This is a genomic window from Actinomadura sp. NPDC048394 (genome assembly GCF_040651755.1).
GTDB classification, from domain to species: Bacteria; Actinomycetota; Actinomycetes; order Streptosporangiales; family Streptosporangiaceae; genus Spirillospora; species Spirillospora montaniterrae.
On the sequence record NZ_JBEZJL010000048.1, the window covers coordinates 1 to 81178 of the forward strand.

At 71.3% G+C, this 81178-nt stretch carries 77 protein-coding genes, 3 tRNA genes and 1 pseudogene; 39 read left to right on the forward strand and 42 right to left on the reverse strand.

What is annotated here, in order from left to right; all coding sequences use genetic code 11:
- Window positions 1-382 precede the first annotated feature (382 nt).
- Window positions 383-949: an alpha/beta hydrolase gene (locus AB0C78_RS30930; protein ID WP_360754641.1), complete on the reverse strand. Its 567-nt coding sequence runs from the start codon at window positions 947-949 to the stop codon at window positions 383-385.
- Window positions 950-1052: 103 nt separating this feature from the next.
- Between AB0C78_RS30930 and AB0C78_RS30935 the strand changes: the two genes are divergently transcribed.
- Genes AB0C78_RS30935 through AB0C78_RS30945 form a run of 3 tightly spaced genes read left to right on the forward strand, consistent with a single transcriptional unit; the run spans window position 1053 to window position 3282 of the window.
- Entirely contained in the window at window positions 1053-1889 is an 837-nt protein-coding gene (locus tag AB0C78_RS30935) for a patatin-like phospholipase family protein (RefSeq protein ID WP_360754643.1), read from the forward strand.
- A 1-nt stretch (window position 1890) separates the two neighbouring features.
- A complete protein-coding gene (locus tag AB0C78_RS30940) occupies window positions 1891-2841 on the forward strand; it encodes a 1-acyl-sn-glycerol-3-phosphate acyltransferase (protein WP_360754646.1) in 951 nt (316 codons plus the stop codon).
- Window positions 2842-2880: 39 nt separating this feature from the next.
- Window positions 2881-3282, forward strand: coding sequence for an RNA-binding S4 domain-containing protein (locus AB0C78_RS30945; protein ID WP_151541327.1), 402 nt, complete (start codon window positions 2881-2883; stop codon window positions 3280-3282).
- A gap of 29 nt (window positions 3283-3311) precedes the next feature.
- Here AB0C78_RS30945 and AB0C78_RS30950 read toward each other — a convergent pair whose 3' ends face one another.
- The gene (locus AB0C78_RS30950; RefSeq protein ID WP_360754649.1) at window positions 3312-4772 is read right to left on the reverse strand and encodes an arylsulfotransferase family protein; all 1461 of its coding nucleotides are present in this window, start codon (window positions 4770-4772) and stop codon (window positions 3312-3314) included.
- A gap of 149 nt (window positions 4773-4921) precedes the next feature.
- Complete coding sequence (locus AB0C78_RS30955; RefSeq protein ID WP_360754651.1) at window positions 4922-5665, reverse strand: hypothetical protein; 744 nt, start codon at window positions 5663-5665, stop codon at window positions 4922-4924.
- Window positions 5666-5862: 197 nt separating this feature from the next.
- Here AB0C78_RS30955 and AB0C78_RS30960 point away from each other — a divergent pair, with 197 nt between their 5' ends.
- Window positions 5863-6924: a DUF6745 domain-containing protein gene (locus tag AB0C78_RS30960; RefSeq protein ID WP_360754654.1), complete on the forward strand. Its 1062-nt coding sequence runs from the start codon at window positions 5863-5865 to the stop codon at window positions 6922-6924.
- A gap of 11 nt (window positions 6925-6935) precedes the next feature.
- On the forward strand, window positions 6936-7400 hold the full coding sequence (locus tag AB0C78_RS30965; RefSeq protein WP_360754656.1) for a hypothetical protein: 465 nt from the start codon (window positions 6936-6938) through the stop codon (window positions 7398-7400).
- Between the two features lie 17 nt (window positions 7401-7417).
- Here AB0C78_RS30965 and AB0C78_RS30970 read toward each other — a convergent pair whose 3' ends face one another.
- The gene (locus AB0C78_RS30970) at window positions 7418-9199 is read right to left on the reverse strand and encodes an NAD(P)/FAD-dependent oxidoreductase (protein ID WP_360754658.1); all 1782 of its coding nucleotides are present in this window, start codon (window positions 9197-9199) and stop codon (window positions 7418-7420) included.
- Window positions 9200-9395: 196 nt separating this feature from the next.
- Between AB0C78_RS30970 and AB0C78_RS30975 the strand changes: the two genes are divergently transcribed.
- The gene (locus AB0C78_RS30975; RefSeq protein ID WP_360754661.1) at window positions 9396-10688 is read left to right on the forward strand and encodes a hypothetical protein; all 1293 of its coding nucleotides are present in this window, start codon (window positions 9396-9398) and stop codon (window positions 10686-10688) included.
- Window positions 10689-10700: 12 nt separating this feature from the next.
- On the opposite strand, the gene AB0C78_RS30980 is transcribed toward AB0C78_RS30975, so the two are convergent.
- Both AB0C78_RS30980 and AB0C78_RS30985 read right to left on the reverse strand, forming a co-directional pair.
- Window positions 10701-11750 (reverse strand): glucose 1-dehydrogenase, encoded by a 1050-nt coding sequence (locus tag AB0C78_RS30980; RefSeq protein WP_360754664.1) that lies wholly within the window; start codon window positions 11748-11750, stop codon window positions 10701-10703.
- A gap of 49 nt (window positions 11751-11799) precedes the next feature.
- Window positions 11800-13668 (reverse strand): glycoside hydrolase family 15 protein, encoded by a 1869-nt coding sequence (locus AB0C78_RS30985; protein WP_360754666.1) that lies wholly within the window; start codon window positions 13666-13668, stop codon window positions 11800-11802.
- Between the two features lie 165 nt (window positions 13669-13833).
- Between AB0C78_RS30985 and AB0C78_RS30990 the strand changes: the two genes are divergently transcribed.
- Complete coding sequence (locus AB0C78_RS30990; protein WP_151541319.1) at window positions 13834-14226, forward strand: DUF2267 domain-containing protein; 393 nt, start codon at window positions 13834-13836, stop codon at window positions 14224-14226.
- 28 nt (window positions 14227-14254) lie between these two features.
- On the opposite strand, the gene AB0C78_RS30995 is transcribed toward AB0C78_RS30990, so the two are convergent.
- Window positions 14255-15064 (reverse strand): methyltransferase domain-containing protein, encoded by an 810-nt coding sequence (locus AB0C78_RS30995; protein WP_360754668.1) that lies wholly within the window; start codon window positions 15062-15064, stop codon window positions 14255-14257.
- Between the two features lie 149 nt (window positions 15065-15213).
- Here AB0C78_RS30995 and AB0C78_RS31000 point away from each other — a divergent pair, with 149 nt between their 5' ends.
- The gene (locus tag AB0C78_RS31000) at window positions 15214-16272 is read left to right on the forward strand and encodes a trypsin-like peptidase domain-containing protein (RefSeq protein WP_360754670.1); all 1059 of its coding nucleotides are present in this window, start codon (window positions 15214-15216) and stop codon (window positions 16270-16272) included.
- Between the two features lie 24 nt (window positions 16273-16296).
- On the opposite strand, the gene AB0C78_RS31005 is transcribed toward AB0C78_RS31000, so the two are convergent.
- From AB0C78_RS31005 to AB0C78_RS31020, 4 genes are all read right to left on the reverse strand, one after another.
- The gene (locus tag AB0C78_RS31005) at window positions 16297-17250 is read right to left on the reverse strand and encodes a helix-turn-helix domain-containing protein (protein WP_360754673.1); all 954 of its coding nucleotides are present in this window, start codon (window positions 17248-17250) and stop codon (window positions 16297-16299) included.
- A 64-nt stretch (window positions 17251-17314) separates the two neighbouring features.
- A complete protein-coding gene (locus tag AB0C78_RS31010) occupies window positions 17315-17848 on the reverse strand; it encodes a 2,4'-dihydroxyacetophenone dioxygenase family protein (protein ID WP_360754676.1) in 534 nt (177 codons plus the stop codon).
- Window positions 17849-17986: 138 nt separating this feature from the next.
- A complete protein-coding gene (locus tag AB0C78_RS31015; RefSeq protein WP_360754679.1) occupies window positions 17987-19084 on the reverse strand; it encodes a hypothetical protein in 1098 nt (365 codons plus the stop codon).
- A 103-nt stretch (window positions 19085-19187) separates the two neighbouring features.
- Complete coding sequence (locus AB0C78_RS31020; protein WP_360754681.1) at window positions 19188-19703, reverse strand: potassium channel family protein; 516 nt, start codon at window positions 19701-19703, stop codon at window positions 19188-19190.
- 72 nt (window positions 19704-19775) lie between these two features.
- Between AB0C78_RS31020 and AB0C78_RS31025 the strand changes: the two genes are divergently transcribed.
- Window positions 19776-20888, forward strand: a complete 1113-nt coding sequence (locus AB0C78_RS31025) for a glycosyltransferase (protein WP_360754683.1) — start codon at window positions 19776-19778, stop codon at window positions 20886-20888.
- Here AB0C78_RS31025 and AB0C78_RS31030 read toward each other — a convergent pair.
- The 5 genes from AB0C78_RS31030 to AB0C78_RS31050 form a co-directional block, all read right to left on the reverse strand.
- Complete coding sequence (locus AB0C78_RS31030; protein WP_360754685.1) at window positions 20881-21684, reverse strand: SAM-dependent methyltransferase; 804 nt, start codon at window positions 21682-21684, stop codon at window positions 20881-20883. The genes AB0C78_RS31025 and AB0C78_RS31030 overlap by 8 nt on opposite strands.
- Window positions 21685-21789: 105 nt before the next feature.
- Window positions 21790-22269 (reverse strand): nitroreductase family deazaflavin-dependent oxidoreductase, encoded by a 480-nt coding sequence (locus tag AB0C78_RS31035; RefSeq protein WP_360754687.1) that lies wholly within the window; start codon window positions 22267-22269, stop codon window positions 21790-21792.
- A 229-nt stretch (window positions 22270-22498) separates the two neighbouring features.
- Entirely contained in the window at window positions 22499-22909 is a 411-nt protein-coding gene (locus tag AB0C78_RS31040) for a VOC family protein (protein ID WP_360754690.1), read from the reverse strand.
- A 10-nt stretch (window positions 22910-22919) separates the two neighbouring features.
- Entirely contained in the window at window positions 22920-23366 is a 447-nt protein-coding gene (locus tag AB0C78_RS31045) for a helix-turn-helix transcriptional regulator (RefSeq protein WP_360754693.1), read from the reverse strand.
- A 90-nt stretch (window positions 23367-23456) separates the two neighbouring features.
- Window positions 23457-25847 (reverse strand): excinuclease ABC subunit UvrA, encoded by a 2391-nt coding sequence (locus AB0C78_RS31050; RefSeq protein ID WP_360754819.1) that lies wholly within the window; start codon window positions 25845-25847, stop codon window positions 23457-23459.
- A gap of 231 nt (window positions 25848-26078) precedes the next feature.
- Here AB0C78_RS31050 and AB0C78_RS31055 point away from each other — a divergent pair, with 231 nt between their 5' ends.
- Window positions 26079-27281 carry an RNA-guided endonuclease TnpB family protein gene (locus tag AB0C78_RS31055; protein WP_360754695.1) on the forward strand — a complete coding sequence of 401 codons (1203 nt, stop codon included), beginning with the start codon at window positions 26079-26081 and terminating at the stop codon, window positions 27279-27281.
- Window positions 27282-27324: 43 nt separating this feature from the next.
- On the opposite strand, the gene AB0C78_RS31060 is transcribed toward AB0C78_RS31055, so the two are convergent.
- Complete coding sequence (locus tag AB0C78_RS31060) at window positions 27325-27684, reverse strand: VOC family protein (RefSeq protein ID WP_360754698.1); 360 nt, start codon at window positions 27682-27684, stop codon at window positions 27325-27327.
- A gap of 212 nt (window positions 27685-27896) precedes the next feature.
- Window positions 27897-28352: a carboxymuconolactone decarboxylase family protein gene (locus AB0C78_RS31065; protein ID WP_151541307.1), complete on the reverse strand. Its 456-nt coding sequence runs from the start codon at window positions 28350-28352 to the stop codon at window positions 27897-27899.
- A gap of 190 nt (window positions 28353-28542) precedes the next feature.
- On the opposite strand from AB0C78_RS31065, the gene AB0C78_RS31070 reads away from it, so the two are divergent.
- Window positions 28543-31041 carry a tetratricopeptide repeat protein gene (locus AB0C78_RS31070; RefSeq protein ID WP_360754702.1) on the forward strand — a complete coding sequence of 833 codons (2499 nt, stop codon included), beginning with the start codon at window positions 28543-28545 and terminating at the stop codon, window positions 31039-31041.
- On the opposite strand, the gene AB0C78_RS31075 is transcribed toward AB0C78_RS31070, so the two are convergent.
- On the reverse strand, window positions 31010-31420 hold the full coding sequence (locus AB0C78_RS31075) for a hypothetical protein (protein WP_151541306.1): 411 nt from the start codon (window positions 31418-31420) through the stop codon (window positions 31010-31012). The genes AB0C78_RS31070 and AB0C78_RS31075 overlap by 32 nt on opposite strands.
- Before the next feature lie 192 nt (window positions 31421-31612).
- Between AB0C78_RS31075 and AB0C78_RS31080 the strand changes: the two genes are divergently transcribed.
- Window positions 31613-33424: an alkyl sulfatase dimerization domain-containing protein gene (locus AB0C78_RS31080; RefSeq protein ID WP_360754705.1), complete on the forward strand. Its 1812-nt coding sequence runs from the start codon at window positions 31613-31615 to the stop codon at window positions 33422-33424.
- 7 nt (window positions 33425-33431) lie between these two features.
- Here AB0C78_RS31080 and AB0C78_RS31085 read toward each other — a convergent pair whose 3' ends face one another.
- From AB0C78_RS31085 to AB0C78_RS31095, 3 genes are all read right to left on the reverse strand, one after another.
- A complete protein-coding gene (locus AB0C78_RS31085; RefSeq protein ID WP_360754707.1) occupies window positions 33432-34205 on the reverse strand; it encodes a hypothetical protein in 774 nt (257 codons plus the stop codon).
- A gap of 65 nt (window positions 34206-34270) precedes the next feature.
- Window positions 34271-34960, reverse strand: coding sequence for a methyltransferase domain-containing protein (locus AB0C78_RS31090; RefSeq protein WP_360754710.1), 690 nt, complete (start codon window positions 34958-34960; stop codon window positions 34271-34273).
- Window positions 34961-35007: 47 nt separating this feature from the next.
- On the reverse strand, window positions 35008-35649 hold the full coding sequence (locus AB0C78_RS31095) for a CatB-related O-acetyltransferase (protein WP_360754713.1): 642 nt from the start codon (window positions 35647-35649) through the stop codon (window positions 35008-35010).
- A gap of 110 nt (window positions 35650-35759) precedes the next feature.
- On the opposite strand from AB0C78_RS31095, the gene AB0C78_RS31100 reads away from it, so the two are divergent.
- The gene (locus tag AB0C78_RS31100) at window positions 35760-36386 is read left to right on the forward strand and encodes a TetR/AcrR family transcriptional regulator (RefSeq protein WP_360754716.1); all 627 of its coding nucleotides are present in this window, start codon (window positions 35760-35762) and stop codon (window positions 36384-36386) included.
- A gap of 43 nt (window positions 36387-36429) precedes the next feature.
- Here the strand turns inward: AB0C78_RS31100 and AB0C78_RS31105 are convergent, their stop codons facing one another.
- On the reverse strand, window positions 36430-37272 hold the full coding sequence (locus AB0C78_RS31105; RefSeq protein WP_360754719.1) for an SDR family oxidoreductase: 843 nt from the start codon (window positions 37270-37272) through the stop codon (window positions 36430-36432).
- Between the two features lie 77 nt (window positions 37273-37349).
- Here AB0C78_RS31105 and AB0C78_RS31110 point away from each other — a divergent pair, with 77 nt between their 5' ends.
- The 4 genes from AB0C78_RS31110 to AB0C78_RS31125 all read left to right on the forward strand — a co-directional run bounded on the left by AB0C78_RS31110 (window position 37350) and on the right by AB0C78_RS31125 (window position 40880).
- On the forward strand, window positions 37350-38090 hold the full coding sequence (locus AB0C78_RS31110; RefSeq protein WP_360754822.1) for a helix-turn-helix domain-containing protein: 741 nt from the start codon (window positions 37350-37352) through the stop codon (window positions 38088-38090).
- A 111-nt stretch (window positions 38091-38201) separates the two neighbouring features.
- Window positions 38202-39617 carry a glycoside hydrolase gene (locus AB0C78_RS31115; protein WP_360754721.1) on the forward strand — a complete coding sequence of 472 codons (1416 nt, stop codon included), beginning with the start codon at window positions 38202-38204 and terminating at the stop codon, window positions 39615-39617.
- Between the two features lie 348 nt (window positions 39618-39965).
- Window positions 39966-40448: a hypothetical protein gene (locus AB0C78_RS31120; RefSeq protein ID WP_360754724.1), complete on the forward strand. Its 483-nt coding sequence runs from the start codon at window positions 39966-39968 to the stop codon at window positions 40446-40448.
- A 33-nt stretch (window positions 40449-40481) separates the two neighbouring features.
- Window positions 40482-40880: a VOC family protein gene (locus tag AB0C78_RS31125; protein WP_360754727.1), complete on the forward strand. Its 399-nt coding sequence runs from the start codon at window positions 40482-40484 to the stop codon at window positions 40878-40880.
- A 29-nt stretch (window positions 40881-40909) separates the two neighbouring features.
- Here the strand turns inward: AB0C78_RS31125 and AB0C78_RS31130 are convergent, their stop codons facing one another.
- Window positions 40910-41650, reverse strand: a complete 741-nt coding sequence (locus tag AB0C78_RS31130) for an SDR family oxidoreductase (protein ID WP_360754730.1) — start codon at window positions 41648-41650, stop codon at window positions 40910-40912.
- Window positions 41651-41677: 27 nt separating this feature from the next.
- Between AB0C78_RS31130 and AB0C78_RS31135 the strand changes: the two genes are divergently transcribed.
- Together AB0C78_RS31135 and AB0C78_RS31140 are read left to right on the forward strand one after the other, a co-directional pair.
- On the forward strand, window positions 41678-42307 hold the full coding sequence (locus AB0C78_RS31135) for a TetR/AcrR family transcriptional regulator (protein WP_360754733.1): 630 nt from the start codon (window positions 41678-41680) through the stop codon (window positions 42305-42307).
- A 136-nt stretch (window positions 42308-42443) separates the two neighbouring features.
- A complete protein-coding gene (locus AB0C78_RS31140; protein ID WP_360754736.1) occupies window positions 42444-42875 on the forward strand; it encodes a DUF6196 family protein in 432 nt (143 codons plus the stop codon).
- Between the two features lie 246 nt (window positions 42876-43121).
- Here the strand turns inward: AB0C78_RS31140 and AB0C78_RS31145 are convergent, their stop codons facing one another.
- The 3 genes from AB0C78_RS31145 to AB0C78_RS31155 all read right to left on the reverse strand — a co-directional run bounded on the left by AB0C78_RS31145 (window position 43122) and on the right by AB0C78_RS31155 (window position 44428).
- A complete protein-coding gene (locus AB0C78_RS31145) occupies window positions 43122-43370 on the reverse strand; it encodes a hypothetical protein (protein ID WP_360754738.1) in 249 nt (82 codons plus the stop codon).
- Between the two features lie 78 nt (window positions 43371-43448).
- A complete protein-coding gene (locus tag AB0C78_RS31150; protein ID WP_360754741.1) occupies window positions 43449-43949 on the reverse strand; it encodes a dual specificity protein phosphatase family protein in 501 nt (166 codons plus the stop codon).
- A gap of 122 nt (window positions 43950-44071) precedes the next feature.
- Window positions 44072-44428, reverse strand: coding sequence for a hypothetical protein (locus tag AB0C78_RS31155; protein ID WP_360754744.1), 357 nt, complete (start codon window positions 44426-44428; stop codon window positions 44072-44074).
- A gap of 344 nt (window positions 44429-44772) precedes the next feature.
- Here AB0C78_RS31155 and AB0C78_RS31160 point away from each other — a divergent pair, with 344 nt between their 5' ends.
- Window positions 44773-45162 (forward strand): hypothetical protein, encoded by a 390-nt coding sequence (locus AB0C78_RS31160; RefSeq protein WP_360754747.1) that lies wholly within the window; start codon window positions 44773-44775, stop codon window positions 45160-45162.
- Between the two features lie 43 nt (window positions 45163-45205).
- On the opposite strand, the gene AB0C78_RS31165 is transcribed toward AB0C78_RS31160, so the two are convergent.
- From AB0C78_RS31165 to AB0C78_RS31175, 3 genes are all read right to left on the reverse strand, one after another.
- Complete coding sequence (locus AB0C78_RS31165; protein WP_360754749.1) at window positions 45206-45457, reverse strand: hypothetical protein; 252 nt, start codon at window positions 45455-45457, stop codon at window positions 45206-45208.
- A 219-nt stretch (window positions 45458-45676) separates the two neighbouring features.
- Window positions 45677-45943, reverse strand: a complete 267-nt coding sequence (locus AB0C78_RS31170; RefSeq protein WP_360754751.1) for a hypothetical protein — start codon at window positions 45941-45943, stop codon at window positions 45677-45679.
- 424 nt (window positions 45944-46367) lie between these two features.
- Window positions 46368-46529 (reverse strand) — tRNA-Ser (locus AB0C78_RS31175).
- A gap of 361 nt (window positions 46530-46890) precedes the next feature.
- On the opposite strand from AB0C78_RS31175, the gene AB0C78_RS31180 reads away from it, so the two are divergent.
- Window positions 46891-47778, forward strand: a complete 888-nt coding sequence (locus tag AB0C78_RS31180) for a helix-turn-helix transcriptional regulator (protein WP_360754754.1) — start codon at window positions 46891-46893, stop codon at window positions 47776-47778.
- A 53-nt stretch (window positions 47779-47831) separates the two neighbouring features.
- Here AB0C78_RS31180 and AB0C78_RS31185 read toward each other — a convergent pair whose 3' ends face one another.
- On the reverse strand, window positions 47832-48113 hold the full coding sequence (locus AB0C78_RS31185) for a DUF397 domain-containing protein (RefSeq protein WP_360754757.1): 282 nt from the start codon (window positions 48111-48113) through the stop codon (window positions 47832-47834).
- A 177-nt stretch (window positions 48114-48290) separates the two neighbouring features.
- On the opposite strand from AB0C78_RS31185, the gene AB0C78_RS31190 reads away from it, so the two are divergent.
- The 4 genes from AB0C78_RS31190 to cutA all read left to right on the forward strand — a co-directional run bounded on the left by AB0C78_RS31190 (window position 48291) and on the right by cutA (window position 53689).
- Window positions 48291-49322, forward strand: coding sequence for a BTAD domain-containing putative transcriptional regulator (locus tag AB0C78_RS31190; RefSeq protein ID WP_360754759.1), 1032 nt, complete (start codon window positions 48291-48293; stop codon window positions 49320-49322).
- Window positions 49319-51442: a hypothetical protein gene (locus AB0C78_RS31195; RefSeq protein ID WP_360754762.1), complete on the forward strand. Its 2124-nt coding sequence runs from the start codon at window positions 49319-49321 to the stop codon at window positions 51440-51442. The genes AB0C78_RS31190 and AB0C78_RS31195 overlap by 4 nt, the downstream gene beginning before the upstream one ends.
- Window positions 51443-51758: 316 nt before the next feature.
- Window positions 51759-53255: a TnsA endonuclease N-terminal domain-containing protein gene (locus AB0C78_RS31200; protein ID WP_360754764.1), complete on the forward strand. Its 1497-nt coding sequence runs from the start codon at window positions 51759-51761 to the stop codon at window positions 53253-53255.
- A gap of 98 nt (window positions 53256-53353) precedes the next feature.
- Window positions 53354-53689 (forward strand): divalent-cation tolerance protein CutA, encoded by a 336-nt coding sequence (gene cutA, locus AB0C78_RS31205; RefSeq protein WP_360754766.1) that lies wholly within the window; start codon window positions 53354-53356, stop codon window positions 53687-53689.
- Here the strand turns inward: cutA and AB0C78_RS31210 are convergent.
- Complete coding sequence (locus AB0C78_RS31210) at window positions 53652-54989, reverse strand: XRE family transcriptional regulator (RefSeq protein ID WP_360754768.1); 1338 nt, start codon at window positions 54987-54989, stop codon at window positions 53652-53654. The two genes, cutA and AB0C78_RS31210, sit on opposite strands and share 38 nt — an antisense overlap.
- Window positions 54990-55159: 170 nt before the next feature.
- On the opposite strand from AB0C78_RS31210, the gene AB0C78_RS31215 reads away from it, so the two are divergent.
- The 5 genes from AB0C78_RS31215 to AB0C78_RS31235 all read left to right on the forward strand — a co-directional run bounded on the left by AB0C78_RS31215 (window position 55160) and on the right by AB0C78_RS31235 (window position 59334).
- Entirely contained in the window at window positions 55160-55600 is a 441-nt protein-coding gene (locus AB0C78_RS31215) for an ATP-binding protein (RefSeq protein WP_360754770.1), read from the forward strand.
- 489 nt (window positions 55601-56089) lie between these two features.
- Window positions 56090-56842 (forward strand): hypothetical protein, encoded by a 753-nt coding sequence (locus tag AB0C78_RS31220; protein ID WP_360754773.1) that lies wholly within the window; start codon window positions 56090-56092, stop codon window positions 56840-56842.
- Entirely contained in the window at window positions 56832-57788 is a 957-nt protein-coding gene (locus AB0C78_RS31225; RefSeq protein WP_360754776.1) for an aminoglycoside phosphotransferase family protein, read from the forward strand. The genes AB0C78_RS31220 and AB0C78_RS31225 overlap by 11 nt, the downstream gene beginning before the upstream one ends.
- The gene (locus tag AB0C78_RS31230; RefSeq protein ID WP_360754778.1) at window positions 57773-58216 is read left to right on the forward strand and encodes a hypothetical protein; all 444 of its coding nucleotides are present in this window, start codon (window positions 57773-57775) and stop codon (window positions 58214-58216) included. The genes AB0C78_RS31225 and AB0C78_RS31230 overlap by 16 nt, the downstream gene beginning before the upstream one ends.
- Window positions 58217-59103: 887 nt before the next feature.
- Complete coding sequence (locus tag AB0C78_RS31235; RefSeq protein ID WP_131756720.1) at window positions 59104-59334, forward strand: hypothetical protein; 231 nt, start codon at window positions 59104-59106, stop codon at window positions 59332-59334.
- Between the two features lie 55 nt (window positions 59335-59389).
- On the opposite strand, the gene AB0C78_RS31240 is transcribed toward AB0C78_RS31235, so the two are convergent.
- The 3 genes from AB0C78_RS31240 to AB0C78_RS31250 all read right to left on the reverse strand — a co-directional run bounded on the left by AB0C78_RS31240 (window position 59390) and on the right by AB0C78_RS31250 (window position 60593).
- The gene (locus AB0C78_RS31240; RefSeq protein ID WP_360754782.1) at window positions 59390-60334 is read right to left on the reverse strand and encodes a tyrosine-type recombinase/integrase; all 945 of its coding nucleotides are present in this window, start codon (window positions 60332-60334) and stop codon (window positions 59390-59392) included.
- Window positions 60335-60421: 87 nt separating this feature from the next.
- Window positions 60422-60495, reverse strand: a tRNA-Phe gene (locus AB0C78_RS31245).
- Between the two features lie 20 nt (window positions 60496-60515).
- Window positions 60516-60593 (reverse strand) — tRNA-Asp (locus tag AB0C78_RS31250).
- A gap of 265 nt (window positions 60594-60858) precedes the next feature.
- Here AB0C78_RS31250 and AB0C78_RS31255 point away from each other — a divergent pair.
- The 3 genes from AB0C78_RS31255 (at window position 60859) to AB0C78_RS31265 (ending at window position 65132) form a co-directional block, all read left to right on the forward strand.
- Window positions 60859-62280: an amino acid permease gene (locus AB0C78_RS31255; protein ID WP_360754784.1), complete on the forward strand. Its 1422-nt coding sequence runs from the start codon at window positions 60859-60861 to the stop codon at window positions 62278-62280.
- Between the two features lie 41 nt (window positions 62281-62321).
- Window positions 62322-64043 (forward strand): adenylate/guanylate cyclase domain-containing protein, encoded by a 1722-nt coding sequence (locus AB0C78_RS31260; protein WP_360754787.1) that lies wholly within the window; start codon window positions 62322-62324, stop codon window positions 64041-64043.
- Between the two features lie 156 nt (window positions 64044-64199).
- Window positions 64200-65132: a glycerophosphodiester phosphodiesterase family protein gene (locus AB0C78_RS31265; protein WP_360754790.1), complete on the forward strand. Its 933-nt coding sequence runs from the start codon at window positions 64200-64202 to the stop codon at window positions 65130-65132.
- Here the strand turns inward: AB0C78_RS31265 and AB0C78_RS31270 are convergent.
- Window positions 65129-66019: a LysR family transcriptional regulator gene (locus AB0C78_RS31270; RefSeq protein ID WP_360754793.1), complete on the reverse strand. Its 891-nt coding sequence runs from the start codon at window positions 66017-66019 to the stop codon at window positions 65129-65131. The two genes, AB0C78_RS31265 and AB0C78_RS31270, sit on opposite strands and share 4 nt — an antisense overlap.
- A 71-nt stretch (window positions 66020-66090) precedes the next feature.
- Here AB0C78_RS31270 and AB0C78_RS31275 point away from each other — a divergent pair, with 71 nt between their 5' ends.
- Both AB0C78_RS31275 and AB0C78_RS31280 read left to right on the forward strand, forming a co-directional pair.
- On the forward strand, window positions 66091-67584 hold the full coding sequence (locus tag AB0C78_RS31275; protein WP_360754795.1) for an MFS transporter: 1494 nt from the start codon (window positions 66091-66093) through the stop codon (window positions 67582-67584).
- Window positions 67585-67749: 165 nt separating this feature from the next.
- Entirely contained in the window at window positions 67750-69057 is a 1308-nt protein-coding gene (locus AB0C78_RS31280) for a HAMP domain-containing sensor histidine kinase (RefSeq protein ID WP_360754798.1), read from the forward strand.
- Window positions 69058-69132: 75 nt separating this feature from the next.
- Here the strand turns inward: AB0C78_RS31280 and AB0C78_RS31285 are convergent, their stop codons facing one another.
- Window positions 69133-70653 carry a cyclic nucleotide-binding domain-containing protein gene (locus AB0C78_RS31285; protein ID WP_360754800.1) on the reverse strand — a complete coding sequence of 507 codons (1521 nt, stop codon included), beginning with the start codon at window positions 70651-70653 and terminating at the stop codon, window positions 69133-69135.
- Window positions 70654-71551: 898 nt separating this feature from the next.
- Here AB0C78_RS31285 and AB0C78_RS31290 point away from each other — a divergent pair.
- The 3 genes from AB0C78_RS31290 (at window position 71552) to AB0C78_RS31300 (ending at window position 74717) form a co-directional block, all read left to right on the forward strand.
- Complete coding sequence (locus tag AB0C78_RS31290) at window positions 71552-72424, forward strand: helix-turn-helix transcriptional regulator (RefSeq protein WP_360754803.1); 873 nt, start codon at window positions 71552-71554, stop codon at window positions 72422-72424.
- A 263-nt stretch (window positions 72425-72687) separates the two neighbouring features.
- Window positions 72688-72900 (forward strand): DUF397 domain-containing protein, encoded by a 213-nt coding sequence (locus tag AB0C78_RS31295; RefSeq protein ID WP_151546663.1) that lies wholly within the window; start codon window positions 72688-72690, stop codon window positions 72898-72900.
- Window positions 72901-73229: 329 nt separating this feature from the next.
- On the forward strand, window positions 73230-74717 hold the full coding sequence (locus AB0C78_RS31300; protein WP_360754805.1) for an alpha/beta hydrolase: 1488 nt from the start codon (window positions 73230-73232) through the stop codon (window positions 74715-74717).
- Here the strand turns inward: AB0C78_RS31300 and AB0C78_RS31305 are convergent.
- The 4 genes from AB0C78_RS31305 to AB0C78_RS31320 form a co-directional block, all read right to left on the reverse strand.
- Window positions 74711-75403 (reverse strand): maleylpyruvate isomerase family mycothiol-dependent enzyme, encoded by a 693-nt coding sequence (locus tag AB0C78_RS31305; RefSeq protein ID WP_360754807.1) that lies wholly within the window; start codon window positions 75401-75403, stop codon window positions 74711-74713. The two genes, AB0C78_RS31300 and AB0C78_RS31305, sit on opposite strands and share 7 nt — an antisense overlap.
- A gap of 111 nt (window positions 75404-75514) precedes the next feature.
- On the reverse strand, window positions 75515-76186 hold the full coding sequence (locus AB0C78_RS31310; protein WP_360754809.1) for an SDR family NAD(P)-dependent oxidoreductase: 672 nt from the start codon (window positions 76184-76186) through the stop codon (window positions 75515-75517).
- Between the two features lie 118 nt (window positions 76187-76304).
- Window positions 76305-76922 carry an alpha-ketoglutarate-dependent dioxygenase AlkB gene (locus tag AB0C78_RS31315; protein WP_360754812.1) on the reverse strand — a complete coding sequence of 206 codons (618 nt, stop codon included), beginning with the start codon at window positions 76920-76922 and terminating at the stop codon, window positions 76305-76307.
- Window positions 76923-76960: 38 nt separating this feature from the next.
- Window positions 76961-77902 carry an MmpS family transport accessory protein gene (locus AB0C78_RS31320; RefSeq protein WP_360754814.1) on the reverse strand — a complete coding sequence of 314 codons (942 nt, stop codon included), beginning with the start codon at window positions 77900-77902 and terminating at the stop codon, window positions 76961-76963.
- 105 nt (window positions 77903-78007) lie between these two features.
- Here AB0C78_RS31320 and AB0C78_RS31325 point away from each other — a divergent pair, with 105 nt between their 5' ends.
- Window positions 78008-79177 (forward strand): MFS transporter, encoded by a 1170-nt coding sequence (locus AB0C78_RS31325; RefSeq protein ID WP_360754816.1) that lies wholly within the window; start codon window positions 78008-78010, stop codon window positions 79175-79177.
- A 516-nt stretch (window positions 79178-79693) separates the two neighbouring features.
- Here the strand turns inward: AB0C78_RS31325 and AB0C78_RS31330 are convergent.
- Window positions 79694-80992, reverse strand: a pseudogene (locus AB0C78_RS31330) (DEAD/DEAH box helicase); the annotation flags it as partial.
- Window positions 80993-81178: the final 186 nt, after the last annotated feature.

Below are 81178 nucleotides of genomic sequence, written 5' to 3' on the forward strand. Positions count from 1 at the left end.
CCATCGCGAAGCGACGCCGAAGGCGCCCTTGACTTTGGAGGGGCGGCCCCGTACGCAAGCGCCACCCCACCACCCGAACACCCCTCTTGTGATTCACCCGAACACCGTCCTAAGAAAGCCATGAAAACCCTCTTGAAGGGCGTCCGACCCCTTCCTGGACACCTCTAACACAGGCCGCCGCAGACGTCTCCGAAGAACCGCTCCACCAGCGGCCCACTGCCAATCACCTGAACGCGCGAGCCATCGCTTCGACCAGACGTCCTGTGCTGCTTCGGGCTTAGCGATGTTCGAAGCCCCACCCCCAGCACGGCCATCACTGTCCACAGCCTGTGGACGAAGAATCGATCGCCGTGGCGGACCAGAAGTGCCCCTACTGATCGTTTCAGAGTGTCGCTGCGTTCAAGGCCTGGGGCAGTGATGTGATGCCGTCGGAGGCCAGGAAGTGGCCCGCGCCGGGGACGATCTCGGCGGTCGTGCCGAGCAGCCGGGCGAGGCGGTCGGTGTGGCCGGGCGGGACGACGGGGTCCGCGTCGGAGCGGATGACGGTGAGGTGGTCGATGCGGTCGGCGAGGCCCTGGACGTCGCAGCCGTCCGCTATGAAGGCGTCGAGGCCGGGGAGGGCGGGCAGCGGGTCGACGAAACCGGCGACCAGGACGAGGGTGCCGAGGCGCCACGGGGGCGGCAGGGAGCGCAGGTGGCGCAGGACGGCGAGGCAGCCGAGGCTGTGCGCGACGATGATCGAGTTCTCGTCGGGGGTGCCGGCGTCGGCGCGGACGGCGGCCGTCCAGGCGGCGGGGTCGGGGGCGCCGGAGTCCGGGAGGGCCGGGATCGTGGTGGGGATGCCGGCGCGGCGGAGCTGCTCGGCGAGGTGGCCGAACCAGTGGTCGGCGGGGGTGGCGCCGTAGCCGTGGACGATCGATGCGCGCCGCTGGGATGTCCGGGTGGTCATGTAGTCGGACGGTAGGGCCTGACATCGGTGTGAGGGTCAAGCCGCCGGGTCCTGATTTGGCTTGGTTTCTGGGGGGATGAACGGGGCGGCTGAAGGAGGGACGGTGGCGGAGTCGGGCGGGACGGCGTTCGTGCTGGGCGGCGGGGGCGTGCTCGGTGCGCACGAGGTGGGGATGCTGCGGGCGCTGGAGGAGGCGAAGGTGCGGCCCGATCTGGTGGTGGGGACGTCGATCGGGGCGTTGAACGGGGCGTTCGTCGCGGCGGATCCGGAGACGGCGGTGGGGCGGCTGACGGGGTTGTGGTCGGACGACGCGGCGCGGGAGGTGTTCGGGGCGCGGGTGTGGGCGCGGCTGTGGACGCTGGCGCGGTCGGGGACGCATCTGCATTCGGCGGAGCCGCTGCGGCGGATGCTGGAGGAGCTGCTGCCGGTGCGGGACTTCGGGGAGATGGCGGTCCCGTTCCAGTGCGTCGGGGCGGGGATCGAGACGGCGATGGCGCACTGGTTCGCGCAGGGGCCGGTGATCCCGGCGGTGCTGGCGTCGTGCGCGGCGCCGGGGCTGCTGCCGCCGGTGGAGGTGGACGGGCGGCATTACTTCGACGGGGGGCTGGTGCACAGCATCCCGGTGGGGCGGGCGGTGGCGCTCGGCGCGACGCGGATCTACGTGCTGCAGGTGGGGCGGGTCGAGCGTGCGCTGGCGCCGCCGCGGAGGCCGTGGGAGGTGGGGATGGTGGCGTTCGAGATCGCGCGGCGGCACCGGTTCTTCGAGGAGATGGCGGCGCTGCCGGACGGGCTGGAGGTGCACGTCCTGCCGGCGGGCGGGAAGCGGCTCAAGGCGGGCGTCGACTACTCGCAGATGCGGTACCGGGACGCGTCGGGTATCGCTGGGCATATCGAGCGGGCCTATGCGGCGTCGATGAGGTATCTCGAAGAGCGGGTGTGAGATGGTGCCGCCCCCCGTCGTCCGGCGGCTGGTCTGCACGCCGGTGCTGTTCCTGCTGACCTTGCTGGTGGTGCTCGCGTTCCCCGTCGTGTGGTTCTTCGGGACGGTGTTCGGCCGGGAGCGCCGGCGCGTCGTCCGGTTCCTGTGGTTCGCGCTGGCGTGGGGGTTGCGGGAGTCGGCGGCGGTGGTGGAGTGCGGCTGGCTGTGGTGCACGGGGCGCGGGCGTGACGAGCGGCATTACGACGTGATCCGCCGTTATGTCGCGGGCCTGTACGCGGTGGCGGGGCGGCGGCTCGGGCTTCGGGTCGAGGACGAGGGGAGCTGGGACGGGACGGGCGGCGACCGTCCGCTGATCGTCCTCAGCCGGCACGCGGGTCCGGGCGACGCGCTGATCCTCGTCCATCACCTGCTGAGCGGGTACCGGCGGCGGCCGCGGGTGGTGATGAAGGCGGAGCTGCAGCTGGATCCGTGCATCGACATCGCCGCGCACCGGATGCCGAACGTGTTCGTGAAGCGCGGCGGCGCGACGGAGCGGATCGGGCGGCTGGCGGAGGGGCTCGGGCCGCGGGACGCGCTGCTGATCTTCCCGGAGGGCGGGAACTTCTCGCCGGAGCGGCGGTACCGGGCGATCCGGCGGCTGGCGCGCCGGCACCGCCGGCGGGACGCGGTCCGGGCGGCGCGGCTGCGGAACCTGATGCCGCCGCGGCCGGGCGGCGTCCTCGCGGCGATCGAGGCGGCGCCCGGCGCGGACGTGGTGTTCGTCGCGCACGTGGGCCTCGACCGCATGGCGTCGGTCCGGGACATCTGGCGGCGGGTGCCGCTGGCGGAGCCGGTCCGGGCGCGGTGGTGGCGGATCCCGGCGGAGGAGGTGCCGGAGGAGCGGGAGGCCCGGATCAACTGGCTGTACGCGCAGTGGGAGCGGGCGGACGCGTGGATCACGGCGAACCGGTGATCGCGATAAGCCGTTGACGTGGTCAATAGACTCCAGGGCATGGCGGACGAGGGGACGGTGCGGGTCGATCTGTGGATCTGGTCCGTCCGGCTGCTGAAGACGCGGTCGATGGCGACGACGGCGTGCCGCGCGGGGCACGTGCGGGTGAACGACGAGCGGGCGAAGCCGGCGACCGCGGTGAAGATCGGCGACGAGGTGCGGCTGCGGCACGACGGCCGGGAGCGGATCGTGGTCGTGCAGAAGATCGTCCGCAAGCGGGTGGGGGCGCCCGCGGCGGCCGAGTGCCTGATCGACAAGAGCCCGCCCCCGCCGCCGCGGGAGGCGCTGGTCCCGATCGGCCGCCGCGACCGGGGCGCGGGGCGCCCCACGAAGCGGGACCGCCGCGAGCTGGACCGGCTGCGGGCGCTGAACTCGACGCTGAACCGCCCGCCCGCGGGCTGACCCGGGCCCGGCCGACCGGGCGGCCGGCCTCAGACGCTGACGGCCTGCACGGCCGACCGGGCGAGGACGTTCCCGTTCGCGGCGAGCGCCTCGGCGACGACGCGCGGCGCGACGGGCATCGTCGCGGCCGTCTCGAATCCGGTGCGCCGGGCCGTCGCGGCGGCCGTGAAGCGGGCCGCGTCCGCGTCGGTGAGGAACCGCCAGGCCGCGACGTCGGTGGCGCCGTTCCAGCTCGCGTGCACGCGCATCCTCCCGCCCGCCACCGACGCGACGGCGACGGACGGCGCCGTCGCGGGCCGCGCCGACCAGGGCGAACGGTACGCGCGGTAGGAGCCGGCGCCGGTCATCTCCATGACGGGCTTCCCGTCCGGCCCGAACTCGATCACCGTGGCGGTCGAGCCGTAGCCGACGACCGCGTTGCCGCCCTGGAGCATCTGCACGTTGCCCATGTACTGCCCGTAGGTCGTGCCGTCGGTGTACTCCCGCAGCAGCGTCGCCTTGCGGGCCCTCTCGTCGATCTTCAGGAGGAGGCCGCGGGAGGGGCCGTCGCCGACATTGGTGATGTGGTTGTCGAACAGCGAGATCGTGGTGGCGTCGAGGCGGCGTGCGTCGTGCTGCCAGGCGAACGCGGCGCGGGGACCGATCGCGAAGTCGCTGCGGCGGCCGCCGAGCCGCCACCGCACGGCGCCGGTCCGCCGGTCGACGCAGTACAGCGCGCAGGTGTCGCGCGCGGAGACCAGCAGCGTGTCGCCGTAGGCCTGCACCGAGTTGACGTGGACCGGGTCGAACGTCCTGCCCTTCGTCCCGTCGGTGTCCTTGGTCATCGGCATCTTCGTCTCGGCGATCGCGATGTGGTCGAGTGCCTTCCAGTCGAGCAGCACCTTCCCGGTCGCGATGTCGACCTCCTGGACGCGGCAGCCGTAGACGTGCCCGTCGCGGGGGCCGCCGATCGGCCGCAGGTCCGCGGTGACCTCGGGGTAGGCGGTGAGGAGCGCGGTGCCGCGGTCGGTGAGCTGGAACTCGTGCAGGTCGCCGTGCATGCCGTCGCCGGCCCGCACTTCGGCGATCTTGCTGTAGGTCCGGTCGAGGAGGATGCCGTTGCCCGCGCCGTGCCCGCCGACGAGCCGCGCGCCCTCCCAGTAGGTCAGGACGGGCTCGCCCTTGTAGGTCTGGACGCGCAGGTCCGTCACGAGATCGCTGGAGCCGTGGAACCAGACGGGTTCGCCGTCGTCGTCGACGATCAGGGCGTCGGCGTAGTCGGTGCCGCGGAAAGGCCCGAGGAACACCAGCCCCGGCGCGGTGGTCCCGGTGCGGCGGACGGTCAGCTTCGGCGGCTGCGTGCCCGGCAGCGTGAGGTAGCCGCCCGGCTCGGCCGCGGCGGCGTCGGCGTCGGGCCCGCCGCCGCGTTGGAGCGTTCCGGCCGCTCCCGCCAACGCGGCCCCGCCGGCCAGCACCGTCCCCACCAGAAACCCGCGTCGCGACAATCCCATGCCGCACGGTCTATGCGGCCCGGTTCAGAGTTCGGTGAAAGAACCCTGAGAGGTTCCTGGTGGCCGCGGCGGATCCCCCGGCGGGTCCGCCGGTGGGTCCGCCGGTGGGTCCGCCGGTGGGTCCGCCGGTGGGTCCGCCGCGGATCGTCCTAATTCACGTCTACGTAGTCGTCCCGCGAGGCCTGCTTGTCGCAGTGGCTCGTCCCGGCGAAGTAGGCGCGCCACGTCCCGTCGCGGCTCGCCTTGAAGCCCTTCCGGAAGCGCCCGTCCTTGCCGGTCGTGGTGGAGCCCATGTACGTCCAGGTCTTGGCGCCCTTGGGGCGGAAGTAGATCCGCATGCTCTTGCCCGCGTACGAGGTGTAGCCGGTGGCGCGGTCGTTCAGCCGGTAGAGCCGCCCGGACACGGTCAGCGTGCGGCCCTTGCGGACGGGCTCGGGCGCGGCGTTGAAGCTCCCGATGGCCGTGTCGAACTTCTCGTACCAGGACTCCTGGCGGGTGGCGAGCTTTTTGCCGGACCGGTCGTAGGCGATCACCCGGGCCGTGTACCTGCCCGTGTCGGCCGGCGTGGGCGGGCAGCCGACGCCCCAGCCGACCTGGTAGCCGGGCAGGACCTTGCGGTAGCTGATGACGGGCTCGATGTGCCCGTGCGGGTCGATCAGGTCGACGTTGGAGTAGGCGACCGTGGGGCCCTCGGCGCCCCATACCCACACGTCCATGCGGCAGTACTTGTCGTACTTGTCGGTCTTCTTGACGGACAGGCGCTTGGGCACCTGGATGCGGAACGTCACCGCGGTGGCGGCGTCGGCGGCGGTGGCCGAGACCGGCCCGGCGAGCAGGCCGGTCGCGACGGCCAGCGCGGCGGTCGCGGACACGAGCCTTCGGGGCAGCGTCATGCGCGTTCTTCCTGGGGAGAGGGGGGTGGGCGGGCCGGTGGCCCGCGGAGAACGATCATGCCGGTCTTCGCTGGCAACGACAAGCCGCTTTCCGGCCGGCGCCCGGAAGTGTGTGGACATCCCGGGCGGCGGTCTGCGACCATGCGGTCCATGATCGATGAAAGGGGCGTCGCCGCCCGCATCCGATGAGCGGAGCCGTGCAGCGGGACGCTGCCGCCATCCGCGACGCATGGCTGGGCCGGGCGCTGCGTGCGCTGCCCGCCGACCGTCCGGCCGCCGAAGCGGCCATCTCCGGCCTCTACCGCCTGGCCGGACTCTCTCCGCCCCGGTTCCACTGGGTTCCCTCGCCGCTCGCGGCCTTCGAGACCGTCCCGCCCGGCATGCGCCTGCGCCCGGACGGGCCGCACGTCTTCGACGGGTCCGCCGCGCGCACACTCGCCGCGTCCGCGCTGAAGCTGCGCATCGGTCTCGACGACACGGTCGGGAAGCACAGCTCCAGCCTGGCGGCCCTGTTCCGGCAGCAGGTGCAGCTCTCGCTGGCTCGCTCGGTACGGAGCACGCTGCGCATGACCGCACGCGAGACGCACGATTTCAAGCGCGCTGCCAACACCTGGTACGACCGCCTGTGCGTTTCCTGGATCGCCTACTACGACGTCATGCGCCAGGTGGCGGGCGTACCGCTCGCGCCCGGGCAGGCCGAGCACCTCGATCTGTGGGGAGCCGCGCTCACGTCGGCCGGCTGGTGGTGGCCGCACGAGGACGTGTGTGTGGTGTCCGAGCGGCCCGTCGCCGTCAGCACCGAGCCGGCCGGGGACGACGGCGAGGTCCGCCTGCACGACCCGGACGGCCCGGCGATCCGCTACGCCGACGGCTGGGACGTGCACGCCTGGCACGGCACCCCGGTGCCGCCCTGGGTGATCGTCGACCCGTCGCCGGAGCGCATCGACCGGGAGGTCAACGTCGAGATCCGCCGGTGCGCGATCGAGCGCCTCGGCTGGCCCGCCTACATCGAGGGCGCCGGCCTGCGGCTCGTCGGCGCCGCGCCCGACCCCGGGAACCCCGGCTCCGAGCTGCGGCTCTACGACATGCGGCCGGACACCCGCGTGCTGCTGGCCGTCAACGGGTCGGTCGAGCGCGACGGCACCCGCCGCCGGTACGGGCTGACCGTTCCGGGCGCGATCGGCGACCCGGTCGCCGCGGCGGCCTGGACGTACGGGCTGTCCGCCGAGCAGTACTCCCTCCTCGCCCGCCGAACCTGAAGGTGATGACCATGGAACAGACTCTCGCGTCCCTTTCCCGGCAGACCGGCGTCGCGGTGCTCGACCACCTGGAGCGGTCGATGCGCATCCCCGTCGTCGACGGCCTCCAGGCCCAGGGCGACCTGATCGTGATCCCGCTGGACGCCGTCGCGCCGACGGTGCGGCCCGCGCCCGACGAGCCGCGGTTCGGCGCCCCCAGCCCGTGGCGGGACGTCCCGCCGGAGGGCGTCGAGCTGCTGCGCGCCGAGGCGGGCGGCAACACGCACACGCTCGTCGCCGAGCCCGGCACCTGCCGCTGGACGGGGAACGTCGTCGACGACACCCGCCTCGCCATCGGCGTGTTCGAGGCGTCGGAGGTCGTGTACCTGCTGCATCCCGAGCACGGCGCGTCGGGCTGCGCGCCGGGGACGTACGTCGTCCGGCGGCAGCGCGAGCACGACCGCCGGCGCGGCGGCGCGCGCTTCGTCGCCGACTGACCGCCCCGGCGCAGGGGTCAGCGGAACTCCAGGCCGGCGAAGTCTCCCGACTCGCGCCAGCGGTCCAGGTAGGAGAAGTAGGCGGTGGCGCCGGCGGGGTAGCCGACGTTCAGCAGCGACCACGGCGACGGCGCCTGGCCCTCGTTGTTGTAGTAGCCGGGCGTGCAGTCCGGCAGGAACCGCATCGGGGGCGGCGCGGTGCGCAGCAGGTCGAGCCAGGCGTCCTCGGCCTCCCGCGTCACCTCGATCTCGGTGAAGCCGCGGTCGAGGGCGTGCCGGATGACCGCCGCGGTCGTCGCGCCCGCCTCGGTGAGGTTGTGCGGGATGTTGGAGATGAGGTTCGCGCCCTGCGCGGGCTGCACGATGAACGCGTTCGGGAAGCCGTGGACGTGGGTGCCGTGCAGGGTGCGCATCCCCTCCGACCAGTACTCCGACAGCTTCACGCCGCCGCGTCCGGTCATGTCGTAGCCGGTGCGCCGGGTGTACTCGGTGCCGACCTCGAACCCGGACGCGTAGATGACGCAGTCCACCTCGTACTCGCGGCCGCCCGCGACGACGCCGGACGCGGTGATGCGGTCGACGCCCTTCCCGTCGGTGTCGACGAGGTGGGTACCGGGGACGTTGAACGCCTGCAGGTACTCGTCGTGGAAGCAGGGCCGCTTGCACAGCTGCCGGTACCAGGCCTTCAGCCCGGCCGCGGTGTCCGGGTCCGCGACGATCGCGTCGACGCGGGCGCGGATCTCCTCCATCTTCTCGTGGTCGGACTCCTCGTAGACCTCCGCCATCCGCTCGAGCGTCATCTCGCCGGGGCCGAGCGCGGCGTACCGGGCGCGGATGCGGCGGCTGAGGTCGGTCCAGCCGTCCATGACGAGGTCGATCTCGGCGGTGCCGCCGGTCTGGTTGGAGGTGAAGTTCTCCAGCCAGCGCCGCTGCCAGCCCGGCGTCGCGATCCCGGCGAACCACTCCGGGTCGATGGGGTGGTTGTTCCGGACGTCGACCGACGACGGCGTCCGCTGGAAGACGTACAGCTCGCGGCAGGCCCGCGCGAGGTGCGGGACGCACTGGACGGCCGTCGCGCCCGTCCCGATGATCGCGACGCGCTTGTCCGCGAGCCGGTCCATGGGCGCGCCGGACGGGTCGCCGCCGGTGTAGGCGTAGTCCCAGCGGCTGGTGTGGAACGAGTGCCCCTCGAACGCGTCGATGCCGTCGATGCCGGGGAGCTTCGGGACGTGCAGCGGGCCGGTGCCCATGGCGACGAACTGGGCGGTGAACGCGTCGCCGCGGTTCGTCCGGACGATCCACCGGGACCGGGATTCGTCCCACTCCAGGTCCTCGACCTCGGTGTGGAACAGGGCATTGTCGTAGAGGCCGTACTGCTTGCCGATACGGCGGCAGTGCTCCAGGATCTCCGGGCCGTGCGCGTACTTCTCGGTGGGCATGTGCCCGGTCTCTTCGAGCAGCGGCATGTAGACCATCGACGCGGTGTCGCACTGGGCGCCCGGGTACCGGTTCCAGTACCAGGTGCCGCCGAAGTCGCCGCCCTTCTCGACGATCCGGACGTCGGCGACCCCGGCCTCCTTCAGTCGGGCGCCGGTGACCAGCCCGGCGAAGCCGCCGCCGATGAACGCGACGGTGACGTGGTCGGTGCGCGGCTCGCGCGGCGCGACGGGGGTGTACGGGTCGGTGAGGTAGTGGGCGAACCGGCCGGTCAGGCGCTTGTACTGGGCGTTGCCGTCGGGGCGGAGGCGCTTGTCGCGTTCGGCGCGGTACTTCCGGCGGAGGGCTTCCTTGTCGATCATGCATGCTCCGGGGGCGGGGCCGGCGGGCGGGCGCGCGCGCTCGCCCTCGTCCCGAACAGAATGACATTCAGGACCGTCCAAAGGCGACACTCGTGAACGAATCACCGGCTTGCGGTCGTCGGGGCGGATACGATCGCGCTGCGGCCGCGGACCGAGGACGCCGGCCCTTGTGCGGAGTCGGAGGGAGGCGCCCCGGGTGGTCGAGCAGAACGCGGCGGGCACGGCCGGGCAGGTCACGACGGCACCGGCGGAGAGCCTGGTCCCGGCATCGGAGGTTCCGGCGGCGGAGGTTCCAGCGGCGGAGGTTCCTGTCCCGGCGGTGGAGGTCCCGGCGAGGGAGGTCCCGGCGAGGGAGGCTTCGGTCGCGGCGGTGGAGGAGCTCCTCGACGCCCTGCACGCGATCGACGCGGACGGCTGGTACCCGGCCATCGACGTCGAACGCCCGTGGTCGGCGGCGAACCCGCACATCACCGGGGAGTTCGCGCGGCCGGGCGCGATCCGGAACTACCTGCGCAGGGAGCTGTCGGCGCTGATCCGGGCGGGCGCGAACGTGAGCGTGCGGGCGTCGCGGCGGGCGCTGCCGTTCGACGATCCGGGGTTCTTCGCGGCGCTGGACGAGGACCACGTCGACCTGCGCGGCAAGAAGCTGTTCCTGTTCGGGCCGGAGCGCATGGCCCTGTCCCTCGACCGGCTCTCGCACTACTGCGGGACGCCCGCCGAGTCCTTCCAGCGGCACGTGCTGTTCACCAACTACGCGATGTACGTCGAGACGTTCCGGGAGCGGTTCCCCGACGCGGAGGGGCCGGAGCGTCCCGGCGTCCAGATGGCCGCGTGGCACCACCGCACCGAGGCGGGGGACGGCGTCAGCCTCGTCGACATCGGCGTCGGCCCGTCCAACGCCAAGACGATCACCGACCACCTGGCGGTGCTGCGCCCCGACACCATGATCATGGTCGGGCACTGCGGCGGGCTCCGCAACCACCAGCGGCTCGGCGACTACGTGCTGGCCACCGCCTACCAGCGCGCCGACCAGGTGCTGGACGAGGTGCTCCCCACCGACATCCCGGTCATCCCCAACCACCGGCTCAACACCATCCTGCTGGACAGCCTCGAGGCGGCCGGGGCCGGGTACCGGCTGGGCGTGGTGCACACCACCGGCAACCGCAACTGGGAGTTCAACCAGCGGCGGACGCTCGCGGCGATGAAGGGCGCCCGCTGCATCGCCGTCGACATGGAGTCGGCGACGATCGCCGCCAACGGGTTCCGGTACCGCATCCCGAACGCGACGCTGCTGTGCGTCTCGGACAAGCCGCTGCACGCCGCGCCGAAGCTCTCGGGCGGCGCGAAGTCGTTCTACGAGACCAGCAAGCGGCGCCACCTCGACATCGCGCTGGCCGCGCTCGAACGGGTGCGCAGCGACTTCCCCGACGGCCTGCCGAACCAGGACCTGCGCGCCTCCGACGAGCCGCTGCTCGGCATGGAGACCTGACCCCGCCCGGCGCTAGCCGAGGGTGATGACGACCTTCACGTCGTCCTTGTCCGGTGCGAACGCGTCCTGGAACTGCTCCAGCGGGACGCGCCGGGACACCAGCCGGCCGAGCCAGTCCAGGTCGGCCTTCGCGAGGGCGTCCGCGGCCGCCGCGTAGTGGTCCAGGTTGGCGTTCACCGAGCCGACGATCGCGTCGTTCTCCAGCACGATCTCCCGGTTGATGCCGCCCGCGTCGATCGTCAGCTTCCGTCCCGTCGGCGACACGCCGGTGAGGCAGACGATCCCGTACGCGCCGGTCGCCGCCATCGCGCCGAACACCAGCTGCCCGACGCCGGTCGCCTCGATGACGATGTCCGGCCTGGCGTGCGCGACGGCGGCGTCCATGCCCTCGCTGTGGTACGTCGCGCCGAGGCTCTTCACCAGGTCCGGTTTCGGGCCGTCCACGACCTGGTCGAGGACGTGCACGTCGAGCCCGCGCTGGACGCCGAGCAGCGCCGCCAGCAGCCCGATCGGGCCGGCGCCGGTGACGAGGGCGGACTTCGGCTCGTACCAGGCCCGCGCGCCGACCTTCTCGACCTGCTCCCACGCCTTCGCGACCACCGTCGTCGGCTCCATCAGCATGCCGACGTCCGCGAGCCGCGGGTCGAGCTTCACCGCGTAATCGGCCTCGACCGTCCACGCCTGGCTCGCGTAGCCGTCGATCTCCTTGATGCCGCGCTCGGTGTACCGGCCGTTGCGGCACATGTCGAACTGGCCGTGCGCGCAGGCGCCGCAGGGGTCCGGGTCGGGCCGCCGCACCACGCCGACCACGAGGTCGCCCTCGGCGAACCCGCTGCCGGACGGCGCCCGCCGCACCCGTCCGAGCGACTCGTGCCCGATGACCAGATGGTCACGTCCGGGCGGCGCCCAGCCGTACTCGCCCGACGCGATCTCCCGGTCGGTGCCGCAGACCCCGACGGCCAGCCCGTCCACCAGCAGCTCGCCGTCGCCCGGCTCCGGATCGGGGACGTCCCGGACGGACAGCGAGTCCTTCTGCCCGGGGACGACGGTCAAGGCGCGCATGCGGTTCTCCTTCGGTTCCGTGCTCTGCCTGTCTTCTGCCCGTGAGGTGTCACGTGCCGGCCGCCGCGCCCGCGCCCGCCGCCGCCCCGGCGCCCGCCCCGGCGCCCGCCCCGGCGCCCGCGCCGGCGGTCCGGGACGCCTCCGCCGCCGGGACGGTGCCGCTCAGGTGCCGGGCCGTGTTGACCAGCCCGACGTGCGAGTACGCCTGCGGCGTGTTGCCGACCTGCCGCCCCGCCGCCGGGTCGTACTCCTCGCTCAGCAGCCCGAGGTCGTTGCGCAGGCTCAGCAGCCGCTCGAACACCTCGGTCGCCTCCTCGTGCCGGCCGACGCCCTGCAGCGCGTCCGCGAACCAGAACGTGCAGGCCAGGAACGCGCCCTCCGATCCCGGCAGGCCATCGACGCCGCCGTCGGCCGACGTGTCGTACCGCAGCACGAACCCGTCCCGGTACAGGTCGCGCTCCACCGCGTCCACGGTCCCGACGACGCGCGGGTCGCCCCACGGCAGGAACCCCGTCGTGGGGATCAGCAGCAGCGCCGCGTCCACCCCCTTCGACCCGTAGAACTGCGTGAACGTGCCCCGGTCCGCGTCGTAGCCGTGCTCGCAGACGTCCGCGTGGATCCGGTCGCGCAGCGCCCGCCACCGTCCCGTCGGCCCGTCCAGCCCGTGCTTCTCGACGCCCCGGACGGCCGCGTCGACGCCCGCCCACGCCAGCACCTTGGAATGCACGAAGTGGCGGCGGTCGCCCCGCACCTCCCACAGGCCGTTGTCCGGGTCGTCCCAGTGGGACTCGAGGAAGTCGAGCAGCGACTTCTGCACGTCCCACGCGTTCTGCACCGGCGCGATGCCGGACTCCCGGCCGAGGTGCAGGCCGTGCAGCACCTCGCCCCACGTGTCCAGCTGGAACTGCCCGGACGCCGCGTTGCCGATCCGTACCGGCGCGGCGCCCTCGTACCCGCCGAGCCAGTCGAGGGTGTACTCGGGGAGCCGGCGCGTCCCGTCGATCCCGTACATGATCTGCAGCTCGGCGGGGTCGCCGGCGATGGCGCGCAGCAGCCACTCCCGCCACGCCCGCGCCTCCTCCGCGAACCCGGTGCCGAGCAGCGCCTGCAGCGTGAACGTCGCGTCCCGCAGCCAGCAGAACCGGTAGTCCCAGTTGCGCGGCCCGCCGAGCTGCTCGGGCAGCGACGTGGTCGCGGCGGCGACGATTCCGCCGGTCGGCCGGTAGGTGAGCCCCTTCAGCGTGATCAGGGAGCGGCGCACCGCGTCGTCCCAGCGGCCCTCGTAGCGGAAGCCGCTCGTCCACTCCGCCCAGAACGCCTCGGTGTCCCGCAGCGCCTGCTCCGGGTCGACGTGCCGGGGGTGCGGCTCGTGCGATGGCTTGTAGGTCAGGACGAACGGGACGCGGTCCCCGGCCGACACCGCGAACTCGCCGACGGTCGACGTCCCGCGGCCCTCCAGCGCGACGGGCGTCTTCAGCCACGCCGCGTCCGGGCCCGCGACCGCCTCCAGCTGCCCGTCCACGTGCCGCACCCACGGCACGATCCGGCCGTAGTCGAACCGGAGCCGCAGCTCCGTCCGCATCGGCACCCGGCCGCTGACGCCCTCGACGATCCGGACCACGTCCGCCGCCTCGCCGCGCGGCGGCATCGTGTCGATCACCCGGACGGTGCCGTCCGGGGTGTCCCACTCGGTCTCCAGGATCAGCGTGTCCCCGCGGTACCGGCGGCGCGTGCACATCCCACCGGACGCGGGGGCCGTCCGCCAGAACCCGGCCGCCTCGTCGTCGACCAGCGCGGCGAAGCAGGCCGGGGAGTCGAACCGCGGCAGGCACAGCCAGTCGATGGAGCCGTCGGCCCCCACCAGTGCCGCCGTATGGAGATCGCCGAGCAGTCCGTAATCCTCGATGCGCAGCGCCAACGTTCACCTCCGTGCTCGGTCTCCCGTCCCCCTCTGCCCTACCCCGGGGGCCGGATCCATGCGGGACGTGGGGTGATTCACCACGTCACAGGCCGCATGGAGGCCGTGTTCACGGGCACCCCGGCAGAGAGGACCGGACGCAGACGTGCGGAGAGGGGACAGACCATGAAGTACGGGCAGTTCATCGCGACGGTCCGCGACAACGGGGACTACAGCGGCCGCGAGGAGGCCGAGCGCGTCACCGAGGCGGTGCTGAGCGTCCTGCGGGACCGGCTCACCGAGGAGGGCGCGGACCACCTGGCGGCGCAGCTCCCCGAGCCGCTGGACGAGCTGATGCGCGACCGCGACTCCGCGCGGGCCGAGTCGTACGGGTCGGCGGAGTTCTGCCGCCGGGTCGCGGGGATGACCGGCGCCACCGAGCGGACCGCCGAATGGGACGCCGACGCCGTGCTCAGCACGCTCGCGGGCACCGTCTCCGGGGGCGAGCTGAACCATCTGCTGAGCCAGCTCCCGTCCGGGTACGCGCCGTTCTTCGGCAAGAACGAGCTCGCGGACTGAGCCCGGCGGCCGGGCGCGCCGGCCGGATTCAGGAGGCGAGGACGGCGACCGCCTCCAGGTAGGTGGAGGGGACCTCGACGGTGCCGCCGGGCGCGGCACCGGCGGCCTCGATGTGCCGGGTGAGGTCGGCGGTCAGCGCCTCCCGGCCCGCGTCGTCGAGGACGTCGAACGCGACGGTCAGCGGGCCGAAGTACGCCCGGAAGTAGCCGATCATGTCGGCGGGGGAGCGGAACCGGAACCGCCACTGCCGCTCGGCGCACTCCAGCCTGGACGCGTGCGGGCCGAGCAGCCGCTCCAGGTGCTTGGCGGTGCCCCAGCGGGTCGGCGCCGCGTCCCCGGACGCCCCGGCGGTGTACCGGCCGACGAGGCGGAGCAGCTCGCCGAGGTAGCCGTCCGGCGCCCAGCTCGCGAGCGCGATCCGGCCGCCGGGCCGGACGACCCGCAGCAGCTCGGCCGCCGCCCGCTCCTGGTCCGGGACGTACTGGACGCCGAACGTCGACACCGCGACGTCGAACGCGCCGTCGGGGTGCGCGAGCTCCAGCGCGTCGCCGTGCTCGAACCGCACGTCCAGGCCTTCGGCGGCGGCGCGGGCCCGCGCGTGCTCCAGCAGCGCGGGGACGTAGTCGACGCCCGTCACGTCGGCGAACCGGCGGGCGGCGGCGAGGGCGGTGTTGCCGGTGCCGGTGGCGACGTCGATGACGCGCTCGCCGGGGCGGATCCCGGCCGTCTCGCAGAGCAGCTCGCCGACCAGCAGCCAGCGGTTGCCGACGCGGGCGTAGTCGCCGCTGGCCCAGGTGCCGCCGGCCCCGGTGTCGACCCCGCCGATGTCGTCGCGCATGGTCCCGATCTCCCCTCGGTGGCGACCTTGATCGTCCGACATTTCTGGCATAGCGGACAAGGGCCGCCGAAATGCGATCACGTCCGTGCAGGTCGGGGGTGCCTTCTCGCCGGAAAAGGGAAGGACCGGACGCGGAGGGGGGAGTTCTGGTGGACCGGAACGTGAGGATCTTCGCGGGGGCCCTGGCGGGCACGGCGCTGCTGCTGGCGGGCTGCGGCGGCGGAGGCGGCGGCGGGAAGGCGCGGACGGCCGCGGCGGCGCCCTCGCCGAGCGGCGGCGCGGCGCAGCTCCAGCAGCAGTACGAGCAGGTCGTCGCGTCCGTGCTGCCCTCGGTCGTGAAGATCGAGACCGACCAGGGCGAGGGGTCCGGCGTCGTCTACGACGACAAGGGCGACATCGTCACCAACGCGCACGTCGTCGCGGGCGCCAAGCAGATCCGGGTGACCGCGTCCAGCGGCGGCAGCCCGCTGAAGGCGAACCTCGTCGGCTCGTTCGTCGCCGACGACCTGGCGGTGGTGAGGGCGAGCGGCGGCAACCTGCGCCCCGCCTCCTTCGGCGACTCGACCCAGGCCAAGGTCGGGCAGATCGTCCTGGCGATGGGCAACCCGCTCGGCCTCGCCGGCAGCGTGACGAACGGGATCGTGTCCGCGCTGAACCGGACCGTGTCCACCAAGCAGGAGGGCGCGTTCCCCGGCGCGACGATCGGCGACGCCATCCAGACCAGCGCGCCCATCAACCCCGGCAACAGCGGCGGCGCGCTCGTCACGCTGGACGGGCAGGTCATCGGCATCCCGACCGCCGCCGCGTCCGACCCGCAGATCGGCGGGGCCGCCGCGGGCATCGGGTTCGCCGCGCCGAGCGCCACCGTGCAGAAGATCGTCCCGCAGCTGATCCGGAGCGGGAAGGTGTCGCAGTCCGGGCGGGCCGCGATCGGCGCGACCGTCCGCACGATCGTCGACCCGAACAGCGGCGAGAAGACCGCGGTCGCCGTGGTGGACGTGACGAAGGGCGCCGGCGCCGACAAGGCCGGGATCAAGGCCGGCGACCTGATCCTCTCGGTGAACGGCACCCCGACGCCGGACCAGACCGCCCTCGCCGCCGTCCTCGCGGGCCTGAAGCCGGGCCAGACCGTGAAGGTGCAGATCGAGGAGCCGAACGGGTCGAAGAAGGACGTCCAGGTCAAGCTCGGCGAGCTGCCCGGCGGCTGACCTATCCGGGGCCGGCGGCGGCGTTCAGCGGCCCGCGCGGGCCTCGGACGGCGTGATCCCGAAGCGGGCGCGGAAGCGCCGCGCGAAATGCGCCTGGCTGGAGAAGCCCCAGCGGTGCGCGACGTCCGCGATCGTCGTCCGCGCCGCCCCGCCGGTGCCGGTCAGGTCCTCGTGCGCGCGCTGGAGGCGGCGCTCCAGGATGTGCCGGGACGGCGTCGTCCCCGCGGCCTCGAAGATCCGGCCGAGGTGCCGGACGGACACGCCCATCACCCGCGCGACCTCGCCGGGCGCCAGCGACGCGTCGTGCAGGTGCCGCTCGATGTAGTCCCCGGCGATGATCAGCAGGCTCCGGTGGGCGGCGGGAGCGGGCCGCCCGCCGGACCGCCCGTCCGCCAGCATCCGCAGCACGCCGAGGACCGCGCCGCCCGTCAGCGCCGGATCGTCGGGCCGCGGCGCCTCCAGCAGCGACCGCAGCGCCACGACCAGCTCGCCCTCGCGCGCCGTCGCGCGCCCGAACAGCATCGGCGCGGGCACCCCGCCCGCCATGCACGCGCGGACGAACAGCTCGCGCGGCACGTCCACCAGGAACTGCCGCATGGCCGAGGAGAACCCGAACAGGTACGGCCGCCGCGTGTCGTAGACGACCAGGTCCCCGGCCGTCGCGGCGAGGCAGCCGTGCTCGTGCAGGAACACCGCCTCGCCCTTCACCAGCAGCGACAGGAACACCGAGTCCTTCGGCGCGGACCGCGCGACCTGCGGCGTCCGCTCGATCGCGTGCGCGTTCCCGCTGATGTCGGCCAGCCGGACGTCCCCCAGCCGGTAGTTCGCCTGCCGCGCGACCAGCCCCCGCTCGGAGTAGGACGTGCAGGACAGCCCGACCAGCGCGCGCCGGTTGTACTCCTCCCAGAACCCGATCCGCTCGCGCGGCGCGACGTCCTCCGTGCTCGCGGTGGAGATCATGAGGTCGGCGGCCGGCATGGCGGGCTCCTCCCGATCGCAGGAAGTCTGTCCTGCTTCCGGAGCCTATGCCGGTGGCCGCGGGTCAGCGGAAGAGCGAGTTCACGTAGTCCGCGCCCAGGCCGACCTTCTCGTAGTGGGCGCGGCACATGTCGATGTAGTCGTGGACGTCGAAGAAGCCGTCCGGGTCGCCGTTCTCGTCGAGCCAGATGAGCGGGCCCTTGACGATGAACAGCGTCTTCATCGGCTCCCCGGACTCGTAGGCGACCAGCGTGTGCCCCTCGCCCGGCGCCTCGTAGATGAAATCACCCGCGGTCGCCGTCCACGGCCGCTCCAGGTAGCCCCACTTGCCGGAGATCGTGTAGGCGAACACCTCGTGCGGGTGGTAGTGCCGGTTGACGAGCCCGGCCTGCTTCGCCCGCAGGACGTCCGACCAGGTGTTGTCCTTGACGTTGATCCACAGCGGCCGCGACCCCACCGTCTCGGTGAACGGCACGTAGTAGCGGTCGTCGTCGGTGGCGACCTTCGGCAGGTACACCTCAGGCAGCGCGTCGGGCTTCTGCGAGTTCTCGATCGGCTTCAGGTTCTTCCAGAACTCGGAACCGGCTGCTTCCGGCATCGGGACGGCCCCTTCCCGCTCGTGGTCGTGTTCGTGACCGCGAGTGAACCCCGGAAGGGCCGTCCCTGTCTTTCCCCTGCCGGACCTCGCCGTTTGCACATCCCGGACATGCGCCGGGGGCGCGCGGCGAGACGCCGGTCAGCGGAGCGCTTCGCCGAGCGTGCCGGACGAGGTGTACCCGATCGACAGGACGGTCCCGCGCCCGGGCAGCCGCTCGATGTCGTTGATGCCGACGTACCCGGTGCCGCGATCGGGGCCGCGTACCGTCGTCCACTGGCCGCCGCTGTAGTGCAGGTACAGGGACGAGCCTTGGGCGGACGCGGCGGACATCCACACGCCGCCGTGACCGTCCGGCGTAAGGCCCGCGTAGGCGCCCGTCGACTCCGGTACGGGGATCTCCGTCCAGGACGTCCCGTCCCAGTGCAGAAGCGTGTGCTCGACGCCGAGGATGAGGTCGGTCCGGTAGGCCCACACGTCATCGGGCGCGACGGCGACGATCCGCTTGATGGCACCCCAGTTCGGCTTCTGGATCTGCGCTTCGGTCCAGGTGCCGCCGTCCCAGTGGTAGATGAACGGCGTGTCGGTGGACGTGTCCATGCCGCCGAGCCACACGTCGTGGTCGGAACGGGCCGAGATCGACAGCAGCGCGAGCCTCTCGGCGGGGACGTCCTTCCGCACCCACGCGCCGTCCTCGTAGTGCAGGACGGCCGCCGCGTAGGTGCCGTAGTCCTGCGCCGCGGCCCACGCCCCGCCGCCGCCGCGCGGCGCGGACACGTCGAGCCCGGTGAGCCCGGCCGGGAACGCGACCCGCCGCCAGGCGGCACCGTCCCACCGGACGGCCGTGCCGGAGCCGTCCGGCTGCGGGGCGCCGAGCGCCCAGGCCGAGCGCGGGCCGGACGCGGCGACCGTCCGCAGGCCGCCCTGCGCGACCGACGCGGGCAGCGCCTCGGTCCGCCAGGCGCGACCGTCCCAGCGCAGCATCGCCGGCGCGGACGGCGAGCTCTGCGACCCGACCGCCCACGCGGCGCGCGGCCCGACGGCGGCGATGTCGGTCATGGTGGTGGACGCGGGGAGCTGCGGGACGGGCACGTCCCGCCAGGCGGGCGCCGCCGGTCCGGCGGCGGCGGACGCGGCGGACGCGGCGGGAGCGGCGGCGGGGACGACGCACAGCGCGGCGATGAGCCCGGCCGGGAGCGCCGTGCGGACGGCGGTGGCATTCGTCGAACGGTGCCTCATGCGGTGCCTCCTCGGTGCGACGCCGGAAAATATGCCAGCAGATACTGGGAAGATCAACGGCGCTGGCCGGACCCGGCTACCGGAGCCGCACGGCCCCCGCCGCCTACCGGCGGCGGCTGCGGCGCTCCGCGCCCCTGCGCGCCGCCTCCAGCAGCACCCGCCCGACGACCCCGAGGAACACCAGGTCGCCGAGCATCTGCACGGTCGCCAGGATCCGCGCCGCCGTCGACACGGGCACGATGTCGCCGAAGCCGACCGAGGAGAACACCGTCACGGTGAAGTACATCGAGTCCACCTTCGACAGCCGCTCGGAGAAGTGCCCCGGGCCGTCGCTGTCCATCAGCCGGTACGCCGACGCGAACACCACCAGGAACAGCAGGAGGGACGTCACCAGCGTCTCCACGGCGCGCAGCCATGGCGACGGCGAGCACACGATCGCCCGCGCCTGCCAGCCGACGAGCACGCCCAGCGCCGCCAGCGCCCCGAGCAGCGCCAGCGCGGTCGCGGGCCCGAACCGCACGTCCAGCGGCGCCACCGCGTACAGCGTCAGCGCGCACGCCGAGGTCACCAGCATGCGCGCGATCGTCCGGACGAGCGGGCGGCGCGAGGGAGCGTCCACACCCTGTGGATGCCCGCGTTCACCCTCCGTGATGCTGGACGATCACCATCGGCGGATGCGAGGCTGCCGGACGTGCTGATCCTGGGCGTCCCGGCCCTGCTCTCCCTCGCCGCCTGGCTGTACCTCGCGGCCGCGCACGGCGGCTTCTGGCGCACCCGGACCGGCCTGCAGGACGGCGCCGACCCGCCCGCGTGGCCGCACGTCACCGCCGTGATCCCGGCCCGCGACGAGGCCGCCGTCCTGCCCGGCACGCTCCCGACCGTCCTCGCGCAGCGCTACCCCGGCCGCTTCGACGTCGTGGTCGTGGACGACGCCAGCACCGACGGCACCGCCGAGACCGCCGCCGCGCTCGGCGCGTCCCGGGTCGTCCGGGCCCGCGAGCGGCCCGCCGGGTGGGCGGGCAAGGTGTGGGCGATGTCCGAGGGCGTCCGCGCCGCCGGCGAGCCCGACCTCTACCTGTTCACCGACGCCGACATCGCCTACGCGCCCGGCACGCTGGCCCGGCTCGTCCGCGCCGCGCACGACCGCGACCTCGTCTCCCGGATGGCGACCCTCAACACCGCCACCGCCTGGGAGCGGCGGATCGTCCCCGCGTTCGTGTACTTCTTCGCGCAGCTCTATCCGTTCCGCCGCGTCGCGCGGGGGCGGCGCACCGCCGCCGCGGCCGGCGGCTGCATGCTCGTCCGGCGCGCGACCCTGGAGGCGGCGGGCGGGCTCGCCGCCATCCACGACGCGCTGATCGACGACGTCGCGCTCGGCCGGCTGCTCAAGCGCGCCGGGGCCCGCTGCCGCCTCGACCTCGACCGGGACGTCGTCAGCCGCCGCCCCTACCCGCACCTCGGCGACCTCTGGGCCATGATCGCCCGCAGCGCCTACCACCAGCTCCGCTACTCGCCCGCGCTGCTAGTCGGCACCGTCCTCGGGCTGCTGCTGGTCTACGCCGTCCCGCCCGTCGCGGCGCTCGCCGGCCTGGCGGCCCTCAGCCCGCTGCCCGCCGTCGCGGGCACCCTCGCCTGGGCATTGATGACCGCCACCTACATTCCGATGCTGCGCTTTTACGGACTGTCCCCATTCCGGGCGCCGGGGCTGCCGCTCATAGCGCTCATGTACGCCGCGATGACCGTCGACTCCGCCCGCCTCCATTGGAAAGGCCGCGGCGGAGCATGGAAAGGCCGCGTCAGGTGAGGGACGGTTTCCTTGCGACGCCGCAGAAGGCCGTCACCTCGGGCGGGTCGCCCCACGGATTGGGTTCGGGACGCCATTGCGACACCGACACCACACCCGGATCGAGCAGTTCCAGGCCGTCGAAATAGCCCGCGATCTGCTCCGGAGACCGAAGCTTGTAAGGGTCGCCCGCCTCGGCGCGGGTCTGCTCCGCCTGCGCCGCCGCCTCCGGATCCACCTTGTCGGTGCCGTCCTCCAGCACGAGGAAACTGCCCGGCGCCAGCGCCCCGACGAGCCGGTCGCGGATCTCCTTCGCCTCCGCGTCGTCCCACACGTTCCCGAGAATGCCGAGCATCATCAGCGCGACCGGACGGCCGAAGTCCAGCGTGGCGGCGGCCCGTTCGAGAATGGCGTCCGGCTCCCTGACGTCCGCGCTGATGTAGTCGCACGCGCCCTCCGGGGTGCTGCTGAGCAGGGCGCGGGCGTGCGTCAGCACGAGCGGGTCGTTGTCCACGTAGACGATCCGGGAGCCGGGATTGACCCGCTGCGCGACCTCGTGCGTGTTGTCGACCGTCGGGAGCCCAGTGCCGATGTCGAGGAACTGCCCGATGCCCGCCTCGCCCGCCAGATACCGCACCGCGCGGCCGAGGAACGCCCGCGAGTGGCGCGCCACGTCCACGATTCCCGGATACACCGCGCGGACCTGCTCGCCGACCTCCCGGTCGACCGGATAATTGTCCTTGCCGCCCAGCCAGTAGTTCCAGACGCGCGCCGAATGCGGAACGCTCGTGTCGATGACCGGCTCGTCCGCTGCCATGAACGACGCCCTTCGCTCGGGGGATTCCGCCCCAAATTACCGCACCCTCGCCGAACCCGGACGGCCACCGCGCACCCGCCCTCCCGCGCCTTTCCCGGAAAAGGCTCAGGGCGCCGGTTCGCAGACCACCACCGGGATCGTGCGGTCGGTCCAGCTCTGGTAGGCCCCGTACTCCGGATAGAACTCGACCAGACGGCGCCACAGTTCGGCGCGCTCGTCGCCGCCGGCGGTCCGGGCGACCATCGGCCGCCAGTGCCGGCCGGTGCGGACCGCGACCCGCGGCTCGGCCAGCGCGTTCAGGTACCACTGCGGATGCCGGCCCGTCCCGCCGCGCGAGGCGACGATGACGACGCGGTCGCCGTCCGGCATGCACAGCAGGGCCATGGTGCGCGGCTCGCCCGACTTGCGGCCGATCGTGGTCAGCAGGCAGACGGGCACCCCGGACGGGAAGGCGCTGCCGAAGCGGAAACGGCGGCCGAGCCGCCCGCCGCTCGCCCGGAAGAGCAGGATGTGCCCGCGGGTCACGAGCTTCATCGCCGGTGCGAACAGGGCGGAATCGAAGAACCGGGGCCGGCCGTCGGGCATCGCTCACTCCGTCCATTACGGGAATGGTGAGCATTGTGCCGATTCCGCACGGGGCGGCGCGAGAACCGGCCGCCTCCGGCCGTGCACGGCGGCCCCCGGCCGTGCACGGCGGCACCCGGTCGAGCGCGGCGGCACCCGGTCGAGCGCGGCGGCACCCGGTCGAGTGCGGCGGCCCGCGGTCGAGTGCGGCGGCCACCCGGGGCCCGGCGGCACCCCGGCCGGGCGCGGGTCAGCGGGTCTGCTGGATGCGGATGAGGTTGCCGGCGGGGTCGCGGACGGCGCAGTCGCGGACGCCGTACGGCTGCTCGGCCGGCTCCTGGACGATGTCGGCGTTGCCCGCCTGCAGCCGCTTGAAGGCGCCGTCGAGGTCGGGCGTGGCCAGCTGGATGATGGCGTAGGTGCCCTTGGCCATCATCTCGGCGATGGTGCGGCGCTCGTCCTCGGTGACGCCGGGGTCGGCGGCCGGCGGGTGCAGGACGATGGCCGTGCCCGCCCCGCCGGGCGGCCCGACCGTGATCCAGCGCATCCGCCCGCTGCCGACGTCCAGCCGGACCTCGAAGCCGAGGACGTCCCGGTAGAACGCGAGCGACGCCTCCGGGTCCTCGTGCGGGAGGAACGTCGAATGGATGGCGATGTCCATGCGGGCCAGGCTAACCCGGCGGGCCGTCGGGACCCGGCGAACGGCCCCGCACCGGCCGCGTCACCTGCTTCGCCACGCACGACGGCAGCTCGCCCGGCGCCTCCGCCGCCCGCCGCCGGTAGACGCTCGGCGGCATCCCGACCAGCTCGGCGAACCGGGTGCTGAACGTGCCGAGCGACGAGCAGCCGACCTCGAAGCACACCTCGGTGACGGTGAGGTCGCCGCGCCGCAGCAGCGCCATCGCCCGCTCGATGCGCCGCGTCATCAGGTACGAGTAGGGCGACTCGCCGTAGGCGGCGCGGAACTCGCGGCTGAGGTGCCCGGCCGACATGTTCACGCCGCGGGCGAGCGCCTCGACATCGAGCGGCCGCGCGTACTCCCGGTCGATCCGGTCGCGGACGCGCCGGAGCCGCGCCAGGTCGAGAAGGCGCTGCTCCGAGCCGGGTCTGCGGGCCACATCCGGATCGTACGTGCCGCCGGTGACGTCCTCGCGGCGTCCCGCCCGGCGGCGGAGGCGGGACAGGGCGTCCGGGACGGCCACGGCGGGTCAGCCGCCGACGTAGGCCGCGAGGTGCTCCCCGGTGAGGGTGGAGCGGGCGGCGACGAGGTCGGCGGGCGTCCCCTCGAACACGATCCGCCCGCCGTCGTGGCCGGCGCCGGGACCGAGGTCGATGATCCAGTCCGCGTGCGCCATCACGGCCTGGTGGTGCTCGATGACGATGACGGACTTGCCGGCGTCGACGAGCCGGTCCAGCAGGCCGAGCAGCTGCTCGACGTCGGCGAGGTGCAGGCCCGCGGTCGGCTCGTCGAGGACGTACACGCCGCCGTCCTCGCCCATGTGGGTGGCGAGCTTGAGCCGCTGCCGCTCCCCGCCGGACAGGGTGGTGAGCGGCTGCCCGATGCCGAGGTAGCCGAGCCCGACGTCGGCGAGCCGGCGGAGGATCTTGTGCGCGGCGGGCAGCCGCGCGTCGCCGGCGCCGAAGAACTCCTCGGCCTCCGCGACCGGCATCGCGAGGACCTCGGCGATGTTCCGGCCGCCGAGGCGGTAGTCCAGCACCGCCTCCTGGAACCGCTTGCCCTCGCACTCCTCGCAGGTCACCGCGACCCCGGCCATCATCGCGAGGTCGGTGTAGACGACGCCGGCGCCGTTGCAGGCGGGGCAGGCACCCTCGGAGTTCGCGCTGAACAGCGCGGGCTTCACGCCGTTCGCCTTCGCGAACGCCTTGCGGATCGGGTCGAGCAGGCCGGTGTAGGTCGCCGGGTTGCTGCGCCGCGAGCCGCGGATCGCGCCCTGGTCGATCGCCACGACGCCCGCGCCCGCCGGGATCGACCCGTGCACGAGCGAGCTCTTGCCGGACCCGGCGACGCCCGTGACGACGGTGAGCACCCCGAGCGGGATGTCGACGTCCACGTCTTGGAGGTTGTGCGTGGACGCGCCGCGGATCTCCAGCTTCCCGGTCGGCTCGCGCACCGCCTTCTTGAGCGCGGCCCGGTCGTCGAGGTGGCGGCCGGTGACGGTGCCGGACGCCCGCAGCCCCTCGACAGTGCCCTCGAAGCACACGGTGCCGCCGTTCGTCCCGGCGCCGGGCCCGAGGTCGACGACGTGGTCGGCGATCGCGATCGCCTCCGGCTTGTGCTCCACGACGAGGACCGTGTTGCCCTTGTCGCGCAGCCGCAGCAGCAGGCCGTTCATCCGCTGGATGTCGTGCGGGTGCAGGCCGATCGTCGGCTCGTCGAAGACGTAGGTGACGTCGGTCAGCGACGACCCGAGGTGCCGGATCATCTTGACGCGCTGCGCCTCGCCGCCCGACAGCGTGCCCGACGGCCGCTCCAGGGACAGGTAGCCGAGCCCGATCTCCACGAACGAGTCGAGGGTGTGCGCGAGCTTGGCGAGCAGCGGCGCGACGGACGGCTCGTCCAGCCCGCGGACCCAGGCGGCCAGGTCGCTGATCTGCATCGCGCACGCGTCGGCGATGCTGATCCCGTCGATCTTGGACGACCGGGCCGCCTCGGTGAGCCGGGTGCCGCCGCAGTCCGGGCAGACCATGAACGTCGTCGCCCGCGTCACGAACGCCCGGACGTGCGGCTGCAGCGAGTCGACGTCCTTGGACAGCATCGACTTCTGGATCCGCGGGATCAGGCCCTCGTAGGTGAGGTTGATCCCGTCCACCTTGATCTTCGTCGGCTCCCGGTGGAGGAGGTCGTCCAGCTCCTTCTTGGTGTACTTGCGGATCGGCTTGTCCGGGTCGAAGTAGCCGCAGCCGCGGAAGATCCGCCCGTACCAGCCGTCCATGCTGTAGCCGGGGATCTTGAGCGCGCCCTCGTTCAGCGACTTGTCCGCGTCGTACAGCTCGGTGAGGTCGATGTCGGAGACCGTGCCGCGGCCCTCGCAGCGCGGGCACATCCCGCCGGTGATCGTGAAGCTGCGCCGCTCCTTCACCGTCTTGCCGCCGCGCTCGTACTTCACCGCGCCGCCGCCGCTGATCGACGCGACGTTGAAGGAGAACGCCTGCGGCGAGCCGATGTGCGGCCGGCCGAGCCGGCTGAACAGGATCCGCAGCATCGCGTGCGCGTCGGTGGCGGTGCCGACCGTGGAGCGCGGGTCGGCGCCCATCCGCTGCTGGTCGACGATGATCGCCGTCGTCAGCCCCTCCAGGACGTCGACGTCCGGCCGCGCCTGCGCCGGCATGAAGCCCTGCACGAAGGTGCTGTACGTCTCGTTGATCATCCGCTGCGACTCGGCGGCGATCGTGTTGAACACCAGCGAGGTCTTGCCGGAGCCGGAGACGCCGGTGAACACCGTCAGCCGGCGCTTCGGGATCTCGATGCCGACGTCCTTGAGGTTGTTCTCGCGGGCGCCGTGGACGCGGATCAGCTCGTGGCTGTCGGCGACGTGCGGCGCGGCGTGCGGCGCGTCGGGCCCCGCGGCGTGCGGCATGTCGGGCCGCGCGTCCGGCTCGTCCGCGCTGGTGGTCGTGCTCATGGTCTCTCCATCGGGTCGGCGGGCCCGGAAGGGGCGGGCCGCGTCGGCGTCGCCTGCTCAGTCCGACAGTATGTCCGGTTCGCTCCCGGAGAGGAGTTCGGCCTCCGCCGGGTACCGCCCGGTACCTGCTGCCCCTGGCATCCGAAAGCCCTTACATGCACTCGGTCGTTGTGTAACGTCATGGCCATGCGGACGGCGTACAAGTGCCGGGCCTATCCCGACCCGGTGCAGGCTGCCCTCTTCGGGCGCACATTCGGCTGCGTGCGCCTGGTGTGGAACCTGACGCTCGCCGAACGGCATCGCGCTTGGCAGTCTGAGGGGAAGCGCACCTCCTACAAGCAGACCGACGCCGCGCTCACCGGCTGGAAGAAGACCGGAGAGTTGGCGTTCCTCTCCGAGGTCTCCTCCGTTCCATTGCAGCAGGCGCTGCGGCACCAGCACGCCGCGTTCGCCAACTTTTTCGCCGGACGCGCCCGCTACCCCCGCTTCAAGACCCGAAACTCCCGCCAGTCCGCGCACTACACGCGCTCGGCGTTCCGGATGCGCAAGGGTGAATTGTGGATGGCGAAGACCACCGCCCCGCTGGCGTTCGTGTGGTCCTTTGATGAGGTGGACCTGGCGGCACTGGAACCGACGATGGTGGTGATCTCGAGGGAGCCTGACGACCGCTGGTACGTCACCTTCGCCGTCGATGCCCAAGCCCCCGCCCCCATGGATGCCGCCGGGCATCAGATCGGCGTCGACCTGGGGGTCAAGGACTTCGCGGTGACCTCCGACGGGGACCGCATCGCCAACCCCCGCCATCTGGAGAAGAAGCAGCGCAACCTTGCGCGATACCAGCGACGCATGGCCCGTAAACGGCCTGGTTCGGTCAATCGCCGCAAGGCCAAGGCCAAGGTTGCCCGCGCTCACCGCAAGGTCCGCAACGCCCGCGCCGACTTCCTGCACCGCACCAGCACCAGCCTCGTCAAAAAGGCGGACGTGATCGTGGTCGAGGACCTCGCGGTCGCCAACATGGTCCGCAACCGCATCCTCGCCCGCACCATTTCCGACTGCGGATGGGGCGAGTTCCGGCGGCAGTTGGAGTACAAATGCGAGCGGGCCGGGCGCACTCTGGTGGTGATCGATCGCTGGTACCCCTCGTCCAAGACCTGCTCGCACTGCGGGCACCTGCTGGCCGAGTTGAGCCTTTCCACCCGGGCGTGGACGTGTCCGGGCTGCCGCACCCGGCACGACCGGGACGTCAACGCGGCCAAGAACATCCTTGCGGCTGGTCGAGCCGTAGCCGGGGGCACCCCTGGCGATGTCTGTGGAGCTGATGTCAGACGGCAAGGGTCCCCCCTTCCGCAGTCGGCTGCGAAGCAGAAACACCCACAGCGCGAGCCGTAGGGATCTCCTCCCTTAAGGGAAGAAGGAAGTCAATTGTCCTGGATCAGCTCTTGTCCTGGATGAGCCCGAGGACGTTGCCGTCGGGGTCGGTGAACGTGGCGACCAGGCGGCCGCCGCCGACGTCGCGGGCGGCCTCCTTGAGCGCCGCGCCCGCCGCCGTCACCTCGGCCAGCTTCGCCTCGATGTCCGGGACGTGCCAGTACGCGACGGGGGAGTCCATCTGCTGCGGCCCGCCCTGCGGCACCAGCCCGATGTGCTGGCCCTCGGCGTCGAAGCCGACGTAGTACTCCGAGTCGGCCGTCGGGGAGACGCCGAGCAGGGCGGTGTAGACGGCCTTGGCCGCGGCCAGGTCGGTCACCGGGTGCAGGACCGTCTTGATCCCCTGGGTGGAAGACTCGCTCATGATCGCTCCTTGGGTCGTGGCGGACGCCCCGTCCGGGGCGCCCTGCCGGTCACGCTAGTTCCGGCCCGGTCATCGGCGCTTCTTGATTCCTGACCGGTCTGGTCAGCCGTCCCACCTGCGACGACGCGGCCGGTCCCGGGCGGCGGGCGGGGGCGCGTGCCGGGTCGCGCCCGGGGCGCGCCGGGTCGCGCGCCGCCCGGGACCGGCGCCGGTCAGCCCCACGCGCCGGCGATCTGGCGGGTGGTGGCGTTCAGCCGGTTGAACATGTTGGTGACGCCGATCATCAGGACGATCGCGGCCAGCTGCTTCTCGTCGAAGTAGGTGGCGGCGGTGTCCCAGACCTCGTCGCTCACCGCGTCGGGACGGTCCGCGAGGCGCGTCGCGGCCTCCGCCAGCTCCAGCGCGGCCCGCTCCTCGTCGCTGAAGTACGGGGCCTCCCTCCACGCGGCGACCAGCGCGAGCCGCTCGTCGCTCACGCCCGCCTTCCGGGCCGTCTTCGCGCCGGCGTCGACGCACGCGCTGCACCCGTTGATCTGGCTGACGCGCAGGTGCACCAGCTCGAGCGTCTGCTCGTCCACCCCGCCGGAGTGCACCGCCTTGAAGACCTCCTGGATCGGCTTCATGGCGTCGGACAGGATGACGGCGGGGTTCTGCATACGGGACTGCATCTCGGTGTTCTCCCTCTTCAGGGGCCTTGCGGCCGGTGCCCCGCTCCGTTCGGGGCGTGGCACCATCACAGCCGGGCGGGCTTGCCTTGACGACGGCGATGGGACACCGTGGGACAGCCGAAACGGCCTTGACCAGCGGCGGGCGCGCCCGGATCGTTTCGGCGGGTGTGGGACAGGAGGCGGGGGAACGGTGGTCGTGCAGCAGCAGCGGACGGCGCGGGCCGACCCGCAGGACGAGCTCGCCGCCCGGCTGCGGCTGCTCCAGGAGCTGTCCGGACGCGGCGTCCGGGCCCTCGCCCGCGACACCGGCCTCAGCTCGTCGTCGCTGTCGCGCTACCTCGGCGGGCAGACCGTCCCGCCGTGGCCCGCGGTGCTCGCGCTGTGCCGGCTCGTCAAGCGGGACCCGCGGCCGCTGCGCCCGCTGTGGGAGCGGGCGTCGAACCCGCTGCCGGCGCCGCCGAAGACCAGCCGCCAGGTGCAGCCGCCGTCGCCGCCGTCCGGCGCACCGCGCCCGCCCCGCAACGACCTGCCGCGCGACGTGCCCGACTTCACCGGACGGGAGGACGAGCTCGCCGCCGTCCTGGACGCCGTGGCGGGCAGCCGGGTCGTCGCCGTCGACGGCATGGCGGGCGTCGGCAAGACGTGCCTGGCGGTGCACGCCGCGTACCGGCTCGCCGGCGACCATCCCGACGCGCAGCTCTACCTGGACCTGCACGGGTTCACCGAGGGCCGCGAGCCGCTCGACCCCGACACCGCGCTGCGGGCGCTGCTCGCCGCGCTCGACGTCCCGTCGGAGAAGGTCCCGCAGGAGGGCGGCGTCGAGCCGCTGGCGGCGTGCTGGCGGTCGGAGCTGGCCGGCCGGCGCGCCGTCGTCGTCCTGGACAACGCCGCCGACGCCGAGCAGGTCCGGCCGCTGCTGCCCGGCGCGGGCCCGTCCGTCGCGCTGATCACCAGCCGGAACCGGCTGCTGGGCCTGGACGAGGTGCCGCCGGTGTCGCTGGACGTGCTGTCCCCGGCGGAGAGCGCGGAGCTGCTGGCCCGCGCCAGCGGCGAGGCCGCCTCCGGCGGGCGGCTGGCGCGCGAGCCGGAGGCGGCGGCGGAGGTGCTGCGGCTGTGCGGGCACCTGCCGCTCGCGCTGCGGCTCGCCGCGGCCCGGCTGCGGCACCGGCCGGGCTGGACCGTCGGGATCCTCGTCGAGCGGATGGCGGAGGGCTCCGGCGAGTTCGACACGGCGTTCGCCATGTCCGTCCGGCAGCTCGACCGGGCCCAGCGCCGGCTGTTCCGGCTGCTGGGGGAGCTGCCCGGGTCGTCGTTCGACGAGTACGTGGCGGCGGCGCTGGCGGACGTCCCGCCGCGCACCGCCCGGGCCATGCTGGAGGACCTGGTCGACGCGCATCTCGTCCAGCAGCCGGCGGCCGGCCGGTACCGGCTGCACGACCTGGTGCGCCAGCACGCGCGCCGGGCCGCCGCCGAGCAGGACCCGCCGGCGGAGCGGGAGCGGGCGCTGGCCCGGGTCCTCGGCTACTACGTGCACGCCGCCGCGGCGGCGGACGCGGCGATGCCGTTCCCGGCGGGCAGCCGGACGGCCTCCGCGGGCCCCGCGCCGGCCGAGGTGCCGCGGTTCGCCGACAAGAACGCGGCGCTCGCCTGGTTCGGCGCCGAGTACGGGAACCTGATGGCCGCGTTCCACGCCGCGGTCGCGGCCGGCGCCGACGCGCACGTCTGCGAGCTGCCGCGCTTCATGCGGGCGTACTTCGCGCGGCGCTGCGGGACGACGCACCTCAACGCCCTGTTCGAGCGGTCGGTGGACGCGGCGCGTCGGCTCGGCGACCCGCTCTGGCTCGCCGAGGCGCACAGCGACCTCGGCTTCGCCCGGTACAACGCGGGCCGGATGGCGGAGGCCGGCGCCGCGTACGAGGCGGCGGAGCCGCTGGTGTCGGTGGCGGGCGACGTCCTGTCGCAGGCGGAGCTGACGATCCGGCGCGGCTATCTGATGTGGGACGAGGGGCACGTCGAGGAGCCGCTCGAGCTGTTCCGCACGGCCGGGCGGCTGTACGAGGCGGCCGGCTGCCCGATGGGCGCCGCCCACGCCACCGCGTACGAGGCGTGGGCGCTGCTGCAGCTCGGGCACCGCGAGGACGCGGCGCGGCTGGCTCGCAAGGCGCTGGACGTCCCGCACTCCGACCCCGCGTGGCCGCCCGCGCTGACGGCCCGGATCACGCTCGGCGTCGCCATCGCCCGCGAGGAGCCCGGCGAGGCCGTCCGGTACCTGCACGAGGCCCTGGACATGGCGCGCGACGACGGCCACAAGCACAACGAGGCGTGGTGCCTCAACTGCCTCGGCGTCGCGCTGCGCCGGATGGGCCGGTACGAGGAGGCGCTGGACGCCCACCGGCGGGCGTTCGCGCTGCTCGACGAGCTGTTCGAGGAGCACTGGAAGATCCACTACCTCAACGGCTACGGCGAGACGTGCCGGCTCGCGGGCCGTCCCGAGGAGGCGCTGCGGCTGCACCGGCGGGCGCTGGAGCTGGCCCCGGAGGTCGGGTACCGGCACGAGGAGGCGCTGGCCCACGCGGGCATCGCCGCCGTCCTCGACGGCACGGACCCGGCCGCGGCGGCGGAGCACCGCGCCGCGGCCGAGGCCGTGCTGCGGGACCTCAGCCCCGGGCCCGCGCCGGCGGCGCGGTGAGCGCGTAGATCAGCAGGATCGACATCGCGATCGTCAGCACCGACCACAGCGGGAACGCCCGCAGGAACGCGATGTGGCCGATCGCCGCGAGGACGGCGAACAGCACCCCGACGACGCGCGCCCACATCCGCCCGGCGATGATCCCCGCGCCGACGGCGATCTGGACGGCGCCGAGGATCAGCCAGAACCAGCCCCAGGCGGTGAAGTCGAACACCATGATCTTGCTGCTGCCGACGAGGTAGTAGTCGTCGTTGAACAGGCCGACCAGCCCGTCGATGACGTTGAACGCGCCGATCACCATGGCGAGGGTGCCGGCGAACGTCAGCCAGCCGGACGTCTGCGGGAGGTGCCGGGCCGAGCCGTGCGCCATCCTGGTCATCGTGGGCCTCCCCTGCTCGAAGCCGGAGTCGAATGCCCGAAAGATCCCCCTTGTCCGACCGGCCGCAACCGCGTCCCGGGTTCTTTTGGCCCGCGCCAGGGCGAAACGTGCCCGAAAGCTGACGCACCCTTATGGGCGACTCTTTGCGCGGCAGGGTTTTTGGTGCGGTTTGCGGTGGGACATACCCGTGCCATGGACGGACCCGCGTTCAACGACCGGACCGATTTCGAGAACGCCGCGCGCGGCAAGGTGGCGTCGCTGTCGCCCGGGGCCGTGCGGGACGCCGGCGGCCGCGTCGTCTGGGACGCCGACGCCTACGCGTTCCTCGACGGACCCTGCCCGGAGTCGGCGAACCCGTCCCTGTGGCGGCAGTCGCAGCTGTGCGCCATGCAGGGCCTGTTCGAGGTCACCGACGGGATCTACCAGGTGCGGGGCCTGGACCTGTCGAACATGACCCTCGTCGAGGGCGACCGCGGCGTGATCGTCATCGACCCGCTCGTCTCCGCCGAGACGGCCGCCGCCGCGCTGGCGCTCTACCGCGAGCACCGCGGCGACCGGCCCGTCAGCGGCCTCGTCTACACCCACTCCCACGTCGACCACTTCGGCGGTGCCGAAGGCGTCATCCCGCCCGGCAACCCCGAGACGGTGCCGATCCTCGCCCCGGCCGGATTCCTGGAGCACGCCGTCGCCGAGAACGTCTACGCGGGCACCGCGATGGGCCGCCGCGGTGTCTACCACACGGGCGTCCTGCTGCCGAAGGGCCCGGACGGGATGATCGGCACCGGCCTCGGGCAGACCGCCTCGTCCGGACGGGTGACGCTCGTCCCGCCGACCAAGGACATCACCCGGACCGGGCAGGCGGAGGTCCTCGACGGGGTGCGGATCGTCTTCCAGCTCACCCCCGGCACCGAAGCGCCCGCCGAAATGAACTTCCATTTCCCGGACCGGCGCGCTCTGTGCCTCGCGGAGAACGCCACCCACAATCTGCACAACATCCTGACGCTGCGGGGCGCGCTCGTGCGCGACGCCCGCGTCTGGGCCCAATACCTGGACGAGGCCATCGAGCTTTACGCGGACTGCACCGACGTGGCGTTCGCGTCCCACCACTGGCCGACCTGGGGCCGCGACGAGATCGTCGCGTTCCTGTGCCAGCAGCGCGACCTCTACGCCTACCTGCACGACCAGACGCTCCGGCTCCTCAACCAGGGCCATACCGGCATCGAGATCGCCGAAATGATGGAACTGCCGCCCGCCCTCGCCAACGCCTGGCACGCGCGCGGCTATTACGGCTCGGTCAGCCACAACGTCAAAGCCATCTACCAGCGCTACATGGGCTGGTTCGACGGCAATCCCGCGCACCTATGGGAACACCCGCCCGTAGAGGCGTCCCGCCGGTACGTCGAATGCATGGGCGGCGCCTCGAAGACGATGGCGATGGCCCGCGACTACGCCGCCAAGGGCGACCTGCGGTTCGCGGCCACGCTGTTCGACCACGTCGTCTTCGCCGACCCCGGCAACGCCGACGCGAAAGCCGGCCTCGCCGACGTTTTCCAGCGCCTCGGCGAGGGCGCCGAGAACGGCATCTGGCGCAACTTCTACCTGACCGGCGCGATGGAACTGCGCGAGGGCATCAAACCGGTCCCGACGAGCATTTCCGGCGGCATGACGGCGGGGCTGACCGCCGAGCAGGTCTTCGACTCGATGGCGATCCGCGTGAACGGCCCGAAGGCGTGGGACGAGCACCTGACCATCGACTGGCATTTCACCGACTCCGGCGACCGCCACCGCATGACGCTGTCCAACGGCGCCCTCACCCACCGCCGCACCGGCACCCCGCCCGGTCCCGCCGACCTGACCCTGACCCTCACCAGACCGGCCCTGTTCGCCCTGGTCAAGGGCGACTCCACCGAAGGCGTCGACCTGACCGGCGACACCTCCGCCCTCCGCCGCCTCCTGGCCCTCATGGACGACCCCGTCCCGAACTTCCCCATAACAACCCCCTGACCACCGGCTAGCTTCGAGGCCCCCATTCGTCCACCGGCATCTCGACCAGCGCGCCGTCGGCGTTGTACCCGAAAAACCTCGGCGGCCCCATTCTGCTGACGGCTTCCGCGATCTCGGTCTCATATCTGGCGACCTCGTCCGGATCCGACGGATCGGTGAGCCGGAACCCGAGAAGGCCGACCTCATCCGGATCGGCGTCGTCCGGCCGGATCTCGCCTTCCAGAACGAACCCCAGCAGCCCGCGCAGTGCCTCTTCACCCAGTTCCAGAGGATGGAACGGCAGCGGGTAAGGCTCCTCCGACCATTCGGGCTCGTACGGGACCGGATGCTCCCCGGCCCAATAGGGCGCCTCGAACGGGAACGGCTCACCGATGTTCTCGATGACCCCGTTGTCGGGGGACAGGCTCAGCGAACGGACCAGCCGCCCGTCCTCCCATACCGCGAAGGCCAGCCAGTCGACGACACTGTGCATCGCGTGCAGGATCAGCCGCCGCCCCGCGCTCGCCTCGACCAGACGGGCCGGGAGCCGCGACGGTTCGTCGAGCATGACCCGCTGATCGCAGACGATGTCGAGCCCCGGGAGCCGCGTGGCGAAGGTCGTCCCGTAGGGCGGGTAGCAGCCATCGCCCAGCGTGGACGATTCCTCCTCCTGGACCGCCCATCCGGGATACAGCCGGTCGAGCAGCGCCGCGGTCGCCTCCGGATCCGGTGCGGGGGCCGCACGAAGGACCTCGCCGACATCGCCGTCCGCGTAAACCAGCAGGCCGGTCTTGGCTCCCATGCCACACTCCCTCGTCCATTCCGTAGCGCCGGGAGAGTATCGGCCGGCTAGGACAGTCGCGGGTTTCAGGTGGGCTTTCTTGCCAGGACGAGGCGGAAGCGGGGGGCGCCGTCGGGCCGGCGGCCCAGAGCCGGCAGGGGGACGGTCGTCACGTCGAATCCGGCCGCCGCCAGGTCGTCGCGGACCGCGCCCAGCGGGCAGGTGCGGTAGTACATGACGAACGGGGGTCGCCAGATCGCGTTCCGGACGCGCATGACCGCGTCGAAGCCGAGCAGCGCCCAATACGGCACCGACGTGACGGGCGGTGGACCGCCAATCGGAAAGGCGAAGAGGCCGCCGGGGCGAAGCGCCCGATGCACGCCCGCGAAAACCGCCGGACGCTCGGAGGGCAGCAGATGGCCGAGCGCCCCGAACGTCACGGCCAGATCGAATTCCGCACCGAAGGAAAGGTCCCGCACGTCGGCCCGGACCAGTTCGGCGTCCGGATGCGCTTCGCGCGCCTGCGCGAGCATTCCGGAGCTGAAGTCGACTCCGGCTATCCGCCCCTGGCATACGGCCGCGAGCGTGCGCATTCCCGCGCCGGTGCCGCAGCACACGTCCAGTCCCCGCTCGAACGGCCCGAGCGGACGCAGCGCGTCGGCGGTCGCGTCGAGAACGCCGTCGGGCGTCCGGAAAGGCGTGTGGTCGAACTTCGGCGCGAGCAGGTCGTACCCCCGCTCGACCGAGGACAGCGCCTGCACCGCCAGCTCCCGCAACGACGGCCCCTGAGACGAGAACACCGCCCAAGGCTACTCGCGGCGGGTCATCGGGGCGCCGCCGCCTCCAGGTCGCCGACGCCGCCGGACATGATCGTGCGGACGTGGTCGGTGATGTGCCGCAGCGGCCAGTCCCACCAGGCCAGGGCGAGGAGGCGGTCGATGTCGGCGTCGGAGTAGCGGCGGCGGACGAGCCTGGCCGGATTACCGCCGGCGATGCCGTAGTCGGGGACGTCGTCGACGACCACGGACCCGGACGCGATGATCGCGCCGTTCCCGATGCGGACGCCCGGCATCACCAGCGACCGGTAGCCGATCCAGACGTCGTTGCCGATCACGGTGTCGCCGCGTCCAGGAAGGCCGGTGATGAGGTCGGCGTGCTCGGCCCACGACCCTCCCATGATCGGGAACGGGAACGTCGACGGGCCGTCCATGCGGTGGTTCGCGCCGTTCATGAGGAACCGCACGCTCGTGCCGAGCGCGCAGAACCTCCCAATGACGAGCCTTTCCGGCCCGTAGTGGTAGAGCACGTTGCGGGTCTCGAAGGCGGTCGGGTCGTCCGGGTCGTCGTAGTAGCTGAACTCGCCGACCTCGATCAGCGGCGATGTGACCAGCGGTTTCAGCAGCACGACGCGCGGCTGCCCGGGGATCGGGTGCAGCACGGTCGGGTCGGCGGGCACGGGCGGCATGCGCGTTCGTCTCCTTCGCGGCGCGATGCGTCGTTCCGGCGCTAATGCGACGATCGACGCATTAAGATAGTGGCACGATGCCGTCCCACCGAGCAACCGGAGCACCGCCGATGACGCCACCGGCAGACGCCGAGCCCGCGCCGCCGCCGCGCCGCCGCCCCGGCGGCCGCACGGCTCGCGTCCGCGCGCAGGTCCACGAAGCCGTCCTCGCGGAACTCGGCGAGCAGGGCTACGACGCCCTCACCATGGAGGCCGTCGCCGCCCGCGCCGGCGTCCACCGCGCCACCGTGTACCGGCGCTGGGGCGACGTCGGCGGCCTGCTCGCCGACGTCCTGGACGCCGCGTCCGACGACGCCTGGCAGCCCCCCGACACCGGCTCCCTGGAACGCGACCTGGCCGGGCTGAACCGCGAGATCCAGGACGCCATGACCGCGCGGCCGCCGGTCATGGCGGCGCTGATCGCCGCCTCGTTCCGCTCCGAGAAGGCCGAACGCGCCCAGCGGCGGCTCTGGGAGGACCGCTACGCCCGCTGCGAGATCGTCGTCGCCCGGGCCGTCCGCCGCGGCGAGATCCCCCCGGGCACCCACGCCCGCCGGCTCCTGATCACCGCGACCGCCCCCCTATACCACCACCTGGTCCTGCTCCGCACGCCCCCCGACCCGGACCTCCCCGACCACGCCGCCCGAACCGCCGCCCTAGCCGCCACCGCCGGCGCCTTCACCGGCACGGATCGCTGAGCCGCGCCCGCCTCCGGCGCCGACCGCTCATGCGGCCGACCGCTCATGCGAACGCGGCCCGGTGGTCGCGGGCCCATGTCGCGTAGGTGCGCGCCGGACGGCCGAGGACGGCGGCCACGTCGGCGGTCAGCCGGGCGTTCCCCCCTTCGGCGATGAACCGCTGGCCGCGCATGGCGCCCTCGGCGAACTCCGGGTCCCGGCCCGCCGCGATCATCTGCTCCTTCGCCGCGTCCGGCGGCACGTCGACGATCCCGATCGGGCGGCCGAGCACTTCCCGCAGGATCGCCACCTGGTCGGGCGCGCTCAGCAGCTCGGGGCCGGTCAGCGTGTAGGTCCGCCCCGCATGGCCCGGCGCGGTCAGCGCCGCGACCGCCACCTCGGCGACGTCGCGCGGATCGATCACGCCCTGGGCGCCGTTCCCGGTCAGGTTGGCGACCGGCCGCCCGGTGCGGATCCTGGAGGCCCAGTGCAGCGTGTTGGTGGCGAAGCTGCTCGGCCGCAGGATCGTCCACTCCGCCCCGCCCGCCCGCAACGCCTGCTCGCCGGGCAGATGCCAGCCGCCTGCCCTGACCTCGGTGTCCTCGCCGGTGCCGATGGCCGACAGCTTCACCACCCTCCGGACGCCCTGGGACCGCGCGGCGTCGAGCATCGCCCGGTCGTGCCGCTCGATCCAGGGGCCCGGCGCGTCCAGCAGGAAGACCGCGTCGCACCCGGCCACCGCGCCGTCGAGGGAGCCGGGGTCGTCGAAGTCGCCCCGGACGACCTCCGCCGGCAGGCTCCTGCCGTCCGGGTTCCGCGTCATCGCCCGGACCCGCTCGCCGCGCTCGGCCAGGATCCGGACCACTTCCGTTCCGATGGTGCCCGTCGCACCCGTCACGAGGATCATGCCGGGCACTCTGCCGCCCCGCCCCACGGCGGATATAGGAAGAAACGGCAGGCCGTAGAGTCGTCGGCGTGGACGCGATGACCCCCATGCCCGCGCTCCGGCCCTGGATCGCCGACGTGGCGCTGATGCGGCCCGACGGCGACCGGCCGATCGTCCACCTCCCCGACGCCGCCACCGCGCTCGTCTACCGCAGGACCGGCGCCCGGGACGGCGACCTCCGCGTGGTCGGCCCCCGCAGCCGCGCCTCCTACAACCCGGGCAAGGACCTGCCGATGTGCGTCCGGGCCCGGTTGCGCCCGGGTGCCGCCCGGACGCTGCTCGGCGTCCCGGCCGGCGAGCTGCGCGACCGGGCCGTCCCGCTCACCGACCTGTGGGGCGACCGCGCCGCCCGCCTCGAAGCCCGGCTCAACGAGCTGACCGGCCCCGACGCGATCCTGCGGGCCGTCGAGCACGCGCTGCTCGACGGGCTGCGCGACGGCGCGGACCCGCGCGACCTGCTGCTTCGCGAGGCCGTCGAGTCGCTGTCCACCACCGGGGAACGGGTCGCCGCGCTCGCCCGGCGGCTCTCGGTCAGCGAGCGCCACCTGCGCGACCTGTTCACCGACCGGGTCGGCCTGCCGCCCAAGCGCTTCGCCCGCATCCAGCGCGTCCGCACGGTGCTGGCCCGCGTGGGCTCCGCGCAGTGGGCGGGCCTCGCCTCCGATACCGGCTACTACGACCAGTCCCACATGACGGCCGACTTCCACGCGCTCATGGGCGTCTCCCCGGCCGCTTTCCGCGCCGGCCGCCTTCCTGCGAGCACGCCCTGCTCCGCATAAGGAAAAGGCCCGGAGCCTCCTTCAGGAATCGATCCGGCAAAATTCTGGAAAGCGCTGGATAGCGCTTGCTCGTCCGAACACATCCCGGGGTGGCGACGGACGAGCGAAGGCATGGACATGTCCGATGAACGGGTCATCGATCCGCAGGGCGCATACATCTGGGACGGGTGGGGGACCTGCCTGTCGTGGTGGGCGAACACCGAGCTGGGGGCGCGCGACGACCTGGCGGCAGCCCTGTTCGGCCTGGAAACGGCCAGGGTGGAGAGCTCCGGCCGGGAGATCGAGCTTCCCGGGTTGGGACTGAACATCGTGCGCTACAACCTCGGAGCCTGCACCTGGACGGACGGGTCGGCGATGGTCGAGTCGCCCGCCATCGTCCGGCGCAAGCAGATCGAGACGTTCCACGACGGCGAAGAGTGGAACTGGCGTGCGGACGCGAACCAGCGGAACATGCTGGTGAAGGCGCGCGACGCCGGCGCCGACACCTTCGAGATGTTCTCGGTCTCACCGCCATGGTGGATGACGGTCAACGGGAATCCGTCCGGCGCTGAGCAAGGCGAGCAGGACAACCTGGAATTCCAGTATCAGGATGCGTTCGCGCGCTTCATCGCGACGGTGGCCAGGCGTGCCCGCGACGAGTGGGGCATCCGCTTCTCGTCGGTCGAGCCGTTCAACGAGCCGTCGCTGGACGGATGGCACGCGCGGCAGAACCAGGAAGGGTGCCATTTCACGCTCGGGGCGCAGGAGGCGGTCATCGAGTGCCTGCGCCGCGCGCTGGACGAGCATGGCTTGGACGACGTGCTGATCGCCGCTTCCGACGAATGCCGTTACGGGGACGCGGTCGATACCTGGCAGAAGTTCACCGACGGCACCAGACGGCTCGTCGGCCGCGTCAACGTGCACGCGTACGAGCCCGACGAGAAAGGCCGCAGCCGCACAAGGCTCCGCGAAGCCGTCGGCGAAGAGCTTCCGATATGGCAGTCAGAGTACTCGGAAGGGCAGCCCGACGGATTGGCGATGGCGCTGAGCATCAGCCGCGACATCCGGTATCTCCGGCCGACCGGCTGGGTCTGCTGGCAGCCGGTGGAAGCACTCGACTGGGGTCTGCTGGACGGCGAGTATGACGACCAGACCCCGAATCCGAACGGCGGAGCCCGAGGGACGCTGCAAGGGCAAGTAGGCGGCGTCAACACGAAGTATCACGTCCTCGCCCAATACACTCGCCATATCAGGCCGGGGATGCGAATCCTGAGGTCCGGGCACGCGAACACCGTTGCCGCCCACGCCCCGTCCGCCCGGCGGCTGGCGTTGGTCACCGTGAACGACGGCCGGAAACGAACCGTCACCCACGACCTGCGGCCCCTGACAAGGGGCACGAACGCGGCCAGCATGTGGGTCACCGACGCGTCCGATGCCCCCGGCGCGCGCCGGTACGCCCGCGGGCCCGACGCTGATTCCCGGGACGGCCTGCTCACGGTGGTCCACGAGGCGAACACGGTCACGACCATGGAGGTCGCCGGCCTGTGAGCGCAGGCGTTCAGCGGCGCAAGAACACTTCATGACCCGCCTGTGGTTTTCGTCGTCTCCGGGGCGGGGGACGGTGCAAATGCATCGCTGCGTGAGGATGCAGCGCCGCGGCGGCGCGCGACGCAGCATCCGGGGAGAACCGTGAGTCGGACACGTCGAGCGGCAATGTCGGGAACAGTCGCCGGAATGCTCGCCCTATTGGCGTTGTCTCCCGCCGTCGCCGCAGCCCGGACGGGCGCGGTGCGGCAACCCGGAACCGCCGCCGGCAAGTCCAGGCCGCTACCGCCCAAGCTTCCGCGGAACTTTCACGGAAAAGGCAAATGGATCGTCCGGGACCTGGGTATCACGGTGCCGTTCACCTGGACGGGACTCAACGGCGACAGCCAGATGATCGCTGGAGGCCCCCGCTACCCGATCTGGTTCACCAACCTCATCTACCACGGCTCGCTCTACACGCTGACCTACAAATGGCCTGGCCTCGACGACCACCGCTGCTCCCGCATTCCCGGATTCACCCTGGACACCCTGAACCAGAAGCTCGGCACGGCACGCTTCGTCGGACGGGAGACGCTGCAGCGGAACCCGCGACGCCACGTGAACCACTGGAGGGTCGGCGTCGTCGTGCCGCAGCTGCCTCCCGGCAAGCACCTCCGCTTTCCGCTCGCCCTCGGCGACGTCTACGTCGACCAGCGCGACCGGGGGACGTTCTGGCAGGTGCTCCAGTTCGGCGTCCAGAACCTTTTCGATCCGGAACTGGACGAATGGCTTGTGATGAACACCTTCAAGCACACCCCCGGAAAAGTCCGCCTTCCCCGCCGGTGCCCGCGGTAAGGGCGACGCGGGCCGCGTGTGAGAGAGTGGTCCATGCCCTTGAGCGCGTATCACCTCAGGACTTCCATCGCCGTCTCCGACATTCAGAAGGCCGTCGAGTTCTACGAGGGAAAGCTGGGCCTGCAGGCTCTGTGGTCCGGCCCCAGTGCCAGAATCGCCGGCGGCAGCCGCGTCTACGCGTCCGGCGGCGGCCCGGCGCTGAACGTGTACCAGTCCGTCACCGCCGGAAAGACCGACGCGACGCTGGCGACGTGGTACGTCGACGACATCGACCGGATCGTTGACGAGCTCGCCTCGTCCGGCGTCGAATTCGTCCGCTACGACCAGTTCGAACACGACGCCCGAGGGATCACCCCGCGGGCCGGCGGCGGCCGCATCGCCTGGTTCCAGGACCCGGACGGCAACACCTTCGCCATCGAAGCCGACGCCTGACCCCCATCGCGGACGCCTGTCGCGGCCGCTCAGCCCTGGCGCGCCGGCCGGATGGTCAGGTCGCCGATCTCGACGTCCTCGGGCTGGTCGATCGCGAACGCGATCGCCCGCGCCACCGCCGCCGGGTCGATGCCGAGGTCGGCCATGTTCCGCCTGGCCTGCTCGCGCACGGCCGGATCGTCGACGGCGTTGTCGATGAGCTCGGTTCGGACGTAGCCGGGGGAGATCGACGTCGTCCGCAGCACCCCGTCCGTGCTCTCCTGCCGCAGGCCCTCCAGGAGGGTGCGCACCGCGTTCTTCGTCCCCGCGTACACCGCCTGCGTGGGGACGATCTTCAGCCCGGACGTCGAGACGACCGTGACGAGGTGACCGGTGCCCTGGCGGCGGAACACGGGCAGGGCCGCGGCGATCCCGTGCAGGATCCCCTTGACGTTCACGTCGACCATCGCCGACCAGCCGTCGACGTCCAGGTCGGCGACGGGGCCGATCCTGCTGACCCCGGCGTTGCCCACCAGGACGTCCAGCTTGCCGAAGCGCTCGACGGCGAGATCGACGAGCGACCGGAGGTCGCCGGGTTCGGTGACGTCCACGCGCGTGGCGGCCGCCTCGCCGCCGGCGGCTTCGATCTCGCCGACGAGCCGGTTCAGCCGGTCGGTGCGGCGGGCGCCGAGGACGACGGCCGCGCCGAGCGAGGCCAGGTGGCGGGCCGTCGCTTCACCGATCCCGCTGCTGGCTCCGGTGATCGCGACGACCTTGCCTTGGATGGTCATGCAGAACCTCCGCCTAGAATGGGACACATGTCCGGTTACTCCGACCAGCCTAGCGGACACGTGTCCGGTTCTGTCGAAGGCCGCGGGACGAGGCGCGCGGACGCGCAGCGCAACCGCGAGCGGATCCTCCAGGCGGCGCGCGACCTCGTCCACGAGCCGGGGGAGCTGAAGCTCAACGCCGTCGCGAAGGCCTGCGGCATCGGGCAGGGCACGCTGTACCGGCATTTCCCGACACGCGAGGACCTCCTCGCCGAGGTGTACCGCCACGAAGTGGAAGAACTGGTCGCCGCGGCTCCGCGCCTGCTGGCGACCCATCGGCCGCTGGACGCGCTCGCGGCGTGGTTCGACCGGGTGGCCGCCTACGCCCGCGTCAAGCGCGACGTGTTCGCCGCCATCGAGGCTGCGACGTGGCAGGACCTCGCCGCCCACAGCCTCGGCCCGATCGGCGAGGCGGTGGAACTGCTGCTGGCCGCCGGCCGCTCGTCCGGCAGCGTCCGCCCGGACGCCGAGGCCCGCGACGTCATCGTCCTCATCAGCTGGCTGTCGCGCCTGGACGACGCCGAACTCGACGCGCGAGGCCCGCGCCTGCTGTCGATCCTCATCAACGGCCTCCGCACCCACCCCGCCCCCGACCCGCCGGGTGCTCCCCGAGGATGATCACCTCTGGACGCGGCCCTGACCACCGCAACCGCAGCCGTAATCCCACCGCGACGCCTAGCCCGAAATAGGCGAGACGGTAAGCGCGCTGATTCCTGGGTGGGATCACGGCTTCACGGATCGAGGAGTGTCACTGATGGTCAGCGTGAGTATGGAGACCGCCGAACAGACGGAACAACGGCTACGCAGTGTCATCGCCCAGGCGGAACTCGTCGTGCATGACGGCGTCTGGTGTTTTGAGGAGTCTCCGGCCGACCGTCCGCCGGCGCTCACTCCCGAGACGCTCGCTGTCGTCCGCGACCAGGAGACCTGGAGCCGCCTGGTCCCGTTCCAGAAGGGCGACGGCATCGAACGCTTCGGCATCTTCTCTTTCCACTTCGCGGACCAGATGGACAACAGCGGTTTCGTCGGCTGGCTCGCCACCCACCTCAAGGCCGAACTGGGCACCGGCGTCTTCGTCGTCTGCGGCAGTAACCGCGCCCGAGGCGGCATCTATGACTACTGGGGCTGCCCCATAGACCTGCTCGACCAGGCCGTCACGGTAGTAGAGAAGCTACGAGCCCACTGACTGCACAAAAGCCGGGGCGCGGGAGGACGTCTTCCTTACCCATCGAAACCTCCTGATGGGCGTGGCCTTGCAGGGTCGAGGGTCGGTGACGCCGAAGACGTAGTGCAGGAAGCATGGCTGCGGTGGTCGAAAAACCGATGACGGCGCGGTGGCGGATCCCGAAGCGTTCCTGGTGACGGTCACGACCCGGCTCGCCACCGCGGGGGCAAGCCAACCGAGTCGAACGCCGCGACCCGTGATGCAAGTTCACGAGGCGGCCCGCCGACCTCGCTGTTCCAACCGCCGAACATGCCGCTCATGCTGCCCGGCATTCCGCCGTTGGGCGCGGTCGATGACCAACGTCTGCGGGTCGGCAGCCAACTCGTACAGTTCAACCTCGAACGGGTCGGCGTCATATTCGATGAGACGGGCCAAGGCGTCCCGGTCCTGCTCCGCGGTCACTCGCCGACGCGCCTGCTCCCGCCAGACCTTCCCACTCACCTCCGCCTCGTCCACCCCTCCAAGCTAACCAAGGGAGCGCAGCACCGGAACCCAAATGATCCGAGAACAAGGCAACGGCGTCTGAAGTTCGGATCAGGCTTCGAGCCCGGTCAGCAAGCGCGCCACGTCGAGCCCGGTGTTCAGATAGTCCACGAACAAGGAGTTATTCAGCGCCCACTTCGATCGGCGGTATCGGACCAGAAAGATCGCGTCATCGGTGCTGTAACCCGAAAGCGTGAGGGCGTGGGCAATGACGAGACCGGACCGGTTGTAGCCGGAATGACAGCGGACCAGCACACGCCTGCCTTGCTCAACCGCCTCCACTGCCGACTCGGCAGCGCGACAGATCGCCGCGATCTGCTCAGCGGTCAGCGGCCCATCGGGAACGTCCACACACTGGTGGGCGACGCCGCCGCTTGGACCATGCCCCTCTCGCGTGTACAAGCTGATCACGAGATCGAACTCGTCACGCACGATGGCCGGCGCCCGATTCCCCATCGAATCCCGGTAGTAGTGGCCGCCCATCCACAGCAACGGGACGATCTCGTCCCAGGGCGCCTCCGCATCGGGCGCTCCTCGACCCTCGGTCCGCATGGCCTCGCTCCCGCCGGCGCCGCCCGGACCCCAGACCGGGCAAGATCAACCAAACACGCCCTCACGCTACAACCAGAACCGCCCGTCCGGTATAGCAGGAGACGACAGGCCCCTTGGCCTGCTTACGAGGTGGGAAGGCGCTGGTACCGGTAAACGCCGTAGGCCCTGTGGCCGTTGATGTGGCTGTGCGAGTGCAGGCACAACTCCATGCCGTGCGGCGCAATGACGCCGAGGTATTCGACCAACCCTTCCCGGGACGTCGCGTCGAACGACAGAACGTTGTCCTCCACCGAGTACGGACCACGGGACGCATAGGGATGGTCGGGGAGCAGCCAAGCGGCCACCGACACGACGGTTTCCTCCAACGGCAGATCATGCTCGACCGAGGCGGCCATTCCCTCGCCTGTGGGGAAGAAGCGCAGGAACGAGGTATACGTCTGGCCTTGCTCGGCGTACAGGCCATCGAAGCGGAGCCGCACGTGATTCCTCCGGGGATCGGGACGTCTTCTAGCACGCACGGGTCTGACGTCCGTACCCGACCATCCGCCCCCACCCGCCTGATCTTCTGTCTACCGGAGCCTGAGACCGCAGCCTCGACAAGAAGAACGCCGAGGCTCGCTCAACCCAACGGGCCGTGCCCGCGCCCAGTCCACAGGCCCGCCCCGGCGCACCGGGGTACGCGGCCTCCACCTAAAGCACGTCCCCCCGTCTTAGCCGTTATCGTCTCCCCGTCCACGTCGGCCAACTTCGGCCATATGAGGCGTCAAAAGCCCAGCCGCCCGAAGATGGGGAGTGATCTCTCTTCTCGCCCGTGAGGTGCAGATTGCTATCCAGGCCGAATGCCATAACCGTCCAGATCGCCTTGATGATTATCAGCGGTGCTGTGGCGGTCTTCGTAATCTCTGGAGGAAGCTGGTCTGTTGCACTGCAGGGAATCGCCTTCTTCCTGGGTGCCGGCGGAATGATGGTGATGTTCTACCGGTGGCGGCGGCACGGTGATCGGCGTGCCGCAGTGTTGGTCGTACCAGCCTTCGCCACCTGGGCGCTGGCGGTCGCCGTTGCCTCGGTGACCGGCGTCGAGCCCGGAACTCCAGCCTTCTGGATCGCCGGCGTGGCCCTTCTCATCGGCGTCGGCGGCGGAGCGGTAACGCTGGTGAGCATGTACCAGGAGCGCGGCAGCGAAAGCGAGGCTCCGCCCCCCGAGCAGGGATAACCGCCGTCGCGCGTGGTGCCTGCCGTTGCTGTAACCATTGCTGTCAGTCTGCGGCGGTCTTGATGAAGGTCACGCGCTGCGCCGTCAGATTCGGGCGGGCTCGATAGCCGGCGTCCAGCCAAACTGCGTGAGTGTGCTTGGGGTCGGTGCCCCACCAAGCCTGGTGGTTGTAGGCGCTCGGGGGCAGCGGTTCCCCGATCGCCGCCGACACCTCCGCGAACGTCATCTCGACGCGCTGGCGGCCGTCCGACTCAAGGTGCCGCTCAAGCCGCTCGTACTGTTCACGTCGAACCATGCCCCCATCATGCGTGCTGAAGGCGGCCGTCAACCAGCTCCACGCTAGCTGCGCACACGGTTCATTACGAGTCTCACGAGCAAGATCCACACCCGTCCAGCCCCGTTCGCTGACCTGCTAAATGGCCTCTCGGACACCCCTGGGTTCCGCTCCCACCCAGGCTCGTCCAGCCCGTTGTTAGCGCCAGCGTTAGCAAGCTGAACGCTCAAGCTGTCTGGCTCAGGGTGTCTTGGAAGGTGAGGAAGGCGGAACAGTGCGTCCTCCAGTACCCGCATGGCCCATCACCCCGGTAACCAGCAAGAGGATGATCACGGTCATGCATACGCCAGCAGCGAGGAACACTGCACCCGTTACCCGCTCAAAACGAACTTGCTGCTCAACTCTGCGTTCATCTGTCCCGAGAAGGGGGCGCTGTGAAAGTCGAAGTGCTTCCATCACGTTGAAAGTGGCCCGGACATGCCATGTGGTGAAGCCGCGATAGTTCACCAGGAGGACGAGACCGAGACATGTGAAGGCAGCTCCCCCGGCCACACCGAGAAGGCCACCTAGGATCCGCTCAGCCATCCGTTCCAGCCTCCCCGCTCGGCAAGCCGCCTGTGCCGATGGCCTCTAGACCTTGAACTCGGTCGTCATCTTCACACCTCGCCACCACTCGCCCCAGCTACACCATGTGCCGACGTGCGTCCGCGCAGCCCCTGTGCGCCTCTGCTGTGGTACTCCGTTGCCGTGCAGCCTATGCCCGACGAAACCCGCACTGTCAGCTGATCTACGCGCATGTGGCCCTGGACGAGAAGCGGGCGGCGCTCGGGAAGCTGGGGGATGTGCTCGGCTGAGGCCGTTGCTGTCGCCGTTGCTGTCAAAAGGCCCGGAACCTGATGAGGTTCCGGGCCTTTTGGCTGGTCACGAGGTGTGGGCAGGGGCGGGGTCGAACCGCCGACCTTCCGCTTTTCAGGTCACAGCGTCCGAGCGCTGTACTGACCTGCGAAAACCCAGGTCGCTCACAAGCGAGAAGCCGATAAGCGGATTGCGTTCCCCGTCAGTCTATCGCTCTGAGCTGTGAGTCAACTACCCCCTGTGTTTAGCAGACCTGTGGGAGAGCCTGCTGGGCCCTCAAGGAAGCTGTTGGCGTGCCTATGTCCGGGCGGCTAGGCCATGCAGTCGGGGCTCGACGGGCTCCGGCGTCTTCGTCGGGTGGCTTGCCGGAGTCTACGGTGGCGCAGCTCATGCCCGCGGTCTCTGGCCAGGGCGTCCCGGTCCGGGTTGCGCATAGTACTGATTCATTGTGATTCATCTAGGTCATCGTCAGCTTGGCCGGCGGCCGGTAGTGGCCGTTGACATGGCTCTTCATCGAGGTTCAACTCGTAGTTGAACACACTGTGATGCTCGATGATTCGGATGAACCTCGATGAGTCGCTGGCTGGAAGGATCGTCGAGTGGCGGGTTCTGACCACACGGAACCGTCTGAGAGTCGGCTTCGGCTCGCCGTCGAGTTGCGTCGACTCCGTGACCTGGCCGGGGTGTCCGGACGGGAGCTGGCGAGGCGGGTCGGCATCAGTCAGTCGAAGGTGTCGCGCATCGAGTCGGGCCGGACCCTGCCCACCGCACCCGAGGTGGCGGCGTGGTCGGCGGCCGTTGACGCGTCGGCCGACACGGTGACGATGCTCAAGGCCCTTACGGAGGCTGCCTTCACCGAGGTGCAGCGCTGGTCCCAGACCCTGCGGGCTCGCCCGCACGTGCAAGGCGACGTTCAGGAGGTGGAGGCCCGGTCGCATCGAGTCATGGTCTTCGAGAACGCGATCGTGCCGGGATTGCTGCAAACCGCCGAATACGCCCGCCGCGTCTTCGCCTTCTTCGCGCCAGACGAAGACGATGCCGACCTGTCGGCGGCAGTAGCCGGACGGCTGGACCGGCAGCTTGCCCTCTTCGACCGGGACCGCCAGTTCGAGTTCCTGATCACCGAGGCGGCACTGCGCTGGCGTCCCGGACCACCACATCTACTGCAGGCGCAACTCGACCGGATCGCTTCGCTGGCGACGCTCGACAACGTGTTGATCGGGCTGCTTCCGCACGCCGCTGAGGCAATAACCTATGTGCCACACGGTTTCGTCTTGTTCGACCTCCATGACGATTCTCGGGCGAGTGTCAGCGAGACCATCGCAATGGTCGAGACCGTGCATGCCAACCTCACCGTCAATGACCCGGAGAGTGTCGCACACTACCGCCGCAAATGGTGCCTGCTAAGTCAGGCGGCCCAATATGGCGATGATGCTCGCCTTCTCCTCAACGAGCTCACAGTCGAGATGCGAGCGTGGGAACAATGACAGCATCCGTCGCCGGAGCGCGGGGACCGACGGGCCCCCGCGCTCTCAACTGGTCAGGCAGAGCCGAACCGCGTCAGTGCGAACCGCACGGCGAGTTGGGCGGACTGGAGGACGAACTGGGCGGACTGGGCGGCGAACTCGCGCAACCACGCGCCCCTCCCGTTCCGCACTCGCCGGCGGAAGTCCGCATACTCCTTCCGGCTGAAGACGAGCCCGGGCTGGTACGGGTTCTTGGAGTCCCTGATGACGACGGCCCCTGCGATCCGCTCGACGATGACGCAGCCGCCGCCGTTGCACCGGAAATCGAACTCCGGCATCTCACTGGTCTTTCGCATTGCACTGTTCCCTTCTCTGAGGCCTCGCGCTTTCTGCGCTGACATCAGATTCCAGGTCGAACCTCCGCCGCGAATCCGCCGCCAATCCGAGCTCGGCCCGCTCTCGATCCGTTCTCCATCCGGACGATCCGCCATCGATCCGCTTCGCATACGCAATCGACGTGTGAGGAGGCAGTAATGAAATACCAAGTCCTCGGCCCCGTGGCGGCCCTGTTGAACGAGCGGAAAATCCAGCTCCAGCAGCAGTGCCAACATCTGCTCGCCGTCCTCGTCCTGGAGAGTGGTCAGCCGGTGTCACGCCAGCGGCTGATCGAGATCTTGTGGGACGACCCCGACCCGATCGGTCGTGACGCTCGGCTGACGCGGATCGCCAGCGAGCTCCGTCAACGCCTCCGCGGAGTCAACCCCGAGGTGCCCGACCCGGTGCCCGCCACAGGCGACGCTTACAAACTCGTGATGCGCCCAGAGCAGGCCGACGTGCATCGCTTCCACGCCAAAGCCGAAAAGGCCAAGATGCTGGACGGCGACGCGGCGATACAGATGATGACCGAGGCCTTGGACGAGTGGACCGAGGGGCATGGCCTGTACGGTCGGCCTCTCGCGGGCATCGTCGGCACCTGGGCCGACAGCAACCGCGAAAAGCTGCGGATGGAGCACCGCAGCGCCCGCCTCTTCCGTATGGAGCGCATCGCTCAGAACGGTGGACACGAGCAGGTGGCCGAAGAATGCCGCATGCTCGACGACAACGCCGACACGATGCTCGACGAGGCGTTCGTCGCCACGTGGATGGTCACCGCCTACCGCGCCGGCGGGCCTGACATACCCCTGTGGGTCTTCCGTAGGGCCGAAGAGCACTGGAAGCGCTCACTGGGGCGTTCCGTCAGCCAGCCACTGACGGAACTGGCCCGCCGCATCGAGGATCACGCCCCAGATCTCGACGGCCCCCAAGACATCCCTCTCGCACGGCTGAAGGCCCCGCCTACGGCGAGCGCCCACCCTCTCACCGCCATCACTGGCCAAGCAAAGGAGACGACGACCATGAGCGAGCAGGGCGAGCGTCCCTTCTTCCACAACGAACACTCGACCATCGGTGCGCAAGCCAAGGAATTCAACGGGGAAGTCACCATCAACCTCGGCGGTATGCCTCAACGGCCCGAGCCTGAGCAGACCGGCCAGTCGCGGGAGGACACCGGCGGAGGGGCGTCGTGAGCGATCAGAAGGCTCCTCCCAAGAACAAGAAGGACTCGGAGAACACGTTCTCCAACACCGAGGGGACGGTCGGAGCACAGGGTGTCTTCAACGAAGAGGTCACCATCTACGTAGCCGGGCCTGACGACCCCCCGGAGCGCAGGCTATGGGTCGCCAAGAACTACCTTGCCGCCCTCCTCCCGAGCCAAGCCCAAGAACTCCTGCTGTCAGTGATCGGCGCGCGGTACCGCCAGGGCGAGGCCGCCTATTACTGGATGCTCGCAATCCTGAGCGGCAAGGCGCTGGCCGACCTGGACGAGGAGGGCCGCGACCGGTTCCAGAGTGCCTGGAAACAGGTCCAGCAGAGCAACGACCATTGGCTCGCCGCAGCGACAGTGATCAAGAACCTGATCGTGCTGCTTCAGGATCTGCAGGGCGACGCGGCGGGGACAGCGAGGATGGACCAGGTACTGGCCTCGTTCGAGGACCTGCCGGAAGAGCGTCGCGAGGAGATCCGCCGCCACCTCGACACCCTGTTCACAACAGGGCTACGTCGGCAACTCGAACATGCCCATGCCGAACGGATCCGCGACCAGAGGCTCGGGAACGAGCGCAAGAAACGAGTACCGAAGTTCTTCGAGCCAGTGCCCCACCCGCCGCAGAGCACCCTGTCACCTCGCCCGACGCTGCACCCCATCCAAGCGATGTTCTCCAGCGTCGCCATCCTTATGGGCGCGACCGGTGTCCTCTGGGGGGAGGTCCTCTCCCTCCGGCACGGCGGCGCAGCGGGGTTTGTGTTGGCCTTGACGGCCCTCGGGTGCGCAGTGCTGCTCGGCTGGCTCGCCCCGGTCCGCTTTCCGGTCCGCTTCTCTCCATGGCAGGAAGACCCGGCAACCAAGACGAGCGACAAGATGAGAGCCGCTGTGAAGCGGGTCTTTGAGCGCGTCCGACGGAACGCCTCCGGTGGAGAGAGCACGGAGGGATGGAGTGCGGCGACGCGGGCCGTCCAAACGGCCCTCGCCAGGGAGTACGCCAGCGTCTACGGCAGCCCCAAGATCCCGCCGGGCGGGGTCGATTACCTGATCAAGAGACATGCCCAGGACGCCTGGAAACGCTTCCGGGACGGGACGCTCAACACCCGGACGAGAGAAGCAACATGGTTCGACTGCGCGGCCGCCGCTCTCGCGGCCATAGCGCTCGGCACCGTGATCCGGCTTCTCCTCATCGAACCGACGCTGGCGGCGAGCCCGATCGGTCTGACGTTCTGTGCCGGCATGGTGCTCCCCGCGAGTCATGGGGACGTCTTCATCGTCCGGTTGATGCACCGGAGCCGAGAGCGAGCCGCGGCGGGCCAGCGGTTGCGCGTCGAGAGAGAACTCTACGCAAAACGGCTGGAGGAATTGGCCGACCGGCCCGACGACACCGAGATGGCCCGCTGGCTGGATGACGACAAGCACTACTTCCGCAACCTCGCGTTGAACCAGTACGGCATGGAGAGCGAGGACATCATCGCCGAGGCGGTACTCACCGAGCCGGGCCCCGGCGCCCGCCGGTCGCGTGTTCGCCGCGGCCCCTGGCGCTACTCGTCGTACAAGATGTGGATCTACCTGCTGACCAACGCTGGAGTAAGGCAAATCGCCGTGCACTTGGACTTCGCAAGCGGGACGCTGAGCAACCAGGAACGGACGGCGTTCCGGTACGACGCGGTTGCCTCGGCGAGCATCATCGAGATCGGGATCTGCTTCGACCAGGACAGAAGGGCGGTGCTCCCGCCGAGTCAACGGAAGCGCCGACCATCAGATTCGGCACCTGGCACCAAAGCGGAAGAGGAGCCGGACGAGAAGTCGGACAAAGAAGGGAGGGAGAGGCCGGGACCGAAGCCGACCTCGGACACGAACGTGGAACCGGTGATGCTGCAGTTGTTCCGACTCATGTTGGTCAACAGAGAACGGTTCACTGTGACAGTTGAGCAACTGGCCGAGGTGGACGAAACGGTCGGGGACGATGTGACCTACCTTCGACGCCTGGCGCTCGACGACTCGGGTGTGAGCAGCGCACTGCGCATCCTCGAACAGGTCGCAGCCGAAGGTAGCGACTGGGTAAGGCACGCCCAGATGCGCGCCGAACAGATCATCCTCTAGACCCGGCGGACATCGCCGTGATGCCGGGCCCGCCTGGCTTGCGAGCAGTCCTGCGGCCTGCGGGGCCTGCAGTGTTGTGCTGGAGTATGCCCTGTTGATTGGCGCGGCTGCGACGCTTGGCCTGCCTGGTCGGCCTGGGCGCGGCCCAGCACCGTCAGCGGTGCGGCCGGTGCGGCTCCTGCCCGCCTGGTGGTGACGTTCTCACCCTTGGCCACCAGGCGAAATAGAATGGAAGTCTGTCGGTGACGGTGGCTATATTGGGACAACATCCCGAATGTCTAGATCCCACCGGCTCGGGCCGTGCATGCTGGCCAACGTGGAACTCGAACCGAAACCCGCACCGCTCTCGCCGGATGCAGGACCCCTTGAACTGCCTCCCGGATCGCGGTCGCACGGCCACGGAGGGGCGTCGTGCGATCCTCGGTCTGTCCTGACCACATGGCTGGCCATCACCGGGCTTGAGTTGACCGAGAAACAACGCACCGAGTTTCTGTGCCGTTCCGCGACAGCAGTGCTGGCCGCTCAGCCTCTGGATGCCCTCCAAAAGGCGGGGGAGCGGCTGTGGCTGCGGCGAAAAAGGCTCGACCTGCTGGAGTGGGTTCTCGAAGCGGACTGGCCGGGGCTGCCGGATGTGGTGATCCATGCCGCCGACCTTGTTGCCACCTCACCCGAAGTCGGCCTGGCATTGCATGAACTCGTCGCGGCAGCGGTTGCCAGGCTGCCTGCAAAACGCGGTCGGTACATCCTGGAGGAGAGGCTGGGATTGGATGGCAGAGGGACCGTGCGCACATTGAAAGAGCTCGGCGAGGAGTTGGACGTCTCAAGGGAGCGGGTCCGGCAATTGCAGGAGCAGGCGCTGCGGACGTTGGGGACGCCGAGGGACTCGCTGGTTCCACGAGCCGATGACTACTGCAGGCAGGTGCTGAGCCGGCTGCTGGACGAGATCGACGCCGACCATCAGGACCAGCGGGTCGAGCTCTTACTGGATGCGACCGAGCTGGCGTTTCCACAGGTGCCGCCCAGTCTGGCCGTCTCGGCCCTCGTGTGGTTGGCGGGGCGAGGGAAGAAAGCGAGTCAGGCAGCGGGGGCGGCCATCCCCGGAATCATCAAGGCCCGGCAGCGGGAGAAAAAACGCGCCAGCCAGGAGCACGCCCTCCTCCAGCGTACCGACGAGAGAGTGCAGGCCGTCCTAGACCAGGTCGAGTGGCCGAACCACCGCGCCAAGGCAGAGGGACTCGAGGGATTTGTGCCGCTGCGGACGAGCAAAGAAGGACGCTGGTTTTCCGAGAAGCTCGCCCGAGAGGTCTCCTACGACTCGAGGCTTGAGCTGTCCATCATGCAGCTGCTGGACCGATGCAGTCAGGTGACTGAGTATTGCGAGCAACCGCTCGCCATCGACTACGAGTTGGACGGCAAGATCTACCCCTACCATCCGGATCTGTTGTTGCTGACCGGTGAAGGCGACCTCGTCCTAGTGGAGATCAAGCCTCTCGCTGACATGGGCCTCACGATCAACCGGGCGAAGTGGGCGGCGGCACGACAGGAGTGCGCCAACAGAGGCTGGGGATTTCTGGCGACCGACGGATACCGTAGCTTCGCCACCGTCGCCGGACATCAGGTGCCGGATGAGATCAGGGCCCGGTTCCGGGAGCGGCTCCGTCAAGGCCCTATGTATTGGCCTGACATTCGCCTTCTGCAAGGGGAGCATGAACCGCGCTATCTCATTGTTCACGCGCTCGCAATTCAGGAGGGCTGGGATCTACGTCAGAGACCATTCCGGCTGCGCTTGCGCCTGCGGCGCTCGGCGGTTTGATCTGATTTGTACGCTGCGACCGGTCGTATTTCAGGTGAGTGTTCCACACGTGCAGGCTTCGGTGTCTGGCGTGTGGTCGGGGAGGTTAGGGTCCGGGTATGGCGCAGAACCTTGAAGTGCATGTGACGACGGGCAGTCGTGAGGAAGCGGAGAAGGTTGTGCAGGCGGCGGTCGAGGGGCGGTTGGCCGCATGTGCGCAGATCAGCGGGCCGGTGACGTCGGCGTACTGGTGGCAGGGGAAGTTGGAGAGGGACGAGGAGTACTCGGTCGTGATGAAGACGACCGAGGATCGGCTCGGCGAGCTGGTGGCCAGTGTCAAGGCTGCGCACTCCTACGACACCCCCGAGATCGTGGCGGTGCCGATCGTTGGGGGACTCGGGGACTACCTGACATGGATCAGAGAAGAGACGGCGGCGCCGTCTTCGGATGGGTAGCGGCGTACTCGGTACGGAACTGATCGGCTGCCGGGACGTGGGAGCCGGCGAACTCGTCCACGACCTGGTCGAGGCGATCCCAGCCGAGCGGGGCGGCCATGGCCGTGGTCGCTTCGAGGGATGAGCGGGCGTAGCGGACGGCCTCGGTGACGTCGCCGAGGCGGTAGTGGGCCAGTGCCATGTCGGCTTGGACGACGCAGAGCTTCTTGATCTCTGTGGACGGGCCGACGGAGGCGGCGACTTGCTGGCTTGCTCCCATCGCGCGGTCTTCCTGGGCAATGCGTGAGTAGACCGAGAGTGTCATGGAAGCGAAGCGGGTCGGGTCGACGAAGCAGGTCCAGGGGCGGGCGTTGATGTCAGCGGTGGCGTAGACGTCTTCGGCTTCGCGGATGGCTTCCAGGGCTTCTCGGTGGTCGCCGATGAGGGCGGATTCCTCGGCTTTGCGGGCGAGGAGCCAGGCGCGGGTGGCGGGATCGGCGTCGCCCAGGCGCTGGAGGGCGTTGGTGGCGAGGGTGACGGCTGCGTTGTGGTCTCCGCCGGTCATGTAGGTCTGGTAGCCGCTCATGCAGGCGGCGGTGGCGACGTCGCTGGTCTGTTTGGCGGCGACTCCAGCGAGGCGAGCTTGTCGTTCGGCGTCCTGGCGGTCGCCGAGTTCCCAAGCGAACCAGGCGGCGAGTACTGCTGATTCGCCGGCGGTGACGGTGAGACGGTGGCGTAGGTCTTCGGATCGGGGGGTTTCGAGAAGTGAGCTGATCTCGCCGATGTGGGTCAGCAGGGCGGGGTAGAGCTTGCGTGCTGGCAAGTGCTCTTCGAGGCGGTGGAAGCCTCTGGTGCGGTCTTCGAGGTGCTTGACGGTTTGGTCGTCGGGACGGTTCCGGCCGGTGAGCGCTCTCAGCAGGCGCTCGGCTGGTTCTAGTGCGGAGGGGCCTGCCGCGGTGACGGCGGCGAGCTGGAGCAGGGTTCTGCGGTCCACGCGCTGGTTGAGCCTTCCTACTGTCCAGGCGAGTACGAGTGGGTCGATGTGGTCTTCGGACGCGGAGACGGTCGTTGGGGCGAACAGCTCGGTGTGGCGGGCGAAGAGGCGTCGGTACAACTCGGCGTAGACGGGCCCGACCGGCTCGCCGCGCTGGTGGGCGCGGATCCGGCGGGCCATCGAGTCGAGGCCCGGAAGCTGGGCGCGTTCCTTGGGGGAGGCGAGGTCTCGCATCTCTTTCGCGAGGTGGTTCTGAGACCAGATCTTTCGTTCCAGGAGTAAGCGGATCTTGTCGGCCAGTTCCATTCGACCTTCATCATCGCGCATCGGTTCGACTCCGTCCGAACGCCTCACCTGGGCGGCATCCGCTCACGTCCGCCAGCGACCGCCCACGTCATTCAGTCTTCCCTAGCAACTGCGCCTTGTGCAGTGGTTTCTTGCTGTCACGTAACCAAACCGGACGCCCAATGCGCAACGACGCGTGACGAGGACAGGCGATGACGACCGTGACAGCGACGAGACCGCCCTATCTGGAGCTGGCCCTCACCTTGGACCGCTCTGAGGTCAGTCGATCCAGGCAGGCTGTCGCGAGAGCGCTGCGCGATCTCGGCCATACGAGCCTGGTCGACGACGCGTGCGTCATCGTGAGCGAACTCGTCACCAACGCGATCCTGGAGACCGAAAAGCGCATAACATTCCTTGCGCGCGATTTCCTGACGTCCAGTCGCATCAAGCTCAAGCTCTACGCCGACAGTGGTCGAATCCTTCTTGAGGTGTGGGACGCACTGCCGAACGAGGCTCCGCGACCCCGGTTGGCGGATATCGGCGAGGAAGGCGGCCGGGGCCTGAACATCGTGGCGCAGTTGTCCGCGAAATGGGGCTATGGCTCCGTATGTGGCTGGAAATGCGTCTGGGCTCTGCTGGAGGCCGCACCATGATGAGCGACGGTGAACCGCGGCTCGGTCTCAGCGAGGCTTGGTCTCTGATGCGAGAGCTGTCCCTGGAGCCGGCCGTTCCGTGCGGGAGCCGGCCGGACGACCCGTAACAAGCACCTCCCTCCTGCGCCGCCTACCGGCGAGCGGCGGTGCAGAGGGAGGCCCTCCGGACGGCGATTGGCACGCGGTGCGCCGCCTTGTCGCCGTCCGGAGGCTCGAATCCCCTCCGGACGGGGTTTCCAGCCCCCGAGGAATCGCCCCGTCCGGAGGCCCACTCCCCGATCCACGCGGCAAGCCCCGTAGTACCTGGGCTCCGCCATGCAGAAAGGAAGGTGGTTCGTCGCTCGCAGGGGCCCACGCCCACTGATCGCTGATGCGGAGTAGTGCCCCGCCGAACGGCGGCCCGGATGGCGGGGCGCTGGCAGCAGGCTCCCAGGACACCAGGGCCGCAGTTCGCTCGCCATCAGTGCCGCAAGACTCAAAGGAGAAGTCGTGAGCACCATGCTGGCCCAGCCCGTCCCGATCATCGACGTCACGATGCCCGAGCCATTCCACTCCGGCTGGAACAAGATCGACGGCGTCACCGTGGACGACACCCGCCTCACCATCAACCCGGCGGCCTACTTCTTCCGGTACGAGAACCCGAGCTGGCTGGTCTGCGACTGGGCCGGCGTCGAGGCCGAGCTGCTCCCGGCGGTCGAGACGCCCGACGCCACCATCGAGCAGATCGCCCTCGAGTACGTCAAGGCGCACGGCAGGATCACCGACGACGCTGCCGAGGTCCTCCAGGTGGCGTGGAAGGTCAACGCCTGGCAGTTCCGCGACGCACACCTGAACGACCGAGGCCTGGCGGCGCTCGGCGTCCGCAGCGAGCACCTGCGGATGCTGCGCGAGTGCTGCACGCTCATGGCCCTCAACCGGGTCGAGAAGGACGGCACGATCACCAACGTCGGGCCGGCGTGGATGTTCCCCATCGCCTGCAAGGTCGTTTACGGCCTGGACCAGGAGGGTTCCCGGCTCCTGGACGAGCTGTACCACGGCACCTGGTTCGACGAGGCCCGGCGCGTCGAGGCCGTCAAGGCCAACGCCGCACTGGGCGGCAAGCTCGTGCACGGGTGCCAGTCCCAGGCGGACATGCGCGGCGGGTGCGTCGTGCCGTTTGGCGCGGACCTCGCCGAGTTCCATCGCGAGCTGGCACAGTTCGGGGATGACTGGATCGAGCGGGTGGAGTCCTGTGGCCGGTGACGACTACGGGCCCGAGGGGGCGGACACGCTGTCCGCCCCCTCGGGGGTCCTGCACGCGCTGATCACGTCGGCGGGTTTGGCGACTCGTCCGATTAGCCGCGAGCCGCTCCACGTCTGGGACATGTCGGCAGTCGAGCGGGTTCGCCTCGCGGACGGCGGCTCGGTCATCTGCAAGACGGCGCGCGAGCCGTTCACCCGAGAGGCCGAGGTACTGCGGTACGCGAAGGTCCATGGCGTGCCTGTGCCTGCGGTGCTCGCCGCGACCCGTACCGAGGAGGGTCATCTCGCCATGCTGCTGGAAGACCTGGGGCCGGCGCCGGACGAGGACGCTCCGATGAGCGTCGGAGCGCAGGCGGCCGTCCAGGTGCACCGCTGTCCGCCAATGGTCGGCCTCACTGCCCTCGATGCTGCCGCTCTGGCTGCTCTGCCGAGCCGTGCTCATCGCTGGCTGGAAATGCTGCGCTCGGCTGGACGATGGACGAACACCGCCGAGATCCAACGTCTGCTGGAGCGGCTCGACGCAGTCAGTCAACGTCGTGCACAGGGTGTGGATATCCCGCCGTACGGGCTGTGTCACAGCGAATTCCACCCCACATCCCTGCACGTCGGCGCAACCGGTGTGAAGATCCTCGACTGGGCGAGAGCCTTCAACGGGCCTGGCCTACTGGACTTGGCGTCCTGGGAGGACACTCCGAAACCGCTCGACACCGAGGCCGTGGCCCGGATGATTCGCGCCTACATCGCGGCGGGTGGGAGTGAGCATGCTGCGTCAGAGCGTGGCGGATTGCCTGCTGAGAAGTGGGCTGGCGGCTGGCACCGCGTATGGATCTGCGAGTGGTACCTACAGCAATGCGTCCGCTGGATGCCCGATCCTGCAAACGACGCGGCGACTCAGCGCACGGTCTTGAGGCACCTGACGGAGGCAGCGCGATGCCTGACGCAGTGAACAACGTCCATCCGTCCACACGGCTCGCTCTCCCCGAGGGAGGTGCCGCGGACATCGACCTGACGATGGTCCCGCTCGTCCAGGCGCTATGGGCGATGGGACTGCGCACGGCCGGGTGCTGCCAGGACCTCGGCGAGTCCACAGCTCTCAGCGGGGACGGCGCCGGGCGCGAACGCTTCGGCCAGTATTACCGAGGCCGGGCCTGGCTGAAGATGCCTGTCGAAGACGGCCGAATCATGCTCGCGCGCCTCGCCGAGCAACCCCGGTTCCGTGATCGCTTCAACCGCTGGACCCGCCCGGACGCCTGGGAGAGCTACGTGTACCTGCTCGCGGACGACAACGGCGTCCAACTCTCCGCCTGGGCCCAGATCCACTTTCCCAACGACCAGCTCGACGAGGCGACCACCACCCTCGCCAACCTCCTGTGAACGGTCGACGCGATCCAGGCCAGCCCTCCAACTTGAAGGCGCCGTCACGCCGCCTGTCCTTCATGAGAAGGCCAGCGAGCTCGGATCGGCCGGAAGGCCGTCAGTGATGGAACCGCGCCCGGTTCCATCACATAAGAGGTGCGTTATCCATTTCTTGCCCCGCCTGGGGTTGGCGGTGCTGCCTGCACGACTGTAGGGGCACCTGATGCCCGCCCGTCGCAGGCTGCGCGGGGCAAGATATGGATTTCGTGCCTTTAAGCGCACCGAGCGCGGTGCTCTGCCGTGAGGCCGGGGGATCGGGCGCGATCCCGGATGCGCTGCTGTCCGCAGGCGGGTCGACTGACCTCGGATTCTGGCGACAGAACGAGACGCAGAACCGCCATCCCTCCAGAGCAAGCGTGAGCGGAGCCGAGATGGGAACTGAGACTCCCTCACCGGACAACGCGATAACGCTCCGTCGGGAGCGCGGAGGGAGCGGGAGCCCTCCGTCGCCGCTTCGTCCGGGGGGCCGGACGGCTGTCCGCTCGCGCGGACGGCTTCGACCGAAGTGCGGACGGTGTCGGCCGAACTGCGGACGGCCCGTCCGCCGTGCGGCGGAGGAGCGGTCGGGGGCCGGGCCGACTCGCGGACAACTGCCTGCCGCAGGGCAGGTAGGGCGAACAATGAGATAACGGGAACTTCGGATATGCACACGTCAGGTGAGTGCAACACGCCTCGTGCATGCGGACGTTGACCGTCGTCGTTGTGCAATGCATCGTCGGGTTAGTCGCCTTAAAGCGATGGCGCCTAAACGCCGCGAAGTCACACGAAGGCAGCCAGGTGTCCGACCGAAGTCAGCGGCAGAAGGGAGACAGCTCTGCTCATACACAACGCTGGACAGGGGGACTGTGGCGGGGATCGACAAGCGGATCGCTGTGCTTGTGTCCTGGAGCAAGACCGGGGATCGGAAGCAGCGCACGAAGCCGGGGAGGGATGCGTTCCTGGCGCGGTTCGAGCGAGAGGTTGACCCGGAGGGCGTGCTTCCGGTGGAGGAGCGACGGCGGCGGGCCGAGTTGGCCAAGCGGGCGTACATGCTGCGGCTGGCCAAGCGGTCGGCGCAGGTGAGGAAGAAGGGCTGACCTACATACAGCGAAGCCCCGGCGCGTACCGCGCCGGGGCTTCGTCGTGACGTTGTCAGTCCTCCATGATGCGGTCGTAGGTGCGCCGGGCTCGGGTGCTGGCGGCGCTGCGGCCGTAGCGGCGGAGCATCTGGGGCGATGACCAGCCGTTGAGTTCCATGAGGTCGCCTTCGGCGCCACCCTTGTCGAGCCAGGTATGGGAGAAGTGGTGGCGGAACTTGTGCGGGTGGACGGCGACGCCGCATTCCTCGCCGCGGCGGACGACCATCTGGTAGATGCCGTTGGCCGTCATGGGTGGACGGTTATTGGTGCCCAGCCACAGGTGCCGGCTGGAGGCGTAGGTGTGCTTGGCGCGCACCCGGATGTAGCGGTCGATGGCTCGGGCGGACGGGTGGCCGAAGCGGACGATGCGCTGCTTGTTGCCCTTACCGGTGACGAGGAGTTCGCGGCGCATCAGGTCCAGGTCGCTGCGGTCGGGGTCGTCGGAGTCGTAGGTGATGCCGGCGAGTTCGGACAGCCGCAGCCCGGTCGCCTTGAACAGCGACAGGATGGCGAAGTCGCGGCGCTCGGTGAAGGCTTTCCCTTCGCAGTGCTTGAGGAGCTTGGTGAGTTCGTCGTCGGTGAAGACCGGGACGACCTTCTCGCCGACGGCGGGCGGACGGAGCTTCGCCATCGGGTTGGGCAGCTCTTCGTCGGTGGACCACCACTTGAAGAACTGCTGCAGCGCCCGGTACTGGTTGTTGGCGTAGCTGTCGGAGTAGGTGTTGAGCAGCCAGACCGTCCAGGCACGGACGTCGTCGGCGGTGACGTCATCCCAGTCGGTGTGGTCGGTGTTGCGTCGAAGATGCTCGGCCGCGAACCACTGCGCCGCTTCGGCGTAGGTGCGGACGGTCTTCGGGGACTTCCCCTCGGCGTTGAGATGCAGGGTGAACGAGTTGATCGCGGGCTGGAAGGCGCCTGCTCGGAGGTCCTTCGGACGCCGCGTACGCGCGGTACCCATTGGAGTGAGAGTTTTCCTCTGTTCAAGCGGTGTACACCGGAAGTGATCAATCCGTTACCGGTGTTTCCGCTGGTCAGAGGACCAAGGTGGGCAGGGGCGGGGTCGAACCGCCGACCTTCCGCTTTTCAGGCGGACGCTCGTACCGACTGAGCTACCTGCCCAGGACGCGCGTCGGCGCGTCTGGCGGTCCTGACGGGATTTGAACCCGCGGCCTCCACCTTGACAGGGTGGCGAGCACTCCTAACTGCTCCACAGGACCTTGCTTGCCTCGAGCTTAGCGGCTTCGGGGCGGTGGCCTGACCGGCGGGCTGCCGGTCTTTGGCGACGTCCGAGAGCATACGCGACTCCCGAGGGCGGCGCCAACTCGTTAACCGCGGGCGGGATGGGGGAGGACGGGGGACACGGAGCGTCATCGGGTGGATGCGGGGGTGAGTTTCCGCATTCGGGGGGACGGTTCCTAGTCTGGCCGGGCCAGAGCCGTCCCAGGAGGGGCGGCCGTAGACGTGAGAGGCTGGAAAGAACGCGTGGTCGCAAAGCTCCCAGACCAAGCGGACGGCTATCAGCGCGGGCTCGGAACCCGCCAGATCCAGATGCTGGCCATCGGCGGCACCATCGGCACCGGGCTGTTCCTCGGCGCCGGGGAGAACATCGCCAAGGCCGGCCCGAGTCTCGTGCTGACGTACGCCGTCGCGGGTTTGATGCTGTTCTTCGTCATGAGGGCGCTCGGTGAGCTGCTCACCTACCGGCACGCGGAGGGGGGTTTCGCCGGGTACGCCCGTGAGTTCCTGGGCCCGTTCTGGGGGTACGCCACGACGTGGACGTACTGGATCATCTGGGTGACGACCGGGATGGCCGAGCTGACGGCGGCCGGGAAGTACGTCCAGAAGTGGTTCCCGGGGGTCGAGCAGTGGCAGACGGCGCTGGTGGCGCTGGTCGTGCTGTTCGTGGTCAACCTGATCTCCGTGAAGCTCTTCGGCGAGCTGGAGTTCTGGTTCGCGATGATCAAGGTCGCGGCGATCGTGATGATGATCCTGGTGGGGATCGGGGTGCTGGTCTTCGGGTTCAGCGACGCCGGGAAGACGGCGAGCGTGTCGAACCTCTGGGATCAGGGCGGGTTCTTCCCGGAGGGGATTAGCCCGACGCTGATGACGCTGCAGATGGTGATGTTCGCGTACCTGGGCGTCGAGCTCGTGGGCGTGACGGCGAGCGAGGCGAAGGACCCGGAGAAGAACATCCCGCGGGCGATCAACGCGCTGCCGGTGCGGTTCGCGCTGTTCTACCTGGTGTCGCTACTGGTGATCATGGCGGTGGTGCCGTGGACGGCGTTCAAGGGCGGGGCGAGCCCGTTCGTGCTGGCGTTCGACAGGATCGGCATTCCGGGCGGCGGGGACATCGTCAACTTCGTGGTGCTGACGGCGGCGCTGTCGTCGTGCAACGCGGGCGGGCTGTACTCGACGTCGCGGATGCTGCGGACGGCCGGGGTCAACGGGGACGGGCCGCAGGCGCTCGGGCGGTTGAACGGGCGCGGCGTGCCGGTGCTCACCGTCGTCATCTCCGCGCTCGTCATGGGCGTGGGGGTCGTCGTCAACGCGGTCGTGCCGGACAAGGCGTTCGAGTACATCACGTCGGTGTCGACGGGTGGCGCGATCCTGGTGTGGAGCGTCATCCTGGTGGCGCACATGGCGTACCGGCGCAAGGCGGCGGCGGGGCTGCTGCCCAGGGCGCCGTACCGGATGCCGTGGGCGCCGTACACGAACTGGCTGGTGCTGGCGTTCTTCGCGTTCGTCACGGTGACGATCGCGTGGGAGTCGGACACGCGGGTCGCGCTGTACGTGATGGCGGGGTGGCTCGTGCTGGTCCTCGCGGGCTGGCCGCTGGTGTGGCGGAGCTCGCAGCGGGAGGCGCCGGCGGACGCCGCGATCGCCGAGGAGAGCACCACCGCCTAGTGCGATGATTTCCGTGGGACCTCGGGGACGGAGGCGCACAGATGTCCAGGGCGATGGCGCGCGGACTTCTCCCCGGGGTGCCCCGGACGATGCTCGAGGTGCGGGTCCGGTGGGTGCTCGCGGTCGTGGTGGTGGTCGCGAACATCGTCGGCGGCCTGGTGGTGCTGCTGTTCGCGACGTTCGTGGTGCCGGACCCGCCGCTGCGGGATCCGGAGCACGTGCACCTGGTGAACGCGGTGGCGTTCTTCAGCTATCCGGTGGTGGCGGGGCCGATCGCGCTGGTCGCGGGGCTGTGGTTGTGGCGTCCGGTGGTGAGCCTGGTGCGGGGCGGCGGGATGCCGGACCGGGTACAGGGACGCGCGGTCCTGTTAGGGCCGTTGCGGCTGACGGTGCTGGTCGGCGCGCTGTGGGGGGTCGGCGCGGCGGGCTGGGCGGGGCTGGACGTGGTGCTGTTCACGGGCCGCCTCGCGGTGAAGACGGGCCTGACGTGCCTGCTCGGCGCGGCGACGACCTGCACGATCGTGTACCTGCTGTCGGAGCGGCTGCTGCGTCCGGCGGCGGCGCTGGTGCTGGCGGCGGAGCGGCCGCGCAGGTTCCGGCTGCCGGGCGTGACGACGCGGGTGATGCTCGCGTGGGCGCTCGGCACGGCGATCCCGGTGTTCGGCCTGATCTGCGTGGCGGTGGCGGCGCTCGCGGCGCCGGACATCGACGTCACCCAGCTCGCGATCACGATCCTGGGGCTGGGCGGCGCGGCGCTGGCCGTCGGGGTGTACGTGACGTACATGGCGACGCGGGCCATCGCGGACCCGATCAAGTCCGTCCGGACGGGGATGGCGCAGGTGGAGCGGGGCGACCTCGGCGCCGAGGTGGCGGTGTACGACGCGAGCGAGGTCGGGCAGCTGCAGGCGGGCTTCAACCACATGGTGGCGGGGCTGCGGGAGAACGCGCGGCTGCGGGACCTGTTCGGCCGGCACGTCGGCGAGGAGGTCGCGGGGCTGGCGCTGGAGCGCGGCGACATCGAGCTGGGCGGCGAGACGCGCGAGGTGGCGGTGCTGTTCGTCGACCTGACGGGGTCGACGCGGCTGGCGGACACGCGGGGCCCGGACGAGGTGGTCGGGCTGCTGAACCGGTTCTTCGGCGTGGTGGTGGCGGTGGTGGCGCGGCACGGCGGGTGGATCAACAAGTTCGAGGGGGACGCGGCGCTGGCGATCTTCGGGGCGCCGACGGAGCTGGAGGACTCGGCGGGCGGGGCGCTCGGCGCGGCGCGGGAGCTGGCGGTGCGGCTGCGCGCGGAGGTGCCGATGCTGGACGCGGGGATCGGCGTGTCGGCGGGCCCGGTGGTGGCCGGCTACATCGGCGCGGAGCAGCGGTTCGAGTACACGGTGATCGGCGATCCGGTGAACGAGGCGGCGCGGTTGAGCGATCTCGCGAAGGTCTCGCCGGGGCGGGTGCTGGCGTCCGGGACGGTGCTGGAGCTGGCGCATCTGGCGGAGTCGGACGAGTGGGAGTTCGGCAGGTCGGTGACGCTGCGGGGGCGGAGCCGCCCGACCCGGCTGGGCGCGCCGAGGCCGCCGCGGGCGCCGGTGGTGCCGGGTCCGTCGCCGGCGCCGGACGCGGAGGGGCCGCGGCGCCCGCGGTTCCCGCGCCCGCTGCGGCGCGGGCGGCGGGTGCTGCTCGGCGCGCTGGTGCTGACGAAGGCGGCGAAGAGCGCGAAACGGGCGGGGAGCGGGCGGGTGAAGGAACCGCCGCAAGGGGACGGGTGAGTCGATCCGGGGAAGAAGCCGTGTCCGGCTCGTAACGCACGCTCCGAATGCGTAATGTCACCCTGTGTACATGGTCTGCTACTGACTCGTAACCCGGGTGTCATCGGCCGAATCGAGGGTCGAGGCAGGCAACCCCCGGCTCCCCGAGAGGTGACAATGTCCCGTCGGCATGGTCTCGCCTTCACGGCCGTCCTGACCGTGGCCGTGAGCACCGGTCCCGCGACGGCGGCCGTCGCTGACCCGCACCGCCCCCTCCCCCCGCTCCCGCCGCTCGTCCCGCTCGTCCCGCTCGCGGAGCGGCAGGCGACGGCGCACACGATCCTCGACGTCGGGCACCGCGGCGCGTCCGCGTACGCGCCGGAGAACACCCTCGCGTCGTTCAGGCTGGCGAGGACCCGGCACGCGGACATGTTCGAGCTCGACGTCCAGCAGACGAAGGACCACAAGCTGGTCATCCTGCACGACGGCACGCTGGCCAGGACGACGAACGTGGAGCACGTCTACCCGAAGCTGAAGCCCTGGAAGGTCTCCCAGCTCACGCTCAAGCAGATCAAGAAGCTGGACGCGGGGTCCTGGTACGCGAAGAAGTACAAGGGCGAGCGCGTCCCGACGCTGGACGAGGTGCTGGGCGCGATGAGCGGCACCGGCGCCGGCATGCTGCTCGAACTGAAGAGCCCCGCGCTGTATCCGGGGATCGAGGGACGGGTCGCCGCGGCGCTCAAGCGGCACCGGTCGTACTGGCTCGGCGCGAAGGGCGAGCCCGCGCGGAGCCGGCTGATCGTGCAGTCGTTCGACTGGGCGTCGGTCAAGCGCTTCCACAAGGACCTGCCCGGCGTGCCGACGGGCCTGCTCGGCATGCCGAAGGCGAAGGACCTGAAGAAGCTCAAGGCGTACGCGGACCTGGTCAACCCGTCCTACGGCGACCTGACGAAGACCTACGTCAAGCAGGTGCACGCCGCGCACCTGGGGCTGCTCACCTGGACGGTCAACAACAAGACGAAGATGGCCAAGGCGGTCGACCTCGGGGTCGACGGGGTCATCACCAACAAGCCGGACGTCCTGCACACCGTTCTGAAGGCGAGCGCCTAAGGGAGTGAGGGCAGCACCGCGCGGGCGCGGGCGATCAGCGCCCGCGCCGCCGGGCCGCGCGGCCCCTCCGCCCGCCACGCCAGCGCGATCCGGCCGCGCAGCCGGGGCCGGACGATCGGCATCGACGCCAGCTCGTCCGCCCGGATCACGGTGGCGGACTCGGGCAGGACCGCCACGCCCAGCCCGTGCGCGGCGAGCTGGGCGAGGACGGGCGGCTCGCCGGCCTCGAACGCGATCCGCGGGCGCAGGCCGGCGGCCGCGCACGCCTCGTCCAGGACGGCTCGCAGCCCGGTGCCCTTCGGCAGGCTGACGAGGTCCTGCTCGGCGAGCGCGCGCAGGGTGATCGACGAGCGGCCGGCGAGCGGGTGGTCGCGGGACATCGAGGCGAACAGGTCCTGCTCGATGACGGGCTGGACGGCGATCCCCGGCGGCGGCTCCGCGCCGAGGCTGAGGAACGCGAGGTCGGTGCGGCCGGCGAGCAGCGCCTCGGCGAGCGACGCCGACTCGTCCTGGACGACGGTGATCTCCACGTTCGGGTGGTCGCGGTGGAACCCGGCGAGCAGTCCCGGCAGGTCGAGGGAGGCGATCCAGTCGATGGTGCCGATGGTGACGTGCCCGCGCAGCAGGCCGGTCAGCTCGTCCACCGACAGCTTCGCGCCCTCGACGGCGGCGAGCGCGGCCCGCGCGTAGGGCAGCACGGCGGCGCCGACCTCGGTCAGCCGGACGGTGCGCCCGGAGCGGTCGAGCAGCGGCTGCCCGAGCTCGCGTTCGAGCTGCCGGATCTGCGCGCTGACGCCGGGCTGCGCGACGTGCAGCTTCGCGGCGGCCTTGGTGAAGCTGGCCTCCTCCGTCACCGCCACGAAGTACTCCAGCTGGCGCAGCTCCATAACCGGGGATGCTAACAGCGAGAGCGTCCAGCTCTTGGACTTCTGGCCGACTCGGGACGCACGCTGGTGGCATGCGCGCAGAACCTCCCGCTTTGGACGGGGCGATCGGCCCGGCGGACGCGTGGGGCACCCTCGCGGTCGCGGCCGTCGGCCTGTTCCTCGCCGTCGTGTCCACCACGGTCGTCAGCGTCGCGCTCCCGACGATCGGCCGCGACCTGCACGCCGGTCCCGCGGCACTGCAGTGGGTCGTGGACGCCTACGTGCTGGTCTACGCGAGCCTCCTCGTCGCGGGCGGCGCGCTCGGCGACCGCCTCGGCCGCAAGGGCCTGTTCATGGCCGGGACGGCGGTGTTCGGCGCGGGCTCCCTGGTCACCGGCCTGGCGCCGGCCACCGGGACGCTGCTCGCCGGGCGCGTCCTGCAGGGCCTCGGCCCCGCGCTGCTGGTGCCGGGCAGCCTCACGCTGATCAGGACGGTGTTCGAGGACGGCCGCCGCCGCGCGATGGCGATCGGGCTGTGGTCCACCGCGTCCGGGCTGGCGCTGGCGGTCGGGCCGCCGCTCGGCGGGCTGATCGTCGCCGGGCTCGGCTGGCGCTGGGTGTTCCTGCTGAACGTCCCGCTGACCGCCGTGCTGGTCGCCGCCGCCGGCCGGTTCGTCCCCCGCATCCCCCGGCCGGAGGCGGCGCGCGGGCCGTTCGACTGGCCGGGCGCCGCGCTCACCACGGCCGGGGTGGCGCTGCTGGCGTTCGCGACGATCCAGGGGCAGGACGCGGGCTGGACGTCGGCGCCGGTCCTGCTCGCCTTCGCCGCCGGGACCGCCGCGCTGGCCGGTTTCGCCTGGTGGGAGCGGCGCGCCCGGCAGCCCCTCGTCGACGTGACGCTGTTCCTGCGGCCCCGGTTCGCCGCCGCGAACCTGGTGGCGCTGGTGGTGTTCTTTGCGTTCGTCGGCGCGATCGTGTACTTCAGCGCGTTCTTCCAGCAGGTCCAGGGCCGCTCGCCGGTCGGTGCGGGGCTGGAGGTGTCGGCGATCGGCGTCGCGTACGCGGTGGCCGCGACGCTGTCGGGGCGGCTCGTCCACCGGGTGGGGGAGCGGGCGCTGCTGGTGACGGGCCTGCTGGTCAGCGGCGCGGCGACGCTCGGCCTGCTGCGCCTCGCGCCCGGCACCGGGACGGGCGCCGTCTGGTGGGACTTCGCGCTGCTCGGCGCGGGGATCGGGCTCTGCGGGACGCCGATCACCACGATCGCGATGTCGGCGGTGGACGCGTCGCGGGCCGGGATGGCGTCGGCGGTGACGAACGCGCTGCGGCAGGTCGGGCAGGTGTTCGGCGTCGCGGTGCTCGGCGCCCTGGTCTACGCGGGCCTGCCCGGCGGCGGCGGGCCGGGGCGGCTGGATCCGGACGGCGCGGCGGCGTTCGTCCGGGGGCTGCACCACGCGCTGTGGACGTCGGCGGCCGCGCTGCTGGCGGTGGCGGCCGTGGCCGCGGTGCTCTGCGCCCGCGACCGACCTGCCGGGGAACCGCCCGCCCGGGAGCGGCCCGCGGGCGAAGGGTCTCGCATCGGCGGGTGAAAGCGGTGTCATCGCAGGTCAGCGGCCGGTCATGGGCAACCATTTCTTTGGCCTCTCTTGGGTGCCGGGCGCCCGTCGCGAGGACTGAATCCGGTCCTGCGGGTGATTACCTCACCTGCGGGAGGTCGGGTGTACGGACGGCGCACATGGTCCATACGGGTGCGGATGACCGTGATTGCCGGGACGGTCTCCGCCCTCATCTGCGCCGTGCTCATCGCCATGATCGTCGTCGGGGTGCGCGGCCGCGCCACCGAGTACAAGCGCAACCAGGCGCTGTCCGCGGCGATGAAGGTCGCCGAGGAGTTCCGCCGCCGCCCGGTGCGCGGCGTCGTCGGCGCGCCGCACGGCATCGCCGTCCAGGTGCTGGACCCGCGGAACACCGTGGTCGCCGGGACGCCGGGCCACGTGGCCGGGCCGCCGATGGCCACGTTCCGGCCGGGCGCCGCGACCGGCTTCAAGGACGCCCAGGTGCTCTGCCCGCCGGCCGGCCTGCGCGGCTGCCACTGGGTGATCGACTTCACCGTCCGGCTGCCGTCCGGGGAGTGGCAGGTGTACGCCGCCGCGCCGAACGTGCCGTGGTTCGTCAGCGGCGGCCTGATCACCTTCGTGATCAGCGTGGGCCTGCTGCTGGTGCTGATGGTCGGCCTGCGGACGTGGCGGACCGTCGACCGGACCCTCGCGCCCGTCGACGGGATCCGCCGCGAGCTGACCGAGATCACCGCGAGCAAGTCGGGGCGCCGGGTCACCGTGCCGGAGAACCGGGACGAGATCCGGATGCTCGCCGAGGCCGTCAACGCGACCCTCGACCGGCTGGACGCCGCGCTCGCCCGGCAGCGCGGCTTCACCTCCGACGCCTCGCACGACCTGCGCAGCCCGATCGCCGCCGCGCGCACACAGCTGGAGGAGGCGCTGCTGTACGCCGACGACACCGACTGGCCCCGGACCGCCCGGACCGTCCTGCAGACCCTCGACCGGCTGCAGGCGATCGTCACGGACCTGCTGCAGCTCGCCCGGCTGGACGCCGGCGCCTGGCAGGACACCGAGACGATCGACCTCGCCGCCCTGGTCACCATCGAGCTGGCCCGGTCGGACCGCAGCAAGCGGATCGTCCCGGACCTGCAGGAGGGCGTGCAGCTGCGCGGCGACCGGCTGCGGCTGGTCCGGCTGTTCACGAACCTGCTGGACAACGCCGAGCGGCACGCCGAGTCGCGGGTCGACATCACCGTCCGGGACGACGACGGCGTCGCGGTCCTGGAGGTGCGGGACGACGGCGCCGGCATCGCGCCGGAGGACCGCGAGGTCGTCTTCCAGCGGTTCGCGCGGCTCAAGGACGGCAAGGCCCGCGACGCCAACGGCACCGGCCTCGGCCTCCCGATCGCCCGCGAGATCGCCAAGGCGCACGGCGGCACGCTGAACGTCGAGGACAGCGACCGCGGCGCCCGGTTCGTCCTCCGCATCCCGCGCGAGTCGTGACCGGCGCCGCGGCGTCCGCCGTCGCGCCGGTCGCCGTCGCGGCGTCCGTCGGCGCGGCGTTCGCCGTGGCGCCGGTCAGTCGCGGGGGCCGGTGTCCGCGACCCGGATCCAGCCCTTGAGCCGCGACTCCTTCACCCGGGAGGTGAACGGCGCGTACCGGGCGGCGTCGTGGCCGGGCGCGTGCGCGAGCACCGTCTCGTACAGGAACGCGGACGCGACGAAGGCGAGGTCGGCGCGGGTCTCGGCGAGGCGCTGCCGGAGCGGGCGGGCGTCCAGCAGCCGGGCCGCGTGGATCACCGAGGAGCCGGACACGCCCTGCGGGTCGGCGGTCACCGGGCCGACGTGCAATGCCACCCGCAGCTGGATGCGGACGGCCTCCTGCGCGGTCCGGTTATGGCGGCGCAGCGACGCGGCGAGCCGCGCGACGACCGGCTCGACGGCGGCGGCGGGCGTCTCGGGCGGGACGACGATCAGGGCGCCGTCGCCGCGGTCCTCGCGGTGGCACTCGTCCCACGGGACGCCCGCTTCCGCGAACGCCTCCCACAGCAGCTCGTACATGATCCGGCGCATCTCGAGCCGGTCCATGTCGGTGCGGTACGGCGCGCTGAAGGACGCTATGTCGACGAACATGATGGAGCACATGTGGCCCGTCCACGGACGCCGTGCTGGAGGCTCCTTAACGGCGGTGGCGTACGCACCCCCAGGAAGGGCCCTGCTCTGCACGGGTGGCGTGGTCTGCGCGTAGGACGGGGTTAGGCGCAGAGGGGGCTCCGCCGCGCGCGCGGCGTAGGGGGACAGGACACCGTCGTCGTCGTACGGGGTGATGGCGGCGTAGGCGCTCGTCCCGGTGTAGGGGTCGAGCGGGGCCGCGGCGGCGCGGGCGTGCTCCTGCGATGGGAACACGCGCTCGGTCAGCCGGTCGTACACCTCCTTCTCCACCAGGGCGACCACCCGTGTGTGCGCGGTCAGGTACGCGGCGAACTCCTGGGTGGACATCCGCAGGGCGCGGACGGTGTCGACCGCGACGACGGTCGCCGACCGGCGCCGCAGCAGCAGCGCGGCGCGCTCGCCGATGATGTCGCCGGGGCCGCGGAACGCGACGATGCGCTCGCCGCCGTCCCGGTCGACGCAGATCCGCACGGCGCCGGAGCGGATCACGAGGAGGTGGTCGGCGGCGTCGCCCTCGCGCCACAGCACTTCGCCGAGCGGGTACACGACGTCGTGCGCGGCGGCGAGGAACCCGGCCTGCTCCAGCGGCGCGAGCGAGGCCCAGAACCCGGACCGCACGGGCGGCCGTGACCCGGCCGCCTGGGGAGGCCGCGACCCTGCGGCTTCGGAAGGCAGCGGCCTGGCGGCTTCGGGAGGCCGCGGCCCGGCCGTCCCGGGAGCGGCTGTTCCTGGAGGCAGGGGGCCGGTCGCTCCGTCGGCCTCGGGCCGCGCCGTGGAGCCCGCCGTGCGGTCGGCCGCCGGGCGCGGGGCGGGGCGCGGCGCCTCGGCCGTCGCGGGCCGGGGGACGGCGCCCGCCACGGCGCGGAGGGCGGCGGCCGTCGAGTAGGCCTCCGCGTCGGGGTCGTGCAGGTGCGTGCGACCGTCCATCACCACCCCCGCCTCGGGACGGCCCGGCCGGCGGCGGCCGGGCGCGGGCTCCACGACGGGAGGGACGGGACGCGGGCGCCCGGGAAACGGGGAGAATGCCGGTGAATGGGGAGAAGGACAATGGTCGTGGGACGATTCTGCTTTTCTGACATGTCGGTGAACCCCATGCCTCGAAAACGCGTCTCCGGGCGGGTCGAGCCATTGCGTCCTTCGCGCCGGGGGGCGCCGGCGGCGGACGGGCCGATGCCGAAGTCGCGTTCACCTATGGCCCATGCCGCGTGATCGCGGTTAGACTGGGGGCGTCCGCGGAGCACATTTCACCAGGTCAGTGCGGTGTTCCCGCCATCTGTGCAGGAGGGCCCGCAGACCCGGTGCGAGGTGCCCGGCGGTGCCGAGGAGTCGCCTCCCGCCTTCCGGTCGATCGTCTTGGCTCGCAACCGGTGATCGTCCGAAGGTGGGGGCGACTCTTTCTGTTCTTCTGGAATTACCGAAAAGCGCCTTCTCTGGATCGCCTCCCCGCGGGCCCGCCCGGTGGCCGCTGCCCGAGCCGCCGGGTCGTGCGATTCCGTTCCCGGTCCCGTCCACCGGGCCGCCGCGGTGCCCCCGCCGCGTGTTCACCCTGTGTCAGGATCGTGTCCGTTCTGAGGTAGCAACCCGCCCTCTTGCGCGACGGTTGCTGCTATTCTGCTACCTAGCACATTACAACATAGTCTACCGACATACAGCACGCCGAAACCTGCTGATCGTCCGGAATCCCGGGTAATCGCGGACTCCGGACCTTGACACCGCCGCTCGACGGGCGGTCAGGTGTCGGCGTGTCGACATGCGTCCTGACATCTTGCGCCTTGCCAGGTAGCATGCAGTGAGGTGGCGACAACTACGCAGAGTGAGCCGTCATATGACCAGTGACCAGGGGCCCATCGTCCAGAGCGCGCTACTGCGCACCGAGCTCGTCCGCCTCCGCAAGGAGAAGGGGCTGACGCAGGAGCAGGTGGTCCGGCAGCTCGAATGGTCCCCGTCCAAGCTCATCCGGGTCGAGGGCGGGAAGAACGCCATCACCCGCACCGACCTCCAGGCCCTGCTCAACGTCTACGACGTGACCTCGGAGGGCCGCCAGGAGCGGCTGCAGGCGCTGGCGCGGGGCGCGCGCGAGCCCGCCTGGTGGAACGCCTACCGCGGCGAGTTCGACCCCAACTTCCTCAACTACGTGGGGTACGCCGCCGGCGCCGCCTACATCCGGCACTTCCACGGCTCGGTGATCCCCGGCCTCCTGCAGACCCGCGAGTACGCGGAGGTCCTCTCCACCGGCAAGGTGTCGCAGCAGGCGAGCGCGCTCGGCGTGAAGCTGCGCATGCAGCGCAAGGAGGAGCTGGCCAAGCGCCAGCACCCGCCGCGGCAGCTCTACATCGTGGACGAGGCGGTCATCCGCCGCCATGTCGGGATCAAGGTCGACCCGGGCATCATGCCCAACCAGCTGCGCAGCATCGCGGACGCCGCGGAGTCCGACGACCTGCTCACCGTCCGGATCATCCCGTTCAGCGCCGGGGCGCACCTCGGCCTCGAAGGGCCGTTCACCCTCCTGGAGTTCGACGGCGACCTCGACGACGTGCTGTTCCTGGAGGGCCGGTCGGGCTCCAGCGCGATGATCACCGGTGAGGACGACCGGATCACCGAGTACCGCGACACCTTCGAGGTGCTGCTGGAGGACGCGCTCCCGGCCGAGCAGTCCATCGCCCTGCTCCGCCGGACCGCCGAGGAGCTGATGGCCTGATCGGCCCTTTCCGATGGGGCGAATCGACCGCGAGGGGAGGTGACGCCGTTCCGGCCCTTCTCCAAGCCGAGTGGCCTTCATAGCACGCAGAGTGATCTTGTGTTCCCTTGTAGGCGGGATAACTGGAACCGTTTACACTCGTGATCGGGAAAATTTCCACAAGGTCGTGGTTCGTCGTGCCCTGCTTGGCTCACGCCGGCGGACGCTCCCGGCCTGGTCGGCCGACGAGGCGGCACCGCCGGCACCGGATGGAGGGTTGCTGGATGGTCTATCGGTCGCTTCGGGGGGAGGCGCTGAACTGGCGCAAGGGCAGCAGGAGCCAGTCCGGGAGTGACTGCGTCGAGGTGGCGGCGGCCGGTCCCGCCGTGCTGATCCGCGATTCCCGCGCTCCCGCCGCCGGAATGCTCACGCTCGATTCCGCACAGTGGCGCACCCTGCTGCGCGCCGCCCGGAACGGCGAACTGGACGGCCGCTGAGTCACGCGACTCATTCTCACCGCTTCTCGCGATAATTGTCGTCCGCCACAATCGGCGGCCGCCTTTAACGGCGGATTCCGACAACGCGGTAACGCGCCGCCGCCCCCCTGGGCGGCCGCCGTCGCCGCCGGGCGTCCGGGACGTCCGGCGGCCGACCCTGAGGCGCCCCTGACCGCACCCTGAACCGTCCCTGGTCCCCCTGCCGCGCGCCGGGAGCGCGGCCTAGCGTGATCTTGCGGTCCGGGGCCGCCGGGCGCTCCCCGGCCGTCCCGGACGATCGTCCGCCCGCTCGGCGGAGCCTCCTCGACGTCCATCCCGGAAGGACATCCATGCAGCGCAAGCACAGGCGTATCGCCATGGGCGCGGCTGCGGCGGGCATCGTGCTCGCCGGCGCGGCCGTCCCGCTGGCACCGCCGTCGGCGAACGCGGCGCCCGCCCCCGCTCCTCCCCCCGCCGGCACCGGCATTGACTGGAAGGCGTGCGGCGACGACGGCAAGGCGCAGTGCGCGACCCTGCGGCTCCCCGTCGACTGGGCCCACCCGGACGGCCCGACGTTCGGCCTGGCCATCGCCCGCCGCAAGGCCCTCGACCCGGCCGCCCGCATCGGCACGCTGGTCTTCGGCCCGGGCGGTCCCGGCGACTCCGGCGTCCAGCGGATCACCACGGGCATCAGCCGGTTCAGCGAGCGGATCCGGCGGCGCTTCGACATCGTGAGCTTCGACCCGCGCGGCATCGGCGCCAGCAACCCCGTGACGTGCTCGGCCGCGCTCCTCGCCGAACGTCCCGACCCGAACATCGCGAGCCGCGAGGACTTCGACGCGACGCTCGCCTACAACAAGCGGCTCAGGGACGACTGCCGCGAGCGCACCGGACCGCTGTACGACCACGCCGACACGATGAGCACCGTCCGTGATGTGGACGCCATACGTGCCGCCCTAGGCGAGACCAAGCTGAGCTTCCATGGCAGCTCCTACGGGACGCTTCTGGGCGCGGAGTACGCCGAGACGTATCCGGGCCGTGTGCGCGCGATGGTGCTGGAAAGCGTCATCGACCACAACGTCCGGTCGGCCCGGCCGTTCCTCGACGCGGAGATGGGTGCCGCGCAGGACTCCTTCGACCAGTTCGCCGAGTGGTGCGACCGGACGGCGAGCTGCGCGCTGCACGGCCGGGACGTCCGAGCCGTCCTGCGCGACCTGCGGGAACGCGCCGCGCGCGGGGTGCTCCCGGACCCGCAGACCCCAGGGCGCGCGCTGACGGAGTTCGAGCTGCTCGTGGTGACGTACAAGCAGTTCTACGGGCCCGACTGGGCGAAGCTCGCGTCGCTGCTGTCCGCGCTGGAGGCGAGCGAGCCCGTCCAGCCCGTCCCGGCGAAACCAGCCGAGGGAACCGGGACGGACAACTTCACCGCGCAGTTCTGCTCCGACTGGAACCTGCCGGTCCGCGACTACGGCGACTTCGCGCGGCTCTCGCGGCGCAGCGAACGGATCGCGCCCGACATGCACGGCACCCGCCCGGTCATGGCCCTCACGGCGTGCCTCGGCTGGCCGAAGCCCGTCGCGAACCCGCAGCACCGGCTCAAGGTGCGCACCACTGCGCCGATCATGATGCTGAACGCGGTCCACGACCCCGCCACTCCGTACGCGTGGGCGCGGAGCGTCGCACGCCAGATCGGCCCGAAGGCGACCCTGCTCACCTATGCGGGCTCCGGCCACGGCGTCTACAACAGCGGCCCGTGCACGCGCGACGCGATCGACCGCTACCTGATCTCGGTGAAGACGCCCGCGCGCGGCGCGGTGTGCCCCGCCGTGCCTCAGTAGAGGAACGGCAGCGCGACGCCCTCGGCGCCGGTGAGGTCGCGGCCGTCCGTCCGGCCCATGAGCCACGCGAGCAGGGACGACGCCGGTCCGGACACCACGGTCTCGCCCCCGCCGTAGGCGTCGCCCGTGTCGGTGGCGAGGACACGCAGCCGCGGCGCCTCGTCGCGGCGGGCATAGGACGCGACGATGTTCGGGAGCCTCCGGGCGACGTACTCCGCGGGCCAGTCGGCCGGCCCGAACCCGGCGTCGAGGTCGACGTGGTGGGTGAGCACCTCGGTGAGCCGCGAGTCGGTCGCCCGCGCGACGGGGTGCCGGGCACCCGACGTCCACTGGACGACCCGCTCCCACGCGTCGTCCGGCATCGCCTCGTACGCCTCGGCCCACCGGTCCGCGCTGTCGCGGACGTCCGCGACGAGGACGGCGGCGGGACGTCCGGCGCCCTCCTCGATCTCGGCGGCGCGCGCCTCCACGCTCGGGTACTCGCGCGTCTCGACGCCGGTGCGCGCCCAGGTCAGCAGGCGGGTGCCGCCGTCGGCGTTGCGCGCGACGTGGGTCAGCACGTGGCCGCGCGTCCAGCCGGGCAGCAGCGACGGCGCGCGCATGTCCGCCTCGCCGAGCCGGGCGGCGGACGCGAGCAGGCCGCGGGTCGCCGCGGTGATCGCTTCGAGCGGTTCGACGCGGGTCATGCACGATCCTCTCGACGGGGGACGGGTGACCACCTGAGGACGGCGGTCACCAGGGGCGAACGAGCGGCGGTCACCGGGGAAGCGGCGGTCGTGACCGGGGAAGGGCGGCCCTCACCAGGGGAGGGGGTGCCCGTCGCGGAAGAAGCCGCCGGTCGGGCCGCCGTCGGGCAGCGTCGCGGCCCACACGACGCTCGCCGCGCCGTCGGCGACGGGACGTCCGCCGGGGCCGCCCATGTCGGTCGCGACCCAGCCCGGGCAGACCGCGTTCACCAGGATCCCGTCGGCCCGCAGCTCGGCCGCGAACATCCTGGTCAGCGCATTGAGCGCGACCTTGGACGCGGTGTAGGCGGGCGTGCCGGACCCCATCCCCGCCAGCGACGCGGCCTCGCTGGACACGTTGACGATCCGGCCGTGCGCGCTGCGCCGCAGCGCCGGCAGCAGCGCCTGCGTCAGCCGCCACGGCCCGTACAGGTTGGTCTCCGCCGCGTCCCGGACGACGTCGAGGTCCGCGTCCGACGGCCGCTGCCAGGTGTCGTAGGTGATCGCGGCGTTGTTCACCAGCACGTCCAGCCGCCCGATCTCGGCGGCGACGCGGTCGACGTCCGCGGTGGACGTCACGTCCAGCCGGACCGGCGTCGCGCCCGCCTCCTTCGCGGCGCGCGCGGCGGCGTCGGGGTCGCGCGCCCCGAGCAGCACCTCGTGCCCGCGCTCCGCGAGCTGCCGGCACACCTCCAGGCCGATGCCCCGGTTCCCACCGGTGACCAGCGAGACCGTCACGCCCATCGCCTCCCCCGAACGGATACGCCCATGATCACGCTTATCGGGGGCGCGCGTCCACCGGAGTTCGCGGGCGCCGTCTCAGCGGGCGCCGTCTCAGCGGGCGCCGTCTCGGCAGGCGCCGTCAGCGGACGCCGCGGGGGCGGAACTGGACGCTGATCCTCGGGCCGACCGCGCGGGTGCTCTTCGGGATCGCGTGGTCCCAGGTCCGCTGGCAGCTGCCGCCCATCACGATCAGGTCGCCGTGGCCCAACTCCCGGCGGATCGCCGGACCGCCGCCGCGCGGACGCAGCAGCAGTGGACGCGGCGCGCCGACCGACAGGATCGCGACCATCGTGTCCGCGCTCGCGCCGCGCCCGATCCGGTCGCCGTGCCAGGCGACGGAGTCGCGGCCGTCCCGGTAGAGGCAGAGCCCGGCCGTCCGGAACGGCTCGCCCAGCTCCGCCTCATAGTGCGCGTTCAGCGCGGCCTTCGCCGCGTCCAGGACGGGGTCGGGCAGCTCGGCGCCCTCGTCATAGAACGACAGCAGGCGCGGCACGTCCACGACGCGGTCGTACATCCGCCTGCTCTCCGCCCGCCACCGGACGGACGCGTGCAGCCGCTCGAACAGCGCGTCCGCGCCGGGGATCCAGGCGGGCAGCACGTCGATCCAGGCGCCGTGGGCCAGCCGCGTCCGGCGCGCCTCGCTCAGCGGGCGGGGGCCGGTCTCGTCGGCGCGGTCCAGCAGCGAGCCTTGGAACATGCCCCCACTCTACCCCGGCGAGTCAAACACATGTTCGATCAGCTGTGGTACATCGCGTCGCAGAACACCAACCCGGAGCTCGGGTCCTTCTTCTGCACCGGCTTGCCGTCGACGAGGACCTCGCAGCCGAGGAACGCCGTCGGCGACGCCGCCGCGCCGCTGATCGACAGCGCCGCCGTCGGCTGGCGGCCGGTGTCCGGCATCGGGAACTCCTTGTGCCACGGCAGTTTCACGTTCTTCAGCGTCACCGACTTGCTGTTCACCGGGTCGTTGTAGACGACCTGCATCGCCGCCCCGCCGGACCCCCACACCACGTACTTCACCTGGTGGACGATGCCCGTGTCGGCCTTCCCCACGTCCGGGATCCGCTGCAGCACCAGCGCCGCCAGCGCGGCCAGCATCCCCTTCGGGTCCTTGTCCGGATGCTGCGGCACCTCGGACAGGACGATCCCGACGATCAGCCCGCCGCGCCGCGCCTCCACCTCGTACTCGGACGGGCTGCCGCCCAGCGTCGAGTAGTCGAACCAGCTCTCGTCCGCGCCCTGCACCACGTTCGACGCGAGCACCGACGGCTTGCCCTTCAACCGGTCCTTGTGGTCGTCCAGCCCCTGCTTGAACGCGATCTTCGCGCCCTGCGCGCTCTTCTGCAGGCTCAGATTCAGCTGGTCGCCCAGCATGTACGTGCAGTAGACGGCGTTGGAACCGTCCTGCGCGGGGCCCGCGTCCTCCTGCGGCATGCGCTGGTGGCCGTACTTCGCGTAGTCGGCGTCCGTCAGCAGCCCGCACATCTTCGCCGTCAGCCGCCCGTTCTCCGGCTGCGGCCAGCCCCCGGCCGGCGCGGTCGCCTGCGCCGCCGGTTTCAGCGGCGGCTTCCCGGCCCCCGAGGCCTTGTCCTTGCCGCCCCCGTCGCCGCACCCGGACAGGGCGAGCGCCAGCGCGCCGCCTGCCGCGATCGTCCTGATTGCACACCCTCGGTTCACGGCGCAGACCCTAGGCGGCCGTGCTTACACCCGGCTTACAGCCGGCTACGGCTCCTTGGCACTCGCCGGTCACGGAGTGTCAGACCCCCTGCATAACCTGCACGGGTGACGGAACGACTGCCGCGCCCGGTCAGGGCGCTCATCGGCGTGCGCGTGATCAACCAGCTCGGCGCGTACGTGATGTCGTTCCTGGCCGTGCTCGCCGGCCCGGACCTCGCCTCGGCGGCCCTCGCCGTCTTCGGCGTCGCCGCGCTCGCCTCCCGCTGGATCGGCGGGATGCTCCTCGACCGGCTCGCGCCGCGCACCGTCGTCGTGCTCGGCCTCGCGTCCACCGGCGCCGCGCTGCTCGTCCTCGCGCTCGCGCACGGGCCGCCGCAGACCCTCGGCGCCGTCGCGCTCGTCGGCCTCGCCTTCGAACTCTGCGAGCCCGCCACCCAGGAGGCGCTCGCCCGCGCCGCCCCCGCCGGCCGGCACGGCGACGTCTACGGCCTGCTCGGCACGTCCCTCGTCGCGGCCGGAGCCGTCGGCGGGCTGCTCGCCGCCGTCCTGCTGCCGCTCGGCGCCCGCTGGCTCGCGGTCGTGGACGCGGCGACCTGCCTCGCCGCTGCCGCCGTCGCCCTGGCGTTCCTGCCGCGCGAACCCGTCCGGCCGCCCGTGCGGGACGCGGCGTGGCGGCCGTCCCGGCGGCTCGTCCGGCTGACCCTCGCCGGGACCGCGTTCGCCGCCGGCTACCTCGCCGTCCTGATGTACATGCCGTTCGTGCTGCTCCAGCGCGGCGCGCCCGCCTGGCTGCCCGGTCTCGTGCTGACCGGCGCCGCCGTCCTCGCCCCGCTGACCGGCCGCCTCGGCCGCCGCGCCCTGGACCGGCTGCCCCACGAACGCGTCCTCGCCGCCGGCACCGGCGCCCTCGCGTTCGCGGCCCTGGTCCTGGCCGTCGGACGGGCCGTCCCGGTCACCGTCGCCGCGTACCTCGCCTGGGCCGTCGCCGACAGCGTCCTCCAAGGCCGGTGGCAGGCCCTGATCGCCTCGATCGCGCCGGAGGCGGAACGGCCCCGCTGGTTCGCGTTCTTCGGCTCGTCATGGGGCGTCGCGCAGCCCGCCGTCCCCGGCCTCGCCGCCCTGGCCGGCGGCGCCATGCCGGTCGCGGCGGTCGCCTTTCTCGCCGTCCCGCTGACCCTGCGCCGTCCCAAGCCCGACCCGGCGCCCGACCCTGGCCCGGCGCCCGTCGCCGCCAAGCCGGCCGCCGTTCCCGAAGCCGTCCCCGACCCGTCCTGAGACCGGCCGGGCGGCTGCGGCGTCGACTCAGGTGTTCAGGGAGGAGACCTGGCGGCGCGGCTTGCGCTGCAACCCGCCGCCCTGCGCGCCGCCGCGCCGCGACCGCCGCCCGCCCGCGGCGTCCGCGCGGCTGTCCTGCGCGTTGTCGCGCTGCGCGCCCCGGCTCGCCTTCTCAGCGGACGAGGCACTCGCCGAGGCTGCCCGGCCGCCCTGCCGCGCCCCGCCACTCTGACGGCGCGAACCCCGACCGGACGCAACGTCCGCCGAGGCCACGCGCCCGTCCCGCGCGTCGTTGCTCTGACGGCGCGAGCTTCGGCCGGACGCGACGTCCGTTGAAGTCGCGCGGCCGTCCTGCGCGTTGCTGCTGTGACGGCGCGAACCTGAGGCGACGGCCGTCGAAGTTGCGCGGGCGTCCTGTCGTGCTTCGCCGGTGCCGCTGCGACGGCGCGAGGTTCGGCTCGGGGGCTGTTCGGTGTTGCGCTGCTGGGCGGGGTTCTGCGCGGCGGGCCGGGCCGGCGGCGTGCGGGCGCCGGTGATGCGGGCCAGCTCGCCGTCGCCGGGGCGCACCTCGGTGATGCGCGGGGTGATGCCCGCCTTGGCCATCAGGTCGGCCATCTCCCGGCGCTGGTCGGGCAGGACGAGCGTGACCACGGTCCCCGGACGTCCCGCGCGGGCGGTGCGTCCGCCGCGGTGCAGGTAGTCCTTGTGGTCGGCGGGCGGGTCGACGTTGACGACGAGGTCGAGGTCGTCGATGTGGATGCCGCGGGCGGCGACGTTCGTCGCGACCAGCACGGTGACGTCCTCGTTGTGGAAGCCCTCCAGCGCCCGGTTGCGCTGCGACTGGGACTTGCCGCCGTGCAGCGCGGCGGCGCGGACGCCGCGCGCGGCCAGCTTGCGGACGAGCCGGTCCGCGCCGTGCTTCTTGCCGACGAACATGATCACCCGGCCGTCGCGGGCCGCGATGTGGGCGGTCGTGTCCTGCTTGTCGTCGTCGGCGACGTGCAGGACGTGGTGCTCCATCGCGGTGACCGCGCCCGCCGCCGGGTCGACCGAGTGGGTGACCGGGTCGTCGAGGAACCCGCGGACGAGCTTGTCGACGTTGCGGTCGAGCGTCGCGGAGAACAGCATCCGCTGCCCGCCGGGCGGGGTCTGCTCGAGGAGCCGGGTGACCTGCGGCAGGAAGCCCATGTCGGTCATCTGGTCGGCCTCGTCCAGCACGGAGGTCCGCACCTCGCCGAGCCGGCAGTCGCCGCGTTCGACGAGGTCGGCGAGCCGCCCGGGGGTGGCGATCAGGACGTCGACGCCGCGCTTGAGGGCGTTCGCCTGGCGGGAGATCGGCATGCCGCCGACCACGGTCGCCGTCCGCAGGCCCACGGCGTCCGCGTACGGCGCGAGCGCGTCGGTGACCTGCTGGGCGAGTTCGCGGGTGGGGACGAGGACGAGCGCGAGCGGCGCGCGCGGCTCGGCGCGGCGGCCGGCGGTGCGGGTCAGCACCGCGAGCCCGAAGGCGAGGGTCTTGCCCGAGCCGGTGCGGCCGCGTCCGAGGACGTCCCGTCCCGCGATGGCGTCCGGCAGCGTCGCGGCCTGGATGGGGAACGGGTCCGTCACGCCCTGGGCGGCCAGCGCGGCGAGGAGCCGCGGCGGCATCGGCAGGTCGGCGAACGCCGCGACCGGCGGCAGCGCCGGGGTGCGGGTCTCCGGGAGCGCGAACTCGGTGTCCTGCCGCGCGTTCGCGGCCTTCGCCGGACGGCGGCGTCCGGCGGAACGCGACCGGGACGGGCCGCCGCGCGCGCTCGGACGGCCGGCATGGTGCATGGTCATGTGAAACCTTCCTCGGAAGCGGTGCGTCCCGAGGAAGAGCTCCGCCTGCGCGACCGTGCGCGGCGGCGCGGCGAAGAGCTAACAAGAACGAACCGTGCGCGCGGCCGTGCCGCGCGCTGTGAAACGGGGGCGGGCCCCCTGGGAGCGTCGTGCGGCGGCGGGCTCGCCCGGGGGGCGCGC

Excerpts from the sequence above, each read along its gene's own strand:
- AB0C78_RS31010 (WP_360754676.1), bottom strand. The coding sequence starts at position 17,848 with ATGCCGGAAGCAGCCGGTTCCGAGTTCTGGAAGAACCTGAAGCCGATC.
- AB0C78_RS31105 (WP_360754719.1), bottom strand. The coding sequence starts at position 37,272 with ATGATCCTCGTGACGGGTGCGACGGGCACCATCGGAACGGAAGTGGTC.
- AB0C78_RS31110 (WP_360754822.1), top strand. The coding sequence starts at position 37,350 with ATGACCCCCATGCCCGCGCTCCGGCCCTGGATCGCCGACGTGGCGCTG.
- AB0C78_RS31240 (WP_360754782.1), bottom strand. The coding sequence starts at position 60,334 with ATGGGTACCGCGCGTACGCGGCGTCCGAAGGACCTCCGAGCAGGCGCC.
- AB0C78_RS31085 (WP_360754707.1), bottom strand. The coding sequence starts at position 34,205 with ATGGGAGCCAAGACCGGCCTGCTGGTTTACGCGGACGGCGATGTCGGC.
- AB0C78_RS31065 (WP_151541307.1), bottom strand. The coding sequence starts at position 28,352 with ATGCAGTCCCGTATGCAGAACCCCGCCGTCATCCTGTCCGACGCCATG.
- AB0C78_RS31030 (WP_360754685.1), bottom strand. The coding sequence starts at position 21,684 with ATGGCAGCGGACGAGCCGGTCATCGACACGAGCGTTCCGCATTCGGCG.
- AB0C78_RS31310 (WP_360754809.1), bottom strand. The coding sequence starts at position 76,186 with ATGGGCGTGACGGTCTCGCTGGTCACCGGTGGGAACCGGGGCATCGGC.
- AB0C78_RS31150 (WP_360754741.1), bottom strand. The coding sequence starts at position 43,949 with ATGCGGACCGAGGGTCGAGGAGCGCCCGATGCGGAGGCGCCCTGGGAC.
- AB0C78_RS30970 (WP_360754658.1), bottom strand. The coding sequence starts at position 9,199 with ATGATCGACAAGGAAGCCCTCCGCCGGAAGTACCGCGCCGAACGCGAC.
- AB0C78_RS31230 (WP_360754778.1), top strand. The coding sequence starts at position 57,773 with ATGCCTGACGCAGTGAACAACGTCCATCCGTCCACACGGCTCGCTCTC.
- AB0C78_RS31260 (WP_360754787.1), top strand. The coding sequence starts at position 62,322 with ATGTCCAGGGCGATGGCGCGCGGACTTCTCCCCGGGGTGCCCCGGACG.
- AB0C78_RS31050 (WP_360754819.1), bottom strand. The coding sequence starts at position 25,847 with ATGCCGCACGCCGCGGGGCCCGACGCGCCGCACGCCGCGCCGCACGTC.
- AB0C78_RS31215 (WP_360754770.1), top strand. The coding sequence starts at position 55,160 with ATGACGACCGTGACAGCGACGAGACCGCCCTATCTGGAGCTGGCCCTC.
- AB0C78_RS31315 (WP_360754812.1), bottom strand. The coding sequence starts at position 76,922 with ATGTTCCAAGGCTCGCTGCTGGACCGCGCCGACGAGACCGGCCCCCGC.
- AB0C78_RS31270 (WP_360754793.1), bottom strand. The coding sequence starts at position 66,019 with ATGGAGCTGCGCCAGCTGGAGTACTTCGTGGCGGTGACGGAGGAGGCC.
- AB0C78_RS31075 (WP_151541306.1), bottom strand. The coding sequence starts at position 31,420 with ATGACCAGGATGGCGCACGGCTCGGCCCGGCACCTCCCGCAGACGTCC.
- AB0C78_RS31080 (WP_360754705.1), top strand. The coding sequence starts at position 31,613 with ATGGACGGACCCGCGTTCAACGACCGGACCGATTTCGAGAACGCCGCG.
- AB0C78_RS31285 (WP_360754800.1), bottom strand. The coding sequence starts at position 70,653 with ATGGACGGTCGCACGCACCTGCACGACCCCGACGCGGAGGCCTACTCG.
- AB0C78_RS30950 (WP_360754649.1), bottom strand. The coding sequence starts at position 4,772 with ATGGGATTGTCGCGACGCGGGTTTCTGGTGGGGACGGTGCTGGCCGGC.
- AB0C78_RS30955 (WP_360754651.1), bottom strand. The coding sequence starts at position 5,665 with ATGACGCTGCCCCGAAGGCTCGTGTCCGCGACCGCCGCGCTGGCCGTC.
- AB0C78_RS31060 (WP_360754698.1), bottom strand. The coding sequence starts at position 27,684 with ATGAGCGAGTCTTCCACCCAGGGGATCAAGACGGTCCTGCACCCGGTG.
- AB0C78_RS31035 (WP_360754687.1), bottom strand. The coding sequence starts at position 22,269 with ATGCCCGACGGCCGGCCCCGGTTCTTCGATTCCGCCCTGTTCGCACCG.
- AB0C78_RS31290 (WP_360754803.1), top strand. The coding sequence starts at position 71,552 with ATGACCAGTGACCAGGGGCCCATCGTCCAGAGCGCGCTACTGCGCACC.
- AB0C78_RS31130 (WP_360754730.1), bottom strand. The coding sequence starts at position 41,650 with ATGACCATCCAAGGCAAGGTCGTCGCGATCACCGGAGCCAGCAGCGGG.
- AB0C78_RS30990 (WP_151541319.1), top strand. The coding sequence starts at position 13,834 with ATGAAGTACGGGCAGTTCATCGCGACGGTCCGCGACAACGGGGACTAC.
- AB0C78_RS30965 (WP_360754656.1), top strand. The coding sequence starts at position 6,936 with ATGGAACAGACTCTCGCGTCCCTTTCCCGGCAGACCGGCGTCGCGGTG.
- AB0C78_RS31095 (WP_360754713.1), bottom strand. The coding sequence starts at position 35,649 with ATGCCGCCCGTGCCCGCCGACCCGACCGTGCTGCACCCGATCCCCGGG.
- AB0C78_RS31165 (WP_360754749.1), bottom strand. The coding sequence starts at position 45,457 with ATGGTTCGACGTGAACAGTACGAGCGGCTTGAGCGGCACCTTGAGTCG.
- AB0C78_RS31185 (WP_360754757.1), bottom strand. The coding sequence starts at position 48,113 with ATGCGAAAGACCAGTGAGATGCCGGAGTTCGATTTCCGGTGCAACGGC.
- AB0C78_RS31295 (WP_151546663.1), top strand. The coding sequence starts at position 72,688 with ATGGTCTATCGGTCGCTTCGGGGGGAGGCGCTGAACTGGCGCAAGGGC.
- AB0C78_RS30945 (WP_151541327.1), top strand. The coding sequence starts at position 2,881 with ATGGCGGACGAGGGGACGGTGCGGGTCGATCTGTGGATCTGGTCCGTC.
- AB0C78_RS31135 (WP_360754733.1), top strand. The coding sequence starts at position 41,678 with ATGTCCGGTTACTCCGACCAGCCTAGCGGACACGTGTCCGGTTCTGTC.
- AB0C78_RS31040 (WP_360754690.1), bottom strand. The coding sequence starts at position 22,909 with ATGGACATCGCCATCCATTCGACGTTCCTCCCGCACGAGGACCCGGAG.
- AB0C78_RS31300 (WP_360754805.1), top strand. The coding sequence starts at position 73,230 with ATGCAGCGCAAGCACAGGCGTATCGCCATGGGCGCGGCTGCGGCGGGC.
- AB0C78_RS31140 (WP_360754736.1), top strand. The coding sequence starts at position 42,444 with ATGGTCAGCGTGAGTATGGAGACCGCCGAACAGACGGAACAACGGCTA.
- AB0C78_RS31115 (WP_360754721.1), top strand. The coding sequence starts at position 38,202 with ATGGACATGTCCGATGAACGGGTCATCGATCCGCAGGGCGCATACATC.
- AB0C78_RS30930 (WP_360754641.1), bottom strand. The coding sequence starts at position 949 with ATGACCACCCGGACATCCCAGCGGCGCGCATCGATCGTCCACGGCTAC.
- AB0C78_RS31190 (WP_360754759.1), top strand. The coding sequence starts at position 48,291 with ATGAAATACCAAGTCCTCGGCCCCGTGGCGGCCCTGTTGAACGAGCGG.
- cutA (WP_360754766.1), top strand. The coding sequence starts at position 53,354 with ATGGCGCAGAACCTTGAAGTGCATGTGACGACGGGCAGTCGTGAGGAA.
- AB0C78_RS31055 (WP_360754695.1), top strand. The coding sequence starts at position 26,079 with ATGCGGACGGCGTACAAGTGCCGGGCCTATCCCGACCCGGTGCAGGCT.
- AB0C78_RS31015 (WP_360754679.1), bottom strand. The coding sequence starts at position 19,084 with ATGAGGCACCGTTCGACGAATGCCACCGCCGTCCGCACGGCGCTCCCG.
- AB0C78_RS31100 (WP_360754716.1), top strand. The coding sequence starts at position 35,760 with ATGACGCCACCGGCAGACGCCGAGCCCGCGCCGCCGCCGCGCCGCCGC.
- AB0C78_RS31210 (WP_360754768.1), bottom strand. The coding sequence starts at position 54,989 with ATGCGCGATGATGAAGGTCGAATGGAACTGGCCGACAAGATCCGCTTA.
- AB0C78_RS31275 (WP_360754795.1), top strand. The coding sequence starts at position 66,091 with ATGCGCGCAGAACCTCCCGCTTTGGACGGGGCGATCGGCCCGGCGGAC.
- AB0C78_RS31280 (WP_360754798.1), top strand. The coding sequence starts at position 67,750 with ATGACCGTGATTGCCGGGACGGTCTCCGCCCTCATCTGCGCCGTGCTC.
- AB0C78_RS31125 (WP_360754727.1), top strand. The coding sequence starts at position 40,482 with ATGCCCTTGAGCGCGTATCACCTCAGGACTTCCATCGCCGTCTCCGAC.
- AB0C78_RS31265 (WP_360754790.1), top strand. The coding sequence starts at position 64,200 with ATGTCCCGTCGGCATGGTCTCGCCTTCACGGCCGTCCTGACCGTGGCC.
- AB0C78_RS30940 (WP_360754646.1), top strand. The coding sequence starts at position 1,891 with ATGGTGCCGCCCCCCGTCGTCCGGCGGCTGGTCTGCACGCCGGTGCTG.
- AB0C78_RS31305 (WP_360754807.1), bottom strand. The coding sequence starts at position 75,403 with ATGACCCGCGTCGAACCGCTCGAAGCGATCACCGCGGCGACCCGCGGC.
- AB0C78_RS31005 (WP_360754673.1), bottom strand. The coding sequence starts at position 17,250 with ATGCCGGCCGCCGACCTCATGATCTCCACCGCGAGCACGGAGGACGTC.
- AB0C78_RS30980 (WP_360754664.1), bottom strand. The coding sequence starts at position 11,750 with ATGCGCGCCTTGACCGTCGTCCCCGGGCAGAAGGACTCGCTGTCCGTC.
- AB0C78_RS30995 (WP_360754668.1), bottom strand. The coding sequence starts at position 15,064 with ATGCGCGACGACATCGGCGGGGTCGACACCGGGGCCGGCGGCACCTGG.